Source organism: Nocardia australiensis (genome assembly GCF_020733705.1).
In the GTDB taxonomy this organism is placed as follows: Bacteria; Actinomycetota; Actinomycetes; order Mycobacteriales; family Mycobacteriaceae; genus Nocardia; species Nocardia australiensis.
In genome coordinates this window covers 858847-943097 of the sequence record NZ_JAJFZM010000002.1, presented here as the reverse complement: position 1 = coordinate 943097, position 84251 = coordinate 858847, and the positions used below count along the sequence as shown (strand labels likewise).

Annotated in this window: 78 protein-coding genes and 2 pseudogenes (1 of these 80 running past the window's edge); 42 read left to right on the top strand and 38 right to left on the bottom strand. The window is 66.0% G+C overall.

Annotated features, from left to right (window positions below; translation table 11 throughout):
* The 3 genes from cobN to LKE06_RS19215 all read left to right on the top strand — a co-directional run.
* On the top strand, positions 1-2325 hold a 2325-nt coding region (gene cobN / locus LKE06_RS19225), incomplete at its 5' end, for a cobaltochelatase subunit CobN (protein WP_228000622.1).
* Between the two features lie 235 nt (positions 2326-2560).
* Positions 2561-3103: a DUF8020 domain-containing protein gene (locus LKE06_RS19220; RefSeq protein ID WP_228000621.1), complete on the top strand. Its 543-nt coding sequence runs from the start codon at positions 2561-2563 to the stop codon at positions 3101-3103.
* Between the two features lie 195 nt (positions 3104-3298).
* Positions 3299-3694 carry a PPOX class F420-dependent oxidoreductase gene (locus LKE06_RS19215; RefSeq protein WP_228000619.1) on the top strand — a complete coding sequence of 132 codons (396 nt, stop codon included), beginning with the start codon at positions 3299-3301 and terminating at the stop codon, positions 3692-3694.
* A 14-nt stretch (positions 3695-3708) separates the two neighbouring features.
* On the opposite strand, the gene LKE06_RS19210 is transcribed toward LKE06_RS19215, so the two are convergent.
* Positions 3709-3972, bottom strand: a complete 264-nt coding sequence (locus tag LKE06_RS19210) for a helix-turn-helix transcriptional regulator (RefSeq protein WP_228000617.1) — start codon at positions 3970-3972, stop codon at positions 3709-3711.
* Positions 3973-4087: 115 nt separating this feature from the next.
* Between LKE06_RS19210 and map the strand changes: the two genes are divergently transcribed.
* The gene (gene map / locus LKE06_RS19205) at positions 4088-4855 is read left to right on the top strand and encodes a type I methionyl aminopeptidase (RefSeq protein WP_228000615.1); all 768 of its coding nucleotides are present in this window, start codon (positions 4088-4090) and stop codon (positions 4853-4855) included.
* A gap of 118 nt (positions 4856-4973) precedes the next feature.
* Here map and LKE06_RS19200 read toward each other — a convergent pair whose 3' ends face one another.
* A complete protein-coding gene (locus tag LKE06_RS19200; RefSeq protein WP_228000614.1) occupies positions 4974-5675 on the bottom strand; it encodes a DUF8817 family protein in 702 nt (233 codons plus the stop codon).
* A gap of 273 nt (positions 5676-5948) precedes the next feature.
* Here LKE06_RS19200 and LKE06_RS19195 point away from each other — a divergent pair, with 273 nt between their 5' ends.
* Positions 5949-6329 carry a PPOX class F420-dependent oxidoreductase gene (locus tag LKE06_RS19195; RefSeq protein ID WP_228000612.1) on the top strand — a complete coding sequence of 127 codons (381 nt, stop codon included), beginning with the start codon at positions 5949-5951 and terminating at the stop codon, positions 6327-6329.
* A 186-nt stretch (positions 6330-6515) separates the two neighbouring features.
* On the top strand, positions 6516-7409 hold the full coding sequence (locus LKE06_RS19190; RefSeq protein WP_228000610.1) for an NmrA family NAD(P)-binding protein: 894 nt from the start codon (positions 6516-6518) through the stop codon (positions 7407-7409).
* Here LKE06_RS19190 and LKE06_RS19185 read toward each other — a convergent pair.
* Positions 7393-8772 (bottom strand): TldD/PmbA family protein, encoded by a 1380-nt coding sequence (locus LKE06_RS19185; protein WP_228000684.1) that lies wholly within the window; start codon positions 8770-8772, stop codon positions 7393-7395. The two genes, LKE06_RS19190 and LKE06_RS19185, sit on opposite strands and share 17 nt — an antisense overlap.
* A gap of 11 nt (positions 8773-8783) precedes the next feature.
* On the bottom strand, positions 8784-10256 hold the full coding sequence (locus LKE06_RS19180; RefSeq protein WP_228000683.1) for a TldD/PmbA family protein: 1473 nt from the start codon (positions 10254-10256) through the stop codon (positions 8784-8786).
* 319 nt (positions 10257-10575) lie between these two features.
* Between LKE06_RS19180 and LKE06_RS19175 the strand changes: the two genes are divergently transcribed.
* Complete coding sequence (locus LKE06_RS19175) at positions 10576-11232, top strand: TetR/AcrR family transcriptional regulator (protein WP_228000608.1); 657 nt, start codon at positions 10576-10578, stop codon at positions 11230-11232.
* Positions 11233-11255: 23 nt separating this feature from the next.
* Here the strand turns inward: LKE06_RS19175 and LKE06_RS19170 are convergent, their stop codons facing one another.
* Positions 11256-12023, bottom strand: a complete 768-nt coding sequence (locus LKE06_RS19170; protein ID WP_228000607.1) for a sulfite exporter TauE/SafE family protein — start codon at positions 12021-12023, stop codon at positions 11256-11258.
* Between the two features lie 125 nt (positions 12024-12148).
* Between LKE06_RS19170 and LKE06_RS19165 the strand changes: the two genes are divergently transcribed.
* The 9 genes from LKE06_RS19165 to LKE06_RS19125 all read left to right on the top strand — a co-directional run bounded on the left by LKE06_RS19165 (position 12149) and on the right by LKE06_RS19125 (position 34456).
* Positions 12149-13324, top strand: a complete 1176-nt coding sequence (locus tag LKE06_RS19165; RefSeq protein ID WP_228000605.1) for a sensor histidine kinase — start codon at positions 12149-12151, stop codon at positions 13322-13324.
* A gap of 131 nt (positions 13325-13455) precedes the next feature.
* Positions 13456-14115: a response regulator gene (locus LKE06_RS19160; protein ID WP_228000603.1), complete on the top strand. Its 660-nt coding sequence runs from the start codon at positions 13456-13458 to the stop codon at positions 14113-14115.
* Between the two features lie 92 nt (positions 14116-14207).
* The gene (locus LKE06_RS19155) at positions 14208-14690 is read left to right on the top strand and encodes an FxsA family protein (protein ID WP_228000602.1); all 483 of its coding nucleotides are present in this window, start codon (positions 14208-14210) and stop codon (positions 14688-14690) included.
* Between the two features lie 87 nt (positions 14691-14777).
* Positions 14778-15020 (top strand): hypothetical protein, encoded by a 243-nt coding sequence (locus LKE06_RS19150; protein WP_228000601.1) that lies wholly within the window; start codon positions 14778-14780, stop codon positions 15018-15020.
* Between the two features lie 28 nt (positions 15021-15048).
* Positions 15049-16647: an amidohydrolase gene (locus LKE06_RS19145; RefSeq protein ID WP_228000600.1), complete on the top strand. Its 1599-nt coding sequence runs from the start codon at positions 15049-15051 to the stop codon at positions 16645-16647.
* A 123-nt stretch (positions 16648-16770) separates the two neighbouring features.
* Positions 16771-18471, top strand: a complete 1701-nt coding sequence (gene lnt / locus LKE06_RS19140) for an apolipoprotein N-acyltransferase (protein WP_228000599.1) — start codon at positions 16771-16773, stop codon at positions 18469-18471.
* A gap of 377 nt (positions 18472-18848) precedes the next feature.
* Positions 18849-32522 (top strand): non-ribosomal peptide synthetase, encoded by a 13674-nt coding sequence (locus LKE06_RS19135; RefSeq protein WP_228000598.1) that lies wholly within the window; start codon positions 18849-18851, stop codon positions 32520-32522.
* A gap of 37 nt (positions 32523-32559) precedes the next feature.
* Positions 32560-33549 (top strand): ATP-binding cassette domain-containing protein, encoded by a 990-nt coding sequence (locus LKE06_RS19130; RefSeq protein WP_228000597.1) that lies wholly within the window; start codon positions 32560-32562, stop codon positions 33547-33549.
* A gap of 40 nt (positions 33550-33589) precedes the next feature.
* Complete coding sequence (locus LKE06_RS19125) at positions 33590-34456, top strand: ABC transporter permease (RefSeq protein ID WP_255649443.1); 867 nt, start codon at positions 33590-33592, stop codon at positions 34454-34456.
* A 73-nt stretch (positions 34457-34529) separates the two neighbouring features.
* Here the strand turns inward: LKE06_RS19125 and LKE06_RS19120 are convergent, their stop codons facing one another.
* Positions 34530-34865: an RNA polymerase-binding protein RbpA gene (locus tag LKE06_RS19120; RefSeq protein ID WP_228000594.1), complete on the bottom strand. Its 336-nt coding sequence runs from the start codon at positions 34863-34865 to the stop codon at positions 34530-34532.
* Between the two features lie 287 nt (positions 34866-35152).
* On the opposite strand from LKE06_RS19120, the gene LKE06_RS19115 reads away from it, so the two are divergent.
* Positions 35153-35473, top strand: coding sequence for a hypothetical protein (locus LKE06_RS19115; protein ID WP_228000593.1), 321 nt, complete (start codon positions 35153-35155; stop codon positions 35471-35473).
* Between the two features lie 7 nt (positions 35474-35480).
* On the opposite strand, the gene LKE06_RS19110 is transcribed toward LKE06_RS19115, so the two are convergent.
* Positions 35481-36617 (bottom strand): class-II aminoacyl-tRNA synthetase family protein, encoded by a 1137-nt coding sequence (locus LKE06_RS19110; RefSeq protein WP_308188387.1) that lies wholly within the window; start codon positions 36615-36617, stop codon positions 35481-35483.
* A gap of 196 nt (positions 36618-36813) precedes the next feature.
* Positions 36814-37620, bottom strand: coding sequence for a M23 family metallopeptidase (locus tag LKE06_RS19105; RefSeq protein ID WP_228000592.1), 807 nt, complete (start codon positions 37618-37620; stop codon positions 36814-36816).
* Positions 37621-37803: 183 nt separating this feature from the next.
* Here LKE06_RS19105 and LKE06_RS19100 point away from each other — a divergent pair, with 183 nt between their 5' ends.
* The gene (locus LKE06_RS19100; RefSeq protein WP_228000591.1) at positions 37804-38127 is read left to right on the top strand and encodes an ArsR/SmtB family transcription factor; all 324 of its coding nucleotides are present in this window, start codon (positions 37804-37806) and stop codon (positions 38125-38127) included.
* 61 nt (positions 38128-38188) lie between these two features.
* Here LKE06_RS19100 and LKE06_RS19095 read toward each other — a convergent pair whose 3' ends face one another.
* On the bottom strand, positions 38189-39175 hold the full coding sequence (locus tag LKE06_RS19095) for a glycosyltransferase family 9 protein (protein ID WP_228000590.1): 987 nt from the start codon (positions 39173-39175) through the stop codon (positions 38189-38191).
* A gap of 202 nt (positions 39176-39377) precedes the next feature.
* Between LKE06_RS19095 and LKE06_RS19090 the strand changes: the two genes are divergently transcribed.
* Positions 39378-39605 (top strand): VOC family protein, encoded by a 228-nt coding sequence (locus tag LKE06_RS19090; RefSeq protein WP_228000589.1) that lies wholly within the window; start codon positions 39378-39380, stop codon positions 39603-39605.
* A 65-nt stretch (positions 39606-39670) separates the two neighbouring features.
* Complete coding sequence (locus LKE06_RS19085; protein ID WP_228000588.1) at positions 39671-40243, top strand: HdeD family acid-resistance protein; 573 nt, start codon at positions 39671-39673, stop codon at positions 40241-40243.
* Between the two features lie 19 nt (positions 40244-40262).
* Here LKE06_RS19085 and LKE06_RS19080 read toward each other — a convergent pair whose 3' ends face one another.
* Positions 40263-40829: a hemerythrin domain-containing protein gene (locus LKE06_RS19080; protein WP_228000587.1), complete on the bottom strand. Its 567-nt coding sequence runs from the start codon at positions 40827-40829 to the stop codon at positions 40263-40265.
* A gap of 409 nt (positions 40830-41238) precedes the next feature.
* Between LKE06_RS19080 and LKE06_RS19075 the strand changes: the two genes are divergently transcribed.
* The gene (locus LKE06_RS19075; RefSeq protein WP_228000586.1) at positions 41239-41589 is read left to right on the top strand and encodes a hypothetical protein; all 351 of its coding nucleotides are present in this window, start codon (positions 41239-41241) and stop codon (positions 41587-41589) included.
* A gap of 51 nt (positions 41590-41640) precedes the next feature.
* On the opposite strand, the gene LKE06_RS19070 is transcribed toward LKE06_RS19075, so the two are convergent.
* From LKE06_RS19070 to LKE06_RS19060, 3 genes are all read right to left on the bottom strand, one after another.
* The gene (locus LKE06_RS19070; protein ID WP_228000681.1) at positions 41641-42894 is read right to left on the bottom strand and encodes a Dyp-type peroxidase; all 1254 of its coding nucleotides are present in this window, start codon (positions 42892-42894) and stop codon (positions 41641-41643) included.
* Positions 42863-43435 carry a copper chaperone PCu(A)C gene (locus LKE06_RS19065; RefSeq protein ID WP_228000680.1) on the bottom strand — a complete coding sequence of 191 codons (573 nt, stop codon included), beginning with the start codon at positions 43433-43435 and terminating at the stop codon, positions 42863-42865. The genes LKE06_RS19070 and LKE06_RS19065 overlap by 32 nt, the downstream gene beginning before the upstream one ends.
* Positions 43436-43586: 151 nt before the next feature.
* Complete coding sequence (locus tag LKE06_RS19060) at positions 43587-44114, bottom strand: hypothetical protein (protein WP_228000585.1); 528 nt, start codon at positions 44112-44114, stop codon at positions 43587-43589.
* Between the two features lie 58 nt (positions 44115-44172).
* Here LKE06_RS19060 and LKE06_RS19055 point away from each other — a divergent pair, with 58 nt between their 5' ends.
* Positions 44173-44445, top strand: coding sequence for an SAM-dependent methyltransferase (locus tag LKE06_RS19055; protein ID WP_308188386.1), 273 nt, complete (start codon positions 44173-44175; stop codon positions 44443-44445).
* Between the two features lie 285 nt (positions 44446-44730).
* Here the strand turns inward: LKE06_RS19055 and LKE06_RS19050 are convergent, their stop codons facing one another.
* Positions 44731-45108, bottom strand: coding sequence for a hemophore-related protein (locus LKE06_RS19050; RefSeq protein ID WP_228000582.1), 378 nt, complete (start codon positions 45106-45108; stop codon positions 44731-44733).
* A 375-nt stretch (positions 45109-45483) separates the two neighbouring features.
* Here LKE06_RS19050 and LKE06_RS19045 point away from each other — a divergent pair, with 375 nt between their 5' ends.
* Positions 45484-45636: a hypothetical protein gene (locus tag LKE06_RS19045; RefSeq protein WP_228000581.1), complete on the top strand. Its 153-nt coding sequence runs from the start codon at positions 45484-45486 to the stop codon at positions 45634-45636.
* A gap of 22 nt (positions 45637-45658) precedes the next feature.
* Here LKE06_RS19045 and LKE06_RS19040 read toward each other — a convergent pair whose 3' ends face one another.
* Complete coding sequence (locus LKE06_RS19040; protein WP_228000580.1) at positions 45659-46138, bottom strand: MarR family winged helix-turn-helix transcriptional regulator; 480 nt, start codon at positions 46136-46138, stop codon at positions 45659-45661.
* Between the two features lie 81 nt (positions 46139-46219).
* On the opposite strand from LKE06_RS19040, the gene LKE06_RS19035 reads away from it, so the two are divergent.
* Genes LKE06_RS19035 through LKE06_RS19025 form a run of 3 tightly spaced genes read left to right on the top strand, consistent with a single transcriptional unit; the run spans position 46220 to position 47888 of the window.
* Positions 46220-47002: a dioxygenase family protein gene (locus LKE06_RS19035; RefSeq protein ID WP_228000579.1), complete on the top strand. Its 783-nt coding sequence runs from the start codon at positions 46220-46222 to the stop codon at positions 47000-47002.
* A 31-nt stretch (positions 47003-47033) separates the two neighbouring features.
* Positions 47034-47576, top strand: a complete 543-nt coding sequence (locus LKE06_RS19030; RefSeq protein WP_228000578.1) for a DoxX family protein — start codon at positions 47034-47036, stop codon at positions 47574-47576.
* Positions 47577-47618: 42 nt separating this feature from the next.
* Positions 47619-47888 carry a hypothetical protein gene (locus tag LKE06_RS19025; RefSeq protein WP_228000577.1) on the top strand — a complete coding sequence of 90 codons (270 nt, stop codon included), beginning with the start codon at positions 47619-47621 and terminating at the stop codon, positions 47886-47888.
* Between the two features lie 101 nt (positions 47889-47989).
* Here the strand turns inward: LKE06_RS19025 and LKE06_RS19020 are convergent, their stop codons facing one another.
* From LKE06_RS19020 to LKE06_RS19010, 3 genes are all read right to left on the bottom strand, one after another.
* Complete coding sequence (locus LKE06_RS19020) at positions 47990-48364, bottom strand: hypothetical protein (protein WP_228000574.1); 375 nt, start codon at positions 48362-48364, stop codon at positions 47990-47992.
* A complete protein-coding gene (locus tag LKE06_RS19015) occupies positions 48361-48627 on the bottom strand; it encodes a hypothetical protein (RefSeq protein ID WP_228000573.1) in 267 nt (88 codons plus the stop codon). The genes LKE06_RS19020 and LKE06_RS19015 overlap by 4 nt, the downstream gene beginning before the upstream one ends.
* Positions 48628-48793: 166 nt before the next feature.
* Positions 48794-49600: a winged helix DNA-binding domain-containing protein gene (locus LKE06_RS19010; RefSeq protein ID WP_228000572.1), complete on the bottom strand. Its 807-nt coding sequence runs from the start codon at positions 49598-49600 to the stop codon at positions 48794-48796.
* Positions 49601-49765: 165 nt separating this feature from the next.
* On the opposite strand from LKE06_RS19010, the gene LKE06_RS33460 reads away from it, so the two are divergent.
* A complete protein-coding gene (locus LKE06_RS33460) occupies positions 49766-49915 on the top strand; it encodes a WYL domain-containing protein (protein ID WP_443678134.1) in 150 nt (49 codons plus the stop codon).
* Positions 49916-49940: 25 nt separating this feature from the next.
* Here LKE06_RS33460 and LKE06_RS19005 read toward each other — a convergent pair whose 3' ends face one another.
* Positions 49941-50744 carry a thioesterase family protein gene (locus tag LKE06_RS19005; RefSeq protein ID WP_228000571.1) on the bottom strand — a complete coding sequence of 268 codons (804 nt, stop codon included), beginning with the start codon at positions 50742-50744 and terminating at the stop codon, positions 49941-49943.
* 110 nt (positions 50745-50854) lie between these two features.
* A complete protein-coding gene (locus LKE06_RS19000; RefSeq protein ID WP_228000570.1) occupies positions 50855-51766 on the bottom strand; it encodes a TIGR03619 family F420-dependent LLM class oxidoreductase in 912 nt (303 codons plus the stop codon).
* A 116-nt stretch (positions 51767-51882) separates the two neighbouring features.
* Between LKE06_RS19000 and LKE06_RS18995 the strand changes: the two genes are divergently transcribed.
* Together LKE06_RS18995 and LKE06_RS18985 are read left to right on the top strand one after the other, a co-directional pair.
* Positions 51883-52524, top strand: a complete 642-nt coding sequence (locus LKE06_RS18995) for a helix-turn-helix domain-containing protein (protein ID WP_228000569.1) — start codon at positions 51883-51885, stop codon at positions 52522-52524.
* Between the two features lie 247 nt (positions 52525-52771).
* The gene (locus LKE06_RS18985; RefSeq protein WP_228000568.1) at positions 52772-53866 is read left to right on the top strand and encodes a hypothetical protein; all 1095 of its coding nucleotides are present in this window, start codon (positions 52772-52774) and stop codon (positions 53864-53866) included.
* Positions 53867-54078: 212 nt separating this feature from the next.
* Here the strand turns inward: LKE06_RS18985 and LKE06_RS18980 are convergent, their stop codons facing one another.
* The 7 genes and pseudogenes from LKE06_RS18980 to LKE06_RS18950 form a co-directional block, all read right to left on the bottom strand.
* Positions 54079-55083, bottom strand: coding sequence for an SMP-30/gluconolactonase/LRE family protein (locus LKE06_RS18980; RefSeq protein WP_228000567.1), 1005 nt, complete (start codon positions 55081-55083; stop codon positions 54079-54081).
* Positions 55084-55648: 565 nt separating this feature from the next.
* Positions 55649-56365: a metal-dependent hydrolase gene (locus LKE06_RS18975; RefSeq protein ID WP_228000566.1), complete on the bottom strand. Its 717-nt coding sequence runs from the start codon at positions 56363-56365 to the stop codon at positions 55649-55651.
* Between the two features lie 134 nt (positions 56366-56499).
* Complete coding sequence (gene katG, locus LKE06_RS18970) at positions 56500-58731, bottom strand: catalase/peroxidase HPI (protein ID WP_228000565.1); 2232 nt, start codon at positions 58729-58731, stop codon at positions 56500-56502.
* Positions 58724-59212 (bottom strand): Fur family transcriptional regulator, encoded by a 489-nt coding sequence (locus tag LKE06_RS18965; protein WP_228000564.1) that lies wholly within the window; start codon positions 59210-59212, stop codon positions 58724-58726. The genes katG and LKE06_RS18965 overlap by 8 nt, the downstream gene beginning before the upstream one ends.
* 677 nt (positions 59213-59889) lie before the next feature.
* Positions 59890-60594 (bottom strand): annotated as a pseudogene (locus LKE06_RS18960) (PP2C family protein-serine/threonine phosphatase); the annotation flags it as partial.
* Between the two features lie 37 nt (positions 60595-60631).
* On the bottom strand, positions 60632-61207 hold the full coding sequence (locus LKE06_RS18955; protein WP_228000563.1) for a TerD family protein: 576 nt from the start codon (positions 61205-61207) through the stop codon (positions 60632-60634).
* 298 nt (positions 61208-61505) lie between these two features.
* On the bottom strand, positions 61506-62021 hold the full coding sequence (locus tag LKE06_RS18950; protein WP_228000562.1) for a hypothetical protein: 516 nt from the start codon (positions 62019-62021) through the stop codon (positions 61506-61508).
* 219 nt (positions 62022-62240) lie between these two features.
* Between LKE06_RS18950 and yczE the strand changes: the two genes are divergently transcribed.
* A complete protein-coding gene (yczE, locus tag LKE06_RS18945) occupies positions 62241-62876 on the top strand; it encodes a membrane protein YczE (protein WP_228000561.1) in 636 nt (211 codons plus the stop codon).
* Between the two features lie 111 nt (positions 62877-62987).
* Here the strand turns inward: yczE and LKE06_RS18940 are convergent, their stop codons facing one another.
* Positions 62988-63875, bottom strand: a complete 888-nt coding sequence (locus LKE06_RS18940) for an alpha/beta fold hydrolase (protein ID WP_228000560.1) — start codon at positions 63873-63875, stop codon at positions 62988-62990.
* A gap of 137 nt (positions 63876-64012) precedes the next feature.
* On the opposite strand from LKE06_RS18940, the gene LKE06_RS18935 reads away from it, so the two are divergent.
* The gene (locus LKE06_RS18935; RefSeq protein WP_228000559.1) at positions 64013-65872 is read left to right on the top strand and encodes a Na+/H+ antiporter; all 1860 of its coding nucleotides are present in this window, start codon (positions 64013-64015) and stop codon (positions 65870-65872) included.
* A gap of 9 nt (positions 65873-65881) precedes the next feature.
* Here LKE06_RS18935 and LKE06_RS18930 read toward each other — a convergent pair whose 3' ends face one another.
* Complete coding sequence (locus tag LKE06_RS18930; RefSeq protein WP_228000558.1) at positions 65882-66427, bottom strand: TetR/AcrR family transcriptional regulator; 546 nt, start codon at positions 66425-66427, stop codon at positions 65882-65884.
* A gap of 141 nt (positions 66428-66568) precedes the next feature.
* Here LKE06_RS18930 and LKE06_RS18925 point away from each other — a divergent pair, with 141 nt between their 5' ends.
* Together LKE06_RS18925 and LKE06_RS18920 are read left to right on the top strand one after the other, a co-directional pair.
* Positions 66569-67048, top strand: coding sequence for a TetR/AcrR family transcriptional regulator (locus tag LKE06_RS18925; RefSeq protein ID WP_228000557.1), 480 nt, complete (start codon positions 66569-66571; stop codon positions 67046-67048).
* A 2-nt stretch (positions 67049-67050) separates the two neighbouring features.
* Positions 67051-67701, top strand: a pseudogene (locus LKE06_RS18920) (enoyl-CoA hydratase-related protein); the annotation flags it as partial.
* Here LKE06_RS18920 and LKE06_RS18915 read toward each other — a convergent pair.
* Positions 67658-68614: a dihydrodipicolinate synthase family protein gene (locus tag LKE06_RS18915; protein ID WP_228000556.1), complete on the bottom strand. Its 957-nt coding sequence runs from the start codon at positions 68612-68614 to the stop codon at positions 67658-67660. The pseudogene LKE06_RS18920 and the gene LKE06_RS18915 sit on opposite strands and share 44 nt — an antisense overlap.
* 70 nt (positions 68615-68684) lie before the next feature.
* Here LKE06_RS18915 and LKE06_RS18910 point away from each other — a divergent pair, with 70 nt between their 5' ends.
* The 3 genes from LKE06_RS18910 to LKE06_RS18900 all read left to right on the top strand — a co-directional run bounded on the left by LKE06_RS18910 (position 68685) and on the right by LKE06_RS18900 (position 71264).
* Entirely contained in the window at positions 68685-69569 is an 885-nt protein-coding gene (locus tag LKE06_RS18910; protein ID WP_228000555.1) for a LysR family transcriptional regulator, read from the top strand.
* Positions 69570-69860: 291 nt separating this feature from the next.
* Positions 69861-71006: a methyltransferase gene (locus LKE06_RS18905; RefSeq protein ID WP_228000679.1), complete on the top strand. Its 1146-nt coding sequence runs from the start codon at positions 69861-69863 to the stop codon at positions 71004-71006.
* A gap of 144 nt (positions 71007-71150) precedes the next feature.
* Positions 71151-71264 carry a DUF4158 domain-containing protein gene (locus LKE06_RS18900; protein WP_228000554.1) on the top strand — a complete coding sequence of 38 codons (114 nt, stop codon included), beginning with the start codon at positions 71151-71153 and terminating at the stop codon, positions 71262-71264.
* A 154-nt stretch (positions 71265-71418) separates the two neighbouring features.
* On the opposite strand, the gene LKE06_RS18895 is transcribed toward LKE06_RS18900, so the two are convergent.
* Complete coding sequence (locus tag LKE06_RS18895; RefSeq protein ID WP_228000553.1) at positions 71419-72408, bottom strand: GlxA family transcriptional regulator; 990 nt, start codon at positions 72406-72408, stop codon at positions 71419-71421.
* A gap of 73 nt (positions 72409-72481) precedes the next feature.
* Between LKE06_RS18895 and LKE06_RS18890 the strand changes: the two genes are divergently transcribed.
* Complete coding sequence (locus LKE06_RS18890) at positions 72482-73321, top strand: dienelactone hydrolase family protein (protein WP_228000552.1); 840 nt, start codon at positions 72482-72484, stop codon at positions 73319-73321.
* 240 nt (positions 73322-73561) lie between these two features.
* Here LKE06_RS18890 and mshC read toward each other — a convergent pair whose 3' ends face one another.
* Positions 73562-74800 carry a cysteine--1-D-myo-inosityl 2-amino-2-deoxy-alpha-D-glucopyranoside ligase gene (gene mshC, locus LKE06_RS18885; protein ID WP_228000551.1) on the bottom strand — a complete coding sequence of 413 codons (1239 nt, stop codon included), beginning with the start codon at positions 74798-74800 and terminating at the stop codon, positions 73562-73564.
* A 264-nt stretch (positions 74801-75064) separates the two neighbouring features.
* On the opposite strand from mshC, the gene LKE06_RS18880 reads away from it, so the two are divergent.
* Positions 75065-75931 (top strand): LLM class flavin-dependent oxidoreductase, encoded by an 867-nt coding sequence (locus LKE06_RS18880; protein WP_228000550.1) that lies wholly within the window; start codon positions 75065-75067, stop codon positions 75929-75931.
* Here the strand turns inward: LKE06_RS18880 and LKE06_RS18875 are convergent, their stop codons facing one another.
* From LKE06_RS18875 to LKE06_RS18860, 4 genes are all read right to left on the bottom strand, one after another.
* Entirely contained in the window at positions 75932-76738 is an 807-nt protein-coding gene (locus LKE06_RS18875; RefSeq protein WP_228000549.1) for an SCO1664 family protein, read from the bottom strand.
* 3 nt (positions 76739-76741) lie between these two features.
* Positions 76742-77326, bottom strand: coding sequence for a DUF3090 domain-containing protein (locus LKE06_RS18870; RefSeq protein WP_228000548.1), 585 nt, complete (start codon positions 77324-77326; stop codon positions 76742-76744).
* Between the two features lie 71 nt (positions 77327-77397).
* A complete protein-coding gene (locus LKE06_RS18865; RefSeq protein WP_228000547.1) occupies positions 77398-78192 on the bottom strand; it encodes a histidine phosphatase family protein in 795 nt (264 codons plus the stop codon).
* A gap of 16 nt (positions 78193-78208) precedes the next feature.
* A complete protein-coding gene (locus tag LKE06_RS18860; RefSeq protein WP_228000678.1) occupies positions 78209-79150 on the bottom strand; it encodes an undecaprenyl-diphosphate phosphatase in 942 nt (313 codons plus the stop codon).
* A 237-nt stretch (positions 79151-79387) separates the two neighbouring features.
* On the opposite strand from LKE06_RS18860, the gene LKE06_RS18855 reads away from it, so the two are divergent.
* The 4 genes from LKE06_RS18855 (at position 79388) to LKE06_RS18840 (ending at position 83637) form a co-directional block, all read left to right on the top strand.
* Complete coding sequence (locus tag LKE06_RS18855; protein WP_228000546.1) at positions 79388-80362, top strand: aldo/keto reductase; 975 nt, start codon at positions 79388-79390, stop codon at positions 80360-80362.
* A 20-nt stretch (positions 80363-80382) separates the two neighbouring features.
* A complete protein-coding gene (locus LKE06_RS18850) occupies positions 80383-81459 on the top strand; it encodes a heme/hemin ABC transporter substrate-binding protein (RefSeq protein WP_228000545.1) in 1077 nt (358 codons plus the stop codon).
* 211 nt (positions 81460-81670) lie between these two features.
* Positions 81671-82744, top strand: a complete 1074-nt coding sequence (locus LKE06_RS18845; protein WP_228000677.1) for a FecCD family ABC transporter permease — start codon at positions 81671-81673, stop codon at positions 82742-82744.
* 32 nt (positions 82745-82776) lie between these two features.
* A complete protein-coding gene (locus LKE06_RS18840; protein WP_228000544.1) occupies positions 82777-83637 on the top strand; it encodes a heme ABC transporter ATP-binding protein in 861 nt (286 codons plus the stop codon).
* Positions 83638-83686: 49 nt separating this feature from the next.
* Here LKE06_RS18840 and LKE06_RS18835 read toward each other — a convergent pair whose 3' ends face one another.
* Both LKE06_RS18835 and LKE06_RS18830 read right to left on the bottom strand, forming a co-directional pair.
* Entirely contained in the window at positions 83687-84049 is a 363-nt protein-coding gene (locus LKE06_RS18835) for a YrdB family protein (RefSeq protein WP_228000543.1), read from the bottom strand.
* A gap of 32 nt (positions 84050-84081) precedes the next feature.
* Positions 84082-84251, bottom strand: the final stretch of a protein-coding gene (locus LKE06_RS18830) for an MMPL family transporter (RefSeq protein WP_228000542.1). 1924 nt of this gene lie beyond the right edge of the window; 170 of the gene's 2094 nt are visible here — the last part of the coding sequence; its start codon lies beyond the right edge, outside the window; it ends in the stop codon at positions 84082-84084.

The following is an 84251-nucleotide window of genomic DNA, read 5'->3' as shown; positions in this document are numbered from 1 at the left end:
CGCGAGGCCGTGATCGAGGCGTGGGGCCCGCCGCCCGGCGAACTCTATGTCGATCGCTCCGCCGACCCCAAGGGCGAAATCGTTATTGCCGCATTGCGTTTCGGCAATGTCGTGTTGATGGTGCAGCCGCCGCGCGGTTTCGGTGAGAATCCGGTGGCCATCTACCACGACCCCGACCTGCCGCCCAGCCACCATTATCTCGCCGCCTACCGTTGGATCGCCGCGCCGGATGGCTTCGCCGCGGACGCCATGGTGCATCTCGGCAAGCACGGCAACCTGGAATGGCTGCCGGGTAAAACCCTCGGCATGTCCGCCTCCTGTGGCACCGACGCCGCGCTGGGCGAGTTGCCACTGATCTATCCGTTCCTGGTCAACGACCCGGGCGAGGGCACCCAGGCCAAGCGTCGCGCCCACGCCACCCTCGTCGATCACCTGATCCCGCCGATGGCGCGCGCTGAAAGCTATGGCGACATCTCACGTTTGGAGCAGCTGCTCGACGAGCACGCCAATATCTCCACCCTCGACCCGGCCAAGCTCCCCGCCATCCGCCAGCAGATCTGGACCCTGATGCGGGCGGCGAAAATGGATCACGACCTCGGACTGGCCGAGCGCCCCGAGGAAGACGTTTTCGACGACATGCTGCTGCACGTCGACGGCTGGTTGTGCGAGATCAAGGACGTGCAGATTCGCGACGGCCTGCATGTGCTCGGCCAGGCGCCCGTAGGGGAGAGCGAGCTGGACCTCGTGCTCGCCATGCTGCGGGCCCGCCAGCTCTGGGGCGGTGAACGGAATGTGCCTGGTCTGCGGGAAGCGCTGGGGCTGAACGAATCCGGAGGTGAAGCCCGCGATCGGGTCGACGCGGTGGAGGGCCGGGCCCGTGAGCTCGTCGGCGCGCTACAGGCCACGGGCTGGTCCGTCGACGCCGTCGATGACGTGGTCGCCGAATTCGGCGCCGCGCTGCCCGCAGGTACCGGTGCGCGCCTGGATGCGGTAGGAGAGGTATTGCGCTTCGCCGCGGCCGAGGTCGTGCCGCGATTGCGTCAGACGAGTGTCGAGATCGAACGAGTTCTCCATGCGCTCAATGGTGGTTTCATTCCGGCCGGTCCCAGCGGTTCCCCGCTGCGCGGGCTGATCAATGTGCTGCCCACCGGCCGCAACTTCTACTCGGTCGACCCGAAGGCGGTGCCGTCGCGGCTGGCCTGGGAAACCGGTCAGGCCATGGCGGATTCGCTGCTGGATCGCTACCGCGCCGACCATGGCGAATTCCCACGGTCGGTGGGGCTTTCGGTGTGGGGCACCTCGGCGATGCGCACCTCCGGCGACGATATCGCCGAGGTACTCGCCCTGCTCGGTGTCCGGCCGGTGTGGGATGAGGCGAGCCGTCGCGTGACGAACCTCGAGGTCATCTCGCTCGACGAACTGGCCCGGCCCCGCATCGATGTCACCGTGCGCATCAGTGGCTTCTTCCGCGACGCGTTTCCGCACGTACTCGCGCTGTTGGACGACGCGGTGCGGCTGGTCGCGGAGTTGGACGAGCCGCTGGAGTCGAATTATGTTCGCGCGCACGCGCAGGCCGACCTCGCCGAGCACGGCGATCGGCGCCGCGCCACCACGCGCATCTTCGGTTCCAAGCCGGGCACCTACGGCGCGGGCATCCTGCAACTGATCGACTCCAAGAGCTGGCGCACCGACGACGACCTCGCGCAGGTCTACACTGCGTGGGGCGGCTTCGCCTATGGCCGTGACCTCGACGGCGCCCCCGCCGCCGACGATATGCGCACTGCGTACCGACGAATCACGGTGGCAGCCAAGAACACCGACACCCGTGAACACGATATCGCCGATTCCGACGACTACTTCCAGTATCACGGCGGCATGGTCGCCACCGTACGCGCGCTGACCGGCAAGAATCCGGAGGCATACATCGGTGACAGCACGCGGCCGGACGCGGTCCGCACCCGCACTCTCTCGGAGGAGACTTCCCGTGTCTTCCGCGCCCGCGTGATCAATCCACGCTGGCTGGAAGCAATGCGCAGGCACGGATACAAGGGCGCTTTCGAAATGGCAGCGACCGTAGACTATCTCTTCGGATACGATGCCACCACGAATGTGGTCGCCGACTGGATGTACGAAAAGCTCGCGGAGAGTTACGTTTTCGACGATGTGAACCGCAAGTTTATGGAGCAGTCGAACCCGTGGGCGCTGCACGGGATTGCCGAACGTCTGCTCGAGGCCGCCGAACGTGACCTGTGGGAGCAGCCCGAACAGGCCACGCTCGACCGGCTGCGTCAGGTCTACCTGGAAACCGAGGGCGAACTCGAATAGCGCCGGGTCGGCGATCGGTGCGGGTTCCGACCCGCACCGATCGGTCACCGAAGTGAAATCTGAATCGTCATGAAAATCAACCCCCAAATACTTGGTAGTCGAATTATGTGATCTTGCACAGCAATTGAGATTTCTCATTCTTGCGACAGCTGTCATGTCAAGAGCGCATGATTATTAGTGTTCCGTGGCCGTTTCCGGGGAAACGCCAATCGCGGCAGAATGATTGGAAACACTTATGATTATCAGGAAATTGGTGGCGACTGCGATCATGGCAATCGCCGCGAGCGGTATTGCGGCCGTGACCGCACACGGTGAGGCGGGGCTGGCCGGACCGAGTGTCAACGGGGTGGACGGGCCGATCGCCTACACCGCGGCACTCGCGCCTGATCACTCCAGTGCCACAGTCACATTGGCCTCCGGGAAGTTCTCCCTGACGCCCGACGCGGTGACCGTGCTGGCGGATGACGGCGCAGTGGTCGGTGCGATCCCGACGACCATGCGGATGCAGACCGGTCAGGCACTCGAAGTCACGCCGGTGCTCAACACCGAGAGCGACGAGTTGACCCTGACGCCGGTCGGCGGACCTGCCCCCGGCGTCGTCAACTCGCCGGAATCCATTGCGCTGCAGGCCATCGGTGACGCCGGGACCACGGTCGCGGGCGTACTGATCGGCTGCGCAATCGGTGTGCTCATCGGTGTGTGGTTCATTCTCGTCGGCGCGATAGTCGGCTGCGTCATCGGCGGAATTATCGGCGGTGTCGCCGGCGCGAACCAATAGCGGGCGCGGGCAGGGAAAGATCAACTCGGTATTCGTCCGGGCTCGCTTTGCGTAACGGGTCCGGTCGAATCCGCATCGGCCCGCTATTTCGGAATAGGCGCTTTTCATAATTCTATGGGTACGTCGGGGAGCGTATGCGGAAACTGTGATCGCAGACGGATGTAGCTACTCGCGCGAGGACCTACGGTATGTCCTATGACTTGGAATGACATCGGTGCGAGCAAGTACGCGCGACTGACCACCTTCAAAAAGGACGGCACCCCGGTCGGGACTCCGGTCTGGGTCGCGCCCGACGGTGACCGGATCGTCGTGTGGACCAACCCGAAAACCTGGAAGGTCAAGCGGTTGCGTCGCAATCAGGACGTCACACTGCAGGTCTGCGACAACCGGGGGCGTACCGGCGGTGGTGAGATCATCGCCGGCACGGGCGAGGTCCTCGGCGCCGATGGCACCGAGCGTGTGCGTGATCTCGTCGCCCGCAAGTACGGAATCATCGGCATGCTCGCCATTCGCGGGCACAAGCTGTTCAGGGGCGCGGATGGTTCCATCGGTATCGCGATTACGCCGAAGCCGGGTAGTGATCCGGCGTAGCGGGAACCCGCCCGCTACGCCGATTCGGCGAGGCTCGTCGAGCGCCAAGCATCGGCGAGTTCCTCGAGCGGGATGTCCAGTACCGCGCAGAGGGAGACGATGGTGCCGAAGGCCGGCGTCGGCAGGCGGCCGGTTTCGATCTTGCGCAGCGTCTCCGGCGAAATGCCCGCCGCGACAGCGGTTTCAGTGAGGTCGCGATCGGCGCGGGCGGCGCGCAGGCGAACGCCGAGGCGGCGACCCGCCTCGAGCTGGGCGGCGGTCAGGGGGAGACGAACCATGGCTCCAAGACTATGGTCGGTATTTAAATACCGCAAGCATGTGTCCGGACCTGCGAGTTGGTATTAAAATACCAGGCAAGCTACTGTGGTATTAAAATACCGATTGGAGCCGATGATGGTGGAACTGAAGACCCCGGACGAGATCGCCCGGATGCGGGTGACGGGGGAGTTCGTTGCGGGGGTCCTGGCCGAGTTGCGCCAGCGCGCGCAGGTCGGCGTGAACCTGCTCGAACTGGAAGCGATTGTGCGGGAACGGATTCGGCAGCGCGGTGCGGTGTCGTGCTATGTGGATTACGCCCCGTCGTTCGGGCGCGGCCCTTTTCGTAACACCGTGTGCCTGTCGGTGAATGATGCAGTGCTGCACGGACTTCCATTCGACTACGCATTGCGCGATAGCGATCTGCTTACCATCGATCTAGCCGTCGGGATCGACGGATGGGCGGCGGATTCCGCGATCAGCGTGATTGTCGGCAACCCTCAGCCGCAGGATGTGCAGCTGGTGCGCGCCACTGAGGAGGCATTGGCGGCGGCCATCGAGGTGGCGGTGCCGGGCAAGCGGATCGGAGATATCTCCGCTGCCATCGCGGAGGTTGCGGGCGCCTACGGCTATCCGGTGAATACGGAATTCGGCGGGCATGGGATCGGTCGCACCATGCACGAAGACCTGCATATACCCAATGTGGGCCGGGCCGGGCGCGGCTACCGGCTGCGGCCGGGGCTTACCATCGCCATCGAACCGTGGTTCGCCCGCACTACCGATCGCATATTCACCGACGCGGACGGCTGGACTATCCGGTCGGCCGATGGTTCCCGTACCGCGCATTCCGAACATACGGTCGCGATTACCGAGGACGGACCGCAGGTGCTGACCCTGGTCGGGTAAGAAGGCGAACGGCATCCGGGGCGGCGTCCGAGTGCCCTTCCGGGCTCCGGTGGCGAACGTTTCCGGTCCGCCTTCGAGTCTCGGTCGAACAGATGCGGCGCTCGGCGTGATCGGGCAATCAGTCGGCCAGGTCGGCCGCCGCACGCAATTCGCCTTCGACCGCAGAGCGTTCCGCCTCCGTCAGCCGCATCGCCCTGAGCTCGGTGCGCAGCGTATCGCTGCGGGCGGGATCGTCGGCGGCGATGGCTAATTCAATCAGAGCGGCCAGCGCCATGGCCTTGTCGAGTCGCGGTGCTTCGGCACCGAAGCGGCCGAGTCCGACCTCCAGTACGCGGATCGCCGTCGCGTCGTCATTCTTGAAATCGCGCAAGATTCGCGCATTGTCCAAAACCCTTGCCAGGCCCGCGAGTTCGCGGGAGCCGCCGTACTCGATATCCTTGGGCTCGTCGCGCTGGATGTAGATCACCGAGTTGCCGACCGGGTCGACGACGGTGAATCTGCTTTGACCCGGCCGAAATCGGGTGATTCGGGGGTATCCCTTGGCTGGGACTTTGCCGTAGTGGGTACGCAACGCTTCGGTGAAGGCGTGGTGTCTGGCGGCCACATCGTCGAGCATGACCAGGCAGATGACCGACTCGGCGGGCAGTTCGGTGCCCCTGGGTTCGGCCCCGAAGTGCAGCGCGCAACCGTTGCCCTCCACCGCGCCGTACACATAGGGCCGGGTCTGCTCGTAGGTGACGGCATATCCCAGCGTCCGATAGAAGTCCAGGGTGTTCTTCAGATCGCCACCCCACAGCACCGGGACTGCCGTATCGCCCATCGTAACCCTCCATACGCTGTGGTAATCGAGTTTGACTACCGCAGATTAGGCGCTCACAACTGACGCACGAGCGAACTCGCCGCCATCGGTGCCGAGGGCAGCGAACAGGGACCGGGGCGCACCCTGTCCGAGGTGACCGAGGCGGGCGAACACGAGTTCCGCGTGCTCATAGATGAGGCGTTGATCAGCCGATGGACTGCTGGAACGCCTCGACGCGGGCGAGTACCGAATGCTCGACCAACGCCCGCCCGGCCAACCGAATACGCTGCGCTGATGACGAATACACTCGGCGCCGTCGGCAAGGCCGATTACGTTCTGTTGACCACATTCCGTAAGGACGGCACCCCCGTCGGCACCGCCGTGTGGGCGGCGCCCGACGACGGCAAATTGTACGTGTGGACCGTCACCGACAGCTGGAAGGTCAAGCGGCTGCGCCGCAATCCAGCGGTGACCGTACAACCGTGCAACGCGAGCGGGAAACCGCATGGCGATGTCATCGAGGGGACCGGCCGAATCCTCGATGCGGACGGCACCGAGCGCGTGCGCAAGCTGCTCAAACGTAAGTACTGGCTGCTCGGCCCGCTGGTGATCCTCGGCAGCAATCTGCGGCGCGGCAAGTCCGGCACCATCGGCATCGAGATCACACCGAACTGAACGAGTTTCGGCCGCGCGGCCGGACAGTCAGGCGGGCTGTCGTAAATTGCCGATGACGGCCAGGCCGCGCGATCGGGTCGATACCGCCGCGGATGTCACCGGTCGCCTACATGTGGGCGATGCCGACGCGAATGTGGTCGATCGAGTGTGCGGCTCGTATCCGCGATCGTCATGAAGGAGACAACTTTGGATGCGCGAAATGTACTGGTCACGGGGGCGACCGGCAAGACTGGCAGCAGAGTCGCCGCGGGGCTGCGGCAGCGTGGCAGCACCGTGCGCGCGGCGTCGAGGGCGGCCGAGCCGCCGTTCGACTGGGGCGACCGATCCACCTGGGCGGCAGCACTGACGGATGTCGATGCGGTCTATCTCGCGACACCGATCACCGCACAGGTGCGCGCCGGTGAACAGGGCGAAGTCGGATTCGGTGCGGCGGCGGTCGCCGAATTCGTCGAACTTGCGGTCTCGCGCGGAGTGCGGCGACTGGTGCTGCTGTCGGGACGCAGCGCCCGCGCCCAGCCGGTACACCCGCACATGGTGGCGCTGGAGCAGCCGGTGCGGAATTCCGGTGTGGAGTGGACGATTCTGAGTCCGGGTGTGTTCCATCAGAATTTCCTTACCGGTCCGTTGCGCGACGGCATCATGGCGGGCCGTGTCGAACGCGTGGAGGCGGATCTCGACCCGGTCCTCGACTTCACCGATGTCACCGACATCGCCGATGTCGCGGTCGAGGTGTTGACCACCCCTGGCCACGGCGGCGCCGTCTACGAACTGTCCGGCCCCCGCGCACTCAGTCACCGCGAGGCGGTCGGCATCATTGGCCGAACTTTGGGCCGGGACATCTCCTACGAGCGAATCACCTTGGACGAGTGGGTAGTTCGGGCTCGCGAACGTGGCCTCGGGAATGAGTCGATCGAATTCTTGACCGTATCCGTCCGGGGGCACGCGGGCGGCGCGTATTCGACTCCCTTCGACGGCATCCAGCGGGTCCTCGGCCGTGCGCCCCGGTCCTTCGAATCATTCGTCCGTGAGGCCGTCGCCACCGGCGCCTGGGCGTCTCGACCGGCTATGTCGCCTGGCTGACCGAGGACATGTGGAAATCGGGGATTCGCAGCGGCGGCATCGCGGTGCGGGTGAACCAGTCCTTCCATTCGCGCGGCAGCGTCGTTTCGGTGGCACCCGCCTCGGTGACTCGGCGCAGCACGTCGATCGGGCTCTCATTGAAGCGGAAGTTATTGACCGCGGCGGTGACCTGACCGTTCTCGACGAGGTAGACGCCGTCGCGAGTGAGGCCGGTCAGCAGCAGGGTGGCCGGGTCGACCTCACGGATGTACCAGAGGGTGGTGAGCAGCAGGCCGCGCTCGGTGCGGGCGATCATGTCGTCCAGGGTGGCCCCGGATCCGCCGGTGAGTAGGAGGTTGCCGGCGGGAAGCGTTGCGGTGGCATCGAATTCGGCCGCGGTCGCGCGGGGATAGACGAGCGATTCGATGACGCCCTCACGCAACCAGTCGACCCGCCGGGCGGGTAGACCGTTATCGAAGATCGATAGCGTCTCGGATGAGGATGCGGTAGCGACGAACGGACGGTATTCGAGGCCCTCGGCGCCGGGGTCGGAATACAGCGTCAGCGCAATGTCGTTGAGCCGCTCGCCGACTCGCGTTCCGCCGGCGCGGGCGAAGGCGGTGTGACCCTCCTGTGCGCCGCGGCCCTCCATCGACCAGGCCATGTAAATCATCAGGTCGGCGACGGCCGAGGGCGGCAGTAGCGTTTCGTAGCGGCCCGCGGGCAGGTCGACGCGCCGTTTCGACCAGTCGAGCCGTCGAGACAGCTCGCGCAGCAGAGCGGGAATATCGACGTCGGTGAAATCAGCGGTGCCGACACCGACCCAGGCACTGGCCAGATCGGCGCCCTCGCCACGCTTCCCATTGATCTCGACCGAACCGGTCGGCTGTACGAATCGTCGTCGAATGCCGGTCGAGGTGCCCAGCCAGGTGGTGTGGATCTGGTGGTGGGCGAAACCATAGAGCCGGTCGGCGCCATCGAAGCCCACGGACAGATCGGAAGCCAGATCGGTGAAGACCTCGATGCCGGTGCTGCCCGGTGCGGCGGCCCAATCATCGGCCGTGCCCGTGTCCGGTGTCAGCAACGGCATCGCGTCCTTGGCGGGTGCGGCGGTGCGCGCCGCATCCTCGCTGGCGCGAACGAGCGCTTCGATGTCCTCAGAGGCGACGCTGGTCGAACTGACGCTGCCGACTCGCGCCGAATTCGGGCCATCGCGGAAGATCGAGGCCACCGCCCAGTTGCGCGAGACCGACGAGCCATTGGTGGTCATCGAATTGCCCGCCCAGCGTAGCGACGCCTCGTGCACGTCGGTGACGATCACGATCGCCTCATCCGCATGCGAGAGCGCCAGAGCCTGTTCGACGACCGCGCCCGCAGGCAACAGACCGGTTCCGATCACTGCCCCGCCTCCGTCCGGGTGTTCAGGATATTGATGCCGCGCACCAGGATCGACGGGCAGCCGTGACTGACCGCGGCGACCTGACCCGGTTGCGCCTTACCGCAATTGAAGGCACCACCGAGCCGCCAGGTGGACGGTCCGCCGATTGCCTCCATCGAGCCCCAGAAGTCTGTTGTGGTGGCCTGATAGGCGACATCGCGCAGCTGCCCATCGAGCTTGCCATTGCGAATGCGGAAGAACCGCTGTCCGGTGAACTGGAAGTTGTAGCGCTGCATGTCGATCGACCACGACTTGTCGCCGACGATGTAGATGCCGTCGGAGACCCGGCCGATGAGTTCTTCGGTGCTGGTGTCGTGCTCGGGATCGGGCTGCAATGACACATTGGCCATCCGCTGGATCGGGACGTGATGCGCGGAGTCCGCGTAGGAGCAGCCGTTGGAGCGCTCCAGCCCGAGGCGCGGGGCGAACACGCGGTCGAGCTGGTACCCGACGAGGGTGCCCTCGCGCACCAGATCCCAGCGCTGTCCGGCGACGCCCTCGTCGTCGTAACCGACGCTGGCCAGTCCGTGCTCCTGAGTGCGGTCGCCGGTGACGTGCATGATCGGCGTACCGTATTTCAGCGTGCCCAGCTGGTCCGGTGTCGCGAACGAGGTACCCGCGTAAGCGGATTCGTATCCGATGGCCCGGTCGTATTCGGTGGCGTGGCCGATGGATTCGTGAATGGTCAGCCACAGGTTGGTCGGATCGATGACCAGATCGGTCGGCCCGGCCTGCACACTCGGTGCCTTCACCTTCTCGGCCAACCAGCCCGGGATCTGCGAGAGTTCGCCACTCCAGTCCCAGATTCCGTCCACACCGGTGACGTATTCCCAGCCGCGACCGGCCGGCGCGGCGAGGGTGCGCATCGTTTCGAAAACGCCCGCCGCGGAATCGACCGTGATCGCCTCCAGCTGCGGATGCAGTCGCACTCGCTGCTGGGTGATCGTCGAACCGGCGGTGTCGGCGTAGAAGGTTTGTTCCTTCACCTGCAGCACCGACGCACTCACATGGTCGACACCGTCGGCGCTGGACAGTCGCTCCGAGTAGTCCTGCAGCAGTGCGACCTTGTCGCTCGTCGGCACCGCGAACGGATCGAGGTCGTAGGGCGACACCCAGCGCGCGTCGTCATAGCGTGGTTCGGCCGCGAGTTCGACACGCTCGCGGTTGAGTCCGCGCAGCGTGGTCGCCACCGTCACCGCTCGGCGCGCTACCTCGGCCGCCGCGTCCGTGGTGAGTGCCGCGTGCGAGGCGAAACCCCAGGTGCCATCGACGATCACGCGCACCGCGAAGCCGAGGTCGGTCGAATTGTCGATCGCCTCCACCCGGCCGTCACGCAAGGTGATCGACTGCGTGACGAGCCGATGCACGCGCAGGTCCGCATGCTCGGCGCCTGCGGCTTTCGCCGCGGACAAGGCGGCGTCGGCCAGCATGTGAAGTGGTAGCGCAACGAACTCGGCGTCCACGTCTTTGGAAGTCGCGATGCTCACCGCACCAACCTAGCCGCTCGGTCCGACAAACACATCCGACACCGCGAACGCATCCGCCGCAACTATGCACCGAATGCAAAATGGCACGAACTGCGCTGCGGCACAGACTGCTTCGCGCAGCCCGATCCGCCGACAGGCAGCCCGAGCACCAATGCCGCTGGTGCACCTACGAACCGGCTTGCCTCGACTGGAGGCATGCCGCGGACACGCAGCGCCGCACGTGCTGCCGGAGAAACAGCGCCGGGTGGCGTAGCCTGCCCGCGTGCCGCCATCCGCCCTCCGCGATCGCAAACGAGAACGAACCCGCCGCGCCATCCTCGAGGCAGCCGTCGAACTTTTCGAGGAAAGAGGCTACGAGGAAGCGACGGTGGCCGATATCGCCGCCACTGCCGAAGTCGGTACCCGGACGTTCTTCAATTACTTCGCCAGCAAAGAAGAACTGCTGTTCCCGGAACAGGATGAACGGGTCCGGGCAGCGGTGGTTGCCATCGCGAGCCGCCGCCCCGGCGAACGTCCGGTGGAGGTGTTGTTGCGCGCGCTGCGCGCGGCGGGCGACAACCCGGGCGAACATCTCATCGATGATCTCAGCGCCAGGATTGCCGCGCTGCGCGCACAGGTGTCGCGGATTGTGCCCGCGGTCAGTGGCCGGGCCGCGCACGCACAACTGATCGCGCAACGCGAGATCGCCAAGCAACTGCACGCTGCCTTCCCGGGCGAGTTGGATGAGGTCGGCGCCGCCGCGCTGGTCGGCGCGGTCGTCGGCGCGGTGTCCGGTGCGCTCACCGTGTTGTTCCAGAGCCCGCAAGCGGGGATCGAGGACGGCGAACGACTACAGCGACGTATCCACGAGACCACCTCGGCAGTGCTGCGCCCCTGGCTAGCCTCCAATGCCACCATGCACGTCGCGCCGGTCGGCTGAGATCGTCGGCCGGACGGCCGCGCTCACCCGAACTGCTGCCAGCCCAACCGGACCACCATCACGATCACCACCACCAACAGCACGATCCGTACGAACTCGGCCCCCTTGCGCAATGCCATTCGAGAACCGGCGATCGCGCCCGCCACATTGCAGACGGCCATGGCCGCGCCGAGCCCGAACATGATGTGACCGGTCACTCCGAAGAAGATCAGGGCGCCGAAATTCGATCCGCAATTGATCACCTTCGCCATCGCCGCGGCCCGTACGAATTCGGTACCGAGCAGTGTGGCGAAGGTGATGATCAGAAAGGTTCCGGTGCCGGGACCGAGCAGACCGTCGTAAGCGCCGACGAGTCCGGCCGCCAGCGCGACAACCAGGATGAACTTGCGGCGTGACGGCGGATGGGTGGCGATGGTCACACCGATCGTGGGGCGCAGCGTGACGAACGCCGCTACCCCGACCAACACCACCATGACGATCGGAATGAACAGGTCGCGGTCGATGAGTGAGACCGCCGCCGCGCCGGCCGAGGCGGTCACCGCCGCGATGCCCGCCGCGGGCAACAGCACTCGCCACTGCATGGGCACCTTTCTGGCGAAGGTGGCCACCGAGGCACCCGTACCCGCGACTGCCGCGAATTTGTTTGTGCCGAGCGCGGTTTGCGGCGCGATGCCCGGCGAAACCAGAAACAGCGTAGGCAGAATGATCAGTCCGCCACCGCCGACCACCGCGTCCACCCAACCCGCCGCGGACGCGGCCACCAACAGGGCCGCCCAATCTGCGAAATCCACCCGACAAGACAACCAGACCGGCGCGTACTCGATTGTCGTCGCCTGTCCGACCGCTAACCCGGTGAGCGGGCCGACACGCGAGTGGGCTGCACAGCCTCGCCGGCGACGGACCTAGGCTGACATCCGTGCGCCGATTCAGTTTGTGGCTTCGTGACAGGCCGATTGTCGCGGATACGGCGCTGGCACTGGCGCTACTGGTCCTCGAACTGCTCGGCGCGGGAAGCTCCGACCACAAGCTGACCTACCTGACGATCGGCGTGCTGCTTCCGGTGCCGGTCGCCTTCCGGCGACGCCACCCACGGGCGATGGCAGTAGCCATGCTGGCGCTCTCGGTCACCTCGACGATGGTCAGCTACCTGTCCAACGACAAGGCCGACCACATCGCGCTGTTCGGGCTCGGCATCATGCTCTACACGCTGGTCGCCTATGTCGGCCGCCAGGATGGACTGTGGTTCGCCATCGGTCTCGTAGTGGACAGCACCACATCATTCCTACTGATAGGCCCGCCCTCCGGTGGCGATGCGCTGTTCACTGCGATGTTCTTTCTGCTGTGCTGGACGCTCGCCGAGTTCATCGGCGCGCGCCACGCCTACGACACCGAGGTCGCGGCGCGGCTCGCGGTCGCGGATTTCGACAGGGAACGCCGCGCGCACGACGCGGTGTCATTCGAACGCACCCGTATCGCTCGCGAACTCCACGACGTGGTCGCGCACGCGGTGAGTGTGATCATTGTGCAGGCCGACGGCGCGAAATACACCCTGCGCCGCGATCCCGACGCCGCCGAACAGGCACTCGCGACCATCGCGAGCACCGGCCGGGAGGCGCTGCGCGAACTGCGCCGGACCGTCGCGCTGCTGCGCATCGAACCCACCCTCGAACAAGTGCCGCAGCACGGGACCGCGGGCATCGCCAAGCTCGTCGACATGATGCGAGGCACCGGCCTTGCCGCCGAACTCGAGCTGACCGGTGAACTCGATACGATCGCACCGGAGGTCAGTCTCGGCGTGCACCGCATCGTGCAGGAATCGCTCACCAATACCCTGCGGCACGCGGGCGCCCAACCGAAGGCGTGGGTCCGGGTCCTGCGCCGCGACGCGGACGTACTCGTCGAGGTCACCGACTCCGGCGGTGTCCCCATGCAAGCGCAAACCGCGACCCCGATCAAGGGCGGTGGCATGGGCCTGGCCGGGATGCGCGAACGCATCGCCGTGCTCGGCGGCACTCTCGAAACCGGCCGCACCCCCGACGGCGCTTGGCGCGTTCACGCCACCATTCCGCTGAATCCGGACGGTGAGTTCTGAGCATCTCCTACGGGAATCATCGAGTGGCGCAGACGCTTTCGCCTTTCTGGAGGTAGTCGCATGGTGTCGGCTGCCCCGCTGTGCCCGGACGGTTTCGCAAGTCGGTCGGCCGGAGACGATAGATTTACGGCGTGCCGATCACCGTGCTCGTTGTCGATGACCAGGAACTCATGCGCATGGGACTGAAGATGGTGCTGGGTGCACATCCCGATATCGAAGTGATCGGGGAGGCCGAGAACGGGGCGCTCGCGGTGTCGCGGGCCAGGGAATTGCGGCCCGACGTCGTGCTGATGGACATTCGAATGCCGGTCGTGGACGGTGTCACGGCCACCGGTCGGATCGTGGACGCGGGAGACGGCTGCCGGGTTCTGGTGATGACGACCTTCGATCTCGACGAACACGCCCTGGGTGCATTGCGGGCCGGAGCCAGTGGATTCCTGTTGAAGGACACGCCGCCGGAGGATCTGATCTCCGCCATTCGCAGCGTCGCGGCCGGTGACGCGGTGGTTTCACCCAAGGTGACCAAACGGCTGTTGGATCGACTCATCGCCGACGACCCAGGCGGTATGCGCGACCCTGGCGTGCTCGATGTGCTGACCGCCAGGGAACGCGAAGTGCTCGAACATATCGCGGCGGGTCGTTCCAACGCGGAGATCGCCGAACAGCTGTATCTCTCGGAGGCGACCGTCAAGACGCACGTGGGACGGGTGCTGACGAAACTCGGTCTGCGCGACCGGGTTCAAGCGGTGGTACTCGCCTATGAGACAGGTTTGGTTCGCCCCGGCGGGTGAGCGCGGGGAGATCTCAGCGAGCTATCAGGTGCGTTCAGGAGAAAAAACAGTACTTCGGGCGTTGGAAGGGTAGATCGTCCGAAAGGATCGCCATGCCCGCCGTACTGTTCGTGCTCTACGTCATCGTCGAGATCGCCGCGCTCGTTGGCGTCGGCCACCTTATCGGGGTCATCCCCACTATCCTGTTGCTGATCGCCGGATCGGCCGCGGGCATGCTGATGATCGGCGCGCAGGGCAGGCGCGTGTTCGAGCAGTTCCGCCGCGCGGGTCGCGGTGAGATCGCGCCGGGCACCGCGGTCGCCGAGGGCGCCCTCGTCGCGACGGGCGGCGTGCTGATGTTCGTTCCTGGCCTGGTCACCTCGTTGTTCGGCCTGCTCCTGCTGCTGCCGCCCACTCGCTTCCTGATCCGTCCGCTGGTTACCGCTTTCGCCGCCCGCCGATTCGGCAGCATCGTCGATGCGGTGCCCTACCATGGCGTGATCATCGACGGTGACGATGTGGTCGATGGTGTCGTGGTCAACGAGTGGTACGACGACGGCAGGACCAACACCCGCCCCGCGATCGGCCACAACTAACCCTCTGCCGAACCGGAGCTATCCGGCAAATCACACCGATTGTCGCGCACCGGTTTCGCATGATCGTCGGAGGGGTAATGTTGCCGGATGGGCACCGAAGAGCTCACTATCACAGTGAGCGAGGAGCTGGCCGCGGTTGTCAGGCGCGCGGCAACGGCTGCGGGACAATCGATTTCCGGTTTCACGGCCGCCGCGCTGCGGCTGGAACTGATCGCTGTCGAGGCGGGCATGCGTGCCACGCCGAGTCGTCGATCGGGTGGGGTATCACCGGAGTACGCGGATGTGATGGCGGTGCTCGCGCTGCCCCCGGACGCGGTGCTGAAAGGCTGACCCGCCACATACGGCAGACTGGTGACCCGTGAGTACCCAGTTGCTGATCGGCGGTCGTTTCTACAGTTCCAGTTCACCCGACGCGACAGCGATGGCGGTGACCGACGGGACCGTGGTGTGGCTGGGCGCCGAGCAACCGGGACGAGCACTGCATCCCGATGCGGAGATGATCGACCTGGACGGCGCATTCGTGGCGCCCGCATTCGTGGACCCGCACGTACACGTCACGGCGTTGGGATTGCAGCTGACCGGGCTGGACCTGTCGGCGGCTCGATCACCGGCTCACTGCATGGAGTTGCTGCGCGACCACGCCGTGGCGAACCCAGTTGGCGCGATCATCGGCGACGGCTGGGACGAAACCCGATGGACCGATGCCCGCCCGCCGACGATCGACGAGATCGACGCCGCGGCCGGAGCCGGTCGGCCGGTGTATCTGTCCCGGGTGGACGCACACTCGGCGGTGGTGTCGACCGCCCTCCTGCAGGCGGTGCCCGGGGTGACAGACACCACCGGGTTTACTCGCGGCGAACCGCTGCGAGCCGCCGCCCATCACCTCGTTCGAACCGCCGCGCTCGCGGGACTCGGCCGCGCACAACGTGATCGGGCCCGCCAGGCCGCGCTCGACGCCGCGGCCGCGCGCGGAATCGCCGCCGTGCACGAATGCGCGGGACCGGAAATCGCGGGGCGCGCCGATCTCTCCGAACTCCTCGAGTTCGAGCACGGCGTCGAGGTGCGGGCCTACTGGGGTGAAGCGGTTCGCACCGCCGCCGAGGCGCGGGCGCTGGTCGGCGAACTCGGTGTACACGGACTCGGCGGCGACCTCTTCGTCGACGGTTCGTTCGGGTCACACACCGCCTGGCTGCGTGACCCGTACGCCGACTCCACCGGATCAGGGCTCGGTTACCTCGACTCCGATGCGATCGCCGCGCATCTTCGAGCGTGCACCGAGGCCGGAATACAGGCCGGTTTCCACGTCATCGGCGATGCCGCCATGGATGCTGTCGTCGCCGGTTTCGAGCGTGTGGTCGACGCGCTGGGCGGCCCGGCCGTAGCCTCGCGCGGACATCGTGTCGAACACGCGGAAATGATGGATGCCGAACAGATCGGCAAGCTCGGCAGCTGGGGTGTCATCGCCAGTGTGCAACCCGGATTCGACGCGGCGTGGGGTGGCCGCGACGGCATGTACGCGACGCGCCTCGGTGCCGAGCGTGCGGCGACTCTGAACCCGTTCGCCGCTATGGCCGCCGCGGGCATCGCGCTGGCCATCGGGTCGGACGCACCGGTCACCGCGCTCGATCCCTGGGCCACGATCCGTGCCGCCACCAACCATCGGACCCCCGGGAATGGGCTGTCCCCGCGCGCCGCCTTCGCCGCCGCGACCCGAGGCGCGTGGCGAGCGGGTGGTGTCCGCGACGGAATCGCGGGCACGCTGGTTCCCGGCGCTCCCGCCTCTTACGCGGTATGGGACGCGGCGGAACTCGTCGTCGCCGCGGCCGCCGATTCGGTGCAGCGCTGGTCCACCGACCCCCGCTCGCGTGTGCCTGGATTGCCTCCGCTCGGTCCCGACGCGACCTTGCCGACCTGTCTGCGCACCGTGCACCGCGGAGTCACCATTCATGAAGCGTGAATCGGGTGCGGCAATGTCGCGGCGGGACTTCGGCGGTATCGACCGGTGTGCCTGTCCAGAGCTTCGATCGCGTGGCGTGCGCCGCGCTGCGGCGTCCGCTGACACGGAAGTAGGCGATCACCGATGAGCCGCGAGCGGGTCGCCGCAGGCCGGGGTGGTGGGCTGAGAAGGGTCTTCGGCAGATATCCGGCGCTTTCGCGGGCGTTGTCGGCGATAGTCGCCGGAGTGCTGTTGTTCGGCAGCTTCCCGCCGCGCCCATGGTGGTTCCTGGCTCCGATCGGCATCGCCGTCCTCACGCTGACCGTGCGGGGAGCCAACAGACTGCGCGGCGGGTTCGGGTACGGATTCCTTGCGGGGCTGGGATTCTTTGTGCCGCTGCTGCCATGGACCGGGATCTACGTGGGACCCGTGCCATGGCTGGCTTTGTCGACGACGTGTGCGGTGTATGTCGGACTCTTCGGTCTGCTGGTCCGGCTGCTGTGCTCGCTGCCCGTATGGCCGCTGTGGGTGGCGCTGGCATGGACGACGACGGAATGGATCCGCTCCAGCTTCCCGTTCGGCGGATTTCCCTGGGGGCGTTTGGCGTTCGGTCAGGCAGACGGGTGGTACCTGCCACTCGCCATGGTCGGCGGGACGCCCTTGATCGGATTCGCGGTCGCGTTGACCGGGGCCGCCGCGGCCGCGGCGGTGCTGCGTGTGATGTCGCGGACGTCCGCTGGATCCGGCGACTCGACCACGATGTCGGACAACGAACCCGAGTCGAGCGCCGCTGTCGCGACGGCGGCTGGTTCACGGACTTCCCGTCTAGGAACTGCCGCTCTGGCAGTAACTTTGGTGATCATGCCGTTGACCGGCCTGATCCTGCGATCCGCGCTGCCCGGTCCGGACGACGGTGACCGGATGGTCACCGTGGCCGCGATTCAGGGCAGCGTGCCGCGACTCGGCTTGGACTTCAATGCCCAGCGACGCGCGGTACTGGATAACCATGTCCGGCGGACCGAGGAGCTGGCCCACGCGGTCGCGCAGGGCGAGGTGCGTAAACCGGACATCGTGATCTGGCCGGAGAACTCGTCGGATATCGATCCACTGCGCAATGCCGATGCCGCCGCGCTCATTTCCCGGGCGTCGGAGCAGATCGGCGCGCCGATCCTGGTCGGAGCGGTGCTGGTGAATTCCGACCACACCACAACCAACTCGGTGATCGTGTGGAACGGTGCGGCCGGGCCGGGGGAGCGGCACGACAAGAAGATCATCCAGCCCTTCGGTGAGTACCTGCCGATGCGTAGTTTCTTCCGGCTGTTCTCCGATTACGCCGATCGCGCCGGATATTTCGTGCCGGGCTCCGGTAGTGGCGCGGTCCGCGCGGACGGCGCCGAGATCGGTGTCGCCACCTGCTACGAGGTCGCCTTCGATCGCGCCTTCCGCGATTCGATGCACGCGGGCGCCCAGCTGCTTGCCGTGCCGACCAACAACGCGACCTTCGGCGACAGCGAGATGACCTACCAGCAGCTGGCGATGTCCCGGGTGCGCGCCGTGGAGCACGGCCGTGCCCTCGTCGTCGCGGCGACCTCTGGCGTCAGCGCGATCATCGGCGCCGATGGAGCGGTGCAGCAGGAAACCACCAAGTTCGTGCCCGCCGCACTGGTTGCCGAACTCCCGCTGCGCAGTTCGACCACGCCCGCGACGCGATTCGGCCCCACACCGGAACTCCTCGCGGTCATTATGACCGTTGCCGCGGTCGTCGCCGCGATCCTGCGGCGCCGAACCCCACATGCCGAGACCACGCCGGATGACGGCGCCGTCGTCGATCAGCGGGTGGTCTGACCGCCCCTGCCGGGTGGTCCCACTGCGCGGTATCGGTGTCGTCTTTCCGGACCGCGCGTCGGTCGAAGCCCCCAACTCGCGAGATGTGTGCCGTTCGCCAACCTGTAGCTACTGATGGAAAAACCTCCGGTAAGTGTTCTCTAACTGGTAATTTGGTGTGTCCAGCGCCCAAAATGGCATGTTTGCGAATAGGTAGCTGTCGATTGTGACCTCTTGTCGATCACTGCGGATGTGAAACGAATCTGAACCGTCGGCCATCCGGGTGCTGCGATGCTCCGAATCTAACTGCGTGGATCACGGCCTACCAGCCGGCGTGCGAACGCCGACTGTGTCGGTGTTAGGGGAGTGCGTTAATAGCGGCAGGAATGGAGTGATTGATGAGTTCATTGGCCACCGATCGTGTAGCCCAATGTTCATCCGGCGAATACTCGGCACAACCCTTTGCACTCTCACCCGCGCAGACAGCTCTCTGGTACGCCCAGCGGATCCGCCCGGACGTGCCACTGACCATCGCTCAGTATGTCGAGATCCATGGTGATCTCGATGTCGGACGGCTGCTCTACTCGATCGAGCGTTTCGGTGCAGAGACACAGGTCGGGCACGTGCGCCTGGTCGAAATCGACGGTGTGCCACACCAGTTGGTCGATATCTCCTGGCGTCCGGGCTGGGCCAGGATCGATCTGCGCGAGGAAGCCGATCCGCGCGCGGCCGCGCTGCGCTGGATGAACGAGCACGCGAGTTCACCGATCGATCTGGAACGCGACCCGCTCACAACGAATGTGGTGCTGCGTACCGGTGATTCGGACTACATCTGGTACGCCCGAGCCCACCACATCGTCATCGATGGCTATGGCGCGATGAACGCGCTGACCCGCACCGCGGAGATCTACTCGGCGCTGGAGAACTTCACCGAGCCGGTCACCTCCCGCGCTACGCCGCTGGCGGAGATCTACGCCGACGAGTCGACTTACCGTGACTCCAACCGGTTCCGCACCGACCGCGAATACTGGCTCGAACAGCTCGACGGTGCAGGCGAGCCGATGACGCTGTCGAACAACACCATCACCAGCACCACACCCGAGACGGGCAGGCACATAGCGGCCGCAACGCTCGATGAACGGGCCGAGGCGGCGGTGGAGGCGGCGACCGAGGCCTGCGATACCCACAACTCCACCCTGTTCGTCGCCGCGCTCGCCGCCTACGTACGGTCGGTGACGGGCAACTCCGATGTGGTGCTCAGCCTTCCGGTCTCGGCCCGCACCACGGTGTCGCTGCGCCGCTCGGCGGGCGTGGTGTCGAATGTGGTGCCGATCCGCCTGAGCTTCGAAGCGGACACCACCGTCCGAGATGCCGTGCGCAGCGCGGAACTGCAGATCACGGGGGCGCTGCGGCATCAGCGTTACCGGCACGACGACATCCGGCGCGACTGCGGCTACTCCCGTGACGCTCGTGGCTTCTTCGGGCCAATGGTCAACATCATGCTGTTTCATACCGAGTTGAAGTTCGGCAGTCTGCTCGGCACGCTGCATGTGCTCTCGACCGGTCCGGTCGAGGATCTGTCGATCAACCTCTACAACGGCGACGGCAACAGTATCCACATCGACTTCGAAGCCAACCCGCAGCTCTACGCGGAATCCGAAGTGGCAGTGCATCATAGCCGTTTTCTCGACTTCCTGACCCGGTTCCTCGCCGCCGACCCGAGCACGCCGGCGCTGTCACTCGCGGCGATCACCGACGCCGAACGCGAATGCGTGCTGCGCGGATGGAACGACACCGCGACACCCGTCCAGGAAGGCACCCTCGCCGGCGCGTTCGCCGAACGCGCGGTCGCCGAACCGGATGCGGTGGCACTGGAATTCGGTGCCGAAACGCTGACCTACGGCGAGCTCGACGAGCGGGCCAACCGGCTGGCTCGGCTACTGATCGCCCGCGGCGCGGGACCCGAGAAGGCTGTCGCGCTGTGCATGCACCGCGGCGTCGAACTCGTCGTCGGCATATACGCGATCGTCAAGTCGGGGGCGGCCTACCTGCCGTTGGACCCGGACCATCCGGCCGAGCGGATCGAGGAGATCCTGCGGCAGGCCGAACCGGTGTGTGTGCTGGTCGCCGCGCGTGACGAGCTCACATTGCCGGCGCGGGCCGATCGGCTGGACATCGACGCTATCGAGCTTTCGGCTTACGACGGCCATCCGGTCACCGACACCGACCGGATCGTGCCGCTGCGCACCGACCATCTCGCCTACGTCATCTTCACCTCGGGTTCCACCGGGAAGCCGAAAGGTGTAGGCATCACGCACGCCGCGATCATCAACCGCTTGCGCTGGATGCAGCACGAGTATCCGCTCGACGGCACCGACGCGGTACTTCAGAAGACCCCCGCCACCTTCGATGTCTCGGTGTGGGAGTTCTTCTGGCCCTTGCAGATCGGCGCGCGACTGGTCATCGCGGCACCGGATGGGCATCGCGATCCGGGGTACCTGGCCGCGTTGATCGCCGAAAAAGCCGTCACCACCGCCCATTTCGTGCCGTCGATGCTCTCGGTCTTCGTCACCGCCGCCGATGTGCGTGGCTGCACCGGATTGCGTCGCGTCTTCTGTAGCGGTGAAGCACTGCCCCCGGCGACCGTCGGTGATTTCCAATCCGCGCTGCCCGGCACGCAACTGCACAACCTGTACGGGCCGACGGAGGCCGCGGTCGACGTGACCTACTGGACGTGCCCGGTCGATCCGGTCAGCGTTCCCATCGGTGCGCCGGTCTGGAATACCCAGACCTATGTGCTGGATTCGCGGCTGCACCCGGTCCCGCCGGGTGTGGCGGGGGAGTTGTACCTGGCCGGTGTGCAGTTGGCCCGCGGCTACCTCGGCCAGGCCAGGTTGACCGCGGATCGTTTCGTGGCCAATCCGTTCACGCCGGGCACTCGGATGTATCGCACCGGTGATCTCGCACGCTGGCAGGCCGACGGCCCCGCACGCGGGGTAGTGGAGTACCTGGGGCGCAGCGACTTCCAGGTGAAGATTCGCGGTCTGCGCATCGAATTGGGCGAGATCGAGGCGGCGTTGCTCGCAGACGAGCGGGTCGCGCGGGCGGTCTGCGTGGCGCACGCCGGCCGCACGGGCGACGAGCTGGTCGCCTACGTCGTCACGACGCCCGCGGCCGGTGCCGACGGTGACGCGACAGCCGTCGACAGTGCTGATCTGCTGGCCGTCCTGCGCGCCACCCTTCCCGACTACATGGTTCCGGCAGTGCTCATCCTGCTCGAGGAACTACCGCTCAGCGCGAACGGCAAGATCGACCGCAAGGCATTGCCCGCGCCCACCCTCGAACAGCGCCCGGGTGAGCGGAGTACTGTCGCGCCGGCCACCGAGGTGGAACGGGTGCTGGCGGGCATCTTCGCGGAAGTGCTCGACACCGCCGAAATCGGTGTGCAGGATAGCTTCTTCGATCTCGGCGGCAACTCGCTGATCGCCGCACGCGCGGTCGCTCGCATCAATGCCACCGTCGGCGCGGGACTCACCATCCGGGATCTGTTCGAGGCACCGACCATCGCCGCACTCGGCGAGCGATTCGCGATGCACGATGCCGACATGTCCTTCCCGAAACTGGTCCCGGTCGGGCGCCCCGCGCGGATTCCGCTGTCGCTGGCACAGCAACGGCTGTGGATTCTCAACCGATTCGCCGAGCATGCCGCCGCTTACAACATGCCGCTGGCGGTCGAGCTCGACGGTCCATTGGATGTGGCGGCATTACGCGCCGGACTCGTCGACGTGATCGAACGCCACGAAAGTCTGCGCACCACCTTCCCGGACTCCCCCGACGGGCCGTGCCAGGTGGTGCACCCGGCGGCCGATATCCCGCTCACCCTCGACCCGATCGACGGTGACGGTGCCGACGTCGCCGCGCTCGCCGCCGAATTCGCCGGCTACGGCTTCGATCTGCGCAGCCAGGCACCGATCCGGGTCGCGCTGTGGAACACAGGACCGGACCAACACGTCTTTCTCCTTGTGCTGCACCACATCTGTGGTGACGGTTGGTCGGTAGCCCCGCTGGCGCGTGACCTCATGACGGCGGTCACGTCACGTGCCGCCGGTGTCGCGCCGCAATGGACACCATTGCCCGTGCAGTACGCGGACTTCGCGCTGTGGCAGCGCGAATTGCTCGGCGACGAAGCCGATCCGGCCAGCGCACTGGCCCGCCAGCTCACCTACTGGCGTGCCGAACTGACCGCGATGCCGGACCAGCTCGACCTGCCGCTGGACCGGCCACGGCCGATCCGTCGGTCGACCACCGGAGGTCGGGTGCAGTTCACCGTCTCCGCCGAGACCCGCCGTGCCGCAGGCGAATTGGCGGCGGCCAGGGGCGTCAGCATGTTCATGGTGCTGCACGCCGCGCTGGCCACATTGCTGGCCAGGCTGTGCGCGACGACCGATGTCGCGGTAGGGACCCCGATCGCGGGGCGATCGGATCCGGCGCTCGACGAGTTGGTCGGCATGTTCGTCAATACGCTCGTGCTGCGCACCGAGGTCGACCCCGCCGCGGGCTTCGACCGGATGCTTGACGCGGTGCGCGAGACCGACCTGAATGCCTTCGCCAACGCCGACGTTCCGTTCGAACGGCTGGTCGAAGTCGTCAATCCGGAGCGTTCGACCGCGCGCCACCCGCTGTTCCAAGTGATGCTGTCCTACGACCGCGCGCCGGAGCTGCGTATCGATCTGCCGGGCGTGCGCGCGCACGTGCTGCCGATCGCCACCGACCTCGCCAAGTTCGATCTGCAACTCGAGGTGCACGACGACAGCGCCGATGGCACACTGTTCGCCGAATTCGGCTACGCCACCGATGTTTTCGATGAAAGCACCATCGAATCCATCGCCCGCAGGTTCGTGGCGGTGCTGAATGCGGTGGTGGCGGCTCCGAGCCTGCCGATCGGAGATCTGGAAATCCTGGACCGGCGCGAAGCCGGGAATCTGGTGCCGATCGCGGGTGCGCCGGGCTCACCCTCGATCAGCCTGGCTCGGCTGCTCACCGCCACCGCCGAGCGGGTGCCCGACGCGGTTGCGGTGCGCTACCTCGGCACCGACACCACCTATCGCGAGCTCGACGAAATGTCGAATCGCCTGGCGCGGGCACTGATCGAGCACGGTGCGGGCCCGGAAGTCGTGGTGGCGGTGGCGCTGCCACGCGGTCTCGACTCGATCGCCGCGGTATGGGCCGTCGCGAAAACCGGTGCCGCCTATGTGCCGATCGATCCGAGCTACCCGGTCGAGCGGATCGGGCACATGATCGACGATTCGGGGGCCGTGCTCGGTTTGACCGCTCCGGAGTGCCTCGCCGCCATGCCCGAACGGCCCGCCGTGCGCGGCAAACACCACAAGGCCTACGTCGACTGGCTGGTGCTCGGCTCCATGGAATTGGAATCCGAGTGCGCAGGCTACTCCACCGGTCCGATCACCGACGCACGCCGGCACCAGCCGATCCGAGTCAGCCATCCGGCGTACTTCATCTACACATCAGGGTCCACCGGAAAGCCGAAGGCCGTGATCGTCACGCACGCCGGGATCGCGTCGCTGGCCGATGAGCAGATGCACCTGTTCGGCATCACGGATTCGGCACGGACACTGCACTTCTCCTCACCGAGCTTCGACGCGTCGGTGCTGGAATTGCTGCTCGGTTTCGCGGCGGGCGCAACCATCGTGGTGGCTCCCGCGGGAATGTACGGCGGTACCGAGCTCGCCGCGCTGCTGCGCGACGAACGGGTCACCCACGCGTTCATCACGCCCGCGGCACTGGCGACCGTCCCGACCGCGGGTCTCAACGATCTCGAGGCGGTCATCGTCGGTGGCGAGGCATGCGGGCAAGAACTGGTCGACACCTGGTCGGCCGCGCACCGCATGCACAACATGTACGGACCGTCGGAGGCGACCGTCGCGGCCACCGCGTCCGGCCCGATGGCGGCCGGTCGTCCGGTCCCGCTCGGTCGTCCCGTGCGGGGGATGCGGCTGTTCGTCTTGGACGGACGGTTGAATCCGGTCCCGCCGGGCACTCCGGGTGAGCTGTATCTGTCCGGTCCCGGCGTCGCGCGCGGCTACCACGGCCGCTGCGGCCTGACCGCGCAACGCTTTCCGGCCAACCCGCACGGCAGGCGCGGCGAGCGGATGTACCGCACCGGCGACCTGGTGGTGGCCGACACATCGGGGCAACTGCGCTTCCTTGGACGGGCCGACGACCAGATCAAGATCCGCGGATTCCGCATCGAATTGAGCGAAATCGACCATGTGCTGCGCGCGCATCCGGGCGTGCAGTCTGCCCTCACCGTCGTGCATGTCGATGAACAGGGGCAGCCGCGCCTCGCGGCCTATCTGACCGTGGACGCGCCTGTCGAGGCCGCCGCTGTCACGGAAACCGCACGTCAGCGGCTGCCGGGATACATGGTTCCCGCCTCGGTGATCGTGCTGGAGGAAATGCCGGTCAGTCCGTCGGGCAAACTTGACCGAAAAGCATTGCCCGCACCGGTTTTCGCCGCCATCGGCGCGTCGCGGGCCCCACGGACCCCGACGGAAACGCGCGTCGCCGGTGTATTCGGCGATATCCTCGGTAACCCGGTCACCGGCGCCGAGGACAGCTTCTTCGACATCGGCGGTAACTCATTGCTGGCTACCCGGCTCGCTGCGGCCTTGCACGCCGAATTCGGCGTCGACCTGCCGGTACGGATGCTTTTCGAGGCGCCGACCGTCGCTGCGGTGGCCGAGCGGATTTCGGAAGCGCCCCGGACGCAACGGGTGGCGCTGGCTGTACACACCCCGCGTCCGGGACGCATTCCGCTGTCGCTGCCGCAGCAGCGACTGTGGTTCCTCAATCGATTCTCTCCCGAATCCAGCGCCTACAACATCGCATTCGTCATTCGAATCGAGGGTGATCCGGATATCGCGGCCCTGCGCGCGGCCCTCACCGACCTGGTGGACCGACACGAGGTGCTGCGCACGGTATTCCCGGAAGACAACACCGGCGCCCAGCAACTCGTGCTGCCGACCGCGCGGGCCCTTCAGATCGTCGAACCGGAAGCCATTGACGAGACGGGTGCCGAGCTCGCGCTCGGCGAGCTCGCCCGCCGTGGTTTCGATCTCACGAAGGACACCCCGCTGCGAATCACCTTGCTGCGCACCGGGCCACAGCGCTACCTGCTCGGCATTGTGGTGCACCACATTGCCGCCGACGGCTGGTCGCTCGGCCCGTTGACCAGGGACCTGGCCGTCGCGTACGCGGCACGACATCATGGCAGCGCACCCGGCTGGACACCACTTCCGGTGCAATACGCCGACTTCGGGCTGTGGCAGCGTGCCTGCCTCGGCGACGAATCCGACTCGCAGAGCGTCGCGAGCGCGCAACTCGAGTACTGGCGCACCGAGCTGGCGAACCTGCCCGATGAACTACCGCTGCCCTACGATCGGCCACGGCCGGCCGAGCCGACCCAGCAGGCGGGTGCGGTGGCGTTCACGGTGCCCGACCCGGTGCGGCAGGCGCTCGCGGAACTGGCGCGCGAACAGGGCGTCAGCATGTTCATGGTGTTGCGGTCGGCACTCGCCGTGCTGCTGCGGTTCGTCACCGGCGGCCGCGACATCGTGATCGGCACCCCGATCGCGGGCCGCACCGACACCAAGCTGGACGCGTTGGTCGGCATGTTCGTCAATACGATTGTGCTGCGCTCCGACGTCGACCCTGACAGCCCGTTCGCGGCGCTGCTTCGCGCGGACCGGGATTCCGAACTGGCCGCCATGGCACATTCCGATATTCCGTTCGAACGGGTCGTGGAGGAACTTGCCGCCAACGGCCGCACCAGCGGGCGCCACCCACTGTTCCAGGTGGCGTTGACGATCCAGGAGGGGCCGGTACCGGCGCTGGAGCTGCCCGGCCTAGCGCTGCAGGCGGAGGAACTGGATATCGCGCTGGCCAAGTTCGACCTGGAACTGCGGGTCGGACACGGCGACGCCGGACCGGGCGAACCCGGCCGCAGCTTCGAATTCGTTTTCGCCGCCGAACTTTTCGACGAGTCGACGGTTCAAGCACTGGCCGACCGATTCCTGCGGGTACTCGTCGCGATTACCGCCGATCCGCGAATCCCGGTGCGCGACATCGACGCCCGCACCGAGCACGAACGCCGTGCGTTGACACCGGCCGTGGGTATCGCGACCACTGCGCAATACACCCTCGCCGCCTACTTCGCCAGCACCGCGCAACGGCATTCGCAGCGAACCGCACTGCGCTCGCTCGCCGACGGCGGACGCCATGGCACGACCTCGCTCACCTACGGGGAGCTCGACCGACGCTCGAACAGATTGGCGCGCGCGCTGATCGGACGTGGTGTCGGCGCCGGTGATCGGGTCGCGCTCGGATTTCTCCGGTCCATCGATTCCGTGGTGACCGTGCTGGCCGTGGCCAAAACGGGTGCTGCGTTCGTACCTGTCGATCCGAAGTATCCGGCCGACCGAATCCAGCACATGCTGACCGATTCCGAATGCCGGGTGGGTGTCACATTATCCACTTACCTCGACCGTATCCGGGGTGGGTCCGCTGCCACCGATTGGCTGCGACTGGACGATCCCGCGCTGGTCGCGGAGTTGGCCGGGCTCGACGACGGCCCGATATCGGATTTGGATCGGCTGCGTCCAGTAGACCTCGCGGACCTCGCGTACCTGATCTACACGTCGGGTTCGACCGGAAAGCCCAAAGGGGTGGCCGTCACGCACAGCGGCCTGTCCAATTTCGGCGACGAGCTCCGCGACCGCCTCGGCGTCGACCAGGAATCGCGGACACTGTATTTCGCCTCGCCGAGCTTCGACGCCGCCGTCCTGGACCTGCTGCTAACGATCGGATCCGGCGCGGCGATGGTGATCTGCCCGCCCGACATCTTCGGCGGCGACGAACTCGCCGCACTGATGGACAGCGAACGCATCACCCACACCTTCATGACCCCGGCGGCGCTGGCCACCATCGATCGGGACCGCTGGGCGCTGCCGCACCTGCGCGCGCTGATGGTCGGTGGCGAAGCCTGCGGCTCCGATCTGGTGGCCCGTTGGGCGCCGGGACGGCGGCTGTACAACGTGTACGGGCCCACCGAAACCACGATCGTCATCACCATGGCGGGTCCGCTGGCCGTCGGCGAGCCGATCACCATCGGCACGCCGGTGCGTGGTGCGCGAGCGCTGGTACTCGACGAGCGGATGCGTCCGGTGCCGGTCGGTGTGCCGGGCGATCTGTATCTCGGTGGATTCGGTGTCGCGCGGGGTTATCTCGACCGGCTCGGGCTCACCGCGTCGCGGTTCGTGGCCGATCCATACGGCCCGGCGGGCTCCCGGATGTACCGCTCGGGTGACGTTGTCCGCTGGAGCAAGTCGGGCGAACTCGTCTACCTGGGGCGCAGTGACCATCAGGTGAAGGTTCGCGGGTTCCGCATCGAACTCGGCGAGATCACGACCGCGCTCGCGGACCACGAGGACGTGCGGTTCGCACACACTGAGGTCCGGCACATCGCGGGCGCCGATCGGATCGTCTCGTTCATCTTGCCCGCCGACGACACGGTGGGTGTGCGCACCGAGACGGTACGTGCTCATGTGGCACAACTGCTTCCGTCGCATATGGTCCCGGCGAGCATCACCGTCCTCGACCGGATCCCGCTGACCCCGGTCGGCAAGCTGGACATCGCGGCGCTGCCCGAACCCCAGCTGATCGCCGCTTCCGACGCCCGCGCGCCACAGACCGAGTCCGAGCGTCTCGTCGCCGCGGTGATGGGCGAATTGGTCGGCGTCGACGCGGTGAGCGCAGGCGACAGCTTCTTCGATGTCGGCGGAAATTCGTTGCTGGCAACCCAACTCGTTGCCCGGCTCGCCGCGGCGACCAATATCCGGCTCGAGGTGCGTGCGGTCTTCGCGTCGCCCACCGTCGCCGAGCTCGCCGCGTTGCTGGACTCCGGGCACGCCGGCGCGGACGGCAGGCCGGCGCTGGCGCGGCGCGACCGTCCGGAACGAATTCCGTTGTCCGCGGCGCAGCATCGGCTGTGGTTCCTGAACCGGTTCAATCAGGTCGGTGAAAACAGCGGTCACACCGATGATCCCGACCAGACCGCGGGTGCCTACAACATTCCGGTCGTGCTGCGCATGCACGGCGCACTGGACGCCGACGCGCTGGTGGAGGCGCTGCACGAGGTGCAGGGGCGGCACGAGACCCTGCGGACGGTATTCCCGGAGGTCGACGGCGAACCGGCCCAGGTGGTTCTCGACCGGGCGGCAGCGGCGCTGCCCCTGTTCGTCGCGACACTGCGTCCCGATGAGGTGACCGACGCCGTGCGGCGTTTCACCGCACCAGGTTTCGACCTCGCGACGTCGGTGCCGATTCGTGCCGCGCTGATCACGATCGATTCCACCGAGTCGACTCGCACCGAGCACATCCTCGTGCTCGTGGTGCACCACATCGCCATGGACGGATGGTCGCTGGAGCCACTGGCGGCCGACGTGGCCGTCGCCTATCGCGCGGCCTGTCTCGACCGATCTCCGGAATGGTCCGAACCCGAGGTCCAGTACGCGGATTACACCCTGTGGCAACAGGACACACTCGGTACCGAGGGCGACCCGGATTCGGTGGTCAGCCGTCAGCTCGACTACTGGCGCCGCACCCTCGACGGTCTGCCCGAGCGGCTCGCGGTGCCCGCCGATCGGCCACGTCCGCCCATCCCGTCCTATCGAGGCGGCCTGGTGGAATGCCGGATCGATGCGTTCACTCATCGGGAACTGCAGTCGATGGCCATCGGCAATAACGTCAGTATGTTCATGGTCCTGCACGCCGCGCTCGCGGTGCTGTTGCACCGGATGACCGCGACTGATGACATTGCCGTCGGCACACCGATTGCCGGGCGCGGCCATCCCGCACTGGACCGAATGATCGGCATGTTCGTCAACACGCTGGTGTTGCGCACCCGGATCGATCCCGATGCCAGGTTCACCGACCTGCTGCGCGCCGTGCGCGACATCGACCTGGATGCGTTCGCGCACGCGGACCTGCCCTTCGAGCGCTTGGTCGAGGTACTGAATCCGGCGCGCTCGCAGGCACACAACCCGATGTTCCAGGTCATGCTCTCGGTGCAGAACGAACCAGTACGGGTGCTCGAACTGCCGGAACTGCGCATCGAGGCCGACGATGTGGACACCGGGGTCGCGAAGTTCGACCTGCAGTTCACGCTGACCGAATCGCACACAGCCCAACGGGAGCCGGACGGCATCACGCTGTCGGTGAACTATGCGAGCGATCTGTTCGACGAGCAGACCGCGCTGCGGCTCGGCACCCGGATGGCCCGGTTGCTGGCGGCCGTATCCGCGAATCCGACCACCGCCGTGGGTGATCTGGATCTGCTCGACCCCGCCGAATGGTCCGAGCTCGCGCCGGTACGCGGCGCGCAGCCGGGCAGGCCGATCACCTTCCCGGAGCTTTTCGCGGCCGCGGTCGGCGCCGATCGTACGGCTGTCGCGGTGAGCTCGGGCGGTACCGAGGTCACCTACGATGCCCTCGACCGGTGGACCAACCGGCTGGCGCGGGTACTCATCGGCCGCGGTGTCGGGCCGGAAACCCCGGTGGCGCTCGGTATTCCACGCTCGGTGGAGTCGGTGGCCACCATGCTCGCGGTCGCGAAGGCCGGTGCGGCCTTCGTACCGGTCGATCCGCTGTATCCCACGCATCGCATCGCGCACATGCTGTCGGATTCCGGTGCGGTGCTCGGCATTACGCTCCACGAGCACCGGGATCGGCTGCCCGAGGGGGCGGAGTGGATCGTGCTGGACAATATCGATGTTCGTACGCAGGTGCTCAGCACTTCGGACGCGCCGATCGCGCCGGGCGAGCGGACCACCCTGCTGCGCGTGGACAATCCCGCATACGTCGTCTACACCTCCGGCTCGACCGGCACGCCGAAGGGCGTTGTGGTCACGCACGGCGGCTTATCCAACTTCGCCGCAGAGACCGCAGAGCGTTTCGATGTCCAACCCGGCTGCCGCATCCTGCATTTCGCGACACCGAGCTTCGACGCCGCCATGCTCGACCTGCTGTTCGCCCTCGGTGGCGCGGCTACGCTGGTGATCTCCCCGCCAGGTGTTGTCGGCGGCGCGGAGCTGGGACAGGTGTTCATCGAGGAGCACATCACCCATGCGTTCATCACCACCTCCGCTCTCGGCACCGTCGATCCGACCGGTATCACCGAGTTGCAGCATGTGCTCGTCGGCGGCGAGGCACTGCCGCCGGACCTGGTCGCCCGCTGGGCGCCGGGACGCAACCTGTACAACGTGTACGGGCCGACCGAAACCACCATCGTCACGGTGATCTCCCAGCCCATATTGCCGCGCGGACCGATCACCATCGGTGGCCCGATCCGCGGCGTCGGTGCGGCAGTCCTGGACGCACGGTTGCATCCGGCACCCGTCGGTGTCACCGGCGAACTGCACCTCGCAGGCAATGCGCTGGCACGTGGCTACCTGAACAGGCCCGGGCTCACCGCCCAGCGGTTCGTCGCCAACCCTTATGGCAAACCAGGTGAGCGGATGTATCGCACCGGTGACCTGGTGCGCTGGGGGGGTGGAGCGGACGGTGTGGCCCGCGACATCGAATATGTCGGTCGCACCGACCATCAGGTCAAGATCCGAGGCTTCCGTATCGAACTCGGTGAGATCGATACCGCGCTGGCCCGGCACCGCACGGTCGAGTTGGCCACCACGATCGGCTATCTCACCCCCGCGGGTGTCACGGCCCTGGTGTCATATGTGAAGCCGCGCAACGGAACTGCGGTCACGGTCGGTGAACTCATCGAGCATGTGTCGGCGCTGGTGCCGAATTATATGGTGCCGCAATCGATCATGCTGATCGATGACGTGCCGCTGAACCCGGTCGGAAAGCTGGACCGCTCGGCGCTGCCGGAACCGGTGTTCCGCGCGGCGGAGGGCTATCGGGCGCCGGCCACGCCGATCGAGGCGGCGCTGTGCGCCGCATTCGCCGACGTGCTCGGTGTCGAATCGGTGGGCGCCGATGACGGATTCTTCGAACTGGGCGGCAACTCACTGCTTGCGACGAAAGTCGTTGCGCAGGTACGGGCGATGGGCATCGAGCTGCCGGTGCAGCTGATGTTCGGTGACTCCTCCCCGGCCGCCATCGCGGTCCGGCTGGACACACCGGACAACGCGGGCACCGCCGTCGCGGCCGCGCTGGCGCCGGTGCTGCCGATCCGCCACCAGGCTCCCGACAAGAAGCCGCCGTTGTTCTGCATTCATCCCGCGATCGGGCTGGCCTGGTGCTACTCGGGACTGCTCGCGCACCTGGCGCCGACGCGTCCGGTGTACGGGCTGCAAGCTCCGCACGTCGCGGGGGAGGACGGCTTCACCTCGATCGCCGAGGCCGCCGGACACTATGTCGCGCATATCAAGTCGATCCAGCCGGACGGGCCCTACCACCTGCTCGGCTGGTCGCTGGGCGGACTGATCGCGCACGAAGTGGCCGTCCAACTACAGGAGGCGGGTGCCGAGGTCGGGTTGCTGTCGATGATGGACAGCTACCGGCTGTCGGACGAATTGCTCGAACACGCGATCCCCGGTGTCGCCGAGATCATCGGCGAATTCGGCGTCGACATGATCGGCGACGGAGTGGACCTCGACCCGTCGATGGAGCTGCGAGACCTCGCGGAATTGCTGCGGTCGCGCCCAGGTCCATTCGCGACACTGACCGTCGATCATCTGGAACGGCTCTACACCGGCTACACCAATGGAACCGTGCAGGCACACGGTTTCCGTCCTCGGACCTTCGACGGTGATCTGCTGTTCTTCACCGCCGCCGAGGACGAAATCAATCGGACCGACCCCGCCCGTCGCGCGTACGCCTGGGAGCCGTTCATCACCGGGGCCATCCACGACCACACGCTGCCCTGCCGGCATTCGGAAATGACGACACCTGAATCGCTTGCCGTCATCGGACCGGTCCTGCACCGGCATCTGGACGGCGACAGCGGCACAGCGAAGGAGGCAGACAGGTGAGTGTCACGGCGGAACCCATTGCTAGCGAGGTGCATTCGTGAGTTCGGCGGTAGAAGTACTCGGTCTGGTCAAGAACTACGGCCGGTTGCGAGTACTCGACGAGATCGACCTGGAGATCCCGGCGGGGACGGTGATGGGTCTGCTCGGACCCAACGGTGCGGGTAAGACAACCACCGTCCGCATCGTCACCACCCTGCTGCGGCCATGCGCGGGATCGGTGCGCGTCGCGGGTATCGACGTATTGCACGACCCCGCCGCGGCCCGCCGCCGTATCGGACTGTCCGGCCAGTACGCGGCCGTGGACGCGAATCTGTCCGGATACGAAAACCTGCGTATGGTGGCCCGGCTGTACGGCATGTCGCATCGGCAGGCGACCACTCGTGCGACCGAATTGCTCAGCACATTCGGCCTCGAGCACGCCGCGCACCGGCGCGCGGCGACCTATTCCGGAGGCATGGCCCGGCGCCTCGACCTGGCCGGTGCCTTGGTCGCGCGGCCTGCGGTCGTGGTCCTCGATGAGCCGACCACCGGACTCGACCCGCGCGGCAGGCAGGACATGTGGGGGGTGATCGGAGATCTGGTCGAGGACGGCACCACCGTTCTGCTCACCACGCAGTATCTGGAGGAGGCCGATCTGCTGGCCGACCGGATAACCGTCATCGACCGGGGCCGCGTCATCGCTCGTGGTTCGGCCGACGAGCTGAAGACTTCGATCGGTGGCGACCGGCTCACCATCACCCTGGCCGCGGGCCAGGACCCGGCGCCCGCGCTATCGATTCTGGCGCAGGTCGGCGTCGGCGAGCCGAGCAGCGATGCCGACGGGGTGTCCGTGGTGGTCGGTGACGGCTCGCGCACCATGGTCGAGGCGCTGCGCAGGCTCGATGACGGCGGGGTCTGCGTCGTCGACGCGAGCGTGCATCGTCCCAGCTTGGATGAAGTATTCCTGTCCTTGACCGGCACCGCGCCCAGCGAACCCGCCGACAGCGAGCCGGAAACCGACGACCTACAAGAGGAGATCCTGTCGTGAGCGAAGCAAGCGAGGTTCGGTCGTGACCGCCATCGAGGCAATGGCGCCGGACGAGGCTCCCAAGTCCCCACTCGACCCGGCGGCCGAGCCCGAACACGGCATCGAATGCGAGCCCCACCTGCGCTTCATCCGCGACAGCGCGATCATCGCCTACCGCAACCTGCTGACCATTCTGCGGGTGCCGACGCTGCTGGTGACCGCGACCGTCCAGCCGTTGATGTTCGTGTTCCTGTTCGCCTACATTTTCGGCGCCTCGCTGGGCGGCGGGCAGTATCGCGAATTCCTGCTGGCCGGAATCTTCGCTCAGACAGTCGCTTTCAACGCGGCGTTCACCACGGTCGGGCTGGCGGGCGATCTACAGAAGGGCATCATCGATCGGATGCGCACCCTGCCGATGTCGCGGTTGGCGGTGCTGATGGGGCGCACGCTGTCGGATCTGGTGGTCAGCGTCCTGAGCCTGGTCGTGATGGTGGGGTGTGGTTATGTCGTCGGCTGGCGCATCAACGGCGGCGTCGCCGACGCGGCCCTCGCATTCGGCATCATCCTGCTTTTCGCGTTCGCCATGTCTTGGATCGGTGCCCTGACCGGCCTGTTCTCGCCGACCGTCGAGGTGGCCCAGAGCGTAGGCCTGATCTGGCTGTTCCCGCTCAGCTTCATATCCTCGGCATTCATCTCCGCCGAAACCCTGCCGGGGCCACTGCGCACCATCGCCGAATGGAACCCGATTACGGCGGTCTCGGCCGCGGGTCGAAAACTCTTCGATAACGGCGCCCCACCCTCGTTCGTCCCCGCGACCGGTTGGGCCGCGGATCACTGCATCGAATACGCCGTCGCGTGTTCGCTGGTGATTCTGGCGGTAGCCGTTCCTCTTGCCCTGCTGCGCTACCGCAAGGTCGCCAGCAAGTAAGGCAAGCAGATACGGCAAAGGCCGCTCGCATCAACGGAATTGATGCGAGCGGCCTTTGCTGTCGGGGGTGACGTTACGCGCGACGACGGGATTTGAGGAGGTCGAGGCGCTCCTTGAGCAGCTCCTCGAGCTCGTCCTTGCTGCGGCGCTCCAACAGCATGTCCCAGTGGGTGCGCGGCGGCTTGACCTTCTTGGTCTCCTGAGTGGTGCCCTCCATGAGGGTGCCCTCCTGGCCATTGCGGCACAGCCAGGTCGGTGGGATCTCGGCGTCGTCGGCGAACGGGACGTCGAACTCCTCGCCGCTATCGGTCTTGTACCGAGCGATCCGCCGCGGAGCCAGGTCGTGGTCGCGATCGGTTTCGTAACTCACCGCTCCGAGCCGACTGCCCCGGAGTACGCGATCTGCCATGGTGTGCCTCTCCCTGTGTGCTCGAGTCTTTATGCGCTGCGACCGTGTCCGGTCGAGCTCACGCTCGCTGGACCTTATGTGCAACGAACGGGCCTGCGCTAATAGTTCCCGACACGGCGACGGTGAACCGTTGCATTGTAGTTGGTCCGCCGTGGCCCGATTCGTCGCGCCCACGACTGGGCGTGCTCGCACGTCCGTTATCCAACGTGCGCGCGCCACCGACGAGTTCCCAACGTGGGTAGGGGTCTGCGCACGAGAAGGCCCGGCGACCATTAGTGTTCTGCGGCATGCGGCGCTTGCTGTCCTGTTTGTGGTGTGGGCGAGAGATCGCGGAGTCGGAGGCCGGGCGTCGTCGCCGGTACTGCCGCCAATCGTGTCGCCAACGTGCCTACGAAAACCGTAATAGCTTGAAGGGAACCGGAATTCCCGACGATTCCGTGGTGCTCAGCGCCCAGGAGGCTGCCGACCTGGCCGACCGCTGGTTCGCCGCCCGATGCGCAGCCGAGGACGTCGCCACCGCGATCGGTGAGGGGGCCGACACAGAGGAATTGAAGGCACTGAGTGCGACGCTATTGAATCTCACCAAGGAAGCCGAGCGGTTGCGCTGAGACCGCCTCATCCGGCCTGCGTTCGCCCGGGCCGGATGTGTGTGGTCCGCGAGTCCCGCAACCCGGGCGCGGTGGCGTCCTGGACTGCGGCGGCCGTGGTCGCGCTCGGCACGCTGCGGCGGGTCCTGAGGTAGATGCTGATGGTCAGCATGCCGACGCCTGCGACCAATCCGCCGAATGCGGTCAGCGTGATGCCATCTGGGTGGATCAGCGGCTGGGCACGTATCGCCTGGCTGAAGACGATCGCAAGTAGTCCGGTGTAGCCGATCGCCAGCACTCCGATGAGGGCGGCACGGGCGCGTTCACTGCGTAGCCAGCGATAGCGTGGGGCCAGCCAGGCGAGCGTGACGACAGCGAGCAGCAGCACCTGGATGCCGTGCAGTCCGACGAAGTGCGGAATACGCAGATCGCCGCCGATGGTGCTCCAGTGGGTGATCGGCATGACGCCGCCGACTCCGTCGCGCGCTGCCAGCGATCGGGAACCGTCGGTGAGCACGGTATGTCCGGAGATGAGCTCCACAACTCGCCCGTCGGCGTCCCGGACGAACTGCTTGCCGGTGTAACCCATCAGATACCCGAGCGCCATACCGGTGACGGCGAGCAGCAGCCCCGCACGGATCGCCCACGCGGTCGGCCGATCCACCAGCCGCTGCCACGAAATGATCAGCACGATAATCAGATTCGCGAGAAAGAGGCCGGGGACCCCGGACATGAATATCTTCTGGCCGATCACGTTGATGGTGTCGGTCTGGAAGTTGTTGAAATGGCTGTAGGTGCCGCGCGCGGCCTGCACGGCGATGAACCCGACGTCCGCGAACCCGGTCACCGCGAACATCGTCCCGAGCCACCAGGTCACCCGGCTGCCCTTGTGCGGCAACGACAGTAGCCATGCCAGCGTGAATCCATAGAGCACGAACGCGAACCCGAATTTGAACGGCTTGAGCCACACCGACTCGCCCATCAGGGTGCGGTCGTCGATCACTATGGCGCCCAGCGAAATCACCGCGAGCGCGCCCATCGCGGCCACCATCCACAGCAGTGGGCGGTGCAGTCGGGGGGTATCGGAGGCGGTGAGTCTTCGGTGTCGCGGCGGGGGCCGAAGTGCGGAATCCGTAGACGCGGAGGCGGTGTCGATCATCGGCATGATCCGACGGTAGGAATCGCAGGCGCCGCGCCGCGTCCCACCACAGCGCCATTCGAAGGTAGTACGGCGGTGCTAGGGGTATCTCAGGGCGCGAGTCTTGCGGCGGTGACAGCGGAGACGGTCGCGAGCCCCTCACCGACTCGCGAACGTCTCCGTCCCATACCGAATCGCCGGATCGGCCGACTCGGCGCGGGTTCTAGTCGGGATCACCCGTGATTTCGACGCCGCGCGCGGCGAGCCAGGGGCGCGGGTCGACCGGACCGACACCGGGCTCGTGTACTTCGTAGTGCAGGTGCGGGCCGGTGGAGTAGCCGCGGTTACCGACGGTGGCGATGATGTCGCCCGCGCGGACCTCCTGGCCTACGGTGGCCAGGATGTCGTTGACGTGTCCGTAGACGCCGACGCTGCCGTCATCCTGCTGCACGCGCACCCAGAGGCCGAAACCACTGGCTGGGCCTGCCTCGATAATGGTGCCGTCGGTGACAGTGGCGATCGGGGCGCCGATCGGATCGCCGAAGTCGAGGCCCGCGTGCAATGCGCCCCAGCGTGTGCCGAAATTCGAGGTCAGCATGCCGGTTACGGGACGAACGGTGCGCGGGCGCGCGGCTTCGATCGCCATCTGTTGCTGCTCCCACAGCACTGTTTCGGGCACGACCTGCGGAATCTGCGCCTCGGGCGTGAACTCGGTGGCGTTGTTGGTGGCGGACTCGGTGGGGTCGTTCGTGGCGGACTCGGTGGGGTCGTTGGTGCCGGAATCGGTGGGGTCGTTGGTGCCGGAATCGGTGGGGTCGTTGGTGGCGGACTCGGTGGTCGACGCGGCGGAGGTTGCGGCGAGCGGTTGCCCCGCCGGAGGTGTTTCGGTGCGATGCTGCTCGGTTGCAGCCAGCACACCGAGCGAGGCGCTGACGACGGCCGACACGGCGACCGCGCGGGTGGCGACACGGTAGCGGCGTGAACGGGTCGCGCCACGGCGGCCAAAAGGTAACGGAACGGTCACGGGCATGGCTCGAACGTACGGGAGCCTTTCGGCGGTTCCGCAATCATGTGGCGACCATCACATGCACGCAAAAGGCCAGCTGATGTGTCACGACTCGATAACGAAATGCAATGTCTGCGGGTCTGACCGGCTGGAACATCGTGCGAGACGGTATTAGCCATGGGGACGATGTCCGGGCACACTATTTAAGTGCCCACTAATGGAGTTCGCGCCTTGCGGGCGCTGGCCGACCCAACGCGTCGTGCGATCTTCGAGGCATTGCCTCTGGCACCGTTGTCGGTAGGGGAACTCGCGAAAATCGCCGGGATCAGTAGCTCGGCTGCCTCTCAGCATCTACGCGTGCTGCGCGAGGTCCGGCTGGTGATGATGCGCCGGAGCGGCACTCGACGCATGTACTCCCTGGATCCGCGCGGTCTCGGTGATGCGCGTGACTACCTCGAACAGTTCTGGCCCAGCGCCCTGGCGGCGTACTCGGCGGCACTCAGTACGGCAAGCGAGGAAGGAGAGCCCTGACGGTGGCGCGTCATATCGCCGACATCGCCCGATCGGGACGTAGTGTCCGCAGCTGCGGGACTCAGCCCACCTGGCGATACGCGGTCCGGCGGCGGTCGGGTTTGGTGCCGGGCCAGTTCCGCATATTGAGCTGTTTGTCCACGGCGTTGATCACCTCGGTGACACCGATCCGCAGTAGTCCGGGATCAGGGGTGTCGGCGTTCGGGTCGCCGACCTGCCCCGCCCACAGCACCGCATGCCTGCCGAGTAGGTGCGGGGGTGGTCCACCCCAGTGCGGCGGTGTCGGGCCGAACAGTAGGACAGTTCGAGTTCCGAACGCCGTGGCCAGATGCGCGACGCCGGTATCACCGGAGATGACCAGTGCTGCCTCGGCGACGGTCGCGGCGAGCTCGATGAGGTTCTGCTCGCCCGCCAATACCCGATGCGTCGGCAGGCTCGCACGCGCGGCGATGCTCAGCGCGATATCGCGTTCGGTCTCGTCGCCAGTGATCACGACCTCGCGGCCGAGCACGAGCAGATGACGGACTACCGCAGCAAAACGGTCGGGTGGCCACCGCCGTGCCGGGGCGCCCGCGCCGATGTGCACCACAACGCAATCCCGATGACTGGTGGTCGATACCGGTGGCACCAGCCCGAGGTTGCGCCGATCGGCGACGATTCCGTCGGATTCGAGCAGATGGCACCACCGATCGACATCGTGCATGTCCTGCTGCCACTCCGGACCGGCCAATTCAGGGAAGGCGGCGTTGTGGTAAGTGAGGATGCGACCTGGATCGGTCTTGGTGAGGGTGACGATGCTCTCGGCGCTCGGGCCATGGAGGTTGATGGCCAGCTCCGGCCGCGCGGCGTCCCAGCGAAATGCGCCGAGTTCCTGGGTCGGCACCAACTCGTCGATCGGCGCTATCAAATCCACGATCGGCTTCAGCCGGTGTGGGGCGGCGAGGACTATGTGGTCGTTCGGCCTCGCCCGGCGTAGCGCACGTAACGCCGGGACCGCGGTGAGTAGATCGCCAAGGCCGCGTGCCTGCAGCACGAGTACAACCGCCACCCTCTTCTCCTAGCCACCTGAGACTCGTCAACCCGACCCGACCGCCTCCACCCATGAGTGCACACGACGAGAGCCAATGAACGATGACTACCCGACCGAATTCGGCAGTAAACGTTGCCGACTCGGACGTTATCTATCCCACAAACGCTGCTAGGAGGACTAACCTCCACATGGCGGCAACTACTCCTCATCGGGCGTCCCCATGGTCTCCCGACTCGACCCCTACATCAGTTTTGGAGACTCGGCTCGAGCGGCAGTCGAGTTCTATCGAGATGTGTTCGGTGGCACGCTGGCCATCCGCACCTTCGGTGAGTTCGGAGATAAGGACGCGCCGGTCCTGCTGGAGAAGCAGATGTGGGGCGACGAGTTCGGCATGTGCGTCGATCGTCGACGTCACTGCTGCGGCTCAGTAGCGGTGCGAGACCGCTGAGCGCCGGTCGGCGCGTTGTGTAGCAAATGGTCAGAAACCGGTCCGCCAAGGCTTAACATCGCGAAATGACGACAAACAGCGTGGTAGAGGGACCACTGCAAATGCTGGCCCGGAGTGCGTGGCAATCGGTTCTCGTCACTGGCATCCTGTCGGTGATCCTTGGAATACTGATTCTCGTGTGGCCCGGCAAGACGTTGTTGGTGGCTGGCATCATCTTCGGCATCTATCTGGTCGTGACCGGTGTGCTGCAATTGCTCGCCGCGTTCGGCGCGCCGGCGAGACCGGGAATGCGGGTGCTGTCGTTCATCATCGGCGTCCTGTCGATCGTGATCGGCGTCTTCTGTTTCCGAGACGAGCTGGCATCGATTCTGTTACTCGGTATCTGGATCGGCATCGCATGGCTGTTCCGTGGTGTGGCCTCGGCGATGGGCGCGCTGTCGGAGCCGGGACTGCCCGGACGTGGCTGGATCGCGTTCTTCGGTGTCATCACCGCGATCGCGGGTGTGGTGCTGATCGTGTGGCCGGTCGAGTCGGTGGCCACCCTCGCGTTAATTGCCGGTATCTGGCTGATCGTCCTCGGCGTCATCGAGATCATTACGTCCTTCGGCATTCGCAAGGACGTCAAGAAGCTGGTGTAACTCGTTTCGACGTGGCCGGTCACCGGTCGGCTGATCGATGCCAATCGCGCACCGCGTCGCGGACCCGGTCGAACAATGCCAATGGTGGTCCGGTGAGCATGTTCGCTATCGGGGACTCTCCGGCGTGCGGGTGCGGCCGGGTCGGCGCGATCGCTTCCGCGGCACGGACCGAGCCGACCATGTGTTCGAGCTTGCTCACCGAGAACGACTTTCGCAGCAACGCAAATTCTTCGCCTTCCTCATGGGCGGCGTGTTCGGCGACCGCATCGGCGAATGTGGCCAGCTTCGCATCGAAGTCCGGGTGCTCGACGCCGAGGTCGTAGAGTTCGGCCAGGTCGTGTTTGGCCTTGTTCTCCTCCGACAAGCGCGCCTTGACCATCGGTTCGACCCCGAAGTGCGCGCGGCTTGCCACCGGGTGGACAACCTCCTCCTCGGCGCTTTCGTGCACGGCGAGCAACCGCACCAATTCGGTGAACAGCGCCTGCTTGTCGCCCTGTCCGGACCGCAGCTTGCCGAACAGGTCCTTGATCTGCGCATGCTGCGCTGTCAGTACGTCGACCACGTCCTCGATCGATTCCGTGCTCATGGCGGGGTCCTCTCGGTGCGTCGTGGATTGAATTCTCCTCCTGTTCGTATCCGGTTGGTCATCGTGGAGATACCCGGCGTCGGGCGAGTAGTCAGGGTGTGCGGGGCCAATGTGTGGACGGCCGGGGAGTGGTAGCCGCCATATGCCGGACGCGGGCCGGCGCGTCTACCCGATGGGCGAGGCGATCGAAGATGTCACTGCCGACATGGCGTAACGCGGACCCGCGCACGCCGATGTGGAGCGGGGCATCACTCTCGGCGGAATCCGGGTGCGCGATGTCGCGCAGGCATCCAAATGCAAACGACATGCCTGCGTGATGCAGCCTTCAGCACAGCCCGCCTCCGTTTGCGCAAATACATCCACGACGCAGCGTAGTAGTTCGCGGTTCGATGAACTAGCGTGTGATCTCATGGATTTCGTTTACAACATCGTGGTTGTCACCCATCTGCTCGGTATGGCCGCGGTAGTCGGCGGTTACGCCGCCGGGCATCCCTTGGTTTCGGGGTTGATGGTGTGGGGTGCGCGCGTGCAGATCATCAGTGGCGTCGTGCTCGTCGGCATGGCCGAGTCGATCGACTCGCTCGGCAAGGACCCGAACATGATGAAGATCGGCACGAAGCTGGTCATCGCGGTCTTGGTCGCGGCGTTTGCCGAGATGGGGCACGCGGATGCCAAGCGCGGCAAGAACATTGCGTGGATGACCCATGCGGCGGGCGGTCTGGCGATCGCGAATGTGCTCGTCGCCGCGTTGTGGACGTAGTACATAGGTTCACGCGGCCGGCGTCGTCGAACGCCGGCCGCGCGGTTGCCGCTATGACTCGAACAACGACTGCCCGAGATACCCGCCCGGTGACCGCACTCCCGGCGGAATGACGAACACCGCCGATCCCACCGGCGTCGTCCACACATTGAGCGCGTCGAACTCGGCGAGTCGTTGCTGTACTGGCAGATACTGGGCATCCACGTCTCGCTGGAACGTGGCGAACAGCAGCCCGGAATTCGAGGTACGACCGGGCATCGGCGCGTCGTCGTAGTTGTAACCGCGCCGCAGGAACCGCTCGCCGTCGTGGGTGTGATGGGCCCTGGCGATATGAGACGACGGCGGGATCACCGCGATCCCGTGCGCGTCGACGGCCGCGAAGTCCGGGTCGTCGGATTCCCGCTGGCCGGTCAGCGGCGCACCCTCGGCGATCGTGCGGCCAATAGTGAGCTCCCTTCCCTCCGGGTCGATTTCGTCCCAGGTGTCGAGTTGCATCGCGATCCGCCGCAGCACCAGTGAGGTGCCGTCGGCCAGCCATGGCTGTGTGGCGCCGTCATCCCACACGAGCCGGTCGAAATCGGGGGTGTCCGGTGCGATGTTCACCGTGCCGTCGACCTGCCCCATGAGATTGCGCGGATTGCGTCCGGGTGCGGCGTCACGGAACCCACGCTGCACCCAGCGCACCGACACCAGCGATGTCACGCTCTTGCACAGCACCCGCACCGCATGGGAGACCGCAGTGGTCTCCTCGGCGCAAACCTGAAGCACCAGATCGCCGTCACTCCAGTCCGAGGCGAGCTGGTCGATGGCGAACGGCGGCAGCGGATGTAGCCACGAGGGCCGCCGATTCTCCAGTCCGGCCACCGTGAACACCCGGGCACCGAGCCCGGCTGTGACGGTGAGACGCGAAGGTCGTTGCGCCAGTTCGGGTTCGGTGTCGGCGAGTGCGGGGTGGCCCTGGGTGAGCCGCGCGGCGTCATCGGTCCAGATCTTCAGTACGCCGATGATGTCGTCACGATCGGTGTCCGCGCGCAGGTCGAAGCCGACGAACGCGACCTGCGACTGCGGTGTGGTCGCGATGCCCGCTTGGTGCCGACCATAGAACGGCTCGATTGCCGCTGACGTGGAGGTCTCGGTGCGGTGCCGGCTATTGAGCCCTGCCGCACCAACCCCGATCCCGGCCGCACCCGCCGCGGCGGCGGCGCCACCGAATAGTCGCCGCCGGTTGATGCGTCCGGACCGGCGCGCCGCGGGGTCGGCGCGCCGTTGCGGCTCAGCCACCGTGCGCGGGGGAATGCCCGGCATGCGGGGACGCGTCGCCACTCATCTCACCTTCGGGCGCGTAATTCTCCTGGTTGCCGGGGAAGTCACGTACCTGGGCGGTGAATGTGGTGGTCGACCCGTCGTCGAAGGTCAGCGTGACCGGGGTTTGCGCACCGGTGCGCAGCGGTCCGTTGAGGCCCATGAACATAATGTGGTTGGCGCCTGGACGTAGTGGTGTGGTGCCGTGCGCTGGAATGACGAAGCCGCCTTCCTTGGGTTGCATCTTCTTCGTACCGTCCGCGCTCGCGACGACTTCGTGCAGTTCGATGCGATTGGACGCGGGGCTGGTGGCGGAAACGACGGTCACGTCCTTGTCGCCGGCATTATTGAGGTCGCCGAACGCGGCGGACATGTCGCTGTCGGCGGCCTTGATCCACTGGTTGCTGATCGTGATCGAATCCGCGGCACGGGCGGCGGGATTGTCATTGGACGAGCAGCCCACGAGCAGCAATGGCGTCACCGCGACCGCGACGGCGCCACGTAAGAGTCGAGCCGAGCGGGATGGTGATGTTCGGGTTGGCATAGGCATAACAAACTCCGATTCGGAAAGTGGTTGGTACGCCGCGCCTATGGCCGGGGTCGGTAGCTCGGCAATGCGCCAGCGCACCGCGATTGCGGGTGGTGTTCGGCACGCACGACAACGCGCGCCGATCATCTGCGGCGTGATCGGTCGGTCAGCGCATCCGTGGCGGCCCGCGGGTCCCGATTCCCGAGCTGAGCAGTAACCGGTGGGGAGTGGGGGCGACGCCTGTGGGCGTCGCGTAGGCAAACCGCGGGTCAGCGATGGGTGCGGCGCGCAGCGCCCGCGCCGTACGCCGCACGCTCGACGCCGCTCGGGCGAGGGCGAATTCGGCGGCGCGAATGAGTAGCGCACCCGCAGGGATGGCGATCAGGTGGGCGGCAAGCATCGCCGCGGGTGCGTGCGGGGCGTGGTGGTGGCCGGGTGCCAGTGACAGCGCGGTATGGCCGACTGCCTGCCCGATGGCAAGCAGTGTCATCAAAACAACGAGACCGTGCCGGACGCGTATCGCGGCGACACCAACCCCGACGAGTGCGCAGGCGGCGATCAGCAGGACGACGGCGGATTGATCGGGGGAGACGGCGCCACCGCCGAGGGCGTGCGCGCCGATGCTTACCGCACCGGACGCGGATCCGACGAACGCGCCGCGCCATCGCGCCGCTGCATCAGTCGGACTGTACACGGGTTCATACTACTGCTGGTCGTAGTGCGGCGGTGTTTGCGGGACCCGGCCATCGAGAATGCGTGTTTGTACATCTGAGGGCAATGATCGCCCGAATCGCTGGGCCGCGCACGCACTTCATCCCGGTCGCGGTCGACAACTGATGTCATGGAGCTCGTCGAGGTGCGGTCGGCGCGGGTATCTGGCGGGTGAGGTCGGAATGAAGCAGTACCTCGACCTCGGTGCCGGGCTGCCGACCAAGGAGAACACCCACCAGGTGGCCCGATCGTTCCAGCCGGATGCGCGGGCGGCATCGCGCGCAAGTAGTCGCACACGCGATCTCCACGATTGACACGGCTTCTGTCCACATCCAGCCGTGCACGGTATCGGGTATGCGTTGGAGGCGCGATGACCGTGTTGTCCCGGAAGTGCCGTCCGGCGGCCGGGCTGAGGTTCGTCAGCGGCGTGAGCGGCGTGTGCCCCCTGCCCGCCGTCCGGCGGCGAAGAGGCGGGTCCGAAATCAGTTCGGACCCGCCTCGGGCCGCGTTCAGCGGGGGCTATGTCTACCGGGTCGCCGGTAGCTGATCAGCAGGCCGGATCGCTGTCGCGCCGCCGTAGTGCTCGAAACGTCGGTGGATCAGTAGTTGTGGCAGGAGTCGACGACCAGGCGCAGCTTCGGGCCGAACTCCGGATTTTCGCTGATGGTCGCATCCAGTTGTTTTTGCTGGGAGAGGATCTGCTCGAATGCCGCCCTGCGCTGCTCAGGGGGCTGGTTGTACGCCTGCTCGATCATGGCCTTGTCGGCGGGGGAGGCATCCAGTTGGGCAGCGGCATCGGGGTCGACCACGTGCAGCGCGGCGTCGATTTGAGTGAATGAGCAACTCGAGCTCAACAGTGGTTCCAGGTTGTCCATCGCATCTGCCTGGGCGGTCGCGGCTCCGAATAATGCGGTACTGGCGACGCATCCGCCGATGGCGAGAGACAGGACCGCATTGTTGACGCTGAGCATCTTCATGAAGTGACCCTTTCGGTTAACCGTGATCGGACGATGGGGCGGGTGCCACATCGTTGGGTACACACGAGTGAATCGGAGCCGCCGCGCAATTCGGATTGGTCCCACCTTGGCCCGATTGGCCGATCAAATCGAGAAATGGCGCTCTACCTGCGGCGTTCATCATGGCATTGCGTGCAATGATGCGTGGGCGTAATCGCGGATGCTCGGGCAGCGCTGACGCCCGAGCAAGGTCGGCCGTTACGTAGGGAGTGCTTGACCGCGGCGACCCGTATTCGAGCATTTCGGATTCGTGCGTGAGATGGCGCGCGGCCACTTTCCTCCTGGGGTGTCTGCGGCGCCAGCGTTTCGTGGATCACCGTGAGCCTCGGATCGAGAATGCGCACACCGGGTGGCAGTGACCGGCTCGCCGCCGCAACGGAGACCATCGGCGAGGTGATGGCGGAACAGTTCGCACCGCTCGCGCGCACTGAACGCCGGGAACGACATGGGCTGGCGCGGTTCATCGAATTCGCTGCTGGGCAGAGCTGATCACGGCAGGTGATGGCGTGAATTAACGTCGCCGCTGTCGTGGGTCGGTGGTCTGGATGCGGTGGGCGACTGCGCTGAGTCCGTCGGCGAGGGCGGAGAGTTGGGTGGGGGTGAGTACGTCGATCAGGAGTTCGCGCACCAGTGTTACGTGGGCGGGGGCGGCGTCGTCGAGTTTGTGGCGGCCGGCCTTGGTGAGGGTTGCGGTTATCCCGCGTACGTCGGTGTCGCAGGATTCGCGGCGGACCAGTCCGGCCTTTTCGAGTCGGTCGACCTGGTAGGTCAGGCCGCTTTTGGAGTTGACCAGGGAATCGGCGAGCTCGGTCATCCGGATCTTGCCGTGGGGGGCGGCAGCGAGGCGGACCAGTATTTCGTACTGGGCGTGGGAGAGTCCGGCGTCCTCCTTGAGGTGCTGCTCGATCTGCCGGTCCAGTAGCGCCCAGCCCGACAGTAGCGCCTGCCAGGCACGCATCTCCTCGGCGTTGAGCCATTTGGGTTCGCCCACCTGTTCAGCCTACCGGTGTTGTTCAAATTTGAACAAACAGGTACGCTCCTGTTGTTCAAATTTGAACAACTAGGAGGTGGCATGACTACATACCGGGCCCATCGGATGCCCGTGTTGTACCTATCGCACGGCGCACCGCCGTTGACCGACGACCCGATCTGGCCGGGGCAGCTGGCGGCATGGTCGGCGCGGCTGCCGAAACCCAAAGCCGTGCTGATGATTTCGGCGCATTGGGAGGAGGCTCCGATAGCCATCGGCGCTACCGAGACGGTGCCGCTGACCTACGACTTCTCGGGATTTCCGCAGCGCTACTACGACGTCCACTATCCAGCGCCGGGCGCGCCCGAACTGGCTGCTCGGGTGCGGAAGTTGATGCGCGGTCACGGAAGTCCGGTGCGCGATGTGCCCGGCCGCGGCCTCGACCACGGCGCCTATGTGCCGATGACGCAGATGTATCCGGCCGCGGATGTTCCGGTGCTGCAGATGTCGCTGCCCACGCTGGATCCGCGAGCGCTCATGACGGTCGGCCGCAAGTTGGCACCGATACGTGACGAGGGCGTACTGATCGTCGGCAGCGGCTTCTTCACCCACAACCTGCGTGCTCTCACCGGCGACGGTTCGGTCCATCCCGTGATGGCCGAATTCGACGACTGGGGGCAGCGCGCCTTGGCGGCGGGTGATATCGACACCCTGCTGGACTTCGAAAACAAGGCGCCCGCACCGCATCTCGCGCACCCGCGCACCGAACACTTCGCCCCGCTGTTCGTCGCACTCGGCGCGGGCGAGTCGGATCTGGCCACCTACCGCACCGTTATCGACGATTTCTGGCACGGACTGGCCAAACGTTCCATTCAACTCGGCTGAACCCGAACAACCCACCATTAGGAGACCTCTCATGACCACCACCACCCTCGAACGGACCGGCGACAATGCCGCGAAGACTGTCGGTGGTCAGACCGCCTACGACGCCGGACTATTGGTACTGCGGCTGGCCGTCGGCTCGACCCTCGCCGCACACGGAACCCAGAAGCTCTTCGGCTGGTTCGGCGGCGCTGGCGTGGCGGGCACCGGCAAATTCTTCACCGCGAGTGGATACCCCGCGGGCGAGACCATGGCCGCGATCGCGGGACTCAGCGAGACGCTCGGCGGTCTCGGTCTTGCCCTCGGCCTACTGACCCCGCTGGCCGCCGCCGCCGTGCTCGGCACCATGATCAATGCCATCGTGGTGAAAGGGACCGGCGCCTTCTTCGCGCCCAAAGGGGTCGAATACGAACTGATCCTGGCCCTGGCCGCCGCCGCTCTCGCCCTCACCGGCCCGGGACGCGTCGCTGTCGACCATTGCCTGCCCGCACTGCGCAACCACCGCCTCGGCTACGGCATCGCAGCCATCGCACTGGCCGTGATCACCGCTGGCGTCGTTTTGCTCACGCGGAACTGACCGCCGCTCGGCCGGACCGCGACGGCATCAGGGTCGACAGATGTGAGTACCGTCCGGTCGAGGCATAGCTATTCGGCGCGAATTGCGCCGAGCGCCAGGGTGGAGCGGCGCGCGTTGTTCGTCGAGGCGGCGTTGACGGTATTCGCCGAGAAGTCCGACGCGGCCAGTTCGATCACCGACAGCCCCGGCTGGACCATGTTCGGCTACACCACCGAACCCGGCTCACTCACCGAGGAACACATCCGCCTTCTCGGCAGCCTCGCAGCAACCGATGTCCAGCAGGGCGAGAAGTCTCATCGCCTCACCGACTGAGTGCGGACACATGGTCGCGTCGCAGATCTGCGTTCCCCATCCTCCCGAATGACGCCTTACAGGTCGGGCCCGAATGTGTCGACCGAGCCCGCTGGCCGCTGTTATTCAGCCGGCTCGGGGGCGCTAGGCGGGGGTGGGTTGTCCCAATGGAAACCGTGGCACTCGCTCTGCCAGATCGGTGGTTCGACGGCGTAGTCGAAGACCAGAATTCCCGACAAGACCGAGCCGATCAGCATCCCCACCGCCAAACAGCGCCGGGTGCCGCGCGAACCGCGTATCAGGAACGCGGCAGCGAGCACGCCGGCGAGCATCAACGCAAGTGGTCCCAGCGCCGCCAAACCGGGGTGGTCCTCGGCCCGGCAGGCACCGAAAGCGCTGTACCAGAGCCAAAATGCCGCCACCGCGACGATCAGCGTCGCTGACGCGACGGCCCCCAGAATAACGAGATACGTGAAAAATTTGCGCGCCTCGCTCATCCCTGGACCTCCCCGATCGTTCGTGCATGATCCTGGCCCTCGACCGAGAGATCGCGCAGATAGGCGCGGATGCGCCCCCCGATGCCAAAGTCGGCACAGGTTTTGGCGACCATGGAGTTGCGACGCGCTGTGATCACCAGGAAACGTGTGCCTGTACTGCCATCATGGCTGACCGAACCGCTCTGGGACCGATTTTCGAGCGCACCCATGCCTGACAGCACACCTACCACCGCCTCGTCCGCTGCTACGAACGCTTGCGCCATCGTGATCGACGTCTTCTTCTGCTACCCGGACTCCACAGGGGCAGTGCTATGCGACGCTGCTCGGCGTCGGCCGCACGATCGGCAACGTGGTGTTGGTTTGCGCCCTCGGCGCGACGATGACGACGCAGTGTTTGCTTTCTGACCACCAATCAGGCGCTCGCCGCACCTAGCCTTGTTCGAGTGGTAGGTCGCTGTAGGCCACCACCCCGCCTCCCACGAATGGCAGCAGTCGGTTGGCTTCCTGTTCCAGGGCCGCCCGATCGGTTGGGCAGAGCGGTCGGAACGGGGTGAGCAGCAGCGTCCCGGCGTCGCAGGACCACGTTCCGCGCACCCAGCCGTCCACCAGGAAGGTGGGCCGTACCTGTGCCCGGCCGGGCATCACCCGCTTCCGATCCTCGTCGCTGATGATCCGGGTCCGGTCGGCGTGGCCGAGCAGGGCGTTGTCGAAGGCGGGCAGCAGCCGCGCCGGCGCGAGCGTTTCGGGGTCGGGCAGCTCAGCGTCGGCCAGATCGATCAGATCCCTGCCGTCGGGACCGGAGTAGTGGCGCAGTTCGTGCATCTCCGTGACGACCTCGCCCAGGCGGGTGAGGCCGCACCAGGCCTGGACGTCCTTCACTCCGGCCGGCCCGAAGGCGGCCAGATAGCGGCGGATCAGCTCCTTGGCCGAATCCTTGGCGGCCGCCGTCGCCATCGGCTGTCCCAGCCAGACCTCGGCGGGCGTGACCGAGACCGCCGACCGGTTGCCCCGGGAGCCCCACGCGCCGGTGGCCGCACCATGGACGAGGGGGGTGCGCAGTTCCAACTGCCCGGCGAGAATCCGCCCGTCACATCCAGGATGGCGTTCGGCCAGCCGCCGGGCCAGCTCCTTGCGCGACAGCGTCCCTCCCGCTAGCAGGTCGAGTCCGTCGGCCACCACGTCCAGGCCGGTGCTGTTCCGGGTGAAGTGGGGCGAGCCGGCCGTGCGGTCGAGCACGGGCTACAGCAGCGGCCGCAGCCAACGGAAGTCGTCGGCCGCGGCGAGGTGCTGGGTACTGCGGATCGCCGTCCACCTCGGTCTCGGCGACGGTGACATGGTCGAGCGTGGCGGTGCCGGTGATCTGGGCAGTCAGCTGGATCTCACGAGTGATCATTTTTCTGTATTTCTGTCCTTGCCTCGTGTGCGGTCGTCGGGATCGACTCTAAGGAGGCTTCCGGGCCGCATCGCGTCGGCGCACTCGGCGGACACTGGTACCTGGTGGCCTACGACCTGCGACGGCACAACTGGCGCCTGGGGCCGATTCGGACCTAGTCCTTCATCGGCTGAGCTGACAGGCCTACTGGGGGATGAGGGCGAGTTGGCGTGATTGCGCGACGAGGGTTCCTGTGCTGTCCCAGATTTCGAAATCCTCCTCGTGGAATCCGTCCATGAGATAGTCGGTGTGGACCCGACATGCCAGCCAACCCGGAGCCGGGCGGCGCCGGATATGTACCGTGAGTTCGATTGTCGAGGACCCCGAGACACCGGTATCGAACACCACCGGCATGGCGGCGTCGACGAGCAGGGCCAGCGCGATCGAATCCGCCTCGCGACCGTCGGCGAAACGCATCCAGAATTCGGCGGTGGTCGTGCCACCGGGCTCACCGCGCCAGAAGCCCGCGACTTCCGGCATACGGATATCGATGCGTTCGGCGATGGTCGCACCATCTGGAACGACGCCACCGAGCGGGTCGAGACACCGAGCGGGCGCGGGCAGCGCGGGCGGGGTATTGCGCACCAGCGTAGGACCCGCAGCGGTGGCCAGATCGGTGAAAGTCGCCAGCACGCGGATGATTTCACGATCATCACGAGTCAGGATCGCTTGACCGGTCGCCGTGCGCCGCCCGATGCGGGCGATATCGGTGTGGATGAGAGCGCTGCCCGGAGTGCCCGGACGCAGGAAATGGGCGGACGCGGACAGCAGGTCGGGATGCGGAAGCTCGTCGTGCAGTGCTTGCAAAGCGGTGGCGAGCAGATAGCCACCATTCGCAGTGCCACCCAGCGTGGACCAGCGATCCGACAACCACGAACCGTATTCATGGTCGCCAACGCGTGCGCAGGCAGTGTCGGTGTCGAATGCGAAATCCGCGGTGGTAGTCATCAGCCGACGCTACCGTGCCGGTTACTCACGAGAACACCGATGGTCGTGCACGCCGGTGCGGCGCCGGGACTCCAACCGCTGCTAGGAGTTCCGACGTTGCTGCCGGTGGTTCAGTCACCTACCTTCGCAATGACCTTCTCGGCGAACCGGGACAGATGGGCGATCTTGGTGTCGAGCGGTTCGGTATCGGCCTCGATCGTGTACGGGTAGCGGAAACCGACAATCACATCGGTGACACCCTTGTCCTCGAGGCGTTTCACGCCGTCCACGGTGAACCCGTCCAGCGAAATGACGTGCACCTCGAAGTCCTCGCGGGTCCCGTACTCAGCACGCAGCACACTCAGCTGATCCAGCAACCGGCCGAGTTCCTCGGCGTCGCCGCCCGCGTGCATCCACCCGTCGCCACGCTGCGCCGCCCTCCGCAGCGCGGGCCGGCTGTGACCACCGATCAGGATCGGGATCGGCTCGCTGGGCACCGGATTGATCTTTATCGGCGCAATATCGTAGAACTTGCCGTGAAATTCGAAGTAGCCGTCAGCCGACAGTGGGGGAGCGACCGCCGATGTCGCGCTACCGGTCAGCCCACGCACGATATCGATGCACTCGTCCATCCGCGCGCCCCGATGCTCGAACGGCACCCCCATCATGTCGAAATCATCAGGCCACGGGCTGATTCCGACACCGAGCCCCAGCCGGTTACCGCTCATCGCCGCGATGGACGCGGCCTGCTTCGCGACCAGCACCGGCGGACGAATCGGCAACTTCAGCACGAACGGCGTGAACCGCAGCGTCGTCGTCACCGCGGCCATCGCGGCCGAAACCACGAACGCCTCGACGAACGGCTTGTTCTCCAAGAACTCCCGATTACCGTCGGGGGTGTAGGGGTAGGTCGCGTCGGAGTCCTTCGGGTAGGCGACGCTGTCGGCGACAACCATGGTCGAATACCCGGCCTCCTCCGCCGCGCGAGCCAGCGGCACGTAATAGGCGGGGTCGACCATCGTCTCGGCGTAGGTGAATCGCATAGCGGCATCCTTCGGTGCGGAGGTATTGGGGTGCGGTCACCACACCACCGTTCCCAGCCACCAATTAATCACTGATGCTTAACATCGTCAATACCAGGGTTTAGTACAGTTCGGCCATGCACGTCGACAACTCCCGAGCCGCGCTGCTCGACGCCGGAGAACGCCTCATAGCGCAACGAGGCGTCGACGTTCCGCTCCGAGACATCGCAGCAGCCGCAGGGCAACGCAACAACTCCGCGGTCCAGTACTACTTCGACTCGCGCACCGGACTCATCGAAGCCATCGTCGACCGGCGAATGAACTGGCTCGAAGACCGCAGACTGCGGCTACTGGCCGACAGCGAAACCGACGGCACCGCACACGACGTCCGCACCCTGGTCGGCATGCTCGCCGCACCCATCCTCGAACTGACCACCATGGACGGCGTCACCCACTGCGGGCGCTTCCTCGAAGTCGTCCGCACCCACCCGGTGATCGCCGACCCCCGCCGCCTCGCCGGTGCCGACCGCGCCGCCGTCCGCATCATCGCCACCCGCCTCACCGCCGCACTGCCACAACTTCCCGCACGCCTGCGCCGCCAACGCCTCGAAACCATGGCCACCGTCATGTTCGCCCTGATCGCCGATTACGAACGCGCACTCGAAACCGGAATCCGCCCCCGTCACCCGGCAGCAGACACCGCCGAAATCATCGACATGATCGTCGCCATGCTCACCACCCCGGCGCCGAAACCTCCGACCCGCTCCCGCCACCCCTGACACCCAGCCGCCCGCACGACCCCGATCACGAGTCATTTCCGAGTCAGGCCTCGCGCGAAAGTCGCGCCAATTCGACTGTCACCGCCCGCAACTGGTCGATCGAATCCAGTGGCGCCATATCACCCACCCGGGTACGCGCCACCCCGCGCGGGGTCCGACAAGCTCGCCCCGACCAGAAACGCCCGTTCACACACCCGAGTGACGGCATGCGCGCGCACAACCGTGACCGATCAGCAAGACTTGCGGAGTGACCCGATACGCATTCGACGCAGACCGCAACGCGATCGTCGCCATCTGGGCGACCGGACGCGGCGATCTCGCGGCGACGGTGGCCATGCTGCCGCCCATAAGCCAGGACCAGGCAACAGCTCTGGCGTCGAATCTGACCACCCTCTCACGCTTCCAATGGCGCACCTACACCCACCCGGCCAGCGCCGCGGGCGACCCCGAAATCCCCAACAGCGAAGCCTGGCGCCGCGCGGAAGAACGTCGGAACTTCAAAGAAGTCGAAGCCGGAATCCGTACCCCGAACCTGCCGACCGACCACGGACTCATCGTCTCCTACAGCGGCGTCGTCGAATCCGCGCACCGCATCGGGCGCACCCTGCACACCATCGACGACCCGGACCTGCGCGCCACCATCCTCGCCGAGGTCACCACCGAACAAACCGCGATCGAATCCGCCGAACTCGGCGACCTGTCCGGCCGAGCCAGACAAGCCGTCGAACTATCCCGGCCCGACATCTCACCCGCCCAGGTCCACGTCGCCGACGAACTACTTCGCGCCGACCCGCTCGGCTCCATCGAACTGTTCACCGAACTCGACCCCGCCTCGGCGGCCGTCGCCGCCGTCCACTGGCTCGACGCCGCCGCGACGGTAGCTGGGGAGCTGGCCGAAATACCGGCCGTCGACGTCGTCGTGGAAGCCGACGACATCGAAGCGCTCCAGGTCCAAACCCCGACCCTCGTCCTCGAGCGCCTCGACACCGGCGAGACACCGACCGAGATCGTCGTCGATCTGATCGCCGAGGCCATGTCGGTATCAGAAGGGCAGGTCCCCGCACCATGGGCCGTCGTCGCCCGAGTAGCCGAAATCGAAGAACAAGCCCGCAAATTCAATCTCGACAACGAAACTCGCGAAGCACTGCTCGCCGAATTCCGAATCAGTCGCCTCGACCCGGTCCGTCCGGCTCTCGACCTCCTGGAAGACCTCCTCGACGGCATTCGCGGCTGCCTGCTGCTCTACGCGGCACACACCCCCAGCGATGACAATGAAATCGAGGCGCAATTCGCCGCCGACGTCCGCAGCGAGGCCGACGCCCACCCCGAACAGCTCCTGTGACTCGACAGCGCGGATGGCTCAGCTTACGTCCGACGAACGTTCCTCCTGCGCCGCAGCGCACGACCCGCCCACTCGGCCGTGACACTCGCTCACCGAGCTGATCGGGCGTTACCAGCTCGCCATCCACCCGAAATGTCATCGGAGCAGCAAGGATCGGTCGATTCGGTCAGTGTGCGGTTGTGCACTGAAATTCGCGCGAAATACCGCTCTGCCTAGCTGGGGATTCGAGTCACCGCGACAGCGGATTCTGTCAGACTGCCCAGATACAACGTGCCGTCGTTCTCGACGACCCCCGTGACCATCGAAAAATTGGTGCCTTCGATCTGCAAGTCATGGACGACATTGCCATCGAAGTCGACTGCCATTACCCAGATGGTCTTCGGTGCCTTCGGGTGCAGCGATTCGGGCAGCGCCCAGACCGCCCGGCGCAAGAAGCCCGGAAGCGGAAGCAGGCGATCCAGCAATGGATTTCGCGGCGAGGGGAGTGTAATCCAGATGAGCCCGTCGCTACCGAGGGCCATATTGTCGGGGAAGCCGGGCAGATTCTCGATGAGATAATCCTGTGTGCCGGCCTTCGGTCCGGATAGCCAATGCCGAGTCACCCGGTACGCGCCGGTCTCGGCGACGACCACGCAAGAACGGTCGGGGGACAGGACAACCCCATTGGCGAATTGCAGCCCGTCGATCAGGGTTTCGACGCGGCCGGTCCGGTCGCGGCGAAACAGTCGCCCGGTACCGGAATGCTCCAGGATGTCGCCCATCCACTCGTCGAGCCGATAGTGGCGCGACGACGACGAGAAATAGATCGAATCGTCGTCGTCCTGAACGACATTGCTGGCAAAGGGGAGTGGCTGCCCCTCGACCGTGTCGACGAGAACCTCTAGGCTGCCGTCGGAATCCAGGCGTAACAATCCGAGGGTCGCATCGCAGATCAGAATCGTCCCGTCGCTATTGGCGTGCAGCCCCAGCGGCCGCCCGCCGGTATTCACCAGCAAGCGCACATCCCCATCGGCCGGATCGATGCTGAAGATCGAACCATCCTCGACGCCGGCGAGTACCCGCCCATCGGGAGCCAGCACCACATCCTCCGGTCCGGTCCCGCGTAGCTCTATGCGCGTAACCGGGGGAAGTGTTGTCGCACTGCGGGTTTCGCGTGCGCGGGGGAGCGCCGGCGGCGGTGTCCAGCGCTGGGGTCGCATCGTATGTCCGGCGTGCATACCTCAGATTAGCCCGATGGGAGTCGTCGGTAAGCCAGACAAGAATATTGCATTTAGATACGTAGATATGCGCATCAACGCATGTGACTGTCCTTGGAATACAACAGGTCCGGCTACGCCGGGCCTAGCAAGGAAGGGGAGGGTAGCCGCCGCTGCGGCAGGGTGAATTCTTTGTCGAGATTATCTGTGTTCGAATGGGTTTGGCGTGTGCCGTGGTAGATCGGGGACTGGTCAATGTTTTGCGCAGGGCGCGGCGAAGTTCCCAGCGGGGGAGTGCGGCTGGGTAAATTGGTTCCAATGGTTGATTCTGTTGTGCCAGTCGAATGGCCCATCGCGGCGGCTCGATGCGCCGATTGGTGACGTCCCTGAGTTCACTAGCCATCGCGATATGGGACTATGCGAATTAATACATGGATTGCCACACAGTGACGCAGCGTAATGCATTGAATATCACCCAAAAGAAGCAAAGATGCCCGGGCCGGGCATTCGCGCCCGAACGTGGTGACTGCCGTATCGTCAGCGCGAGCACTCGCCGCGATAGGGCAGTCACCACCGGTATCAATGGTTATGGACTGGTGCTGAATACGTACCACAAGACGGCGAGGGTACCTACCGTGAACAGCGGTGACAGGACCCAGGTTTCGACCTTGTTCCCGGTGCGTTCGATGATCGGAAGGCGGGTCCGCAGGGAGAACGGCCAGAACAGTCGGCAGCCGCGGTCTGTGAGGCAATCGCCGGCGAGGTGGGCCAATGCGCCCAGTCCTACCGAGAACGGTAACCAGGCCGGTTTGTCGGTGATCCAGTGATCCATCGCGAATGTTCCGGCGGCGGCGAGGATTACGACCGTGCCCCATGCCTTGAAACCATCGCCGGCCGGGCAAATGTGGAGCGCTTTGACGGCCAGCGCGAGGAGGAAGAAGGCAAGGGCAAGTGTGAAATAGCGGCCGATCCAATGCTCGCCGGCCCAGGTCCCGCACGCGACCGCGATCACGAACGCGAACGAATGGGTCGCGTGCCGATGTCCGCCCGATATCCAGGAGATGAAACGGCAGCAGTAGTGCGAGACCGGTCCCAGCACATGAGCGATCGTGCCGCTCGGGTGATCCGCGTCGGGCAGTAACGCGGCACCCGCGGTGAGAAAGGTACCCAGCAGCAGATCGACGGGACCGAGATGTGTATCTCCAGTAGCCAATGCGGGATAGATCAACGCCGATACAGGCAACGTCGCGGCTGCCACCGACCACGCGAACGCGCCGCTGGTCGCATGAGAATGTCCTAGCACCGCATGAAGGTTAGTTGACAACAGCGTATTTCAGATATGTGCAGGTCAGGGCCGACGGTACCGAGGAGTGAGCGGGATGCGAAACGCACTGCACCCCGCGACCTTTGAGTCGCGGGGTGCGATTCGCGTTGTGATCAGGCCAGGTCGAACCGATCGAGGTTCATGACCTTGTCCCACGCGGCGATGAAGTCCCGCACGAACTTCTGCTTCGAATCATCGGTCCCGTAGACCTCCGCGATAGCACGCAGCTGCGAATTCGACCCGAAAACGAGGTCGACGCGGCTGCCGGTCCACCGGGCCGCACCGGTGGCGCGATCCTTACCCACGTAGGTTCCGTCCTCGGCCGGAGACGGCTCCCACGTGGTGCCCATATCGAGCAGGTTCACGAAGAAGTCGTTGGTCAGCGATTCGGGTGTGGAGGTGAACACGCCCAGCGGCGACTGCTTGTGGTTCGCACTGAGCACGCGCAGACCACCGATGAGAACGGTCAGCTCGGGGGCGCTCAACGTCAGCAGATTCGCCTTGTCGATCAGCAGGTATTCGGCCGAGAGACGACTGCCTTTACCGAGGTAGTTGCGGAAGCCGTCGGCCTGCGGTTCGAGTGCGGAGAAGGACTCCACATCGGTCTGCTCCTGCGTGGCATCCGTCCGTCCTGGTGTGAACGGCACTTCGATGTCGTGCCCGGCGTTCTTGGCGGCCTGCTTGATCGCCACGCCGCCGCCCAGTACGACGAGATCGGCGAAGGACACCCTGGTGTTGCCGGTCTGGGCGGAGTTGAAGGACTCCTGAATTCCCTCCAGGGTGCGAACCACCTGCGCGAGCTCGTCGGGGTTGTTGACCTCCCAGCTACTCTGCGGCTCGAGGCGAATGCGGCCACCGTTGGCGCCACCGCGCTTATCGCTGCCGCGGAACGACGACGCCGCAGCCCACGCGGTCGAAACAAGCTGGGGGATAGTCAGACCCGATGACAGGATCCGGTCCTCGAGGGCGGCGATTTCATCGGGCCCGATGAGGTCGGAGGTGACTGCTGGAACGGGGTCCTGCCACAGCAGCGGTTCCTGTGGGACCAGCGGACCGAGGTAGCGGGCGATGGGGCCCATGTCGCGGTGGGTCAGCTTGTACCAGGCCCTGGCGAACTCGTCGGCGAGTTCGTCGGGGTGGTCGAGCCAGCGGCGGGTGATCTGCTCATAGACCGGGTCAACGCGCAGCGAGAGGTCCGTCGTCAGCATTACCGGGGTGTGCGACTTCGACGGGTCGTGGGCGTCGTCCACGGTGCCCGCCCCGGCGCCGTCTTTGGGAATGTACTGCCACGCACCGGCGGGGCTCTTCGTCTTCTCCCATTCGTAGCCGTAGAGGGTTTCGAGGAAGCTGTTGTCCCATGTGTTGGGAGTGGGGGTCCAGGTGCCCTCGAGGCCGCTGGTGATGGCGTCCTTGCCGACACCGGTGCCGAAGGTGCTCTTCCAGCCGAGGCCCTGCTGTTCCAATGGCGCCGCCTCGGGCTCGGGGCCGACGAGTTCGGGATCACCTGCGCCGTGGGTCTTGCCGAAGGTGTGGCCGCCGACGATCAGGGCCGCGGTCTCGACGTCGTTCATCGCCATGCGGCGGAATGTCTCACGAACGTCGACGGCAGCGGCGAGTGGATCGGGATTGCCGTTGGGCCCCTCCGGGTTGACGTAGATCAATCCCATCTGGACCGCGGCCAAGGGGTTCTCGAGGTCTCGGGTGCCGGTGTAGCGTTCGTCGCCGAGCCAGGTGCGCTCAGGGCCCCAGTAGACGTCCTCATCGGGCTCCCACTGGTCGACGCGGCCGCCGCCGAAGCCGAAGGTTTCGAAGCCCATCGACTCCAGTGCGACATTGCCCGAATAGACGATCAGGTCGGCCCAGGAGAGCTTCTTCCCGTACTTCTTCTTCACCGGCCACAGCAGGCGTCGAGCCTTGTCGAGGCTGGCATTGTCGGGCCAGCTGTTGAGCGGCGCGAACCGCTGCATGCCGGCGCCGGCGCCGCCGCGTCCGTCTTTGATGCGGTAGGTGCCCGCGGCATGCCAGGCCATCCGGATGAACAGTGGTCCGTAGTGGCCGTAGTCGGCGGGCCACCAATCCTGGGAGGTCGTCATCACCTCCTCGATGTCCCGTTTCACGGCAGCCAGATCGAGGGTCGCGAATTCGGCGGCGTAGTCGAAATCCTCGCCCATGGGATTGGCCACGGCGGGGTTCTGCTGGAGGATCTTGAGGTTGAGTTGGTTGGGCCACCAGTCACGGTTGCTACTGCCCTCGGTCGGGAAGTCGAGGCGACCGGAGGTGACGGGGCAACCACTTTCGGTGGGCGCGGTGTTCGCCTCTCCGATGGGCGGGTGTTCCTCAGGCACGGCGTTTCCTTTCAGGTGTGAGCGAATCGGGCTGTGCTGATGGGTGGGTTCGCACAGTCTGTGGTGCCGAGCAGTCGGGGCACAGACCCCAGTAGATGACTTCGGCCTCGTCGAGGAGGAATCCGTTGTCGTCGGATGCGGTCAGGCAGGGAGCGTTACCGACGGCGCAATCGACATCGGCGATGACGCCACATGACCGGCAGACGACGTGATGGTGGTTGTCTCCGACGCGTGTCTCGTAGCGCGCCACGGACCCCATTGGCTGGATGCGCCGGAGGAGACCGGCGGCCGTCAGTGCTCGCAGCACGTCGTATACGGCCTGATGTGACACCGCGCTGAGGATTTCGCGTACGAGTCCGAGGATCGAGTCGGTATCGGAGTGAGGATGGTTGTGCACCACCGACAGCACCGCGACCCGCGGTGCTGTCACACGCAGTGTGGCTCCACGCAGCATGTGCTCGAAGTCCGAGTTCGTGGACACATTCCGAAGTATGACTCATTCAAGTCTCGGCTAGGTGCGGTTAGGGGGATCCTTGCCATCGATCTTACTTGACATAATGTTGATTATCGGCGCGACAGGAGGGTGGATCGAGAGGGGTTGATTTTGCTGGGTGCACCGGTGTCATGTCGGTGTCTGCTCGCTCGTTCGCGGAATCCGGTCGGTTCGGTGCCGCCATCCGAGTGGCGTATCGAGCGCGCTGCTCAGGTTCATTTGTTGCACTTGCGAATTCACTGGTTGCGCTATGCGCAATCTATGGCAGCTGCGAATTTTGTGAATCTTTGATGATTCGTAGATTGGCTCGATCAACCCCGATTTGGCGATAACTATCCGACAGGCTTCGTTTGTTGCGGATCGGGTGGATGTTCGCGCCGGCGAGTCGGGCTTCTCCCCTCTCGCACCGGCCTTTATAGGCACTATTTCGTCACAGTGACGTTTCAGAGTGAGGGGTGCGCCATGGCGTCGCGACGCTCTTGCATCGTTACTGCGGACCGTCTACCCGGTAAGGAAGCCCGCTCGGTGGCGCGTCGGTCCGCGCAGAGACGACAGGAATTCGAAATCCGCCGGGGTCATCGTCGCTGCTGATACGCCGATCGCTCGACCCCGGATGGACCGGGGCCGAACTCGCGATGGCGTAGTCACCGGCCGGGGTGTACCTCGACGTCGGCGACTACGACGGTGACGTTGTCGGGGCCGCCGCCGAGCAGTGCCAATTCGATCAGTCGGTCGGCGCATTCGTCGCTGGTGCCCGCACGCATCGTGGCGGCGATCAGCTCGTCGGTCACGACATCGGATAGGCCGTCGGAGCACAGTACGTAGCGGTCTGCGGCGTGGACTTCTTGTATGGCCAGCGCGGGCTGGACCTCGATTCCCGACAGCGCCCGCATGATCAGTGACTTGCGTGGGTGAGTTCGCGCCTGCTCGGCGGTGATTCGGCCCTCGTCCACCAGCGACTGCACGAACGTGTCGTCGCGGGTCATCCGGGTCAGGTGTCCGGCCCGCAGCAGATACGCGCGCGAGTCCCCCACATGTGCCAGGCACAATGTGTTGCCCGCGAACAGGAGTGCGGTGAGGGTGGTACCCATGCCCTGTAGTTCGGGCTGTTCGGCGACGTGCTCGGCGATCTGTGCGTTGCCCGTTCTGATCGCTGCATCGAGTCCGGCGGCCAGGTCGTGGGCGGGGTCGGCATTCTCGAGTGGCATCAGCGCCGCGATCATCAGCGCCGAGGCCACCTCGCCTCCGGCATGGCCGCCCATGCCGTCGGCCAGTGCCAGCAGTCGTGTCCCGGCGAAGACGCTGTCCTCGTTGTTTTCGCGGACCAGTCCGCGATCGCTGCGCGCCGCGGTTCGTAGCACGAATGTCATTATCGCGGATCGCTCTCCCGCTGCCCCCCGTGCCCGCTCAGACGTTGACGCCGTAGTCGCGGGCGATGCCGGACAAGCCGGATGCGTATCCCTGTCCGATGGCGCGGAACTTCCATTCGTTGCCGTTGCGGTACAGCTCGCCGAACACCATGGCGGTCTCGGTTGAAGCGTCTTCGGTGAGGTCGTAGCGGGCCAGTTCCGCACCGTTGGCGCGGTCGACCACCCGAATGTAGGCGTTGCGGACCTGGCCGAAGGATTGCTGGCGGGCCAGCGCGTCGTGAATCGATACGGGGAAGAAGATGTTGGTGATCGTCGGCGGCGTCGCGGCCAGGTCGACGTTGATGACTTCGTCATCGCCCTCGCCCTCACCGGTTAGGTTGTCGCCGGTGTGTTCGATCGAGCCTTCTGGGGAACGCAGGTTGTTGTAGAAGACGAAGTGCTGATCCGAGAGCACCTTCTGATCGGATCCGGTCGCCAGGGCGCTGGCGTCCAGGTCGAAGTCGGAGCCGGTCGTGGCTCGCACATCCCAGCCCAGACCGACCGCTACCGCCGTCAGATTCGGGGCCTGCTTCGACAGCGACACATTGCCGCCCTTGGCCAGAGTCACACCCATCTCGGTTCCTTTCGTGTTCGGACGATATGTCATCGGCAGCGGTGCGTGCGCCCGCTGCGGTTTCCGCTCGGCTCGAGCCTAGTAGGTCGAGCATTCTTTGATGTTGCCCGACTATCGGCGATACGCGCAGTGCGGCGGTGGGTTTGATGATTCGGGTTCGTGATCGGGTGGCGATGTTTTGTGAGAATTGTTGTGTGGCAGGTATTTACGGTGATCTGATGTGGTCGGCAAGCTGCGGAGGCCGAACCACCCACGCGGGACCCCGCCACATCAGCAGGGTCCCGCGTGGGTGGTTCGGTCAGCCGTTCGGGGCGGTGGGGTCTTCACCGGCGCCGTGGTTGGGGTTGGTGCAGATGGTGCCTTCGCAGGGGACGGGATCGGGGTCGCCGTTGGGGTTGGGCATTTCGGATTGGCCGTTGTCGTTGGGGTCGGGGCCCGCGCCGTGGTTGGGGTTGGTGCAGATCGTGCCCTCGCAGGGGACTTCGTTCGGGTCGCCGTTGGGGTTGGGGATGAGGATGGTGCTTGTTGGTGCGGGTTTTGGTTCAGGTGCGGGTTTTGGTTCAGGCGCGGGTGCGGGCGGGGGCGCGGGTGCGGGCGGCGGGGCTGGGTTGCCCGCGTGGGTGGTCGGTTGTGGAGCGGGGTTCTCGGCGTGTGTTGTCGGGGCCCCGGGTGTCGGGGTGGTCGTGCTGGGCTTCGGCGTGGTCGATGTCGGCGACGGCGTGGTCGTTGTGGTCGTTGTCGAGGAGTCATTGGAGCATCCGGCTCCCGCGGCAAGGGCAAACGCCAGCGCGGTCATGACGACGAGCTTTCTCATGGCTTCCCTCCGGTGTTGCGATTGGTTCGCCACGCATCGGGCCGTGCCCTCGATTGGGCGGTCGATTCGGGCTGTGGGCAGCGTATCCGGGAGGTCTGCATCCGCAGGGCCAACTCGCCGCCGGTGCTGCGCTCCCCTGGTCCACAATCGGCCTCGATAAGGCCAGTAGATCTCGAGTGGATCTGTATTCAGGGTCCAGTTGTGGTTCATGCTGTGCGGATGCTGCTTCGCCGTGTGCTCGCGTTGTATGTCGGGCTTTGGTTGTACGGGTTCTCGATGGCCGTGATGGTGCGTGCCGGTCTCGGGTTGGATCCTTGGGATGTGTTTCACCAGGGGGTGGCTGCGCATGTGTCGATCAGCTTCGGCGCGGTGACGGCGTTGACGGGAGTGGCTGTGTTGCTGGCATGGATTCCGTTGCGGCAGCGGCCCGGTTTGGGCACGGTCAGCAATGTGGTGGTGATCGGGGTGTCGGTCGACGTCGGTCTGTGGCTGCTTCCGCAGTGGGATGTGCTGGTGGGCCGGATCGGTGCGATGTGTGCCGCGGTGGTGCTGAACGCGATCGCGACGGTTTTGTACATCGGTGCCGGTATGGGGCCTGGCCCGCGTGACGGACTGATGACTGGACTGGTCGGCCGGACCGGTCTGTCGGTCCGGTTGGTGCGCACGACGATCGAGGTGGGGGTGCTGGCGGTTGGCTGGCTGCTCGGTGGGAGCGTTGGTGTCGGGACTGTGGTGTACGCGTTCGGGATCGGCCCGCTGATCCAGTTGCTGATTCCGGTGGTGAATCGGTATCTGCCGGGCTTCGATCCCGGTTCGAATCGGGATGAGCCGGCTACTGTCGCGGTCGCGCCGTGACGGCGCGGCGGTAGTGAATTGCCGGTTTGTGTTCGGCGGCAACGCTATTGGCTGGGCGCGCTCATCCCGCCATCATGTGTGTGGGCCCATGACGGCGGGATGGCGGCGTTGCTACACCCGTGTGCCGTGGAAATCGAGGATGGCGGCGAGGGTTTCCTCGGGCGCTTCGAGTTGCGGATAGTGGCCGACGTCGGGTAGCTCGACGACGTCGGGTTCGGCGATGAGTTCGCGGTAGCGGGCGGCCATGTGAGCGCCGGAGACCGGGTCGAGTCGGCCGTTGATCAGTCGCAGCGGCACCGAGGTCTGCTGAAGTGCGCCGACCCAGCGTTCGCGGTGGGATTTACGTTCGCTCATGTAGCGGATGAGTTTGTGGCCGTTGCGTTTTCCGTGCTTGCTGCACCATAGGATCCAGAATTGGCGCAGCTGTTCTTCGGTGGGTTTGGTGTCGGGGCCGAAGACGGCCGCGAGGTTGCGCGCGAAGGTGCCTTCGCCGCCGAAGATCCCGACTGCCGGTCCTAGTGGACTGGCCAGTAGCCGTTGTACCAGCCGTGGCCGGTGGGCTTCGGGGAATAGGCCGCCGTTGAGCAGGCACACCGATTCGATGATCAGGGAATCGTCGCCGTCGGCTCGGCGCTGGGTGTCGCGGGCCAGTAGTTCTTGGGCGACGGTGTCGCCGTAGTCGTGGGCGAGGATGTGAACGCGTTCGACGCCTTGTTCGCGCAGTAGGTTTTCGTGGATGTCGGCTTGGTCGGTGATGCGGTAGTCGTAATTTCGCGGTTTAGCCGACCAGCCGAAGCCGATCATGTCGGGTGCGATCACGCGGCTGAACCGTTCGCATAGTCCGGGCCATACCGCGTGCCAGTCCCAGGATGCGGTGGGGAATCCGTGCATGCACAGTAGTGTGCCGTCGGCGCCTGCGCCGCCGTCGCGCCAGAAGATCTGGTGGCCGCGATGGGTGTATCTTCGCCCGCTCGCCCGCCACAGGGCAAACTCCTCCATATCTACCTCCTTGTGTATCGACAAGCATTGCGCGCGGATCGGACCGGCACAGCGATTCCGTCGAACCGGCGACAGAGTTCGTGTCATGTACTGCACGGTCGGTTCACGCTGGTCGTTTGCTCTGCGAGAATGCCATAGTGCATGTCGCGATCGGCCTGGTTGTTCTTGTCGCTGCGGCGGTGTCGCTGGCGGCGTTGGCGCGGCGGTTCGGGGTTTCGGAACCGCTGGTGCTGACGGTGGCGGGTGTGGCGGCGTCGTACATTCCTCATGTGCCGGAGGTTCATCCGGATCCGGAGATCATTCTGCTCGGGTTGCTGCCTCCGTTGTTGTATACGGCGGCGATTCGGACGTCGTTGGTGGATTTCCGCGCCAATGCCGGCACCATTATGTCGTTGTCGGTGGGTTTGGTGCTGTTCAGCACGTTCGTGGTGGCGACGGTGGTGTGGTGGCTGTTGCCGGTGCCGTTTGTGGTGGCGGTGGCTCTCGGGGCGGTGGTGGCGCCGCCGGATGCGGTGGCGGCGACGGCGGTGGCGCGGCGGATCGGGATGCCGAGGCGGCTGGTCACCATCCTCGAGGACGAGTCGATGTTCAATGACGCGACGGCGCTGGTGGCGGTGCGTACCGCGATCGCGGCGTCGGCGGGGGCGGTGTCGGTGTGGCGGGCGGGTGGTGATTTCCTGCTCGCTGCCGGTGGTGGCGCGGTGGTCGGGATCGTGGTCGCGTATGTGCTGGCGATGTTACGTCGCAGGATCACCGATCCGGTGCTGGATACGTCGCTGTCGTTCCTTGCGCCGTTTGTCGCGTATCTACCTGCGGAAGAGCTTGGCGCTTCGGGGGTTATCGCGGTGGTCACGTGCGGGATGATCCTGGGGCATGGTGCGCCGGCGTGGCAGAGTGCGGCGTCGCGGATCGCGGAACGCACCAATTGGCGCACGATCCAGTTCATTCTGGAGAGTGCGGTGTTCCTGATCATCGGGTTGCAGATGCGCGCGATCATCGAGGGTGCGTGGAGTAGCGGGCTCGATCACACGACGCTGGTTGTCGCGGCGTTCGCGGTGTTGCTGGCGGTGTTGCTGGCGCGGCCGTTGTGGATTTTCCCGTGGTCGCTGCTGTCTCACCGGATGAAGCGGTCCGGTGCGGAGGAGCCGCTGAGTCATCTGGCGGTGGTGTCGTGGGCGGGGATGCGCGGGGTGGTGACGTTGGCGGCGGTGTTGTTGTTGCCCGAGGACACCCCGCAGTTGCCGGTGTTGAAGCTGTTGGCGTTGATCGTGGTCGCGGGCACGCTGCTGTTGCAGGGGTCCTCGTTGCCGTGGTTGGTGCGTCGGCTGCATTTGCGTGGGCCCAGCCGTGCGGAGGATGCGTTGCAGAAGGCGAATCTGCTGCAGCAGGCGTCGTCGGCGGGTTTGGCGGAGTTGGATAGGTGGATTACACCGGATACGCCGGTTGCGGTGATCGAGTCGTTGCGTGGTCGGGTCGCGTGGCAGACGAATGCGGCGTGGGAGCGGTTGGGGCGCGCCGAGTCGGAGTTGGTGACGCCGACGGCGGAGTATCGGCGGTTACGGCTGGAGATGTTGCGCGCTGAACGGGAATCGGTGCTGCGGGTAAGGGATTCGGGTGGTTCGGATTATGTGATCTTGCAGCATGTGCTGGATCGGCTGGATTTGGAAGAGTCGATGATCGATCGGTTCGACGAGACCGAGGAAGAGACTGTCGAGCCGTTGGAGTTGGCTTCGGGTGCCGAGGGTTGTGTGCATTTGCGGGATGCGCCGCTGGTGTTGGAGCCGTCTGAGCCCGATGAATGCAAGGAGTGTTTGGCGGAGGGGTTGAGCTGGGTGCATCTGCGGATGTGCTTGGTGTGCGGGCATGTTGCCTGCTGTGAGTCGTCGGTCGGTAATCATGCGACGAAGCATTATGAGGGCACTCAGCATCCGGTGATGCGCAGTGTGGAGCCGGGCGAGGCGTGGCGGTGGTGCTATGTCGATGAGTTGTTGGGGTGAGCGGGTCCGTCAGTGGCGGGCGTGTGAGTAGATCAGTCGGGCGTATTCGGTGAGCAGGCGCTCGAGTGGCACGTCCTCGTTGGGGGCGATCTGCTGGTAGCCGATCAGCATGGCCATGCCGAGGGAGGTGACGACGGCGGCGGTATTGTCGTCGCCGACAACGCCTTTGATCGACTTGTGCACGGTGCGGCGGCGGGATTCGTCGACTCGTTTGATGGCGAGGCTCACCGATTCGTCGTTGGCGGCCCAGGCACGGATGGCGGCTTCGGCGGCGTGGTGTAGCCCTGCGGCGAGGTCGGACATGGCGCGAATGTCGTCGTCGGGGTTGCCTTGGTTGAAGTTCAGGGTGCGCAGGATGCGTACCTGGCGGTTTTCCCAGTGTTCGAGTAGTGCGTCGACGAAGCTTTGCCAGCTGCCGAAATGGTGGTAGAACGAGCCGCTGGTGACGCCGAGGCGGCGGCATAGCAGGCCGATGTTGAGGCCCTTGAAGCCGAGTTCGGCGAGCGTCGCCAGAGCGGTGTCGAAGTACTGCTCCTTGGTGACCACTCGTGACATCGGTGCGCCGTTCTGTTCGTTCGGGCGGGGGCGAGGACCGAACAGTACCGCATCGTATTGGTGTCTGGTTGGAGCGTTGCGAAATCTGCGTGGTGCGGATCGCGAACCGAGAAATATATCCGTGACTGGGTGAAACATGGAGTGCGAGAGCGAAATCGACTGGGGCGGACCTGGTTGCGGGCGGCGCATCGCTATCTCGCCATGCAGTCCGAACTCGTGGACGCCCACCTGGCCGCGACAACACTGACGGAATCGGGGCCGAAGGCGGCGATCGTGGCCGCGGCCCAGACCCCGGCCGCCTTCGCCGAACGGTTTCCCGCGTCCGCGAAGTTGTTGCATGTCATTTCCCGCGATGAACTGCTCGGCGACGAACTACCCGATGCGGTCGCGGCCGAATTGGCGCGCACCGACCGGGTTCTGGTGGAGTTGATGGTCGGGCTGGCGCGGGCGTTATGGGGCCGAGGCGATGCTCGCGCGGTCGATGTGATCACCATCTGCCTGGTCGATCTGCCCACGGCGATCCTGTTGCGTCGCAACAGGATCGCCGATCCTCTTGCCCGCGAACATCTCCGGGCCGCGGTGTGTGCGGTTCTGGACGTGGGTCCACGCCCGAAAGGATAACCATGACACCCACTCTCGGCTACCACGACAAGATCGCCGTCCTCGACCTCGGAGACGACGAAAACCGCTTCTCCCCCACCTTCCTCGACGCCGTGCACGCCCACCTCGACGCCGCGCTCGCCGAGGGTGCCCACGGCTTGCTGACCACCGCGAGCGGGAGGTTCTACTCCAACGGCCTGGACTTGGACTGGCTGGCCGCCAATGGTGAACGTGCCCAGTGGTATGTCGGACAGGTGCAGGCACTGTTCGCCCGCGTACTCACCCTGCCGATGCCGACCGCGGCCGCGTTGCCGGGGCACGCGTTCGGGGCGGGCGCGATGCTGGCCATCGCGCACGACTATCGCGTTATGCGCGCCGACCGTGGCTACTTCTGTTTCCCCGAGGTCGATATCCGCATCCCGTTCACCCCGGGCATGGCCGCGCTGATCCAGTCCAAGCTGACACCGAAGGCCGCGGTCGCCTCGATGACCACGGGTCGTCGTTTCGGCGGTGTAGACGCGCAGGCGCTCGATCTGGTCGACGCGACCGCGCCCGAGGGTGCGGTGACCGATGCGGCGCTGGAACTGCTCGGCGGGCTGGGTGGCAAGGATCCCGGGACGCTCGGCGCGATCAAGAACACCATGTTCGGTGCGGCGGTTGCCGTGTTGACTGCGGATGCGCTGAGTGCGCCTGGGGCAGCTCCGCGAGCAGCTTCATCGTCTGCTCGACCACCTCCGGTGCGGCGGGCAGCAGCGGCAGCCGGACATCGGGTGCGGGGATGCGTCCCTGGGCGTGCAGGACCGCCTTGATCACCGTGGGGTTGGGTTCGCGGAACGCCGCAGCCGCCACCCGTGCCAGCCCGGCGCCCAGATCGCGGGCGACGGTGTTGTTCGCGGCGGCCCAGGCCGCGGCCGTGGCGACGAAGGGGGCGGTGGTCAGTTGGGCGGTGGCGAGGATGCCGCCGGTCGCGCCGAGGGCCAGCAGTGGTGAGAAGAACTGGTCATCACCGGCGAGCACGGTGAATTCCGGTGGGAGGTCGCCCAGCAGATCGATGGTGTCGGCGTCGATGCCGCCGATCGCGTATTTCACCGCGACAACCGCGGGGAGCAGACCGATGTGGCGCAGGGTGTGCGCGCTGAGGGATCGGGCGGTGCGGTACGGGATGTGGTAGATGATCAATGGGACGGGGCTGGTCGCGGCCAGTTCGGTGAAGTGGGCGAGAACGCCTGCTTCGGAGGGGCGTGTGTAGTAGGGCACCGGAACCAGTGCGGCCGCTACCTCCGGGCGTGACCCCAGCGCGTGCAGTGCGGCGGCGGTGGTCCGGGTGTTGTTGTCACCCGCGCCGACGATCAACGTCGCGTCGCGCGCGCGGCAGACCGCGGCGCAGACATCGAGGACCGCGCGTTTCTCGTCGCTGTCGAGTGCGGCGGGCTCGCCGGTGGTGCCGAGCGCGACCAGTCCGGTCGCGCCCTCGTCGAGCACTTGGTTGGCCAGGGATTCGAGTGCGTCGATGGCGATATCGCCGTCGGCAGTGAATGGGGTGACGAGTGGGACGAAGATCCCTTTCAGAGGTTCGCGATGCACCATATACCCAGCTTGAACCGCTACCAGGCGTAGGTCTAGTTCGCATTTGTGGTGCCGAGCGTAAGCTCAGCTGATGCTTGATGTTCGTCGACTGCGGCTGCTGCGTGAACTGGCCCTGCGCGGCACCATCGCCGCTGTCGCGCAGGCCATGGCCTTCACCCCTTCCGCGGTATCACAGCAGCTCAGCGCGCTGGAGCGCGAAGCAGGAGTCGAGCTGTTGCAGCGCACCGGCCGCCGGGTCACCCTCACTGCCGCGGGCCACACCCTCGTCGGGCATGCCGAGGCGGTGCTGGCGCGACTGGAACAAGCACAGGCCGACCTCGTGAACACCGAGGCCGGACTCACCGGACCGTTGCGAATCGGTGCGTTTCCCTCCGCGACACAGGCTTTCATTCCCGCCGCGCTCAGCGCGCTCGTCACCGAACATCCCGGGTTGGAACCCCGGGTGGCGGAGCTGGATCCCGCACTGGTGGCCGACGCGCTGCGCGCGGGTGAATTGGATGTGGCGCTGGTCCACGACTACGACCTGGTGCCTTTCCCCGCCGAGGCGGGGGTACGCACCGAGCCGCTCTACCGCGAGGCGATGTTCCTGGCTTCGACAATTGACCACGCGCAATCCCCCGGTGCCGGGCTGGACGCCTGGCGTGCGGAGCCGTGGATCGTGGCCACCGCGGGCACCCGATGTCACACTATGACCATCCGCGCCTGCCAGGCCGCGGGGTTTCTCCCGCACATCCGCCACCGCATCGATGAGTTCGCCACGGTGCTCGCCTTCGTCGCCGCCGGGCACGGCGTCGCGCTGGTACCGGAACTGGGTGCGGTGGATCCGCCGGCGAACGTGGTGCTCACCAAGTTGCCGATCGCTCGTCACACGCGGATCGCGTTTCGCGCGGGCGCGGACCGTCATCCCGCGATCGCGGCGTTCACGGCCGCCCTCGACGACGCGCTCGGGCACTGAACCGGGAACCGCGCGGGACCCGGCAACCTCGAGTGGCCGCACGTGCGTCGAACCCGGTGCGCCGCCGTAGCCGGGGCGTGTGCGAGGGTTATCGGGTATTTCCGCTGAAAGGACGTCTCATGACACTGGGCATGGTCCTCGGCGACTCCTCGGCTCGCACTTCGACGTGCGAGGACTGAGTCCGTATCCTCCCTGTCCCCGATCCGGGGTCTGATACCGGCCTTTCGCTTCTCGTCGAAGTGCTCTCCGCGCCCATGCACGTTCGATCACGAGGAGCACACCGTGCCCACCATGCACTGGACCGAACACGACCTTCCCCATGGCGTTCGCTGGCACTCCGAGAGCGCCGCACCGATACCCCGGCGTGTGGTCGTCGCCGATGAACGTATGCGCGCCGATACCGCCTATCGTCTGGTCTGCGAGGGCACGGGACTGTTGTGGCGTGGCGACTTTCATCAGGCCCGCCAGATGATTCAGGCGTTGCGTCGGCGCATCGACCGCACCGCGCCGCGGCCGGGCGGCGCGCCCGCCGAATCGTTCCACCACTATCGCCGATTCCGTAGTCACCGCGCGCGGGTGCTCGGCAGGCTGGTCATCGAGTTGGGCGCGGACTATTCGATCGCGTTGCGCAGGGCACCGGATGTGCGGCAGGCGTGCACCGAAACCTATGGGCCGCCACGAGAATCGATGATGATCGCGTTCACGGAACTGCTCGGTGCCATCGGTGCGCAGCAGTGGCGCGCCAACGGGGTCGAGGTGGCCGCGCTGGGGGCGCGGATTCACCCGCATTACGGGGTGTTCTCGCCGGTGCGTGGTGAATACGTCGATCTGGTCGCGCGGGCGCCGCTGCCGGTGCGGGCGCGCACGGCCTTCGACCTCGGCACCGGGACCGGCGTGCTCGCCGCCGTGCTCGCCCGGCGTGGTATCGAGCGGGTCGTGGCCACCGACATCAACCCGCGCGCACTGGTGTGTGCGCGCGACAATATCGACCGGCTCGACCTCGGCGATCGAGTCGAGGTGACCGGTCCGGATCTGTACCCGCCCGGTGTCGCCGATATCATCGTGTGCAACCCGCCTTGGTTGCCTGCGCGTCCGAGCGCCGCTCTCGAACAGGGCGTCTACGACCCGGGCAGCGTCATGTTGCGCGGATTCCTGCACGGTCTGTCCGCACACTTGGTATCGGGTGGGGAGGGCTGGCTCATTCTGTCGGACTTGGCCGAACGGCTCGGATTGCGCGCTAGCGCCGAGGTTGCCGGCCTCATCGAAACCGCCGGGCTGCGTGTCGTGGACCGGATCGACACCAGGGCGCGTCATCCGCGTACGCGTGACACTGCTGATCCTCTGCACGCCGCACGCGCGGCGGAGGTCACCTCGTTGTGGCGTCTGGCCGGTGGGCGTCCCTGCCGCGAGATCAGGCCAAACGCCCCGCACGAATAGGGGTCCCGGTAGTAATCGCGCGAAAAACTACGAAGTTGTCTTGACCAGCGGTGATCGCGTATTGCAGGTTCGGGCTGCGGACGGGCTCGGTTGGTGCTCGGCTTCTGCTGATGAGGTTGGTCGGCGTGCTGGAGGTCAGGTTTCGTGGCGACGCAGGTGTTCGCGGACGAGGAGTTGCAGCGTCTGCGGGAATTTCCGGATGCCAGCCGCGAGAAGTTGTTCCGACATTTCACGCTCACCCCCAAAGATTGCCGCTGACAGCGGCTTTCGGCACCGGCACGCTATCGTCGTCGGACGGGCAGCGGTTCCCGACGCGCGGCAAGTCGACCACCACTCGCGCGGTTAAAGATCATCGACCGCTACTGCAACCGGATCTCAGGACCGGAACACTGGGTCACTTGCATGCCGAGATCTATTTCGTAGTCTGTGCACGTGTTCGGGTCGAGCTGGGTGCTTCGCCGGTGTGCCTGCGGTAGATGCGTCGAAAGGCGGCCGGATCGGCGTAACCGACGGTCGCGGCGACAGCATCGACCGGTTTCCGAGTTGTGGCAAGCAGTGTCGCTGCATGACTGATGCGTAGCCGGTGTACGTACTCCGTGGGCGACATGCCGAGGGACTCCTGCGTGCGCCGCGCTAATGTGCGCGTGGAAATCGCTGCTGCACTGGCTAATTCGCTCAGACTGAGCTGGCGCGCGAGGTTTGCGCCGACATATCGCTCGACGGCCCGCAGGGCTGGATCGCTAGCGCGGAGGTGCTCTAGCACCATGTACCGCGACTGCGACATTCGCGCATCGAGCACAAGAAAGCGGGCAACCCGGTTGGCGAGGTCGGCACCCTCGAGGCGGGCGACGAGGGTCAGCATCAGATCGGCGTGGGCGAATGCCGCGCCAGCGGTGAGTACGCTCCCGCAGTCGACGATCATTCGGTCGGCGAGAACATCGATATCGGGGAATCGGCGGGCGAACAGTGGTGCCAGCCACCAGGTGGTAGTGGCTGACTGTCCTGACAACAATCCGGATGCCGCCAGAATGAATGTGGCAGAGCATGAGGCGGCCACCGTAGCGCCCGCGTCAGCGACCTGCTGTATTACGTCGATGGCATGTAGGGCGTCGGGGCGGGACAGGAGTTTGTCGACACGAGTTTCGGTGGCAGCGGAGGGGCCGGGGATCACTAGTACGTCTCCGGGGCCGAAGTCTTTGGGAGACAATGGGTCACCGACCGTGATCGATCGTCCGCTTCCTGATCGGACTGCTGCGCCGTTGACGGAAATGACACGTTGACGCAGACGGTGGTCGTCCTGCGCGCGAGTGTCGGCTGCGACCTCGGCGGCCGTGTCGACGATGTCGATCCCCATTCCGAGCGCACCCTCGAGTACTCCGTCTAACGCCAGGTGAGCAATCACATGGCAAGACTAGACCGATTAGTGGCATTCCCGCCAATGGTGGTCATGCAGGCCGTCCGGCATGGTTTCGACTGTGCAGCAAACATCTTCGAACGATGCTCGTGATGACCGGCTCGATGACTTCAACCACCGGTCGATCACCCTCGACGGCGTCACCCGCACCGTATACACCTGCGGCGCAGGGCCGGCGGTGATCGTGATGGCGGAAATGCCCGGGATCAGTCCCGATGTGGTTCGATTCGCCCGTTGGGTTCGTGACGCTGGGCTCACGGTCTATCTTCCGTCGCTCTTCGGCCGTGATGGCGCCTACCCGCAATCCGAGGAAGGCGTCTCGGTGTTCAAACGTGCCTGTGTGAGCGCCGAGTTCCGAGCATTCGGTGCCGGCGTCTCCAGCCCGATCGCCGATTGGCTGCGCGCGCTCGCCGCGCTCGCCCATCGAGAATGCGGCGGTCCGGGCGTGGGTGCCTTGGGGATGTGCTTCACCGGAAATTTCGCGCTCACCATGATGCTCGAACCCGCAGTGCTGGCGCCGGTGCTTTGTCAGCCGTCGCTGCCGCTCGACGATCCGGCCGGCCTCGAGATCTCACAGGAGGAACTGGACGCGGTGCGGAAGCGTCTCGACCGGGAGGACCTGACCGTCCGTGCGTACAGGTTCGAGGGCGACCGATTTTGTACCGCAGCGCGTTTCGCCTCCTACAGTGCGTCCTTGGGGCCACGCTTCGTTCCCAGCGTGCTCCCGTCAGCCGCCGCCAACCCTGAGCCGCCGCCGTTCTTCGAGCAGATTGTCGCCTCGCCGCACAGTGTGGTCACCGCGCACCTCATCGACTCCGACGGGGAGCCCACCACTCGGGCTCGCGACGAAATCATCGCCTTCCTCGTCGACAGCTTGACCGGCCGGGAAGACCGGACATGAACGTTGTCATCGTCCAGACGCGCATAACGCGGGCTTGCGCAGCCAGTAGCTGTCGAGCGCCGACCAGGCGCTGCTCGGGTGTCTTGCGGGCGGGGTCGCGCCGCAACGCGGCAGCGATCTCCGCGACCGACAACATCGCCAGGAAGCCGATGAAGGTCAGTGTTGCACTCCAGGATGGGATGAATGCTGCGCACCTCCGGGTCGCGGAGCCGGGCCCGGGGTCCACCACGGGTGATGTGCCTACAGGCGCACACCGAGCAGCGCGTCGACCGCCGCCGCGACCGAGCTCGGGGCCGACCTGTCCGCGCCACCGTAGTCGAGTGCCTGCCGCACCCAATTATCTATCGCGGCAAGAGCTTTCGGGGTGTCGAGGTCGTCGGCGAGGTGCTGGCGCAGCCGTGCGATGGTGTCCTCGGCCGCGGGAGCGGATTCCAGTTCGGTGGCGCGACGCCACAACCGCAGCCGTCCGATCGCGTCGTCGAGGACGGTGTCGGTCCACATACGGTCGCTGCGGTAGTGCCCGGCCAGCAAACCGAGCCGGATCGCGGCCGGGTCGGTGCCTGCGCGGCGCAACTGTGAGACCAGCACCAGATTGCCCTTGGACTTGGACATTTTCGCACCATCGAGGCCGATGAGCCCGGCGTGGACGTAGTGGCGGGCGAAGCGGCGGCCCGCGATCAACGCCTCGGCGTGCGCGGCGGAGTACTCGTGATGCGGGTAGATCAGGTCGCTGCCGCCGCCCTGTATGTCGAATTCGGGGCCGACACGGTTCAGTGCGATCGCCGAACACTCGATATGCCAGCCGGGACGGCCGGCGCCGAACGGGGCGGGCCACGACGGCTCGCCGGGGCGGGCCGCCCGCCACAACAGGGCGTCGATCGAATCGCGCTTGCCGGGACGGTCCGGGTCGCCGCCTCGTTCGGCGAACAGCCGCTCCATGGTGGCGCGGTCGTAGCCGGACTCATAGCCGAAGGTTTCGGTGGCGTCGGCGCGGAAGTAGATATCGGGGAACTCGGCGTCCTCGACGGTGTAGGCGGCACCTGAGGCCAGTAGCTTCTGCACGAACTCGACGACCTCGTCGACGGACTCGATGGCGCCCACATATTCGCGCGGCGGCACGATCCGCAGCGCCGACATGTCCTCGCGGAACAACTCGATTTCGCGGGTGCCCAGATCGCGCCAATCCAGGCCGTCGCGTTCGGCGCGCTCGAACAGCGGGTCGTCGACGTCGGTCACGTTCTGCACGTAGTGCACATCGTGGCCCGCGTCGCGCCACAGCCGATTGACCAGATCGAAGGTCAGGTAGGTGGCGGCGTGTCCGAGATGGGTGGCGTCATAGGGGGTGATCCCGCAGACGTACATGGTGGCCGTCGGGCCGGGCGTGACCGGCCGGACCTGTCGGTCGGCGGTGTCGAACAACCGCAACGGTGGCCCTGCTCCGGGGATAGTGGGAAGGGCGATATCGGACCAGGACTGCATGATTCGAGGGTAAAGGTGCGCCCGATATGATCGGTCTTCGCCCCGTGCGATTGGACACCACACACAACTCCGAGCCCGACAACGACCTGCGAAAACCCGGTGCTCAACGGAGGTCGATGCTGAGCGTTTCGCTGGTTCGATACCAGGACGGCCCGGTTTGCGACGAGGGCGAACCCGACATTTCCGCCCCTCGTGTCCACCGTCGAGGGCTCTCGGCGGCACTGGTCGGCGACAGTTGCCGGTGCTCGGCGATAGCGTGACACGATGACTGTCCTCGGCGCCGTCGCGCTCCCGCTGATCCCTCCGGAGGATCTCGCCGCGGTAAGTGATGCGGCCGAAGACAGCGGCCTCGACGAACTATGGCTGTGGGAGGACTGTTTCTGGGGTGGTGGCATCGCGACCGCCGCGACCGTGCTGGCACGCACACAGCGTGTGCGAGTCGGTATCGGTGTGATGCCTGTGCCGCTGCGCTCGGTCGCACTCACCGCCATGGAAGTGGCCACCCTGGCGCGAATACATCCCGGACGTTTCCAGCCGGGCTTCGGGCATGGTGTGCGGGGCTGGATGGCGCAGATCGGTGGCGACGTCGCCTCACCGATGACGCTGCTGCGCGAACACCTCGGCGCGCTACGCGGATTGCTCAGCGGAGACACCGTCACCACTACGGGCCGCTACGTGCGCCTGGACACGGTGGCATTGGATACGCTGCCCGCCACACCCACACCGATCCTCGCCGCCGCCACCGGGCCGCGCACACTGCGGCTGTCAGGTGAACTCGCCGACGGCACCATACTGACCTCGCGCACCGCACCCGACGGCGTACGCGCCGCAGTGGAACTCATCGACGAAGGACGCGCGAAGGCCGGTCGCACCGAACCACATCGGGTCATCGTGTACTTGTCCACGGCGACCGGACCCGATGGCGCGCGACGCGTGGCGGCCAAAGCGGCGGAGCACGGTTTCCAGCAGGGTGCCGGCGTAGCGGGTTCACCGGAGGCGATCGCGGAGGCCATCCACAACTACGTTCAGGCGGGCGCGGACACCGTCGTGCTCGAACCGACCGACGACGACCCCGACCCGGTCGGCTTCATCGCTTTCGCCGGGCAACAGGTACGCCCGCTGCTGTACTGATCAGAAGGCGGGCCAGGGAATCGGGCGGGCCGTGCGTGGTGTCGGCATCACCGGATTGTCGAGCAGATCCTGGGTGCGCCGCGCGAGCGCTTCGATCTCGGTGTCGGTGAGGTGTGCGGCCAGCGTGTCGGCGAGCCGGTCGGGCAGCGCCTTCGCGAACACGGTGACATCCTCGATCAGATCCGGCTCGATTGCGCGGCCCGCCCAACCCCACAACACCGTGCGCAGTTTGTGCTCGCTATGCAGGCAGATGCCGTGGTCTACGCCGTACACCTGGCCGTCGACGCCCTCGATAGCGTGCCCGCCTTTGCGGTCGGCATTGTTGAGCAGCACATCCAGTACTGCCATGCGCTGCAGGCGCGGATCGTCGGCGTGCACCAGCGACACCTCGTTGCCCGCCGGATCCTGCGCGCGCAACACCTCGCAGAAACCATCCGGAACCGCATCCGGCGGGACCAGATCCACCAAATCGAGCCGATTGCCCGCCTCGGTGTGATTGTCGACCGCGTCCACCCAGCGCTGCACCATGCCGGGACCATAGGGGCCGTCGCGCAAGATCGTTTCCGGGATGACACCCCACCCGAGCGCTTCCGAAATCAGATACGACGCCACTTCACGACCGGCGAGGGTGCCGTCAGGGAAGTCCCATAACGGCAGCTCGCCGCGCACCGGCTTGTACACCACACGCAACGGCGAACCGTCCGGGCCCGTGATACCCGCCGCGTCACAGACCAGGGTGACATTGCTCGCGACACTCACCCGTCCGATCACCGTCAACTCGGCGTGATGCCATGGGGCCACTGCCACCGGCTACTCCTCGAGCTCGGCGGTGCCGAAGATATCCCCGCGCTTGTAGCCGTTGGTGCGCACACACATATGCCCGCGCGACGAGAGCGGCTCACCACACAGCGGGCATGGCGGGCGTCCGGCGGCGATCACTCGCGTCGATCGCAGCGCGAACTCGCGCGCCTGGATCGGTGTAAGAAACACCCGCACCGCGTCCGGGCCCTCCTCGGTGTCGTCGAGGACCACCGATTCGTCGACCTCGGTTTCGGTGATCGCCAGCAACTCCACCACCACGGCATTCGCGTCGGCGTCCCAGCCCAAACCCATGGTGCCGACCCGGAACTCCGTATCGATCGGGGTCACCAGCGGGTCGACGTCACTCACATCGTCGGCCTGCGGAGGGACCTCGGCGCCGAACCGGCGCGCGACCTCGTCCAGCAGCAATCCCATGCGGTCGGCGAGCACCTTCACCTGCTGCTTCTCGAGCAGCACACTCACGACTCTCGGTTCCTGCACGGCCTGCAGATAGAATGAACGATCGCCCGGCTCACCGACTGTCCCGGCGACGAAACGATCGGGGGTGCGGAATACATGGATTGCTCGTGACACATGCACCTCCTGATACGTGACCCTGATCGACTACCCACGGCGCCCGGACATCCACCACGCCGACTACTCGTTTACAAGGAATCTCTGCGCTCCGCATTCCCATTATCCGCGTTCGCGCTACCACCGACCTCCCCGCCGGGTACCGGTCCGGAGGTGTCTACCGGTTCGGCGTCCGCCGAGTCGCCGGAGTCGGCGGACGCGTCGGTGCGGGAATCTGCTTCGGCGCGAGGCGGATCGGGTGGTGTGAGCGCGGACAGATCAGTGCCGGTGTCGTTGAGCCGCCACACATACGGTGCGGTCGGTGTGTAGCGGACAACGCTGATCGACGCCGGTTCCACGACGATGCGCTGGAAGCCGTCGAGGTGGATGCCCAACGCGTCAGCGAGTACGGATTTGATGACGTCACCGTGTGTGCACGCCACCCACAGCGCGTCGCGGCCGTGCTGTTGGGTGAATACCCGGTCGTGTTCACGGATCGCGGAGACCGCTCGCGCCTGCACCTGCGCTAGCCCCTCCCCGCCGGGGAACACCGCGCCTGACGCGTGCCGCTGCACCACCTTCCACAGCGGTTCGGTCAACAGGTCGGCGAGAGCTTTGCCGGTCCAGTCGCCGTAATCGACCTCGATGAGCCGGTCGTCGTACTCCGGTTCCAGCCCGAGTTTGCGTGCCAGCGGTGCCACCGTTCGCTGGCAGCGCAACAGTGGCGAACCCACGATGTGCTCGATCCGGAGTTCGGCGAGTCGCTCGGCGACGGCCTCGGCTTGTTCGGTGCCACGGTCGGTCAGCTCGACACCGGCGCTGCGACCGGCGAGGGTGTGGGCGGTGTTCGAGGTGGACACACCGTGCCGTAGCAGGATCACCGTCATGGGGCCAGCCTAACGATCATGTCGCCGACACCACCCCGCCCGCCAGCAGACCCATCACGGTCAGGCCGAGCACGATGCGATAGCCGACGAACCAGTTCAATGAATGCTTCGCCACGAACTTCAGCAGCCACGCGACCGACGCATAGCCGACTACGAAGGCCACGATGGTCGCGACCAGCAGCTGCGGGCCGCTGGCGTTGAGACCCTCGCCCGCGGGTTCGAATGCATCGGGCAGGCTGAACAGGCCCGAAGCGGTCACCGCCGGAATCGCGAGCAGAAATGAGAACCGCACCGCCGCTTCCCGCTCCAAACCGAGGAAAAGGCCCGCCGTCGCGGTCGCGCCGGAGCGTGACACGCCCGGGATCAGGGCAAGGCATTGGGCGAAACCCATGACCAGTCCGTCACGGGTGGTCAGCTGTTCGATCGGGCGTATTTTGCGCCCGTAGTATTCGCCTGCGGCGATGACCAGCGCGAACACGATCAACATGAACGAAATCAGCCACAGATTGCGGGCGCCGGTGCGGATCTGATCCTTGAACACGAGGCCGAGCACGCCGATCGGGATGGTCGCGATGATCACATACCAGCCGATGCGGTAGTCCAGTTCGCGTTGCGCGTCGTCTTCGAGCACGCTGGTTGCGGCCGCGGCATGGCGGCCGGTCACGACGGGAAGTTTCATCGTGACCTGGTCCTCGATCGGGACACCCTGCCTGGAGCGTTCGCGCACGCGCAACAGCAGCGTGGTGCACCAGGCGCGCACGATCCGCCAGATGTCCTTGGCGAAGTACACCAGGACGGCCGCTTCGGTGCCCAGCTGGGTGACCGCGGTGAACGACGCGCCCGCGTCGTCGCCGAAGAAGATTCCCGACACGATGCGCAGATGCGCCGAGGAGGAGACCGGCAGGAATTCTGTGAGACCCTGCACCAGACCGAGTACCAGCGCCTGTAGCCAGGTCATGGACTCGCCGACCACGTACCCTCCTCATAGTTCTCATCCGAAATATCCATTCGGACTGAGTAATTGGTTCGCGGCCGGTCACCTCGAGATGGTCACCGCCGCAATCACGCAGCGACAGTACAGTGTCGCGGCAACGCGCGCTCGAGGCGGCTGCTTCGCCTCCGCGCGGGCTGTCGGCGGACTTTGTCGCGTCACGCCCTTTACGCTTGGCGCCGTGACGAAAGCGCGGACTCGGTGATGGAACAGCGGACGGTCGGCCACAGCGGGCTACGGGTGTCCCGAATAGGTTTGGCGACTCATACCTGGGGTTCGCACACCGATACCGACGAGGCCGCTGTGCAGTTGGTGGCGTTCGCGGAGGCGGGCGGCACCCTGGTGGACACCTCCCCCACCTACGGTGGCGGTGCGGCGCAACGGATTCTGGCCGAGCTGCTCGGCGATCTGGTTTCCCGCGATGATCTCGTGCTCAGTGGTTGTGCTGGTGTCGTCCCGGGGACGGTGGCCACGTCGGTGGATCCGTCGGTGCCCGCGCGGGAGCCCGCTCCCCCTACGATCGATGCCTCGCGGCGCACGCTGCTGCGTCAGCTCGATCGGACGTTGCTCGAACTCGGCACCGATTACCTCGATATCTGGAATGTCGCGGCCTGGGATCCGCGGACCCCGCTCGATGAGGTGGCCGCCACCCTCGATTACGTGGTGCGGTCGGGACGGGTGCGTTATGCGGGTGTGCGCGGTTTCGCGTCCTGGCAGCTGGCCAGCCTCGCCGCCATCGCGCCGATCAGTGTCGCCCAAGCGCCGTACTCGCTGTTGGCGCGTGACAGCGAGAGCGCCCTGCTGCCCGCCGCCGATCATCACGGTGTCGGGCTGATCGCCTCGGCGCCGCTGGCCGGGGGCATCCTCACCGGCAAATACCGTAACGGTGTTCCCGCCGATTCGCGAGGCGCCGACGAGGCCACCGCCGCGGAGATCCGCCAGCGCCTCGATGAACGCGCGACCCGGGTGGTCGAGGCGCTGGTCACCGCCGCCGACGGGCTGGCCACTTCGCCGCTGGCCGTGGCACTGGCCTGGATCCGGGATCGGCCCGGCGTCGCCAGCATGATCGTCGGTGCCCGCGATATCGGCCAGTTGACCGGTGTCATCGCCGCCGAGACCCTCGAGCTGCCACGGGCGATCGCCGCCGCTCTCGACGACGTCAGTGCACGCACACAGTGACGCAAGTTAGCCTTGCCTGCATGAGGTGTGCGACGTCCAGGACCGCGGTTGATCCGGCGCGTAGGGTCGACCGTGCGCGAACCGGTGGGCGGCGCGCCGTACTGGCGGTCCTGGCGCTGCTGCTGCTTGTCGGTGCTACCGCGTGTGGTACCAGCGGCGATGCGGTGAGCTCCGGTCGGCAAGGACAGTCCACCGCGAAGCTGACGGATGTGGATCCGGTGCCGATCGGCCCGGAACCCGTACCGGCGCTGCCGGTGACGGTGCGTTCGTTCGATGGATCCGAAGTCACCGTCACCGACACGAGTCGCATCATCGCCGCTGACCGCTACGGCACCCTCACCCAGACGGTGTGGGCGTTGGGTATGGGATCGAAACTCGTCGGCCGCAGCACCGCCGGCGCCTTCCCCGCCGTGCAGAACCTGCCCAACGTGACCGGTGGTAGCGGTTCGCTGAACGTGGAATCCATTCTGGCGCTGCGCCCTTCGGTGTTCCTCACCGATAGCACCAGCGCCGCACCCGCAGTGCGTGAACAGCTGCGCGCGGCGGGTGTCACGGTCATCTACTTCGATCCGCAACGCACCATGGACGGCGTCATCCCGCAGATCGAGGCAGTCGCGGGCGCGCTCGGCATCGCCGATCGCGGGCAGCAACTCGCGCAACGCACCCGTGACGAGATCGCCACCGCCACCGCCGCGGTCCCCAAACAGGACACCCCGCTCACCATCGCTTTCCTGTATCTGCGTAGCAGCGCCATCACAATGCTGGCGGGACCGGGTTCGGGTGCGGACGCGTTGATCGCCGCGCTCGGCGCACACGATGCGGGCGCCGTGGCCGGACTGAAAGAACCATTCGTCGCGATCACCAGTGAAGCCATGATCGGCGCCGCCCCCGACGTCCTGCTGGTCATGTCCGATGGACTGAAATCCGTCGGCGGCGTCGAGGGTTTGGAGAAGGTGCCCGGCATCGCGCAAACCCCGGCGGGCCGCAATAAACGGATAGTCGATATGTCGGATGCGGTGCTGTTGAGTTTCGGCCCCAATACCGGCCGCGTCATCTCTGCCCTCAGTGAGGCCGTGTACGGCACCGAACCGGCATGATCGCGGATACCGAACGCGTCATCGGGGCAACGAGTTTCGAGACCGCCAGCGATCGTCGGTGGACGCGTGCGTGCGGGCCGGCTATGAGCACAACGTCATCGGTGACGGTGCAATCGTGCACGGGTGGGGTGCGGCCATGAACGAATCGCCCCCCGGCAGCGCTGCCTCCCCACGTATCGAAGCACCCGGGAGTGCGACAGCGGACGAGGCGATGCCGCACGAACCACGGCCGGTCGCACCCGTGAGTCGGGGGCGTTCGCGTACCACGATCGTCTTCATTGTCGCGATCGCGGCACTGATTGTGCTGGCGTTGGCTTCCGCGGCAATCGGGCAGGTGCCGACCACACCCGCCGAGGTGGCGGGCAGCGTGCTGCATCGGATCGGGTTGGATTGGGGGCCGATGCCCGCGCATCCCGCCGGTGAGGTGACGTTGTGGCAGGTGCGTTTCCCGCGTGTGGTGCTGGCCATGCTGGTCGGGGCCGCGCTGGCGACAGCGGGTGCATTGTTGCAGGGAGTGTTCGCCAACCCACTGGCCGAGCCCGGTGTGATCGGGGTGTCGGCGGGTGCGGCGGTCGGAGCGGGCACGGTCATCGTGGTGGGAGGCGCGTTCGTGGCCGCCTGGTCGGTCGCGGCGGCGGCGTTCGTCGCCGGTTTGGCCACCACGCTGCTGGTGTATCTGCTGTCGCGCTCGAATGGTCGTACCGAGGTTGTCACGCTGGTGCTCACCGGTGTCGCGATCAACGCGTTCGCGGGTGGGCTGATCGCGTTACTGTTGTTCGTTGCCTCACCGGCCGCCCGCGATCAGATCGTGTTCTGGCAGTTGGGCAGTCTGAACGGCGCCACCTGGGAAGCGGTGCGCGTCGTCGCCCCACTCACCGCGTGCGGTGTCCTCGCCGCAGTCCTGATCGGGCCTCGACTGGACCTGCTCGCACTCGGTGAATCCGCCGCACGCCATCTCGGTGTCGACGTGGAACGACTGCGCCGCAACGTGATCGTGGTCGTCGCGATCCTCGCCACCGCCGGTGTCGCGTTCACCGGTATCGTCCTGTTCGTCGGCCTGATCGTCCCGCATGTGGTGCGCATGCTCGTTGGGCCCGGCCACCGGGTGCTCGTCCCGTTGAGCGCCATCATCGGCGCCGTCGTGTTGCTGGCCGCCGACGTCGGTGCCCGCTCCCTGGTCGACAACGCCGATCTCCCCCTCGGCATGCTCACCTCCCTGATCGGCGGCCCATTCTTCTTCTGGCTGCTGCGCCGCACCCGAGCCCGTGCCGGAGGTTGGGCATGATGCGCGGCCGTTTGCCGGCTGCACGGTCGGGTATGAGTGGCGTTCGACATGGGATCGGTGGACTGTTTGCACGCGGGCACGATCTGCCGGAGCCGACCCCGCGTGGAACCGTCACCCTGTGCGCTGCGGGGGTCAGTGTCGACAGGCGTGTGGGTGGCGCGCAGCCGCGCCGGGTGCTCGAGGCAGTGGACTTCGAAGTCGCCGCAGGGGAGGTAGTGGCGTTGGTTGGGCCCAATGGTGCCGGGAAGTCCACGTTGCTGGCCGCGCTGGCCGGTGAACTCGCCCCCTCCGAGGGGACGGTCGAACTCGATGGCCGATCGGTCGGTGACTGGTCGCCGCTGGATATGGCTCGCCGTCGGGCGGTGCTGCCACAGAGTCACATCGTCGGGTTCCCGTTCACCGCCCGTGAGGTCGTCGCCATGGGACGTGCGCCATGGGTGCGTACCGAACTGCGTGAGCTCGACGACACGAAAATCGACGCCGCCATGAGCGCCGCTGATGTCGAACACCTTGCCGCCCGGGCGTTTCCGACCCTCTCGGGCGGTGAACGCGCCCGTGTTGCACTCGCACGTGTGCTCGCCCAGGACACCGCTACGCTGCTGCTGGACGAACCCACCGCCGCCCTCGACCTGGGCCATCAAGAGGCGGTCTTACACCTGGCCACCGCTCGCGCCGAAGCCGGCGCCGCCGTCGTGGTCGTCCTGCACGACCTCGGCATCGCCGCCGCATACGCCGACCGCGTCGCGGTCCTGGAATCCGGCCGTGTCGCCGCCGACGGCCCCCCTCGCGCGGTACTCACCACCGAACTCCTCAGCCGCGTCTACCAACATCCCGTCGAGGTCCTCGACCATCCCGTCACCGGCGCCCAACTCGTGCTACCGGTCCGGCGCTAGGGTCCGGACTCGGCCGAAGCCGGGGTCGTGCGGCTGATTCTCGCGACAGTCACGGCACATCGACGATCAGGCCGCCCTGCCAACCGGCCCGCACCACAGCGGTGATCGTCCACAACGCGAAGAAGCCCACCCCGGCCATCCATCCCGCTACCTCGTACCAGGCCAGTGCGCCGCCGCCGAACCACAGCAGCTCCAAGGCGACACGCCACCCGCCGACAAGCCGGAACCGTGCATCCTTCGCGGCACCGAACAGCGCCCACATGATGAGGAACAGTGCGGGCGTGCCCACCCCGGCGACGATCCGGGTGATCGGACCCGACGGCAGCGTGAAACCCCACACGCATACTCCGACAAGCACTCCCAGTTCCAGCAGGAACATCAGGGCCAGGTTCGCGCCCTTGATCGCGCCCACGGTCGTCCTCCTTCAGCTCGGCGCCGGTTGTCTCAGCGCCAGATCAGTTTGAGTACGGCGGGCGTCAGCAACATGCGGATCACCGTCGCGTCGATCACCAGTGCCGCGATCATGCCGTAGGCGATGTATTTCATCAGCACCAGATCGGAGAACCCGAACGCGCCGGTCACGACAATGAGGATCGCTGCGGCGGAGGTGATGA

What these genes read in the sequence shown, in the direction of transcription:
- LKE06_RS19105 (WP_228000592.1), bottom strand. Translation starts at nt 37,620, where the DNA reads ATGCCCGTGACCGTTCCGTTACCTTTTGGCCGCCGTGGCGCGACCCGT.
- LKE06_RS19090 (WP_228000589.1), top strand. Translation starts at nt 39,378, where the DNA reads ATGGTCTCCCGACTCGACCCCTACATCAGTTTTGGAGACTCGGCTCGA.
- LKE06_RS18845 (WP_228000677.1), top strand. Translation starts at nt 81,671, where the DNA reads ATGCCGCACGAACCACGGCCGGTCGCACCCGTGAGTCGGGGGCGTTCG.
- LKE06_RS19055 (WP_308188386.1), top strand. Translation starts at nt 44,173, where the DNA reads ATGCGTGTTTGTACATCTGAGGGCAATGATCGCCCGAATCGCTGGGCC.
- LKE06_RS19050 (WP_228000582.1), bottom strand. Translation starts at nt 45,108, where the DNA reads ATGAAGATGCTCAGCGTCAACAATGCGGTCCTGTCTCTCGCCATCGGC.
- LKE06_RS19180 (WP_228000683.1), bottom strand. Translation starts at nt 10,256, where the DNA reads ATGCTGGCCGACGCCGCCTTGTCCGCGGCGAAAGCCGCAGGCGCCGAG.
- LKE06_RS18855 (WP_228000546.1), top strand. Translation starts at nt 79,388, where the DNA reads ATGGAACAGCGGACGGTCGGCCACAGCGGGCTACGGGTGTCCCGAATA.
- LKE06_RS19210 (WP_228000617.1), bottom strand. Translation starts at nt 3,972, where the DNA reads ATGGTTCGTCTCCCCCTGACCGCCGCCCAGCTCGAGGCGGGTCGCCGC.
- LKE06_RS19020 (WP_228000574.1), bottom strand. Translation starts at nt 48,364, where the DNA reads ATGAGCGAGGCGCGCAAATTTTTCACGTATCTCGTTATTCTGGGGGCC.
- LKE06_RS18995 (WP_228000569.1), top strand. Translation starts at nt 51,883, where the DNA reads ATGCACGTCGACAACTCCCGAGCCGCGCTGCTCGACGCCGGAGAACGC.
- mshC (WP_228000551.1), bottom strand. Translation starts at nt 74,800, where the DNA reads ATGCAGTCCTGGTCCGATATCGCCCTTCCCACTATCCCCGGAGCAGGG.
- LKE06_RS19110 (WP_308188387.1), bottom strand. Translation starts at nt 36,617, where the DNA reads ATGCCGATGATCGACACCGCCTCCGCGTCTACGGATTCCGCACTTCGG.
- LKE06_RS18915 (WP_228000556.1), bottom strand. Translation starts at nt 68,614, where the DNA reads ATGGTGCATCGCGAACCTCTGAAAGGGATCTTCGTCCCACTCGTCACC.
- LKE06_RS19155 (WP_228000602.1), top strand. Translation starts at nt 14,208, where the DNA reads ATGCCCGCCGTACTGTTCGTGCTCTACGTCATCGTCGAGATCGCCGCG.
- LKE06_RS19035 (WP_228000579.1), top strand. Translation starts at nt 46,220, where the DNA reads ATGACTACATACCGGGCCCATCGGATGCCCGTGTTGTACCTATCGCAC.
- LKE06_RS19220 (WP_228000621.1), top strand. Translation starts at nt 2,561, where the DNA reads ATGATTATCAGGAAATTGGTGGCGACTGCGATCATGGCAATCGCCGCG.
- LKE06_RS18850 (WP_228000545.1), top strand. Translation starts at nt 80,383, where the DNA reads ATGAGGTGTGCGACGTCCAGGACCGCGGTTGATCCGGCGCGTAGGGTC.
- LKE06_RS19115 (WP_228000593.1), top strand. Translation starts at nt 35,153, where the DNA reads ATGCGGCGCTTGCTGTCCTGTTTGTGGTGTGGGCGAGAGATCGCGGAG.
- LKE06_RS19000 (WP_228000570.1), bottom strand. Translation starts at nt 51,766, where the DNA reads ATGCGATTCACCTACGCCGAGACGATGGTCGACCCCGCCTATTACGTG.
- LKE06_RS18980 (WP_228000567.1), bottom strand. Translation starts at nt 55,083, where the DNA reads ATGCACGCCGGACATACGATGCGACCCCAGCGCTGGACACCGCCGCCG.
- LKE06_RS19030 (WP_228000578.1), top strand. Translation starts at nt 47,034, where the DNA reads ATGACCACCACCACCCTCGAACGGACCGGCGACAATGCCGCGAAGACT.
- LKE06_RS19150 (WP_228000601.1), top strand. Translation starts at nt 14,778, where the DNA reads ATGGGCACCGAAGAGCTCACTATCACAGTGAGCGAGGAGCTGGCCGCG.
- LKE06_RS19015 (WP_228000573.1), bottom strand. Translation starts at nt 48,627, where the DNA reads ATGGCGCAAGCGTTCGTAGCAGCGGACGAGGCGGTGGTAGGTGTGCTG.
- LKE06_RS19075 (WP_228000586.1), top strand. Translation starts at nt 41,239, where the DNA reads ATGGATTTCGTTTACAACATCGTGGTTGTCACCCATCTGCTCGGTATG.
- LKE06_RS19045 (WP_228000581.1), top strand. Translation starts at nt 45,484, where the DNA reads ATGCGCACACCGGGTGGCAGTGACCGGCTCGCCGCCGCAACGGAGACC.
- LKE06_RS19135 (WP_228000598.1), top strand. Translation starts at nt 18,849, where the DNA reads ATGAGTTCATTGGCCACCGATCGTGTAGCCCAATGTTCATCCGGCGAA.
- LKE06_RS19080 (WP_228000587.1), bottom strand. Translation starts at nt 40,829, where the DNA reads ATGAGCACGGAATCGATCGAGGACGTGGTCGACGTACTGACAGCGCAG.
- LKE06_RS19195 (WP_228000612.1), top strand. Translation starts at nt 5,949, where the DNA reads ATGACGAATACACTCGGCGCCGTCGGCAAGGCCGATTACGTTCTGTTG.
- LKE06_RS18860 (WP_228000678.1), bottom strand. Translation starts at nt 79,150, where the DNA reads ATGACCTGGCTACAGGCGCTGGTACTCGGTCTGGTGCAGGGTCTCACA.
- LKE06_RS18930 (WP_228000558.1), bottom strand. Translation starts at nt 66,427, where the DNA reads ATGTCACGAGTGGTCACCAAGGAGCAGTACTTCGACACCGCTCTGGCG.
- LKE06_RS18910 (WP_228000555.1), top strand. Translation starts at nt 68,685, where the DNA reads ATGCTTGATGTTCGTCGACTGCGGCTGCTGCGTGAACTGGCCCTGCGC.
- yczE (WP_228000561.1), top strand. Translation starts at nt 62,241, where the DNA reads ATGCTGCTTCGCCGTGTGCTCGCGTTGTATGTCGGGCTTTGGTTGTAC.
- LKE06_RS18880 (WP_228000550.1), top strand. Translation starts at nt 75,065, where the DNA reads ATGACTGTCCTCGGCGCCGTCGCGCTCCCGCTGATCCCTCCGGAGGAT.
- LKE06_RS19200 (WP_228000614.1), bottom strand. Translation starts at nt 5,675, where the DNA reads ATGGGCGATACGGCAGTCCCGGTGCTGTGGGGTGGCGATCTGAAGAAC.
- LKE06_RS19215 (WP_228000619.1), top strand. Translation starts at nt 3,299, where the DNA reads ATGACTTGGAATGACATCGGTGCGAGCAAGTACGCGCGACTGACCACC.
- LKE06_RS18940 (WP_228000560.1), bottom strand. Translation starts at nt 63,875, where the DNA reads ATGGAGGAGTTTGCCCTGTGGCGGGCGAGCGGGCGAAGATACACCCAT.
- LKE06_RS19070 (WP_228000681.1), bottom strand. Translation starts at nt 42,894, where the DNA reads ATGCCGGGCATTCCCCCGCGCACGGTGGCTGAGCCGCAACGGCGCGCC.
- LKE06_RS19120 (WP_228000594.1), bottom strand. Translation starts at nt 34,865, where the DNA reads ATGGCAGATCGCGTACTCCGGGGCAGTCGGCTCGGAGCGGTGAGTTAC.
- LKE06_RS19005 (WP_228000571.1), bottom strand. Translation starts at nt 50,744, where the DNA reads ATGACTACCACCGCGGATTTCGCATTCGACACCGACACTGCCTGCGCA.
- LKE06_RS18950 (WP_228000562.1), bottom strand. Translation starts at nt 62,021, where the DNA reads ATGAGAAAGCTCGTCGTCATGACCGCGCTGGCGTTTGCCCTTGCCGCG.
- map (WP_228000615.1), top strand. Translation starts at nt 4,088, where the DNA reads ATGGTGGAACTGAAGACCCCGGACGAGATCGCCCGGATGCGGGTGACG.
- LKE06_RS19085 (WP_228000588.1), top strand. Translation starts at nt 39,671, where the DNA reads ATGACGACAAACAGCGTGGTAGAGGGACCACTGCAAATGCTGGCCCGG.
- LKE06_RS18905 (WP_228000679.1), top strand. Translation starts at nt 69,861, where the DNA reads ATGCACTGGACCGAACACGACCTTCCCCATGGCGTTCGCTGGCACTCC.
- LKE06_RS18955 (WP_228000563.1), bottom strand. Translation starts at nt 61,207, where the DNA reads ATGGGTGTGACTCTGGCCAAGGGCGGCAATGTGTCGCTGTCGAAGCAG.
- LKE06_RS18840 (WP_228000544.1), top strand. Translation starts at nt 82,777, where the DNA reads ATGAGTGGCGTTCGACATGGGATCGGTGGACTGTTTGCACGCGGGCAC.
- lnt (WP_228000599.1), top strand. Translation starts at nt 16,771, where the DNA reads ATGAGCCGCGAGCGGGTCGCCGCAGGCCGGGGTGGTGGGCTGAGAAGG.
- LKE06_RS19065 (WP_228000680.1), bottom strand. Translation starts at nt 43,435, where the DNA reads ATGCCAACCCGAACATCACCATCCCGCTCGGCTCGACTCTTACGTGGC.
- LKE06_RS19125 (WP_255649443.1), top strand. Translation starts at nt 33,590, where the DNA reads ATGGCGCCGGACGAGGCTCCCAAGTCCCCACTCGACCCGGCGGCCGAG.
- LKE06_RS18865 (WP_228000547.1), bottom strand. Translation starts at nt 78,192, where the DNA reads ATGACGGTGATCCTGCTACGGCACGGTGTGTCCACCTCGAACACCGCC.